The sequence below is a fragment of the Salmonirosea aquatica genome (genome assembly GCF_009296315.1).
In the GTDB taxonomy this organism is placed as follows: domain Bacteria; phylum Bacteroidota; class Bacteroidia; order Cytophagales; family Spirosomataceae; genus Salmonirosea; species Salmonirosea aquatica.
This window is the reverse complement of sequence record NZ_WHLY01000002.1, coordinates 5,499,629-5,614,971: the sequence shown is the minus strand read 5'-3', so window position 1 is coordinate 5,614,971 and position 115,343 is coordinate 5,499,629. Positions and strand designations below refer to the sequence as shown.

Below are 115,343 nucleotides of genomic sequence, written 5' to 3'. Positions count from 1 at the left end.
GCGACGTTTCTGGATGAGCAGGCCGAGCGAGCCAAAAAAACTTTCCATTCTACCGCAAGTCAGGCAGCCCTACTAGCTCGGGAAGCCCAGGTTGGTCACCTACTCATAGGACACTTATCTTCCCGCTACCCCGATGCCTGTGCCTCACTCGAAGAGGCCCGGGCTGTCTTTCCTCCAACTACCGTGGCCGTTGAAGGCCAGACTTACGAAATACCCTTCACCCGGGGTTGAATCCATCCAATCTTTCCCGAAAATTCATTTTCATTTTACTGATTTTGCAAAAATTAGTAGGAATCCTTAAGGCTTTATCAATATTTAAGGATATAGTAGGAATTAATTAGCAACTTTCTACTACACCTATATTATTTTGCTTTTAGGGCCTTTAACCAAATATTTTTTATTATTATCTTGCATCAATTTGCTTCATCACCGCTCTGGAATTCTTATTCACCCTACATTCAATTGGCTCCTCAAGCCATCCTTTTTTTTCAAATTTGTAATTAGTTATACAAAATATACATGGAAGAAAATATGTCAGAACTGCCCGGCCTCTATCGTCCCGAATTCGAACATGACGCTTGTGGGATCGGTTTCCGGGCACATATGAAAGGACGAAAGTCTCACCAGATTGTAGCCGATGCCATCCACATGCTCGAGCGTATGGACCATCGGGGTGCCTGTGGTTGTGATCCCAATACGGGCGACGGGGCGGGCCTGCTGCTGCAAATTCCCCATGAATTTTTTGTGGAGGAATGTCTTAAGCTGGGTTTCCAACTACCCGACGCCGGAGAGTATGGCGTCGGTATGATTTTCTTTCCGCAGGATGAGGAAATCCGGGAGGAATGCCGGGGTATCCTGAACCGTAAGATCAAGAAACTAGGCATGACGTTGTTGGGCTACCGTAAGGTACCTACCCTCCACGATACACTGGGCGAGGGTTCCCTTTCGGTAGAGCCGCACGTTGAGCAACTATTTGTCAAACAGCCCGACCTGATCGAGGATGATCTGGCCTTTGAACGTAAGCTGTTCATTATGCGGCAGGCGGCCAGTAAGCTGATCGGGGGTGTTAAGGGAGCCAAAGAGCACTTTTATTTCTCATCCCTTTCGAGCCGTACCATATCCTATAAAGGGCAGCTTACGACCAATCAACTGAAATACTACTTCCCCGATCTGGACAACGAATCGGTTGTGTCGGCCTTTGCCATCGTCCACTCGCGTTTTTCCACCAATACTTTTCCTTCCTGGAAACTGGCGCAGCCTTTCCGCTACATTGCCCACAATGGAGAAATCAATACCGTAAAAGGTAATGTGAACTGGATTCGGGCCGGTGAAAAATCCTTCGAATCAGAATACTTCACGAAGGAAGAAATGGAAATGCTGCTGCCGATTTGTGACGCCAAGCAGTCTGACTCGGCCAACCTTGATAACGCCATCGAGCTCCTGTACCTGTCGGGACGTTCCCTGCCGCACGTCATGATGATGCTGATTCCCGAAGCCTGGGATGGCAACGAACAGATGGACCCCGTCCGTCGGGCTTTTTACGAATACCACGCAGCCATTATGGAGCCCTGGGATGGCCCGGCGTCTATTTCCTTTACCGATGGCAAAATTGTGGGAGCTACCCTGGATCGCAACGGCCTGCGTCCGTCGCGCTACTGGGTACTCAACGACGACACCGTCATCATGGCCTCCGAGGCCGGGGTACTTGAAGTAGATCAGGCCAAGGTGGTGAAGAAAGGCCGCCTGCAACCGGGTCGCATGTTTGTTGTGGATATGGAAGAGGGACGTATCATTCCTGATGAAGAACTGAAAGCCGAAATCTGCGCCCGGCAGCCCTACCAGGAATGGCTGGACGAGTACAAACTGCACGTCGATGATCTGGACATGCCAATCCGGATGTACCGTAACTACGACGATAACGCCTTGCTTAAGCGGCAGATGGCCTTCGGATTTTCGTCCGAAGACTTGCGGATGATTCTGGCCCCAATGGCCCAAACGGGTAAGGAAGCAATCGGCTCCATGGGTACCGACGTACCTCTAGCTGTACTTTCGGAGCAGAGCCAGCATTTGTCCAACTACTTTAAGCAATTGTTCGCGCAGGTAACGAATCCACCGATTGACTCCATCCGGGAACGCTCCATCATGTCGTTGATTGGCTTTGTGGGCGCTACCGAAAACATCCTGACCGAAACCCCCTGGCACTGCCGGCAGATCGAACTACCCCATCCGGTGCTGACCGTACAGGAATTCGATAAGCTACGCTTTGTGGATAAAAACCACTTCCAGGCCAAAACGATCAACACCTACTTCCGCTCCGATCAGGGCGGCAAAGGCATGGAGCGGGCGCTGGAGCGCATCAGGCAGTACGCCGAGGATGCCATCGAAGACGGCTTCGAGATTATCATCCTCTCCGACCGCGCCATTGACTCCGATCACGCGCCGGTACCTTCATTGCTGGTGACGGCCGCCGTACATCATCACCTGATTCGCAAGGGCTTACGGGGCAAAGTGGGTATTCTGGTCGAAGCTGGAGATATTTGGGAAACCCATCACTTCGCTACCCTGCTGGGTTACGGAGCGGCAGCCATTTGTCCGTACATGGCTTTTGAATCCTTGTCATTCATGAACCGTACCAAGCGGATCGAAGGCGACTACACCGACGAAAAACTCTATACCAATTACATCAAAGCTGTCAATAAAGAACTGCTCAAGATATTCTCGAAAATGGGAATATCCACGCTCCAATCGTATCAGGGCGCGCAGATATTTGAGTGCCTGGGTTTAAATAAAGAGGTGATCGACCAGTACTTTCCCGGTACCATCTCCCGTATCGGGGGAATGGGAATTGGTGAAATAGCCCGTGAGGTGCTGGTACGTCACAAGGTAGCGTACCCTGAAACGCCCCAATTGAATCCGCATCTGGAAGTAGGGGGCTTTTATCAGTGGAAGCAGCGGGGCGAATCGCACCTTTTCAATCCGCAGACAGTGCACCTGCTCCAGCAAAGTACCAAAGCTAACGATTACGGTCTTTTCAAGAAGTACTCAAAATTGATTGACGACCAGAGCCAGAAGGCCATGACACTCCGGGGTTTGATGCAATTCAAGAAAGGTACCCCCATCCCCATTGAGGAGGTCGAGTCGGTGGAGAATATCTTCAAGCGTTTTGCCACAGGGGCCATGTCGTTCGGTTCCATATCGTGGGAGGCGCACACTACGCTGGCTATCGCCATGAACCGGATTGGCGGCAAATCCAACTCCGGTGAGGGTGGCGAGGACGAGTTACGCTTTAAAAAGCTTCAGAACGGCGACAGCATGAACTCCTCCATCAAGCAGGTAGCTTCGGGTCGCTTTGGGGTAACCAGTCATTATTTGAGTAATGCGCAGGAACTGCAGATCAAAATGGCACAAGGTGCCAAGCCCGGAGAGGGCGGGCAGCTACCCGGCCACAAGGTCGACGACTGGATAGGTCGCACGCGTCATTCGACTCCCGGCGTGGGGCTCATTTCTCCGCCGCCGCACCACGACATCTACTCCATCGAGGACTTGGCGCAGTTGATTTTTGATCTGAAAAATGCCAACCGCAAGGCTCGGATCAGCGTCAAGTTGGTGTCTGAAGCCGGGGTAGGTACTGTAGCCACGGGCGTAGCCAAAGCACACGCCGACCATATTCTGATCGCGGGCTATGACGGTGGTACGGGTGCCTCGCCGCTCAGTTCCATCCGGCATGCCGGGCTACCCTGGGAACTGGGCCTGGCCGAAACGCATCAGACGTTGGTAAAAAACAAGCTGCGGGGCAGAGTCACCATACAGGCCGACGGGCAAATCCGCACCGGTCGCGACATGGCCATTGCCGCCATGTTGGGAGCCGAAGAATGGGGCGTAGCTACCGCAGCCCTGGTGGCAGCAGGCTGCATCATGATGCGCAAGTGTCACCTGAATACCTGTCCGGTGGGGGTAGCTACCCAACGCCAGGAATTGCGCGCACTCTTTACGGGTAAGCCCGAGCATGTGGTGAATATGTTTTATTTCATGGCCACTGAAATGCGCGAAGTCATGGCGCAGTTGGGCTTCCGTACCGTAAATGATATGATTGGTCAGGTGCAGTACCTTGAAATGCGGCCCGATCTTAAGCACTGGAAATACAAGAACTTAAAGTTCGACGCCATTCTGTACAAGGAAGACTCCGGGCTGGACGTAGCACAGTTCAAGCAGGAAGAGCAGGATCACGGAATCGATAGCATCCTGGATCATGATTTGATCAAAGCGGCCCAACCCGCGCTGGAGAATTCCGAGGAAGTATACGGAGAGTTTCCGATCATCAACCTCAACCGCGCGGTGGGTACCATGCTTTCCAACGAGATTTCAAAAAAATATGGAGGAGCCGGCCTGCCAACGGGTACCATCCACTACAAATTCCGGGGTACCGCCGGGCAAAGTTTCGGCGCTTTCAACACAGCGGGTATCCGGCTGGAACTGGAAGGCGATGCCAACGACTACTTCGGTAAAGGCTTGTGCGGCGCCGAACTGATTACCTACCCCGACCGCGACGCCAAGTTCAAGCCCGAAGACAATATTATTATTGGTAACGTAGCCTTTTACGGAGCTACTTCGGGCGAAGCCTACATCCGTGGTACCGCCGGAGAACGCTTCTGTGTACGCAATTCGGGCGCAAAAGTAGTGGTGGAAGGTACCGGCGACCATGGTTGCGAGTACATGACGGGGGGCGTAGCGGTTATTCTGGGAGAAACCGGACAAAATTTCGCCGCCGGTATGTCGGGGGAGTAGCTTACGTTTGGGACAAGGCGGGCAATTTCAATGAAAAAGTGAATCTTGAAATGGTAACCGTCAATGCCCTGAATGCTGAGGACGAAGGAATTTTGCGCCAATACGTGGATAAGCATTTCCAGTACACGACCAGCAATGTAGCTTTCCAGATCACTCAAAACTGGAATGAGGTCGTGAAGCAATTTGTCAAGGTACTACCTACTGATTTCAAACTAGCGCTCGAAAGCCGGGGCATCAGCTTATCTCAGCAAATTGCCGACAAGAGCGTGGTGTATCAGGACATCGTAATTGACGTAAATTAATTTCTGAATGAGATGAAAAAAACATTCTCTCATTCAATAAATCACTCATCGCACCGGCGACCCGGTCAAAAATAAATATGGGAAAACCCACAGGATTTTTAGAGTTTGATCGCGAATTACCCAAGAAGCGCCCCGTCGAAGAAAGGGTGCATGATTATAAGGAAATTGAAAGTGCCCACAGCGAGGATGATTCGCGCCAACAGGCCGCCCGCTGCATGGATTGTGGCATTCCTTTTTGCCACAACGGCTGCCCGCTGGGCAATATCATTCCCGAGTTCAACGATGCCGTTTATGACAACAACTGGGGGCTGGCCTACGAAATCTTGGCTTCCACCAATAACTATCCTGAGTTTACGGGCCGTATCTGCCCCGCACCCTGCGAGGCATCCTGCGTGCTGGGAATTAACAAACCGCCCGTGGCAATTGAATTCATCGAAAAATCCATTGCTGAAAAGGCCTTTGAAATGGATCTGGTAAAACCCCGTATCCCCAAAAAACGTACGGGTAAAACCGTGGCCGTGATCGGCTCCGGCCCGGCGGGTATGGCGGCTTCCTCCCAGTTGAATCAGGCCGGCCATACGGTGACGCTTTTCGAGCGGGCCGACCAGATCGGCGGACTGCTGCGCTACGGCATCCCCGATTTCAAACTGGAAAAACGGATCATCGATCGGCGTTTGGCGGTGATGGAACAGGAGGGTATCGAGTTCCGTACCAATGTGGAAATTGGAAAAACCATCAAAGCCGACGAGTTGCTCCGCGACTTCGACGCGATCGTGCTGGCTGTGGGCTCGACCGTCCCCCGCGACCTTAAAATCGAAGGACGTTCGTTGAAGGGGGTACATTTTGCCATGGAATTCCTGAGCCAGCAGAATAAGCGTGTGGCCAATCGGCCCGTTGAGAAAGATCATCAGGGGCAGGAATATGTCCACGAAGAGCTTTGGGCGACGGGCAAAAATGTGGTGGTGATCGGTGGCGGCGACACGGGTTCCGACTGCGTGGGTACCTCCAATCGCCACGGTGCCAAGTCCATCACCCAGATCGAACTACTGCCCATGCCCCCCCATGAGCGCGACACCTCCACCCCCTGGCCCAACTGGCCCATGATGCTGCGCACATCCACTTCCCACGAAGAAGGGGCCGACCGGAAATGGTCGCTTAACACCAAAGCTTTTGTGGGAGATGAGGAAGGTAATCTGAAAGCTCTCAAAATCGTGCAGCTCGACTGGCAGATGAATGCCGAAACAGGCCGACTGAGCATGCAGGAGGTACCTGGCACCGAACAGGAAATCCCCTGTGAACTGGCCCTGCTGGCGGCGGGTTTTCTGAATCCCCAGCAAGAGGGACTGCTCAATGACCTTGGTTTGGAATACGATGACCGGGGCAACATCAAAGCGAATAAATATCAGTCAACTACCAATGAGAAGGTGTTTGCCGCCGGAGATTGTCGCCGGGGTCAATCGCTGGTCGTATGGGCGATCAGCGAAGGCCGTGAAGCCGCCCGCGCGGTGGACGAGTACCTGATGGGTGAGTCATTTCTGGAAGCCAAGTCGGTTTCCATGCTGACTCCGCAGTTCGCCAATGTGTAGGTTTTCACAGCGCGGTCAACAGAAAAAGGGAAGGCATTCGTGCCTTCCCTTTTTCTGTTGACCAACATCTTTTATTACTAAACAGATTTCGTCAATACTTTCCAAAGAATGGATAATTACATCATTCCCTCCGGTACGCGCATCGGGCATGTACATTTGAAAGTTTCCGAGCTGTCCCGCTCGCTCCAATTTTACTGTGACTTGCTGGGATTTACGCTGATGGCAACCTACGGACCTGATGCGGCTTTCATCTCAGCAGGAGGCTATCACCACCACATCGGCTTGAATACCTGGCAAAGCAAGGGCGCTTCTCCCCCACCGCGCCGAAGTACCGGACTATTCCACACTGCCATTCTGTATCCCGAGCGTAAAGATTTGGCGACCGCCTACCGGCGGCTTCTCGATGCAGGGTACCCTTTGACAGGTACTGCCGACCATGGGGTATCCGAAGCGCTGTATCTCGATGATCCCGACCAGAATGGTGTAGAATTGTATTGGGACCGTCCCCGCGAAGTATGGCCGCTCCAGCCCGATGGCTCGATTCAGATGTACACGCGTCCTCTCAATCTGGAAGGCCTGCTACGGGAATTACTCTGATTCGGAATTTTCCGTCACGACCCGTACCGTCACAAGTAATTGTCCCACGTGACGCATAGTGTGTTCGGCGGCATGGACAAGCAGCCCCAGAACTGTAGAGGGTACCTGCGCCCGTCCTACCCCCCGAACCTTCGTGAGGGTACCTTCATTAGTATTTTCCAGCTGTTCGAGCGCAGTTTCTATTTGTTGATTAAAATGAGTTATCAGGAGTTCCACGGGTTGGTTTTGCTCGATTACTCTTCCCTCATTTGCTAAATTTTCGAGCTGAGTCTCCGACAGCATTTCGCCCCGCGCGTAAGTGAATAGCCGATCCAGTACTCCCGTCAAATGCTGCAAGTGAAATCGCACCGAAGCAAGGCCTGCGGGTTTGGTATCCAGCAAATCCGGATTAAAATCATCCATCAGCTCATCCACTTCCTCGCGCGCCTGCATCAGGGCGTGGGCCACGGGTTGTATAAGCGGCGGGATGCCGGGCAGTGGGCCACGAAGCCACACTTCCGGTTTTGTTGTCGTCTTTTTCATATTCTTCGGTTGCGGTCAAGTTCAGTTCAGGGAAGAGGTACCCATAAAAAAGCACCGTCCAAAGACAGTGCTCATTCTGATCGATCAGTAAACTATTTGGCTAGGATGCCAGTTCGGCGTCCAACGATATTTCGGCGTTCAGCAGTTTTGAGATCGGGCATCCGTCCTTCGCGCCTTCTACTAGTTCCTTGAATTGGTCTTCACCGATCTCGGGAATACGAGCTTTCAATACCAGATGGCTTTTTACGACTTCTCCCTTGGCAGGATCCAGCGAAACGGTACTTGTTACGTTCAATTCATCCGCGGTAAAGCCGGCCGCATTGAGGTCGAAGCTGAGTTTCATCGCAAAGCAACCCGCATGGGCGGCAGCAATCAATTCTTCGGGGTTAGTACCCTTACCTGATTCAAAACGGGTTTTATAGGAATATTGGGTATCGTCCAGGACGGTGCTTTGGGTAGTTACGGTACCTTTACCTTCTTTGCCGGTACCCTTCCAAACGGCGGTTGCATTTCTGTTAATCATTTCTGTAGTTTTATAATGGTTTATGCCTGTATAACGCCAAAGAGGGGGCTAGGGTTTCTTGAGATAGTCAGTTAATTCTCCAGACACGGGTCTTGAGCTAGGCCTGTCTGTAGCAATTCGAGGACAGTTTTTTTCCGGTTCGGGTCTTTTCGAATTCTGGTTTTTGACAAATAGCCATTAAACCCACAACCCGGATGGGGGTCAAACCAGCACTGAAATGTCAAACAAATGGTTATGACTGGTACAGTCTTTTCAACCCTCAATCTTTATTCCATTCACTCACTTATAAATTCTTCGATCGCCATGAAAAAAATCCTGTTATCCCTCGCATTATTAGCTTCTGTTTCGATGGTAAGTTGTACAGGACCCGCCGGACCCGAAGGTCTGGAAGGCTTACCTGGCCCGCAAGGCCCCAAAGGCGATCCCGGCGTCAATATCCTGGGCACTGCGTTCGACGTGACGGGTACCTTCAACACGGGGAACGACTACCGCATTTACTTTGAATTTCCGGTAGATAAAGTGGAGGTCTTCGAATCGGATGCCGTGCTGGTGTACCGCCAATGGGAAACCGTCCAGGACGGTAATCAGACACTTTCGGTCTGGCGTCCGCTTCCCCAAACGGTTTTTATGTCCAATGGAGCTCTACAATACAATTTCGACCATACTTTTGTGGATGTGAGCATGTTCATCGATACCCAGTTTGACCGCACCACGCTGGGATCGCAATGGACGGCCAACCAAAAATTCAGGGTCGTAGTCGTGCCCGCCGATTTTGCCAAGGCCGGGCGGTTAGGTAAACCCATCGACTTTAATAATTACGATGAAGTGAATGAACTACTTCAGCTCGACCAGCGAAGAATCGAGACCTATCAGGCAAAATAAGCCTGCAACAAGGTACCTATTTGTACAAAAAAGGCCCTGAAATGATTTCAGGGCCTTTTTTGTACAATTGATAATTTGGGGGCCAAGGGTTAAATCCTCAGGTAATTGAATTTAAATGCCTCAATTGACCAAAACCTCATCCATGAACACCCAGCCCTTCAAACCCTTTTGCGGATGCCAGGACGGGAGTCTGGCGATCGGTACTGCGACTACTTTAATAAAACGGATAGGGGTAGGCTGAAACGATACCTCGAAAAGTTTTTCCCCGTTATTAGGTTCTTTTTCACTAGGCATAGGGGGCTTTTGGGTACCTAGCAGCTTCAACTTATCTGATTCCATCCCACCCCATACTTCTAGCTTTACAGGTGGAAATATGGAAGCCCCTACGTTTTGTAGCATGCTCAGCGAGATTTTCTGAGCCGTAACCGGACGCTTGAACGACAGCAAGGCCGTCAGCGGCTCGTCCATGAAACCCGTCCATTTTCCATTCTTGAAATCTCCACCGCCCTTGACACCATCGGCCAGTACCTTGCCGTGGGTACCATTGTATTGGGGTGCGGGCGTCGTGAGCAGCAATACGCTGTCGGGACGGAAAGTATTACGGTAGAAAAAACGTTGCACCACATCGCTGCCGTACCAGCCGGGTTTATAAGCACGGGCTTTTAAGCGGGCATTATCCTTAATAGGTACCCCATTTTTATATATCGGAGAAGTAAGGCTGTCGGGTTCGGTATCATCCAGTGTATAGCGAATGACCGTCCCGGCAATCTGATGTTTGAGTTGAATCACCGTATCGCCAGACAGGATTTGGTCTTTGGTGACGATCTGCGGTGGGTTCAGTTTTAGCACCACTGTATCGCTCCGGTACCCCGACTCAAAGGTTATTCCTTTCAACTCCTTTCTTAACTGGATGAATTCTTCCGGCTTCACATCCGTATTCCACACGTAAAGCGAATTCAGGGCCGGGGCATTTTTCAAGGTACGAAGCTGGGCTACGTTTACGGGGGTACCCGTCAAGGAAAGCTGACGCAGGTGCGGCAGCTTGTTCAGTTCGCCTAAGGTACCCCCTGTGATGTCGGTAAAATTCAGGAGCAGTTTGCGCAAATTGGTGAACTGAGCGATCAACTTCAAATCTTCATCCTTCACGGGCATCTTGCTGGCATCCAGTTCCACAATCTGGTCTTTGATGAGTGTCAAATCCGTCAGGTCGGAACTTTTGAAAGCTGCCTCACTGAAAAAACTCACCGACAACGCGGGCGACCCGGCAGCCAGTGGGGTAATGACGCGGTAGTTGGTGTTCAACTCCCGAACTTTACTTGCATCGGCAGCGGCAAACTCGTAGGTTTCTTCCGCTTCGGATACCCCCAACCGCTCCGATGCGAAGCGAAACAGCGGATCATCGGCCGGAAATTCCACCACTTTGGCCGTAAAACTCGATCCACCCCGAATCCAGCTTTCCAGCACCTGAATTTCATCTTCGGACAACTGCACTTTTCCTCGCGGCGGCATGTGCTTTTTATCATCGAGGGGTAGGTGCGCACGCCGGAGCAACAGACCCAAATCGGCTTGAGTAGTATCCCAGGGTACCCCCTCTTTACCGCCCTTTGCCAATAACTCGGCGGTACTCATAATCAGTTCGCCCTTGGCTTTTTGCGGATTATGACAGCCCATGCATTTTTCTTTCAGGATAGGCTGCACTACGTGGGCAAACACCAGCGCGTCGTCCATCGCCACGGCCGGGGTACCTTGATCGGACATAATCGGAGCCAGCAGAAATTCTTCGCCGTGGGTGATATTGGCTCCCAAATGCCCCGCAAACAGCAGCACGACAATGGTACCCCCCGCCAGTAGCTTTGTAGGGAGCAGGTGAGTAGGCAGCCGGTTCCGGAAGCTATACCAACCGAAACTGATAAAAGCGGTAGCAATGCCCGTCCACTTATGCCAGAAAATAACGTCCTGTTCGTACCCGGTTTCCTGTGAAAGCAAAAGCCCAAGCAAAGCCGTGAACGTAGCGGTGAAAGCGCCCAACAGCAGCACATCGTCGGCCCACATCGGAAGGGCTTCGCCCTTTTTTGGCCGGGGTGCCACGATAACCCCAAACCCGTACAAGATGAGAACCGTAATGGGAAAGTGTAAAAACAGCGGATGCATCCGCCCCGCGACCTGCAGCCAGCCGGGTACCTGCAGTTGATTTTCAAAAACCAGCAAAAACGCCAGCAGGCAAACCAAAAAGAAGGTAGTATTATAAACGAGGGTTCTGAGGCGGGGCATGTAAAGCGTAGGACTGGTAGCTTTCTAAAAAAAGCCAATAACCATTGGCTAAAAAAATACTTAAACAATTCGTTACGCAATGATCCCCTTCACCACTTTTCCGGCCACATCGGTGAGGCGGTAGCGGCGGCCCAGGTGCTTGTAAGTGAGTTTTTCGTGGTCGATGCCCATTTGGTGGAGTACCGTGGCGTGGAAGTCGTTGACATGGACAGGGTCACGGACAATATTATAGCCGAATTCATCGGTTTCGCCGTACACGCCGGGCTTCACCCCGCCCCCGGCCATCCAGATGGTGAAGCAACGCGGGTGATGGTCGCGGCCGTAATTATCGGGAGCCAGGTTACCCTGACAATAGTTGGTACGGCCAAACTCGCCGCCCCAAATCACCAGGGTTTCGTCGAGCAATCCACGCTGTTTGAGGTCGGTAATCAGGGCCGCTGATGACTGATCCACATCCAGGGCTTGTCCTTTGATTTCGCGGGGCAGGTTGCCGTGGGCGTCCCAGCCCTGATGGTAAAGTTGCACAAACCGCACCCCTTTTTCGGACAATTTGCGCGCCAACAGCACGTTGGCCGCGTAGGTACCCGGCACCAGGCACTCGGGGCCGTAGAGTTTGACGGTGCTTTCCGGTTCTTTGGTAACGTCCGTAATTTCCGGCACGGCGGTCTGCATCCGGTAAGCCATCTCGTACTGTTGGATTTTGGTATTGATCTCGGGATCGCCAAATTCCTGGTAGGTACCTTCGTTCAGAGCCGCGAGCTTATCCAGCATTTTACGCCGCTCCGCCATGTCCATACCATCGGGATTATTGAGGTACAAAACCGGATTATCCCCACTGCTGAACTGCACGCCCTGATGCACAGAATCCAGAAATCCATTGGTCCAGAGCTTGGAATAAACCCCCTGCCCGTTGCCTTTTCCCCGCGAAAGCAGCACACAGAACGCGGGCAGGTTCTGGTTTTCGCTTCCTAGGCCATAGCTCAGCCACGACCCCATACTGGGCCGATTGCCCACTTGTGCGCCCGTCTGAAAAAATGTCAGCGCGGGATCGTGATTAATAGCCTCAGTATGAATGGTTTTTATAAAGCAAAGATCATTGGCTACCCCCGCAATATGGGGCAAAAGTTCACTGATCCACGCTCCCGAGTGGCCATATTGCTTGAAATTGAAATAGGTACCCGCCAGCGGAAAAGACGACTGGCCGGAGGTCATGCCCGTCAGGCGCTGTTCGCCCCGAATGGAAGCGGGCAATTCCTGGCCCTGCATTTTGTTCAGCATGGGCTTATAGTCGAACAGGTCAAGCTGCGAAGGAGCGCCATTCTGGAACAGATAAATGATCCGCTTGGCTTTGGGCGCGAAATGGGCCAGTCCAGCCAAAGTTGCGTCCGTTTCAGCTTCACTGCCGCCACCCTTAAACAAATCGGGCATCAGCAGCGATCCCAGCGCCACACTACCCAGCCCCAGACTAAGCTTGGACAAAAAATGGCGGCGGTTCTGATTCAGACCAAATTCAAATATGTTCTTTTCCATTGTTTTTTGTTCTTTGTTTTCTGTTTTTCGACTAGTGAGGTGCTGTCTTGATTATTGACGATTCCACAAAAAACAGTTCAACAATTTTACGTTTTAGTAATAGCCTCTTCCATGTTGTAAATTGTCTCGATGACCTGCATGAGCGCCGCCCATGCCGCCCGGTCGGCGATCCTGGCCTGCGGGTACTCGCCCACGTCGAGTACCTTGCTGGCGTTCAGCTTATTTTGTTTGAAAAGGGCGGTCTGTCCGTCGAAGTACCCCCTCAGGATCGCCGTCTCCTTCTCGGTTGGTTTGCGGCAGACGATCCGGCGGAAGGCCTTGGTAATCTTCTCCTGCGCCGGGCTTTTCTCCTGCATCAGATTCTGGGCCAGCACCCGCGAGGCCTCCAGCACCGTGGGGTCGTTCATCATCACCAGTGCCTGCAAGGGCGTGTTGGTCTTCGAGCGCACCACCTCGCACTGGTCGCGGTTGCTGGCGTCAAAGATGATCATAGAAGGCGGGGGTACCGTCAGTTTGATGAAAGTGTACATCCCGCGGCGGTAGAGCGCATTACCCCGGTCCTGAATGTATTCCTTCAACACCCCCCGACCTGACGTGGCCGACTCCCACAGGCCCTCGGGCTGATAGGGCTTCACGCTCGGTCCACCGATTTTCGGCACCAACAGCCCGCTGCTGGACAGCACCACGTCGCGGACGAACTCGGCCGGGATGCGGTAGCGGGGGCCATGTGCCAGATAAATGTTGTCGGGGTCGACGGCGTGTTTCTTCGGGTCGATTTTGGCGGATTGCCGATAGGTGGCCGAGGTGACGATCTGTTTCACCAATCGTTTGATGTCCCAGCCGTGCTCCATGAAGTCCACCGCCAGCCAGTCCAGCAGCTCGGGATGAGTGGGCAAATCGCCCTGCATGCCAAAATCACCGGTCGTCTTCACCAGTCCACGCCCAAAAAACTGCTGCCACATCTGGTTGACGAATACACGCGCGGTGAGCGGATTGTTCTTATCGGTTGTCCAGCGCGCCAGGCCCAGCCGGTTTCGGGGGTACTTCGTAGTATCGAATTTCATCACCGCGGGCAGGGGCTGCGCCCACACCCGGGTGGTAGGAGCATCATATACCCCCCGGTTCAGCACGTAGGTCGGGCGTAGGGTGTCGCGCTCTCCCAGCACAGATACCGTCAGCATACTGGTGTCGGGGCGGTTGAGGAAGCGGAGAAGATTTTTGGCGTCAGCATCTGAGATCGAGACAATAGGCTTTTTGGCCGGTTTGGATTGGCTCACATCCCCTTCGTAGCCTACTTCGGGTGTGTTGTTAAAGAAGGCGAACATCGAGTAGTAATCTTTCTGCGAGATAGGGTCGTACTTGTGATCGTGGCACTGGGCGCACTCGGCCGTCATGGCCAGAATGCCCTTCGAGAAGGTCTTGGTCTTGTCCAAAATGTACTCGATGCGGTACTCCTCGGGGATCACCCCGCCTTCCTCGGTGTACTTGTGGTTGCGGTAGAACCCAGTCGCCAGTATCTTTTCTTTGTCCGTATCAGGCAGCAGGTCCCCGGCCAGCGTCCAGGTCACAAACTTATCGTACGGAAGATTCTCGTTGAAGGCGTGGATCAGCCAGTCGCGCCACGGCCACTGCGTGCGGATGTTGTCGTCCTGGTAGCCGTACGAATCGGCGTAACGCGCCACGTCCAGCCAGTGGACGGCCATCTTCTCGCCGTAGGCCGGCTGCTTCAGTATCTCGTCCACGATCCTGGAATAGGCCTGCTCGCTGTTGTCGGCCAGAAACTTGTCCTGCAACTCCAGCGAGGGTACCAGGCCGGTCAAGTCCAGCGAAACGCGCTTGAGCAGGTGCTCCTTGTCGGCGGTTTCGTTAGGCGTGAGCCCTTTCTGCTCCATCTTGGCCAGGACGAAACGGTCCAGCTCGTTGCGCGGCCAATCCTCTTTATCCACTTCGGGCAGGGGTACCTTCACCGGCGTGACGAAGGCCCAGTGCTTCTCGTACTTGGCTCCCTGCTCGATCCATTTTTTCATGAGTGCCACCTCGTCCTCATTCAGCAGGCCCAGGTGCGATTCGGGCGTGGGCATCTGGTAGTCGGGGTCCTGCGAGCTGATGCGGCGGTAGACCTCCGACTCTTTGGGCTTTCCGGGCACGAAAGCAAAGGCGCCCTTGGTCTCGCGCAGGGGCAAGAAGGCCGACTCGGCCAGGTCGAGGCGCAGACCGGCCTGGCGTTTCTTGGCGTCGGGGCCGTGGCACGCGAAGCACTTGTCGGAGAGGATGGGGCGGATGTGGAAGTTGTAGCTGACGAGCTCGGGCGTGTTGTTTTTTTTGAAGAAGCTGTTTTTCTGAAAGCACGAAGCCACCACCAGAATCAGCGTTCCCAGAAAGGCAGTCAGTAATAAAAGTCGGTTTCGCATAAGAAAGAGATACACGCGCTTGCTTTTTGCAACAAAGCGGCAAATAATGGCAATTTACTAGGTTTATAACGTACCATCACGTGGCACCGTTCGTATTTCGATAAATTTTTCAATTTGTATACTACTCATATACAGGTGGATGGCTGCTTAGTAAATTCCACGGGTTTGAACCAAAGTTATTCATCCTACCAATTTGATACAGCCCAGCAGACCACGTAGGGCGAGGTAGTTTTGTGCCTGGCTTTTATAGGTAGGTACTATCCTTTTTTTCTATCTTTGGAGCCAAATTCAACCGTTTATCCGCAAATGCCGGATTTTTTCTTATGGAGTTTCAAAAGAGCCAACGCCTGAATCACCTCAAATATGATATCCGGGGTCCTGTGTACGAAAAAGCACAGGAGCTGGAAAGTCAGGGATACAAAGTAATCAATCTGAACATTGGCAATCCGGCCCCGTTCGGTTTCGATGCGCCCGACGAGATTGTGCATGACATCATCATGAACATCCGCAACGCCCAGGGCTACTCGGATTCCCGCGGATTGTTTGCGGCCCGTAAGGCGGTCATGCATTATACTCAGACCCAAGGCATTCCCAACGTCGAGATCAACGATATTTTCATTGGCAATGGCGTCAGCGAGCTAATTCTGCTTTCTATGCAGGCTCTGCTCGATACTGGAGACGAGATTCTGGTACCTTCACCCGACTATCCCCTGTGGACTACCTCGATCGCCCTAAGTGGCGGCAAGCCTGTACACTACATCTGCGATGAAGCTGCGGACTGGAACCCCGACCTGGACGATCTGGAAAGCAAGATCACGCCCCGCACTAAAGGCATCGTACTCATCAATCCGAACAATCCCACCGGGGCCGTGTACGAAAAAGATGTAGTCGAGCGCATTGCCCGTCTTGCCGAGGCGCATGGTTTGATCATTTTTTCGGACGAGATCTACGATCGTATTCTTTACGACGGAGCCGTGCATTACCCTATTGCCACGATGGTGGAAGAAACCCTGTGCGTGACGTTCGGAGGATTATCCAAAAATTACCGCGCGGCGGGATTTCGGGGCGGCTGGATGATTGTCAGCGGAGCCAAGCACCGGGCCAAATCATACCTCGAAGGCTTGCTGCTGCTGGCCAGTCTTCGGCTTTGTGCCAATGTACCTACCCAGTATGCTATCCAAACCGCTCTGGGTGGCTACCAGAGTATCAAGGACCTAGTACTTCCGACGGGACGTCTGCATAAGCAGATGAACCTGATATATGACCGCCTGGTTTCTATTCCGGGTATAAGCTGTGTGAAACCCAAGGGCGCGCTATATCTATTCCCGAAAATAGATTTAACAGCGTTCGATTTTAAGGACGATGGCGATTTCGTGTATGATTTGTTAAGCGAGCAGAAAGTGCTGGTGGTAGCCGGGACGGGCTTCAACTATATTCATAATGATCATTTCAGAATTGTTTTCCTACCTACGGCCGACGAGCTAAATCAGGCGATGGACCGGATCGAAAACTTCCTGGAATCGCGCCGACTGGTCACAGCACCCGCTTTGGAAGAAGCCCTTGGTTCGTAGTTCTTCCTCCTAGTTTGGAGCGGCCGCTCTCAATCCTGTACTTAGAACTTTTACATGAAACCCTCCCCTACCGCAGCCGAACTAAAAGGGCAGCGTCTGTTCCTGTTTTTGTGCGGGCTGTTCCTGACCAATGCTCTGATCGCTGAGATCATCGGAGCCAAGATATTTTCGGTTGAAACCTTGCTGGGCTGGCAGCCTGCCCAAATTCCTATTGCTGGTCAATTACTGGACTTTAACATGTCGGCGGGGGTGCTCAATTGGCCCATCGTCTTCATTACCTCGGACCTTATCAATGAGTACTTCGGGCGGCGGGGCGTGCGCCGCATCTCATTCCTCACAGCGGGTTTCATCGTTTATATGTTCGGCACGATCTACGCGACCACTCTACTACCTCCGGCGCAGTTCTGGCTGGATCTTAACCGCACAGATTCGGCGGGGAACGCTTTTAATATCAACGAGGCCTTTTCCTTGATTTTTCGTCAGGGATTGGGGATCATGATAGGTTCCATCACGGCCTTCTTATTGGGTCAACTCCTCGACATCTCGGTATTTTCCTGGCTGCGCCGCCGCACGGGCAGTAAACACATCTGGCTACGAGCTACCGGCTCCACCTTGTTTTCGCAACTGGTGGACAGCTTCGTGGTCATTGGGGTAGCCTTTTATATTTTTGGCAATTGGAGTATCTCACAGGTACTGGCAGTAGGTACTGTCAATTACCTTTACAAGGGCGCGATCGCGATTCTTACCACTCCCCTGCTGTACGTAGCCCATTACTTCATTGATCGGTACTTGGGCAAAGAACACGCTCATAAAATGGTGGAAGAAGCCGCCACGACCACCTTCACGGCCGTTTAAATTCTAACTCGGCGCTTTTGGTACCGATAATCGTTTTAAGTTTGCTGAAAAATCACAAGGTACCTACCTCACTCTGTTCAGTACGATTTTATCCTGCATGAAATTCCCACCCATTTACTCTATACTTCTGATCATCGCTCTGGCATTTTTGCTACGCGTTTACAAATCAGGCACCTACGCTCTGTACCTCGATGAAAAATATACGGTAGTCATTTCGCAGGGCATCGTGATGGAGGGGGCCAACCAGAAAGATGTTTTCTTTGTACCCGGTAAGAAATACTTCACTCCCAAAGAATTCTGGAAGGAAAAAACCTTCGCCGACTACATTGAAGCTAATATCCGGAGCGACATTGGCAATAGTCCCATCTACTACGGGGTACTCTGGGTGTGGTTGAAGCTATTCGGTTTCAGCGATTTTTCGGCCCGTTTCCCTTCCGTTATTTTCAGTACGATGGTGGTGGGTATGGTCTATGTATTTGTACGAAGGCACTTCCGTTCCGAATCCTTAGCCTTGCTCAGTGCTTTCCTGACGGCCATAGAACCCTTCTTTGTGGCATATAGCCATATGGCCCGTAACTATTCGATGAGCTTCTTCCTTACGCTGCTGGCCACGCATTTGTTCCTTCTCATTGTAGAGCGGCAGAGGCAAGGAAGGCGCGATACGCCCTGGAAACTGTACACCGGCTACGGGCTGGTCTTCGTGCTAAGCCTGCTCTCCCATTATCTTACCATTACGGTCTTCCTCTGTCATGCACTCTATGCTCTGCTATTTATTCGGCCCCTAAAAAACTGGCTACCTTTCATCTATACTGCCGTCGTCGGCCTGGGCGTTGTATCGCTGTGGTTCATTTTCGGGGGCGGTAAGTACGCTTTCCAAACGCTGGCTTATCAAGCCCAACTGTATGGTAGCCTGGCGCAAACGAATCCCTACAATAACGGATTTGGTATAATTCTGCCCGCAACTCTATCCAATGTAGCTATAAGATCGGCACCTTTATGGGCCGACCTGCTCATGTTTTCGAACGGACTGGGACAGATTGAAGCCCTGGGTATTAGGAATATGTTCATAGCATTTGTCCTGGGCATCGGGGCATTAGTGGCACTGCATCGCTACCTACAGACTACGTCGTCGTGGCTAGCGGTGGTTTTTGGACTGTTGCTGGTGGTAGGTATGCCGCTCTATACGGTACCGCGCCTGGCCTATGTCGTTCTGGCCGCTTTTCCATCGTTCATCTATCTGCTGGTGCTGTACCTGCGTCGCCACGTTATCCGCAAGGATCGGTCACTTATCTGGTTTATGGCCATTTTGGCCATTGTACCTACTCTCTTTTTGGTGGTGATGTCGTTCAAGAACAACCATACCTACGGGCTTATGCAGCGGTATTCGGGCTTTTCCTTTCCTTACTCGATTATTTTTGTAGCCATGATGCTCCGGCAATTCTGGCTAATGCCCGGAACCATCAAACTAATATTGGGGGTAGTTTTGGTCATCCAGTCCTATCTTGTCGCTAATCTTCTGGTGCGTATCTACCAGGATCGCGACCCTAAGTATACCTACTTTATCAATCCCAGAGGCCCCAATCCGTATATCCAGACCGCCGAGCGCATTAAGGTCAACTACGCACCCGGTGATACGATCCTCTATCCTTCGATTAAGCTCAATCCCCGCGATTCCATCGAGAAAACCTATTCGCCCTATTCCATTATGGACGCGCAGTGGACCAATTTTTACCTACCCAAAGACGCCGAATACTGGCAGCGCATGGATACTACCCAGACTGATAAGGTGATTCTGATTAAGGGAAATACGGGAAAGCGAATTGAAATCTTTGACTTCCAGGGTACTAAATATCGATATTAAAGTGTCAGGATCGCCCGGTAGTCCTCCGAAGTTGAAGTAGGCAAAGAATCGGCTTTAGCTCCATAGTCCGTTTTTTTGTATTTCCGGGCAGCTTCTTTGAGTATTGAGCCGGTAAGGTCATAAGGTCTGGCTTTGATCTGCTGGTACTTCCATTCCTTTTCATTTCCTAAGTAAGGGATCAGCCAGTCAATGGCTTTATGAATGCCTTTTCCATCGGCAGTCTGGTAGTTCCACAGATCGACTGACACGTGCTCGGCCAGTCGGGCCAGTACCATAAAGCCGTAGAGATTCATGTTGGTATAGTTCCAGGAAAGCGTCCGGGCCAGTTCGTGCGGTTGGCTGCCGTCGGGTTGGAGTTGGCTGGCCAGACGGGCTTTGGTGGTATCGAGTTGTTTTTTGGCTACATCTTCCCGTCCGCAAAATAGGGCACTGGCTACCACCTGCACGTCGTAGTAGGTACCGTGGTTGTTGTGCTCGTCGGCTTCGTCGAGACCGATGGGGCTTGTAGTGAGCCAGGTCAGATAGTCCGAAAACCAGTTTTTGAGCGCCGCGTGGTTCGCAGCCGTCCAGCTTTTGGATGTTTGCAGCAAAATTGCCGCGTCGATGACCCGGTACAATTCCCGGGAGTCGATGATGCCGATGCCACGGCCTTCGGTAATGCCAGGGATCCCCTGCCCGTAGTTGAGGTGAGGATTCATTTGGGTACCTTCATCCAAAAACCAGGTACTCAACAACCTTTGTGCAAATTGAGCGTATTTTTCTTCATTTGTAAAGTAGTACGCCAGCGCCATCAGTTCGCTATCCACAATCATATCATGGAGCTGGTCGTGGTCGGTAATCCCGTTGATTTCGGGATTGCGCTGACCGTCTTTCCGGATGTAGGGCTTGCCATCGGGCTTGCTGGGGTCTGGCCACCAGTAGGGGCCCTGACTCATGTAGTCATGCTTGTTTCCACTGGGCGGAAGCTGCGTTTTTTGCATCACCGAGTACAGTCGTCCTGCTTTTACCACCGCATCGGCCTTTTGCACCAACTGACCCAACGCTTTAATTTTTTCGGGAGCAGACCGGTTTTCAATGGCCCTGGCGTTTTGGGCCAGGGTACCTCCGTCCAGCACCAGCGTTTTAGGTACCGTTGGAGCAATAGTGGCGAACAGGCTAAACAGAATTAGGGAAAGGGTATTCATCGAGAAAGGCATTTAAGACTGAATCCAGGGAAGTGTTGTTAGTAAGACGGGAGGGAATGCCTTTGGCCCTGAATCAGTCGGGATTTTGGACGCAACCTAAAATATGATTTCTTTGACTAATTCATTAATTCTATATATGTCTTCACCTTGTCTGTGCCCCCACAAACCTTATTAGTCCCAAGACTGCACAGGAACCTAAAAGACCGAGATTGCCAATCTAGAAAAGTTAATTGCCGCACCTGAAAAATATTATCAAACGGTAACAATCTCCATTCTCTTCTTGAAATTATTATTTCAAAATCCCTAGCCCCCGCCGCCATCCATCGCAAATCACCGCCGTCGCGATACCTACATTCAGCGACTCAGCCTCCCCAAAACGCGGGATGGTGATCCGGTGCGTGATACGCGTACCTACCTCCGGTCCGATGCCCTGCGACTCGTTGCCCATGACAAGGTACCCCCCAGCTTGGGGGAAGGAAAAATCATACAGCGATTCGCCGTCCAGGAAAGCACCGATGAGGGCGTGCTGAGTAAGGTACCCTTCGATAAAGTCCGGCAGGGAAGTGTAGTGGGCTCGCACGCGGGTGAAAGAGCCCTTGCTGGCGGCGATGACTTTAGGATTGTAAAAATCCGTCGTATTCTCGGAGCAGATAATTTTCGGGATGCCGTACCAGTCGGCGATGCGCAGGATGGTACCCAGGTTGCCGGGGTCGCGGATATCGTCGAGCATCAGGGCATATTTGCCCGGATCGGCACATAAAAAGGCGTTTTCCTTCGTTTTGGCTACGGCGAGGCAGGCGTCATTGCTCTGGAAGGTACCCAGACGGTCCATGTCAGCGGGGGTGGCCAGAATCCAGTCAACGGTGGGGCGGCTGGGAATACTTCCGTAGTTTTGCAGGAAATCGTCCGTCGCCACCACGAATTCCACGGTATAGTCGGAAGCCAGCAGTTCGAGTACGCTCTTGGCTCCTTCCACGACAAAGGCTCCGTGCTGCTGACGGTACTTTTTGATTTTCAGCGAATTGATATACTTGATCTGATTTTTTGAGAGCATTGAATAAAGCGCGTTTCGTTACGTATTTGGCTATTTTCGGCATCATGGCCCTGTCCGTGCTACCGGGTTGCGTCCGGCTGTCCGCCGACGGCCCCAAGCGGTACCTCCTGGGAACCACCACCTTTAAAGGCAACTCGACCATCAGAGATGGCGAACTGGAAGATCTCATTCCTCAGAAACCCAACCGCCGTTTCCTGGGTCTGCCCATTTTCCCCTACCTGGCTTTGTACCAGGCGGCCGAAGTTACCTACAGCAAGGAAGATCAGCAGCGCAAGTTAACCGCCCTCACGCAGGAATACCAGCAGAAAACCACCGAGTACCAGAATAGCCCCCGGCAGCTTAAGAAAATCCAGCGCAAGTATGGCCGTAAGATAGCCCGTACGAAACGCCGCGTAGAGGAAGGTAACGATTTCATGCGTATTTTCGGTGAGCCGCCGGTGTATTTCAGCCAGGACGATGTACTCAAAAACACGGAAAAAATACGGGGGTACCTGTTCAACAACGGTTTTTTTGAAAACAAGGTCACCTACGAAACCGACACGAGTTTCAAGCGGATCAGGATTACGTACATGATACAGGAAAACCGCCCTACGCTGCTGCGCGATGTGCGGTACAGCATCGCCGATGCCCGTGTTGACAGCCTGGTGCAGAATGAAAAAAACAAGTCGTGGCTGAAAACTAAGGATCGCTACAAGGGGAGCTCGTTCGAGGAGGAACGGATTCGGCTGGAGACGCTGCTGCGCGACAATGGCTACTACGGATTTTCGAGACAGTATATTTCGTATTTGGTCAACGACACCATCACCGCTCCCCAAACGGATAGTCTTTATAAACAAGTGGATGTGCTGCTGCGCGTAGAAAATCCCGGCAGCGAGGGTACCTTCACGGTATATCCGGTGCAGTCGGTGCAGTTCGAGGTACTGCCGCCCGGCAACTGGCCGGATTCCTTGTTCAGGAAAGATACCACTCAGTATCAGGACATCCGCTATATTTTTTCGGAGAAGGAATTTTCGCCGCGCATCCTGAACGGCAAGATGCTGATCCGGCCGGGCAAGTTGTACAGCCAGCAGGACGAGCGCGAAACGCAGCGGCAACTGTCGCTTACCGACCAGTTCCGCTTCGTTAACTATACCTTCGATACCACCGCCCAGGGATTGCGGGGGTACTTCCGGGCCATTCCCCTGGACAAGTACCAGGTTTCGGCGGATGTGGGTGTGAACGTCATTCAGCTGCAGCAGGCACCCGGCCCTTTTGCCAACCTTTCCTATAAAATCAGGAACGTATTCAACGGCCTCGAAAACTTCGAGGTCAACCTGCGGGGCGGCATCGAGGCTGTGACGGGCTTCAACGACGGCAATCTGTACCGTAGCCAGGAACTGAGTGTTAACACCTCCCTGCTTTTCCCGCAGCTGCTGTTTCCGGCGGGTAGCTTCAGGTACCGGTTCGGACGTTTCAATCCCCGCACGCAGGTAGGTTTGGGCTACAACTACGTCAACCGGCCCGAGTATGCCCGTTCAAGCGTGAAGGCCGCCATGACCTATTCCTTGCAGCCTTCGCCGGTCACGTTTTTTAACCTTTCTCTACTTGATCTCAATATCCTGAATACCACCCGACTGGCGCCGGAGTTCGACAGCTTGCTGAGTTCGCTGCAAAGCCAGGGGAATAACCTCCGTAACAGTTTTCTGCGCTCGTTCGTGTCGGACATTAATTTTACGTTTGTCTATAATACCAACTCATTTATTGGGCCGCCCAAAAACGCCCAGTACCTGCGGGTAGCTCTGGAATCAGGTGGTACCACACTCGGGCTATTTCCCGGCCAGCGCGATATCATCAATAAACCCTTCGGCAATCTGCAATTTTACCAGTACCTGCGCTGGAATGTGGACTATCGGCACTATTGGCCAGTGGGTCGTCGCTCTTCGTTTGTGGCGCGGGTCAATTCGGGTAATGTGTACAGCTACGGGGTAAGTTCGGTGCCGCCCTACGAGAAGTATTTCTTTGCGGGGGGCTCCAACAGCGTGCGAGCCTGGCTGCCGCGCCGGTTGGGGCCGGGTGCTTCACCGCCACGCCTCACGCCCAGTAACTTCTCGGTGGAAGCGCCAGGCGAGTTGCTGCTCGAAGGCAATTTGGAATTCCGGGGCCGGCTTTTCCGGTTTTTTGGTGATGTCAATTACGCCCTGTTCCTCGATGCCGGCAACGTCTGGACCCTGCCTACGGCGAAGAATTCAACGCCCGCCGATTATGCTCCCGGCGACTTCCGGTGGAGTGAATTCACCCGTCAGATTGCGCTGGGAACGGGATTCGGGATCCGGTACGATCTGCAGTACTTTGTCCTCCGGTTCGATTTCGGACTGAAAGTGTACGATCCCTACCGCCAGAAGTTCGTACTGCGGGATTTTTCCTGGCAAAAGCCGTTCAGCCCTTCCCAACCCAACTTCCTCAATTTCAACCTGGGCGTAGGGTACCCCTTCTGAGTGGAGACGGGGCCGCCCGTGCGGTGGAAGGTACTTCGAGGAAGTGTGTTCTGTTGAACTTCTGGCAATTTTTACACTGACACTTTGTCAGTATTTTCGAGATTTTTTTCTACTTTTGCCGCTTGAATTTATTGAATGATCCTAATAGGTCTACGACCCAATGAGTATTTCTCTTAAAATATTGACCGAAGCCGACAAAGAAGCCTGTGAAACCGTGAAGGTGAGCGAGGAGGAAATTTCTTTGGGTAAAAAAAAGCTATTCATCGAAAGCTACGGCTGTCAGATGAATTTTTCGGATAGTGAGATCGTAGCCTCCGTCATGCGTGGCGCGGGGTTTGCCACTACCGCCTCCGAACAGGACGCCGACCTGATTTTCCTGAATACCTGCGCCATTCGTGACAACGCCGAGCAGAAAGTACGGAATCGGTTGAAACAGCTCAACCATTTGAAGAAAAAGAAACCCGGCATGTTGATTGGCGTGCTGGGCTGCATGGCGGAACGCTTGAAAGCCAAGCTGCTGGAAGAAGAAAAAATGGTGGACATCGTGACCGGACCCGATGCCTACCGTGACCTACCCCGGCTCATCGAGGAGGCCGAAACGGGCCAGAAAGCCGTGAATGTGCTGCTTTCGCGCGAGGAAACCTACGCCGACATCTCCCCTATCCGCCTGAATTCCAATGGCGTAACGGCTTTTATCTCCATCATGCGGGGTTGCAATAACATGTGCAGCTTCTGCGTGGTACCCTTCACCCGAGGCCGCGAGCGTAGCCGTGATCCGCACAGTATTGTGCGCGAAGCCCGAGAGCTTTTCGAGCAGGGGTACCGCGAAGTAACGTTGTTGGGGCAAAACGTAGATTCCTACCGCTACAAATCGCCCGATGACAACGGGGAAACCTACGACTTTGCTACCTTACTGGGCATGGTAGCGCAGGTGCATCCCGATTTGCGTGTCCGGTTCAGCACCTCGCATCCCAAGGATATTACCGACGAGGTACTGTATGCCATGAAAAAGTACGACAACGTCTGCAATTATATTCACTTACCCGCTCAGAGCGGCAACAGCCGGATTCTGGAGCTGATGAACCGGACGTATGACCGCGCGTGGTATATGCAGAAAATAGACCGTATCCGCGCCATTCTGGGCGAGGACTGCGGCATTTCACACGACATGATCACAGGATTCTGCACCGAAACGGAGGAGGAGCATCAGGATACGCTCTCGCTTATGGAGTACGTGCGTTACGATTATGGCTATATGTTTGCCTACTCCGAGCGTCCCGGCACGCCGGCGGCCAAGAAACTGACCGACGATATTCCGTACGATATAAAACTGCGCCGCCTCAACGAAGTGATTGCCGTTCAGCAACGCCATTCTCTGGAGCGCAATCAACGGCTGGTAGGCAGGGTGCACCGCGTACTGGTAGAAGGTACTTCCAAGCGCTCCGACTCTGATTTACAGGGCCGCAATGACCAGAACAAAGTTGTGGTTTTTCCGCGTGAGAACTTCAAAAAAGGTGATTACGTCAACGTACTGGTCACGGAATGTACCGCCGCCACCCTAATTGGTCACGCAGTAATCGAGTTGACAGCGGACTGTTAACAAGGGGTACTTTTCGTGCCCTTGGTTGTCTCTCGCAATCATTATCAACTGCACCCTATCCACTAGAACAAATGGATCTATCCGAAATACAGTCCGTTAAAAACCGCTTCGGGATCATAGGTACCGCACCGGCCCTCAACTACGCCATCAATGTGGCGATGCAGGTGGCGGCTACTGACCTAACCGTGCTCATTACGGGCGAGAGTGGCAGCGGCAAGGAATCTTTTTCCAAGATCATCCATAGCCTCAGTACCCGCAAGCACGGGAATTTCATTGCCATTAACTGTGGAGCCATTCCCGAAGGTACCATCGACTCCGAGCTTTTCGGACACGAAAAGGGGGCCTTTACCGGTGCGTTGGATGCGAGGAAAGGGTACTTTGAAACCACCAACGGCGGCACGATTTTCCTGGATGAGATCGGAGAAATGCCCGTCGCAACCCAGGCCCGCCTGCTGCGGGTACTGGAAAACGGGGAGTACATCCGCGTGGGAGCTTCCAAAGTCCAGAAGACCGATGTGCGGGTGGTAGCGGCTACCAATGTCAACCTCAGGGAAGCAGTCAATACCGGGAAGTTCCGGGAGGACCTGTATTACCGGCTCAACACGGTACCTATCTTCGTACCGCCCCTGCGCGAACGGGGCGAAGACGTGCTGATGCTTTTCCGCAAATTCACCAACGATTTTGGCGAACGCTATCGTACCCGGCCTGTGCGGCTGTCGGCGGAAGCCCGGGATACTTTGATGGATTTCGAATTCCCCGGGAACATCAGGCAATTGAAAAACATCGCCGAACAGATTACAATCCTGGAAACCGATAAGGATGAGCCCATCAGTGCCGACACGTTGTACCGCTACCTGAATCCCATGAATCCCGTTCCGCCCCGGGCCCGGATGGGCCAGGCGCTGATTCCTCTGGGCTCAGGCGCTGACGCAACCTCCTTTTCCGAACGAGAGCTACTCTATAAGGTACTCTTCGACATGCGCCGCGACGTGACCGAGTTAAAGAAACTAGTCAGGGATGTTTTACAAAATGAACAACCCAACCACGAAATCCTGAAAAACCATCAGGATCTTTTCGACACTATTAATCCTGAAACCGCTTCACCCGTTACCGAAGCCTCCCGCCTGCTGGCCGCCCATGAGCAGCAGTTATCCGACATGACCGGATTCGACCGGGGGGTACCTAAACGCGTGGTGGATCTGGATCGGTACTCCGAAGAACGCAATCTGATAGAAGACGTGGAGCATATCGCCGAGGAAGAAGAGTCTCTTTCCCTGGAAAATCAGGAGAAAGATCTCATTATCAAAGCCCTGCGCCGCAATAACAATAAACGAAAGTACGCCGCCCAGGCGTTAGGCATATCAGAGCGCACCCTGTACCGTAAAATCAAGCAGTATGATATTGAGGAGTGAGGGGAATTATAAGCTATGAATTATGACGGGGTTGCCCATGCGATTATGAGATACGGGATTTTTAGGAAATACGCTCTTCTGTTTTTGATTACGAGCCTATCACTGCTGGCGGTGGGTTGTGGGGTGTATTCCTTTACGGGCACTAATCTTTCGCCCGACATCAAGACGTTCACGGTGCTGAATTTCAACACCGGAGTGGCGGGTGGACCGGCTAACCTACCCACCCAGATCAACGAAAAAATAAAGGAGTACTTTCAGCGGAACACCAGCCTGACCCTGGTTCCCAACAATGGGGATCTTGTTCTGGAAGGTACCCTGACGGGTTACGACGTGGTGCCGGTGGCACCTACCGCCAACGACCAGGCCGGCTTCAACCGCCTCAACGTCACGGTGCAGGTACGCTTCACCAATACAAAGGACGAAACCAAGAATTTCGACCAGTCATTTTCCTTTTACGCCGATTTTCCCCAGAGCCAGACGCTCAATCAAAACGAAGCCCGGCTTTTGCCCACGATTCTGGATCAGATTGTGCAGAATATTTTTAATAAGTCGGCCGCCGACTGGTAAACCGGACGGCTTTGTTTGTACCTTCATTGATAATATTGATTACTTACTGACACCAAGTTTCCCCTGCATGACTACCGTCGATAAAGAAACCTTTGCCTACTGGGTAACGCACCCGCACGACATCGGGGCACCCAACCTAGCCCGGCTGGAAGCAACCGCCCAGGCCTACCCCTATTGTCAGATCACCTACACCCTGATGGCCAAGGTAGGAGCCGATATCGCCTCACCCCGCCTGACCGAACTTCTGCCTCTTGCAGCCATTCACACGCTCAATCGAAGTGCCCTACGCCATTTGATCGAGGGCGAATTTGCCTGGTCGGATTCCCTCCTCAACCGCATGACCGACCTGTCGCCCGGTCGTCATCTGTCGGACCGCGACTCTCGTACCCAGGCAGTTTCCCAAGGGTCCGGAAAACCTACCCTCTTGCCCTATGAAGAACTTTCAGGTACCTCCGAAACACCCGTTGACGATAGCCTGCCCTCTTCTCCCCCGGTGGACGACCGGGTGATGAGCGAAAAGGTGATCGAAGAAGAACTTACCTATAAACGGCTCAAACCCACGTCCATACCGATGATTGCGTTGCTCCCACTTCCCAAAACCCGGGAGGATGACCGGCGCAAGCAGCAGGAAATCATCGAGGCCTTCATCAAGAATGATCCGCGGATCGGTCCCATCCGCAACCAGCCCAACGAGCAGACCACCCAGACGGTCGATCTCAGTCAGCGCGCTACGGCGCCCCCCCTGGCGGGGATGGTCACCGAATCCTTTGCCAAGATCCTGACCAAACAGGGCAAATTGGATAAAGCCGTCGAGATTTATGAAAAGCTGATGGTAAAGAATCCGGAAAAAAGAGATTACTTTGCGGAAAAAATTGCGGAATTGAGGGAGGAAAATCAATGATGAGTTATGAAAGACGAATGATTAGTTACGGCCCAATCATCTTTCTATCAAGACTTTGCATAGCTTATCTTCTGTTGATATATACTTGTTTTTTCCGTTTTTTTCGTTGTTTAATTCTTTTCGAAACACGAAATCACATTACGAACCTTTCATTCATAATTCATCACTCATAATTCATCATTCAAAAAATGTACTTGTCACTTGTTATTTTAGTAGCCATTATTGCCGTATTGCTGATTTTAATCGTTCTGGTACAAAACTCCAAGGGAGGTGGGCTTTCCAGCGAGTTCAGTGGAAGCGGGGGCCAGATGTTCGGCGTGAAGAAAACCACTGATTTGCTTGAACAAATCACCTGGGGCATGGCCGGAGCCATCATGTTCATTTCGTTGGCTTCCTACATTATCGTAGGCAACGGTACCCAAACCAGCCAGACGATCAACAGCGTCAACATCGAAAAAGCCCAGAACAGTGCCCTACCGGGTGGCAGCATCGCGCCGCCTCCAGCCGCAGGTACCTCTCCAGCGACGACCGCTCCGGCGACAACAACCCCCGGCGATACGAACTGATACGGTTAGTACCCTCAGCTATATGCGAAGCGCCGGCCTGAAAAATCAGGCCGGCGCTTCGCATATAGGAAGATTCCTTTCCAACCTACCCCGCCTGCATGTAGCGCACCATGAGTTGCTTGGCGGCAGGCAGCAGGGTTTCGTCCAGGGGGTACTCGCGGGGCGATTCGACCATGTAAGTGGCCGGATTGGGCAAATGGGTATAGCGGCGCGTAAGTTGCACTTTGAGGCTTTCGAACGTGGTGTTCTGGCTCTTCTGCACCGATTCGAGCCAGCGAGTCTGGATCATCCGCTCACGACGCGCATCGAACAGCGTGACCTGATAGCTGTAGATCGTCGTTTCGCGGCGGGTGGCCCGATGGATGAAAAGGTACCCTTCTTCGGTACGGAGCGGAATGATGCCAATGGGCGCAATGGAAAGCCCGCTTTCTACTTCTTCGTAGCGGGTCTGCCCCTCTTGCAGCACCAGGGAAAACTGCGGAATGGCAAAATCCAAGATTTCGTTGATTTCTTCCAGATGCGGATCATCCTCGTAGATTTCCTGATAGAGCAGCCGCAGCCGAACCGGATCAATCCCGGTCAGATTCTTGGGAAAATGTGTACGTAACGATTTCTGTGATTTTTTAAAATGAACGCTACTCTGATAATGCTCCGTTACATTGGGTAGGTGCGGAAAAAGCATTTGCTGCCTGAATTCGTCACGCACGTGCTGTAAATATGCCAGTAAGACATATTTTTTGTACTCAAAATCCAGAATTCCGTCGGTGAGCCACTGGCTTGATAGTTTGGTCATGGAGGGATTATGTTGATTAACGGGTAAAATTTAAGCAATTCCTGCGAAATACAAAACGATCTACTCTCTGTTTGGAGTATAGCGTACATTTTGTTTGCAAATCTCAAATGATGAAGAATGTCAGCCCTAGACTGAAAAAATGACAGAAAAAACGGCTGGCACAGATTATGCCTGTATAGGTATGTCAAATTAAAATTATGACAAAATATTAAACCGTTAATTCTTATGTCAACTTTAACCGAAGAAAAAGTGAGTGTACAGCCCCTGGCCGACCGCGTTCTGGTAGAACCGGCTCCCGCCGAAGAAAAAACTGCCTTTGGCATCATTATTCCTGATACCGCGAAAGAAAAGCCCCAGCGCGGAACCGTTTTGGCGGCTGGTCCTGGCAAAAAGGACGAGCCAATGACCGTCAAAGTGGGTGATACCGTACTGTACGGCAAGTATTCTGGCACTGAATTGACCGTAGATGGCAAGGATTGCCTCATCATGCGCGAATCAGATATTTTTGCCGTCATCGAGCAGTAAAAATTCAATTTTGAATGAGTGAATACCTATCCCGGAACATCCGGTTTCTCATTCTTTTATCAAATTTTAAGTAAAACCATTAAGAACTAAAAGTTATGTCTAAGAAGATCTTTTTTGATTCAGATGCACGCGATAAGATCAAACGCGGAGTAGATACCCTCGCCGATGCCGTAAAGGTAACGCTGGGCCCCCGTGGTCGTAATGTCGTTATTGATAAGAAATTTGGCTCACCTACCATTACTAAAGACGGTGTGACCGTAGCCAAGGAAATCGAACTGAAGGACGCCATGGAAAACATGGGTGCTCAGTTGGTAAAAGAGGTAGCTTCCAAAACCGCCGATTCGGCTGGTGACGGTACTACTACGGCTACCGTCCTGGCGCAAGCCATCTACACCATTGGTGTGAAGAACGTGGCTGCGGGTGCCAACCCTATGGATCTTAAGCGCGGCATCGACAAGGCTGTCAGTGCCATCGTGAAGAACCTGGAAACCCAGAAAAAAGACATTTCCACTTCCAAGGAAATCGCGCAGGTAGCTACTATTTCGGCTAACCACGACGAAGAGATCGGTCAGATGATCGCCGAGGCTATGGAAAAAGTGGGTAAAGAAGGTGTAATTACCGTAGAAGAAGCCCGTGGTACCGAAACCGAAGTGAAGACGGTAGAAGGTATGCAGTTTGATCGGGGGTACCTTTCTCCCTACTTCGTGACCAACACGGAGAAAATGGAAGTAGAAATGGAGCGTCCTTACATCCTGATTTCTGAAAAGAAAGTTTCTTCCATGAAGGAATTGCTTCCCGTCCTTGAGGCGGTAGCGCAAACGGGTCGTCCCTTGATTATCCTGGCCGAAGACGTAGACGGAGAAGCCCTCGCTACGTTGGTAGTAAACAAAATCCGCGGGGCTTTGAAAGTAGCTGCTGTAAAAGCTCCCGGTTTTGGTGATCGTCGCAAGGCTATGCTGGAAGATATCGCCATCCTGACCGGCGGTCAGGTGATCAGCGAAGAGCGCGGTTTTAAATTGGAAAACGCCACGCTGGATTACCTGGGTAGCTGCGAGAAGGCTATTATCGACAAAGACAACACGACTTTGGTGAATGGTGACGGTCAGAAAGAAGATATCTCCGGCCGCGTGAACCAAATCAAAGCCCAGATCGAAAACACTACGTCGGACTACGACCGCGAGAAATTGCAGGAGCGTTTGGCCAAGCTGTCAGGTGGCGTAGCCATTCTGTACATCGGTGCTGCCACCGAGGTGGAAATGAAAGAGAAGAAAGACCGTGTTGATGACGCTCTGCACGCTACCCGCGCCGCCGTTGAGGAAGGTGTGGTAGCCGGTGGTGGGGTAGCTCTGATCCGGGCTGCCGAAGCGCTGAGCAACCTGACAGGTAGCAACGACGACGAAACTACGGGTATCAACATCATCCGGATGGCAATTGAAGCTCCCCTTCGTACCATCGTAGCCAACTCGGGCGGCGAAGGTTCTGTTGTGATCCAGAAAGTGAAAGAAGGTACGGGTGCTTACGGCTACAATGCCAAGGACAATACCTACGAAGATCTTCTGGAAGCGGGTATTATCGATCCTAAGAAAGTTACGCGCCTGGCGCTGGAAAACGCTGCCTCGATTGCGGGTATGTTGCTGACCACCGAATGTGTGATCGCCGACGAGCCCGAAGAAGACAAAGGTGGTGGCGGAATGCCCCACGGCGGTGGAATGGGCGGAATGATGTAATTCCAACTTCCACTTGTATAGCAAAAAGGCACGGACTGAGTCCGTGCCTTTTTTGTTGCCTGGCTGATGGTGCTATGGTTACTCCATTTACAAAATAATTGTGGAATGATTTGCTTTTACAGGGCAGAATCTTTAAAATTAACAATTATTTAACATTGAAGTAACAGTAAAGTAATATAGCGATGCGTCAATCTTTTTCTATTCGTACTCTGGCAGGTCTTACTTATTTACTATTAGGTACCCTTACATTCAGTTACGGACAACAGAAAACCATTCCCGATTTCCTGCGTGAAAAACAGGTTTGGAACGAAAAGCTGGTGGTAATTTATGCTCCCGCTGAACAGCAGCATAGGATCAAAGAACAGCTTAATACCCTTTATTCTTCCCTTAATACCTTCAAAAAAGAAAAAATCGTGGTGGTTCAGATTCCAGCTGCCCTCTCGGTTATCGATCGGATGTACCTTAGGCAAAAGCTACGGTATCACGAAGATCGGTTCAACTTATGGGTTATTGATGAAAAAGGGAACCTCCGCATGAGTAGTACCAAAATCAACACCGCCGATCAATTCTTACGGGTGCTGAACATTGAAACCCGGCCCGAGGCCTTATCAAAAGCTCAGTATTTTTGGAAAGAGTAATGGGCTGGTAAAAATCTTATTATAATCACAAAAAAGCCGTCCGGAAATTCCGGACGGCTTTTTGATTTACTCAACGTTATGAAAAACTTCTTGCTTAGGACGTCTGGGTGGCAGATCGGTCACAGGTACCTATATAATTTTAAACATCAGAATTGACTGGAAACTATCCGTAGGCCAGGGTTACTCCATCAACCCGTCGCGCATCACCAGACGGCGATCGGCCATCTCGGCCAGATGCTCGTTGTGGGTTACGATCACAAAAGTCTGGTTCAATTCGTCACGCAGGGTGAAGAATAACCGATGCAGGTCCTCGGCGTTGCGGGAATCCAGATTGCCGCTCGGCTCATCGGCCAGTACCACTGCCGGGCGGTTTAGTAACGCCCGCGCTACGGCAACGCGTTGCTGCTCACCGCCCGAAAGCTGCGAAGGCAGGTGATCCATCCGATCCGACAGGCCCAACAGGGCCAATAGCTCGGCGCCACGCTTCCGGGTATCGGCTTCCTTCGCTTTGGAATTGATGAACCCCGGCATACACACATTTTCAAGCGCCGAAAACTCCGCCAGCAGATTATGAAACTGAAAAACAAAACCGATGCTCTCGTTGCGGAATTGCGCCAGCGCCTTATCGCTCAGCGTAGATATATCCGTATCCTGAATAGTGACCCGACCCCGGTCAGGCCGATCGAGGGTGCCAACGATGTGCAGCAGGGTACTTTTGCCCGCTCCCGAGGCCCCCACAATGGCAACAATTTCGCCGGGTTGAATCGTGAGGTCAATTCCCTTGAGAACCTGTAGAGTGCCGTAGCTGCGCGTGATACCCTGCGCGGTAAGTAAAGCCATTTTCTAGTGGACAGTTGAGACGGGGCAGCCCGTGCTGTTAAAAGTTGAAAGAGCATTTCACAAAAGGCGAGTGAAACTTATCCTCGTTTTGAATTATTCGCTAATTTGCCGTGAAACTAACGAATTACAGGCATACATTGGCTGCCGGCTGTTGGCTATCAAATATCACTTTATCGTAATTGACTGAAATACCTACTTTTACATCATAATTCGTGGAAGTACTCTTCCGAAGCGATTCTACTCACTTTCAACCGCCGGGCTACCCCGTTTCCATTTTCAACTTTTAACTTTCAATTCAAAAAATGAACATTCACGAATATCAAGGCAAAAGTATTCTTAAAAAATACGGCGTTCGTATTCAGGAAGGCATCGTAGCCGACACGCCCGACAAGGCCGTAGAAGTGGCTCGTAACCTGAGCGAGCAGACGGGCACCAAGTGGTACGTGGTGAAGTCGCAGATACACGCCGGTGGCCGTGGTAAAGGCAAGGTTGTCGGGGGCGAGCAGCGCGGCGTGGCTTTGGCCAAGTCGGTCGAGGACGTGCGGACGATTTCCAAAAATCTGCTGGGTAAAGTGCTCGTGACGCATCAGACAGGTCCCGAAGGAAAGCAGGTCAATAAGGTACTGATTGCTGAGGACGTATACTACCCCGGACCAAGCGAACCGAAAGAATTTTACATCTCCATTTTGCTGGATCGGGCCAAAAACTGCAATGTCATCATGGCCAGCACCGAAGGCGGTATGGACATCGAGGAGGTAGCCGAGCATACGCCCGATAAAATCATGAAGGAATGGATCGACCCTTCTGTCGGTTTGCAGGGTTTTCAGGCCCGCAAGGTAGCTTTTGCCCTGGGTCTGGAAGGCGAGGCGTTTAAAGAAATGGTGAAGTTCATTACCGCCCTGTACCGAGCCTATAACGAGAGTGACGCGTCGATGTTTGAAATCAATCCGGTACTCAAAACCTCCGATAACAAGATTTTGGCCGTGGACGCCAAGGTGAACCTGGATGACAATGCGTTGTTCCGCCACCCCGAACTGGCCGAAATGCGCGACATCAGCGAGGAAGATCCCCTGGAAGTGGAAGCCGGTGCCAACAACCTCAACTACGTCAAACTAGACGGCAACGTGGGTTGTATGGTCAACGGCGCGGGTTTGGCGATGGCTACCATGGATATTATCAAACTATCGGGTGGCGAACCCGCCAACTTCCTTGACGTAGGGGGTGGAGCCAATGCCAAAACCGTAGAAGCCGGTTTCCGGATTATCCTGAAAGACCCCAACGTAAAGGCCATCCTGATCAACATCTTCGGAGGTATCGTACGTTGCGACCGCGTAGCCGCCGGGGTAGTTGAAGCCTACAAGGCCATTGGCGAAATCCCCGTTCCGATCATCGTTCGTTTGCAGGGTACCAATGCCGAAGAAGGCGCGCGGATCATCAACGAATCGGGTCTGAAGGTATACTCAGCCATCGAGTTCAAGGAAGCCGCCGAGCGCGTAGAAGAGGTACTGGCCGAAATGGAAGCCTAGCCAGCAAACTTTTGATACCAAAAAAGGCGACCGTATTGGTCGCCTTTTTTGGTTGTTTGCCTGTCTGTCGATGAGGTACCCTTCACAAGGTATCACTTTACGTGTCAGGCCGAAATTTTACGATTTCGATTTTTAGTGTCATGCCTCAACCTTTATTTAGCGACATCACCTACCTGCGGGAAGGTACCCCCACACAGCGCCGCGCCTACCATGCCCTCATCGACCTGGGCATTTTCGACAAGCTGAAAGCATATTCGCCCCTGCTGACGGGAACCATTCCGCTGGATATCGATATTGACGGCAGCGATCTGGATATCATTTGTTATTGGCAGTTTGCGGATGAATACATACAGACAGTTCGACAACACTGGGGGTACCTACCCGATTTTCAGCTTCGGCACTACGAAATAAATGGCTTTCAAACCCTCGTGGCCAGGTTCTCCGCCGAAAATTTTGTGATCGAAGTGTTTGGTCAAAACCGCCCTACGCATCAGCAGGAAGCGTACCGGCACATGGTACTTGAATATGAAATCCTCCAAAAGATGGGTCCGGCCTTCAAAACGAAAATTCGGGAGTTAAAAAAGAGCGGGCTGAAAACAGAACCTGCCTTTGCACAATTGCTTGGTTTGCAAGGGAATCCTTATCAAGCGTTGCTGGATTATGAATATAAGAAATAATTGAGGAGTGGTTGGTACCTTTCCAGTAGCAAGAAGTGAAATACCTGCGTATATAGGTATATTTGGAGGTATGTACGCAATTTATTGCGTTTATGCAGATGTTTTGTAGGCAAGCCTAAAAGACGATACAACAAGAAATGGAAATGTGGCAATACATAGAAGCTTTAAGACAACCTAACAAGACTTGGTTTTTCTCAAAAGGCAACACAGAAGAGAAAATTAACGCTTTGGCTAAAATTGCCAATGATGGTTATCCAAGTCTTATTTACAATTTGACAGAATTTCTAAAAGATGACAATAGAGAAATAAGAGAAGCTACTTGCAATACAATAATTCATCTGTTCAAAAAGATTGACAGTAAAAAGGGATATTACGGCACTCTCAAACATTGTAGCATTTCAAAAGGCGACATTGATTTCTATGAAGCTAATTTTCCAAAAGAACAATATGTTGAGTTATTAGCAATAAGTTCATTAAACAGTAGTGGGTACATAAGAGAAAAAGCAGTTAAAAAACTTACACAAGTCGACAGTCCAAGAGCCATACAATTTTTAATTTATCGTTTGGCAGATTGGGTTTTGCCAGTTCGACAAGCGGCACTAAATGGAATTAACAAGTATAAAACAACTGATTATATTGACAGTTTAATTGAAAATTTGCCAATTTTTGAGTGGCTTCAAAAAATTGAGCGGACAGACCTTAGTGGTATTTACCAAGAAATTGTTGAGTTCATAGTAACTAGCAACAGAATGTATGTAATTGACAACTTTAAGCAATACCAAGATAAGCTGAGAATACTTTTGGCGAGACACATTTCAAGTTCATTTAGAGAAAAATCACAAGAGTTAAAATTGTTTCTAGCAGACAAACATTTTTTAATTAGAAGCTTAGCAATAAACCATTTTGACAAACTTGGGCAAGCAGAAATCAAGCAATTACTCAATGACAAATCAGCAAATATTCGACTTCAAACGCTTTATTGCTTAAAAGACAAAAACGGCTTTGAAGTAACAGTAAAGAAATTTTTAGCGGACAATTCAGCCACGATAAGACATTTTGCAAGATTTACGCTTAAACAATCAAACATTGACTTTGCAATATTTTACAATGACAACTTACAGATGAACTACCAAGTAATTGGTTCTTTAAGCGGACTTGCTGAAATCGAAGGAAAACCGTATTCGAAAACTGTTAAGTCATACCTTGGCCATAAAAAAACAAGAGTTAAAAAAACAGCATTTTTAGCTCTTTGCAAACTTGACGAAGGAAGTTCTTATGCTTTTGCATTAGCAAACCTTGACAGTCCATATATTGGACTTAGAAACGTAATCATTGAATTCCTATCTCACATTCCGAGACAAGAAGTCTTAACAAAGGCAAGAAGCATTTACGAAATAGGCAATTATGATTTAAAAAAGTCTATGCTCAAACTCTTTAACAAAGTTGGCGGTTGGACAGCAATCCCTGATTTGATGATTGGAACAATAGACGAAAACGAAAACATAAGACAATTGGCGTTTGAATATTTACAAATTTGGCGAGCAAGAGCAGTAAGACTATTTTCAACACCAAAACAAGGAGAAATTGAAAGAGCAAAACAGGTTTTCAACTTCGTAAGCGAGAAACAAGAGGACAAACAATATTTTAAAACAAACCCAGTATATGGACTTGACTTTTACTTCAATTATTGATAGATGAATAAAGCCGTAAAGAAAGCACCCCGGAGGGGTCGACCCCTCCGGGGTGCTAAGCTTGACTATTCCAACTATTGCTATTAACCATCGACGCCTCCGGCGTGTAAGCCTGAAACTTTACTTTACATTCTAATTCACCCATCAATAACAGAAGGCTAGCTTGTAACAGGCGTTTGGCGAAATGTTGATACGGCTTATTCACCGTAGATCTATAGCACAAAACGCCTTACTCGATTGGAAATGACTTGTAAAAAAATTTATCCCCAATAAATATCCCAAATCAATGAAACACACCTTATATATCCTCCTGGCCCTCTCCCTTACAGCCGCCTGGGCGCAACCTGCTCAAAAATCAGCCCCCGAAAAAGCAGCGGCCAGCAAACCGTTCAAAATTGAAAAAGGAAAAGACGTATGGATGATGACGTACTTCCGTCAGCGGTACCCGACCCGGATCGAGATCGACGCCAAGGGCAATACCGTAGAGGTACCCCTACCCGACCCTATGCAGGAAGAAAAACTCCACATTGCGCTCTCGAACGACGGCCGCCACTGGACTCCCCTCAATGACAACAAACCCCTGTGGGAACAGCAGATGCGTGATCCTTACGTGCGGCGCGGTCCGGATGGACTGTGGCGTTTGCTGGCTACCGGTGGTGGCCGGCGCAGCGACCGCGAACAGGTAGGGCCGAGCTGCCTTTATGCTACCTCCAAAGACCTGATCCACTGGCATGTGGAAGGTACCTTGCCTTTGATGAAAGACGCCCGGAACGAGTCCGGCGCTCTGGCCCGGAATATCTGGGCCCCCGAATGGTTTTATGAGGACAAAACCGGCGAGTATACGCTCGTGTGGTCATCTTCCTACAAAGACGCGGGCTGGAAGGAAAGCCGGCTTTGGTACTGCAAGACCCGCGACTGGAAAACCTTCACCCCGGCCAAAGTACTCTTCGCTCCCCCCTATTCCGTGATCGACGGTACCCTGCTGGAACGCGATGGTACTTATTACCTTTACCATAAGGAAGAAGAATTCGGTGCCAAAACCGGCGAACGCAGGGCCATCCGGGTCGCTACCTCCAAAAATCTCGAAGGGCCGTACAATATCATAGAAGGCCCCATGAACACCGGACAGATCGTTCCCGTAATCACTGAAGGCCCCACCGTCATGACCGATCCCCTCAAACCGGGTTGGCTATTGCTCTATGACTATTGCATGACCAACCGCTTCGGGGCTTCCTACTCGCCGGATCTGATTCACTGGTCGGTGGTGGAGGACGTCGATTTCCCGTCGGAAGCCCGGCATGGGACGGTATCAAAGATAACGGCCAAAGAGGCGGAGGCGTTGGTCAAAGCCTACCCTGTTAAAGGAGCAGGGAAGTGAGGATTCAACCCAGGCAAGTACTTACTTAACCCATCCATAGATTTGGCATAACCCGCAGTTAGTTATATATTGGGAATGGACAAATGCAACGGTCTTCGTTTATTTTATTCGGAGGTCACGAGCCATTGCAGACAAGTAAACCTTCCTGAAACCGCATGACAAAGCCACAAACCAAACGGATTGTTCAAATTTCGTTGGTCCTAGGAACTCTGATTTCCCTATTCTTCGTACCATGGATTATACTAAAAGCCTGGATAACGCCACTACCTGATACAGTTCAGGAACAGGTTGATGAAGCCGTTGACCTTGGCTTAGATGGAGTGATTGTTTACGTGGACCAGGCAGGTCAGCCACCCGCTTTGTACGCGGGTGGCTGGAAAAACAGGGAGAACAAAGTACCGGCCGATCCTCATTCATTATTCAAGATTGCCAGTATCAGCAAGTTGTATGTGGCTGTTGCGGTCGCCAAGCTGGTCAATGACAAGAAATTGTCATTGGATAAAACGCTCACTGATTACCTTCCGGAACTTGCGGGACGAATTGAAAATGCCGATAAAATCACGCTGAAAATGATGGTGCAGCACAGAAGCGGCATTCCCAATTATACCGATACTCCCCACTACTGGGAAGCTCCCCCAAAAGGCAATAGAGAAAATCTTGCATTGGTGCTGGATAAGCCTGGTGACTTTGAACCCGATAAAAAATACAGTTATTCCAATACGAATTATCTATTGATCGGCGAAATCCTGGATAAGACACTGGGATATAGCCATCACCAATATATCAGGGAGGAAATTTTGATGCCGCTTGGGCTGAACGATACGTACAGTTTGCTGAGTGAAGTGGATACAGCCGATGTCATGAGTGGGTATGACGTAGGGTACCATGCTGATTTAAAACAAAATGATTTCATTAGCCCTGCCGGCTCCATGGTAGCGACAGCAAGGGATGTGGGAGTATTCTTACGGGCATTGAACGATGGCTCTTTGCTGGATGATAACGAACAAGCTATTTATTCATCTATCTACGTATATGAACATACGGGATTGTTACCCGGCTACTCCAGTATTGCCCGGTATTACAAAGACATGGATGCAGTCGTTGTTCTGTTTGCCAGTACCAGTGGCGGGTACACCTGGAATTTGTCGGAAATCGTATACAATCGGATCGTGAAAATATTGCGAAGGGGAAAAAGCGCATAAGGCTATGTAAAACTTCCTACCCTGGCAAATTTCTTCTTTTCTGTATCCCCTCAGCCCCTAATCTAACTCCGGCTCCTGCCCCCGAAATGCATCCTTTTTCTCGATAATAGGCAGAGGAATGGGCCGGCGTTCCCGTGCGGACTGATAGATTGCTTCCATGATCCGCTGATCCTGCAACCCTTCTTCACCACCGGAGTAAGGTACCTTGTCTTCGAGAATGCAAGCTGAGAACACATCCATTTCCATGGCGAACTGATTTTTGGGCGTAATACTCACCTGCTCCTGCCGGACTATGGCGCCATCGGCTCGCGAGGTGGTGAGTTTTTGTCCCGAATACGCGTAGGCCTGAGCCAGTTCGTATCCGCCGCGCTCGGTCATGACGCGGTACTGCCGCGCTTCGTGGACATTGTAGTGGGTGGCGCACTGGGCAATGACGCCGCTGGGGAATTTCATTTGCCAGGTACATACCTCCTCCACTTCCCGGAACAGCGGATTGTCAGGATCGCTATGCACGTAGGCCGACACCTCGACGGGTTCCTCGCCCAGAATAAAACGGGTGGTATTGAGGCAGTAAAGCCCGATATCGGGCAGCGCACCGCCGCCCGCCAGCGCCTTGATATGTCGCCAATGCCGGGGGTTGGCCGACGACTGACAATTGTAGGCATCCACAAACTTGGGCTTGCCAAATTCCTGCTTCTGCACCTGCTCGCGCACGTAGCGGTTGTAGGGCTCGTACTGAATCCGGTAAGCAATCATAAGCTTGCGGTTGGACTGCTGGCAGGCATCGATCATAGCCTGGCACTCGGCCACGGAGTTGGCCATGGGCTTTTCGCACAGAATGTGCTTGCCGGCCCGGGCGCCCCGAATCGTGAATTCGGCGTGCATGGAGTTGGGCAACACAATGTAGATGACCTGTACCTCCGCGTTGTCTTTCAGTTGGTCGTAGGTTTCGTAGCTGAAGCAGTTTTCGGATTTGATGCCGTACTGCCGTGCTACCTTTTGTAATTTTTCCGGATTACCACTCACCAGCGCCACCGATTTTGACTTCCGGCAGGTACTCAGGGCGGGCAGAATTTCCTCCAGCGTGAGGTGACCCAACCCCACAAGCGCGTAACCCACCCGCTCCTCCGCGGGCAGCGGCGTAGGTACCCCGGCTGATTTCCGGTCGGCATCCGACTTCCAGGTTTCCAGTTCGATGGGCTTATCCGTAGCCGCAGGTACCTCCGCCGGCGGTGAATAGGGCGGCGAAGTGGGTACCTTGGGTCCGTCGGGTACCTGGTAGGCACTGTATGTTGGTACGGGATACGATGGTACCGGATCGGTTGGCTGGGGTTCGCTCATGGGAATGGATCGACTGGTGAATACTGGTTTCACCATCAAGTCCACAATAATTCGGCCTGCGTTTACTGGTTATTGCAAAAATAAAGGGGTACCTTATTCTCAGTTCGTTATACAGGTAGGTTTCGGCTATCTGCCACGCAACCAATCAGGCGGTTGGCCACGTAATAGAAATAACAGTTCGTGCTTTTATTAAATTTTATATACCTCATGAAGTATCACCTGAAAAGTTTTACCCTACTGCTTGTTTGTGCCTTAGTGGCGGTTATGTCCTGTAAGAACAAGGAACTGACGCCCGCCGACAATGTCAATATCACGCCCGGTGACTCGACTGGAGGTACCTCTTCGGGCAGCACCACCTTCGATCCCACTACCCAAACGCTGGTTTCGGAGGGTAAATTCAAGGATGGTGGTCATCCTACCTCCGGTACGGTAAAACTGTATCGGCAGGGAACAACCTATACTCTAGTGTTTGACAGTTTCAAAACCGACGAAGGACCCGACTTACGTATATACCTGGCCGAAGATACAAAGGCCAATAATTTCATCGAATTGGTGGAGTTGAAAAATACGGGAAATTTCTACCTGACGCTGCCCGATAACGCCGAGGTAGCCAAACGCAAGCAGGTACTGATCTGGTGCAAGCGGTTCAGTGTTTTGTTCGGCTCGGCGGAACTTATGGCTCCGGCTCAGATGTAGCTTCCTGCCCTTCATTCTAATGTCATCGACGCAACTTGCACACAATCTCATTTATCTACTGACTATCAAATTCTTAACAATTCTAATTTTCCAATCTACCGAACTTGAGGGTACCTGTCATCTCAACTGACTATTACTTTCAAATTTATTCACTGCATATTTGCCATTGCAGCAAATATGCTGTATCTTCATAACAAATTTGTTGTCATGGAGACCATAGCAGAAAAAAATGCCGGGAGGTACAACCCCCGGAAAAGCATTCAACGGGCAAGGGCAATGAAAGCCGGAAGCCGCGAGTGGCGCCTGGAAGCTACGGAGGGTACCTATGTATGGGCTACCCAAATGGATAGAGTGCGTCTCATCCGGAAAGGACTTCCCTACGAAACGATCGAAGTGATCAGTAGGCGGGCCAATTTACCCGTGAAACAACTTTTAAACCTGTTTGGGGTACCTCAAACTACCTACAATAAAAAGAAGAAGGACAAAGACCTGCTGAGTGGAAGAGATAGTGAGGTGATTCTGGTCCTGACCGAGTTGCTGGATTTTGGGATAGAGGTCTTTAACCATGAAGAGGAAAAATTCCAGCGCTGGCTCAAAAAAACTAATATTGCCCTTGGGGGCGCTACGCCGGAAAGTCTCTTTGATTCCCTGACGGGAATTCAGGAAGTCAAGAATAGCCTCAATAGGCTGGAATACGGCAATTTGGCCTGATGCGGGTATACAGAATTGAAAGGGAAAAGTACCTGGACGCCACCCTGAAAGGAATCGGGGCCGCGCTCACGGAAGGGTACCGCTGGAATAGCCTGAATACCTACCTGGTCTATACCGCCGAATCCCGGGCCCTGGCTATGCTGGAAGTTTCCGTACACTTGGATCTCAGCGAGGATTTACCCACAGACCGCCACTACGTGGAGATTAATATCCCTGACGACGTTGCAATACTTGAACTGCGCCTCGAAGACCTGCCCGAAAACTGGGACGCCAAGCCACCGATTCTGGAAACCCAATTTATTGGGGATGATTTTGTCTATGAAAATAATGCGGCAGTACTCAAGGTACCCAGTAGTATTGTCCCTCCCGAATTCAACTACCTGATCAACCCAAATCACCCGGACGCTAAAAAGATTACCGTAATTTCAAAAGTACCGCTACGATTTGACCAGCGGTTTGGGCAAAGCAGGGAAAATTAAGTACTTTTCCAATCGTATGGGCTTGGCGGAGCTATTTATTAAGGAATAGATATTTGAAGGTATGTACGTACCTGTATCAGGGTAGGTACGTTACTTTGGCTAAGTTGTGGCTTAGCCCATAAGTAAGGAAATATATAAACGCTATTTGGAGCTTTTCATATTTGTTCATATAAACGACCAGTAAAATACCAAATATTATCAGTATAGCTTAAATAAATACAAAAGTCACAACAAAACTTTCGCATATTCGAGAATAGGGCGTAACTAGTCTCAATAGATCATTTCGGATAAAATGAAAACCAAGATTAATAAACAAAATATCCATTACAGACTCCGGCATTGGGACCTTTACCTAATTAATATATTAGGCCTGGGGTTGGGTATATGCTTTTACTATATCTTCGGACAGAAGATCGAAATTATTGTGGCTTGCCTAGCTGCAACTATATCAATATCAACAGGATTAAGACAATATAAAGTTGAGGAGGACAAGATATTCAAAGAATTGTTTGAAAAGTTCAACAACTTATATGATGAAAAATTCAATGAGAGACTAAATGAAATAGTAGATAATACTTTGGAAGTGGATGAAAAACTAATTGTCGATTATCTAAATTTTTGCTCCGAAGAGTACTTGTGGTTTAGAAAGCATAGAATTCCCTATGTAGTTTGGTCGGCCTGGAAAGAAGGCATTCTTTTTCATCTTCGCAAAGAACCTATTAAGCGAATAGCTGAGAAAGAACGAATTCAGAAAGAGTCATATTATGGACTTTTTGAAGCTCTAAGTATTTAAAATATGCGCATAAAATCATTTGGTCGAAATAGCGGCTGGTTAAGAAGCTAGGTTTTATTAAAAACACTTAAATAAAGTTGACAGCGCACAGAATACCAACTCAATAGCAAATCATGTCCGTTTATGGCAATTTTAAAACCTTATTATTTAAGAATTGGAAACAGGAGATTATATTGAAAAACGATTAGAAGAGAGTCAAGTAATTGACTTAATTATTGAAAAATCCAATTGCACTTATGGTAATCTTGATTTTTTTTGGGAGGTCACAAACGTACCAAGAACAAATGAATTAAACTTTGACAAGTATTATATTGCAAAGGAAATTTTAAGAACTGAACTTGGATTTGAGAAGGATCAAAAACCGGGCGACATAGACATATTAATAGTTCCCTCTAGTAAAGGGAGAATATTTTTTGAGTATTCAAGTGCTTATGAACTAAAAGTCGTGAGACCAACCAATGATAATATTAGGAGGAACTCAAATTCATTAGGTTCAACGCAAACGCTAGGATTAGTTAACGATGGTTTTCCGCTTATTGGACTAATCCAAGTATGTATGAATCAACCAATAAACCCTATTCATTTACAATATCTACCGAACCTTGAAAATATTAATGAAATATTTACTTTTGACCCATTTCCACTTTTCAGTGTAGAAACGCAATATCAACGAATTTTAAAAACAGACTTACCAAAGTATGTTGGAATTAATATTTTTGGACTTTGTTTTGATATAAATGGAAATATTATTACTCAAAATTCTACAAAATTTGATAGTTTTAAGCATGGTTATTGTAATCCTTATTGTAAAAATGATACCATTGAAAGAATAAAAATTCATTTTGAAAAATTTAAAGGGAAATATATAGAAAAAGTAAACAAATAAAATCTACTATAAACATAGGTTTTTCGCCATATTATTTGAATTCCAATATTCAAAATCAATTTTCAAATGAAACTGTTGATTCTCTACCTATCACAAATCTGTAACAAGTAACCTACAAGTTATCGTCCTCTCCCGTCTTGAAACGGCTTTATCCAAAACTGTATATATCCAGCAGTCAACTCATGGCGAATGGGTAAAGTTTTCGGTGGTTTTGCAACGTTTTACATACCCTTTACATCTTTTTACAATTGAAAGGCGGGCAGTATAGCCGATGTCCCATAGCTTTACAGCATTGTTTCACCAAACCAAATCTAGCCATGAATACCCTTGCTTTTTTGCTCCTTTTTCAATTCGCATCTGTTCTGGATCAGACGTTAGAATTTACCCAGTCATCTCTTCTCCCCAATAGTCAGCTAACACAAAAAAGTGATAAGGCCGTAGCTGCAAACATCATTTTTAAATCTACCGATGGCGGACAGACCTGGCAGGACATCAGCGCCGGGCTGCCTGCGAACTTGCAGGAAGAGGGTATCGAGCGGAATGGTTTCGTTGAAAAAGACAGTGAGCTTTATATAAGTACCGAAAATGGGATCTATCACAGTCAATCCAATGCCACGGCTCCTTATTGGCAAAAAGCGAGTCTTATAAGTACTGTTTCTGAAATGCTCGGAGGCACGAACCGTCTCTTTGATGGAGGCGGGGCCATGAAATCGGTAGAGGCCAACGGGGTACTTCTGGCGACCAGCCAAAAGGGAATCATCCGGTCGACCGATGCGGGTGAAACCTGGGATTTGGTAATTAGTGAGGGCGGTGTGGGCATCGCAGTTGAACGCATCAAAGGCGGATTCGCGGCGATCACGTATAATACCGAGTCGGAGACCAGACGAGTGCGCACCTCCTACGATGGCGGCAAAACCTGGCAGCCCATTGATGCTGGCTTGCCGGCAAGTCTCTCCATTGCTTCCATTGTTCAGGTGGGTGAAGACCTGTTTTGTGGTCATCCAACCGGCATTTTCAGATCTTCAGACCAAGGAAAAACCTGGCAACTGCTGCTTCCTGCAATCGGAGATAAGGTCTTCAATTTATCCGTTTCGGGCAATGTAATTTATGCCATACTCCGAAGTGGGGGGTGTTGAGAATTTCAGGTTAACGTTTATACACCATTTCAGCAAAGGTCCCCTGATCAAACAAAATTTCTCCAAAGCTACCCCTACTACTCCACTTTCAAAATCGGAAACCGCTCCGAAATGCCGTTCTCATTGAAGGCCTCGATGGTATAGTAGTAGGTAGCTTTGGAATCCATGGCCTTGAACCAGTAGTCGTTGTGAGTAAGTACCATGATATTGTTGTAGAGCTTATCGGGCGCCGTGCCGTAGTGGATGGTGTATCCCTGAGCAGCATCCACGGGCGACCAGCGAATCCAGGCGCTGCGCTTGTCTTTCTCGGTGCGAAGTACCATGAACTGCTTCACCGCATCGGGTTTCGGCCCGGCCCCCTTACCAAATACCCGAAAACCACTCAACGCAAACTTCCCCTGCGGCATGTGAACGTTTTCCAGCTTAAGGTACCGGGTCGAAACGGATTTGGCAAGTTCGACGTAGTCGTGAGGTACATCCGTTTTATTGGCCGATTTGTCCACAAGTACCTCCCACTTTTTGCCGTCTTTGGAATGATAAAGAATGTACTGATGGTACTGATCCGTCACTTTTCCCAACGAGGTAGCATCCTGGTCGGCGTAGTTGATCTGTACGGCGTTGACGGTCGATAGTTCGCCCAAATCGGTTTCGAACCACTCCCCCTTGTCGCCGGATTTGGCACTCCAATAGGTCTTGATATCCTCGTCCACGGCCAGGTTGGGCTGGTACCCTCCCAAGGCCGACGAGGCCCGCACGGGTTTATTAAAATTCAGCAGCATCCACCCTGTAAATGTGGTTGTGGTACGGACGGTCCGCCGCGCGGCTTCCAGCCCGTCTTTATCAGCAGAAATATCTCCGGTATTGTAAGGCAAAAAATGCGGATAATCCCCATAAGCCGTATTACACCACATGACATCATCCTGATCAAAGCCCGTCGGCCAGATCCCCAGCCGCCGTTCAAAATTATTCTTCCGGTTGATCGTGATGGTCGACACGTGCCAGTAGTTCTGGTCATTGTCCTGAAACGTAGACCCATGCCCCGCCCCGCGCGCAAAACCACCCAGCTTCATGCTCAGCGGATCGCTCTGGTTCTGGAATGGACCCAACGGATGGGTACCTACTGCCACGCCATCGGCATAGCCGCTCGACTCGGTGCCGGGCGCACCGTATTGCAGGTAGTACTTACCGTTATGCTTCGTCATGTGCGCGCCCTCCATGAAACCATCCAGAAAGGTATCGTCCATGTGTTCACCGAACCGCTGCCAGCCGTAGCGCCACGATTCCAGCAGGTACACTTCCTTGCGGGTACCGATGGGTTCCATGGTGTGGCGGTTGAGTCCGATGCCATAGAGCGGGTAGCGGTTGCTTGAGCCGTTGTACATATAAAATCGCCCGTCGGTGTCGGTGAAAAAATCGGGGTCCCAGCCGCCGATGCCGAAGCGTTCCACCAGGGGTTTCCACTCATTCGCTTCAGGATTGGTACTCATCCAGATCGTGAACTCGCCGGTATATGTAGAGCCGAACACCAGCATAGTATCGCCCACGATGCCCACAGCGGGGGCGCACAGTTCATCATACACATCGTTCCACGGCCGGAGGAAGCGCCGGGAATGAAACGTCCAGTCCGACATATTCTTGCTATGCCAATACCCCCACTGATTGGTGCTGAACAGAAAGAAGGTACCCTTATAGTTGACGATCACCGGATCAGCCGTAGCGCGGTGGCGCCCCCACTCTGAGAAATTGGGGATGGGCGTGTAGCCGTAATCCAGATTGATGGGATTGCAATAGGTCGTTTGGGCCGAAGTATACGATACCGGACAAAAAGTGGCCAGAAATAACAGAATCAGCGCCTGTAGTAAGTTCTTTTTCATGGGGTCGAGAAATAGGTACGTAGTTCAAAAGTACTAAATGAAGGAACAGTATCTATCTTTGGCCCCTGGATCAAAGCCCAATTCTATGCATTTTCGTCACGCCGGTACCCTATCCGTCCTTTTTCTTTTTCTTTCTTTTTTATCGTACGCCCAAACCGACACTACGGCAACGAGTCGGGATGGAGGTACCCTCAATCAGATTACCGTCGCCGCCTCCCGCACCGCCGAGCGCGTGATGGAAAGCCCCGTCACGGTGGAGCATATCGGTGCCGTGGAATTACAGCGCAACGCGGCCACAGACTTGATTTCCGGCTTGGCCAAATACAAGGGCATCGACGTGAGCCAGTCGAGCTGGCTCATTTCCAGTTTCAGCACGCGCGGCTTCAATAGCAACAAAGCCGAGCGCGTGGTGCAACTCGCCGATTATGTCGACGTCACCTCCCCTACCGCTTCGCTCTACTACGGCAACTGGGTGGGCATCTCGGATTTGGATCTGGAAAGCGTGGACGTGGTCCACGGGGCCAACTCGGCCCTGTACGGCTCCAATGCCCTCAATGGGGTACTCCTGATGCATTCGAAAGACCCTTTCCAAACGCCCGGTCTGACGGCCTCGCTGCGGGGTGGTAGCCGTCACTTGATAGATTTTCAGGTACGCTACGCGAAAACGATTGGCGACAAACTGGCTTTCAAGATCAACGCCAATTATTTCTCGGCCGATGAATTCATCGCATCCAGCGACGCCGCCATCCAGCGCGTCACTTCGGGTGGACTGGCCGGCGCCGATCCGGCCAATAACGCCGAGGGTTCGCCCCTGGGCTGGAATGCCGTCAACCGTTTTGGCGACATCGGTACCACTGTAACCAACACGGTACTGACCGCCAAAAACAACAATCAACCCTACCGCCTCTACGCCCCCGGTTACGCCGAGCGCGATTTGCTATGGGCCAAAGCGCCGGGTGATTTGTTCACGATTTGGGGCGATAGCTACAAAGCCGGGAATATCCGGATCAATCCCGCCCTGCATTATAAAATCAACGAACGTACCAGGTTCGTGTACGAATACCGCTATACGTTCAGTAATGGCATTTTCCAGAGCAGCAGTCGTTACGCCCAGCGCGCCATGCAGTACGACCTCCACCGCGCCGAATTGCGGGGCAAAGACTGGTTCGTACGCGCCTATACGGTGTATGATTATGGCGGCAAAGCCTATGACCTGAGTTCATTGGGCAACGGCATCATGGGCAGCGTGATGGCACCCGCCAAACCGGGCGGCGGGCAGTACCCGACCTACGGCCAGAATTACTTTGCGCTTTGGAATCAAATTTTTGGAGCCGCCCGCGATAACGGTCTGCCCGCTAACGCTACCCTCGACGGCATTTACGCCGCCAATCCCGACGGTAACGTCCCGCAGCCCTACCAACTCAGCCAAGCCGTACCAGGCGGATTGGGCATCGCTGAAGCGCAGGCTTTGGCTTCGCAGATTGCCTCCGGCGTACTGTTGCCTGCCGGTAGTAAAGCGTTCAATGATCTGCGTCAGCAGATTGTCAGCGGGGTGGGTACCATCGAAATCAACGGTGCGCGGACGGTACGCGGGGCGGCCTTTGCCAACACGGCACGTTTTTACGATCTGAGTACCCAGAAAGAATGGCAACTTACCCCTTCGACGCATGTGGTCGCCGGGGCATCGTTCCGTACCCACCGCCTGCGCTCGGCGGGTACCTTGCTGGCCGATGGCGATAAATCGCCCATCGCGCCGGGTACCAACGACGTCCAACTGCGCGACCGGATCGTCAACTACGAGGGTGGCGCATACGGACAAATCCGGCAGGATTTGCTCAATAATCGCCTGCGCCTCGCCTTTGCCGGACGGGTCGATAATTTCCGCAACTTCGGTACCCGCTTCTCCCCCCGGGCGTCGGGGGTACTTTCGTTGGGCGAGAACCGCGAGCATAACATCAGGCTGAGCTACGCCCAGGCTTACCGCCAGCCCGCCCAACTCGACCAGTACATCTACCTCGATTTTGGCTCACTACTGGTGATGGGAAATATCGACAAAGGGTTTCAGGGCCTCAACGCCGTTTCTACGCTTCCTAATGGCCAGCCTAATCCTGATTATCTGAAACCGCAAACCATCAAAAACCTGTCGCCCGAGCAGGCCAATACCTGGGAGATTGGCTACAAGGCGCAACTATTCAAAGGGTTTTACGTTGATGCCAGCTATTACCGCTCTCGCTATCAGGATTTCATAGGTACCCTCCGTTTTTACGGCCGGGAGGATGGCTTAGCTGTGCAAGGTACCCCCTTTCCCGCATCCGGTGATTTTACCAAGCCCGCCACCGACCGTACCCGCGGCCGCCTGATTCAGGTGTGGGCCAACGCTGAACAGACCGTTCAGACCCAGGGCGTGGTGCTGGCCGCGGATTTCTACACGCCCAAAAAACTCCATCTGTACAGCAACTACACCTGGTCGCAGATCAACGAAGCCGACGTACCCGGCCTGATCCTGGGCTTCAACACCCCTACCCACAAAGTGAATGTGGGGGTTGATGGTACCTATAAACAATTCATATACAGCCTCAACTATCGCTACCAAACGGGCTACACTTTCTTTATGCCCTTCGACGAAGGTTTCATCCCGGCCTACGGTACCCTAGACGCCCAGCTAGGCTACCGGATTCCGGCTTTGAAAAGTCTGCTGCGGCTGGGAGGTACCAACCTGACGAATGCCAACGCCATTTCGGCCTATGGATCGGCGGCCATCGGGCGGGTAATATACGTGGGGTGGCTGGTGGGGATTTAACGTTGGATTATAAAATATAACTTGGGAATTTTATGTCTGGCACGTAGCTATGGAATTTTGTACCTTTGAATATGGCCAAACCAAACTCCTATTTATTTGAAATCAATATCGATAGACTTACCGATTCGATCCTTAACCGGATCAGTGGCGATAGTTTCAGAACTGAAGTATCGCTTCTTACAAAAAGTGATTTGAAAAACATCACAAAGAAATCCGGATGGTTGTTCGATTGGAAATATGAGTTTGGAAGACTAGACCGGGAAATCTATAAGCTGACTATCGTCGATAATCTCGACATTATACAGGGACTGATTAGTTTGACCATCAAACCCGACCACGTCTATATGTTTCTCTTGGAAAGCGCCCCTTTTAACCTTGGCAACGGTAAAATATATGAAGGGGTGCCTGGTAATCTCGTAGCTTTTGCTTGTAAATTATCCTTTCAGAGGGGTGGAGAAGGATTTGTATCATTTGAATCAAAAACGAAATTGATAGAACATTATACAAACACGCTCGGCGCCTTACATATTGGGGGAGGTTTGATGATTATCGATTCAAAAGCTGCCGAAAAACTAGTTCTAAAATATTTTAAGCCTTAGCATTATGGGATATATCAAAGAACCCGATGGCATTGATTTTGTCATTGACAGCAAGCCGCTAACCCCAGAAAGGGAAAAAGAATTAAGTGAGTTTATTGCCAAGAGAAAGTTGGCATTGAAAAAGAAATTCAAAAAAGACCAGCCACAGCTTCTGTTGTAGCCTGATCTTTGACTAACCGTTTTCTATCACTTCAACGTAGTCAGTATTCCCAAAAACATTACGCCGAATAAAGCGTATGGAAACAAAGTTCAGCTAGGCTACTGGATTCCGGCTTTGAAAAGTCTGCTACGACTGGGAGGTACCAACCTGACGGATGCCAACGCTATTTCGGCCTATGGATCGGCGGTCATTGGGTGGAAATTTGATTTCAGAAAACTGAGGGGAGTAAATGGCTAAACTTCTGTACTCCTAAGTTTTGGGATTGCTTACTCGATTATTTGGCGTATCATTAACGTTTATCTCCCTGAAAACCTGGAACAGATTACCGCAAGCCATCCTCGATTCTTATGTTTATTGCCTACACCGTCATCGTGATTCTGGGTTTCGTACCCTTGGTCATAACCCTGTCCAGAATTCGAGCGGTGAAGCGGATGAAAGAACAGGGTACCCACGTCATGGGTACCATCCGGGAAGTGTCGGGTAGTACGGGCAAGAGTTTGAATTCGGCCATCATCCAGTATACCATTGTGGAAACGGGTGAAAGCGTCGGCCTGCGGATTACCGTGGCAGGCATGCCCTACCAGATTGGTCAGCAGCTACCCCTGTATTACAACAAGCAGAATCCTGCCGACATACAGCTCGATTCCGGTAAAGGGTTTATATTTCAGCTAATCTTCACCGGGTTGATTGCTTTATTTTCCATCGCCGCCTGCTTTCTCATTCAACACAGTATCAATACGGGCGAATTGTAGGATTTAAAGAGCAGTAGTGGTCTGCTTTTTGTGGAGTACGCTTTTTCATTAAGCACAAAAAGCAAAAACGAAAAGCATCCTCCATGAAAATCATTCGTTACGCGCTCCTATTCGCTTTACTACCAATCACTTCTACCTACGCCCAATTCTGGATTGATGCGGAGGCGGGCATAGTCTTTGGTACCCCTTATAACAAAATCAGCATTCCTAACACGAGCGGCACCCGCTTCGATTTGGGCAAAGAATTCGACATAACGCCCCTCGCTTACTACCGCCTGCGCCTGGGCTACACCTTCAACGACCGCCACACCATCACGGCCCTCTACGCGCCCCTGACGGCTACCTACGAAGGAACATTCGACCGGGTAGTCAATTTTAACGGACAGGCCTTTGCCGCTGGGCAACCCGTGACTGCCCTGTACCAGTTCAATTCCTACCGCCTGACCTACCGCTACAGGCTGGTACGAACCAATCGCTTCCGGCTGGGGGTAGGTTTCACCGCCAAAATCCGCGATGCCGACGTGCGCCTCATGTCTGACACGCAGGACACGCATTTCAGTAACGTAGGCTTCGTGCCGCTGCTCAATCTGCTGGCTGAATTCCGTATCTCGGAACGGTGGCAGGCGCTTATGGAGGCCGATGCCCTGGCGGGCGGACCGGGACGCGCGGAAGATGTCTTTCTGGGGCTTGGCTACCAGCTCGGGCCGCGTTGGGGATTACGGGCGGGATACCGCGTGGTGGAAGGCGGGGCCGATGTGGAGTCGGTATACAACTTTACCTGGATCAATTACGCGGCGCTGGGGGCCACGGTGCGGTTTTAAGCGAATTTATTTACTTTGGGGTATCTTTCAACCGACTTACTGTCCCCTGCCCCATCCTGCTGTGCGGTTAAAGACCATCCATCGTATTTCGGGTATTTTCATAGCCCTGTATGTCGTCGCTCACCTGGTCAATCACCTCGCCAGCCTGTGGGGGCCAGAAGCGCATATCCGCCTGATGGATGCACTTCGTCCCTCCTATCGCAACGTGTTGGTCGAAACCGTTTTGCTCGCCGCCATTGGGATGCAAATCTATTCGGGTACCAGGCTGTTTCTGGCTGACCGAAAGACGGCCATGGGATTTTTTGAAAAACTGCAACACTGGACGGGCCTGTACCTGGCGTTTTTCTTCGTAGTCCACCTGAGCGCGGTCATGGTGGGGCGACACGCGCTGCATCTCGATACGAACATCTATTTCGGAGCGGCGGGTCTCAATAGTTTCCCCTTGAACCTGTTTTTTATTCCGTACTATGGTCTGAGTATTCTATCCTTTTTCGGACATCTGGCCGCACTTCACACCAGAAAAATGTCCACAAAAGTATTGGGGATCTCACCCAAACAGCAGTCTTATGGGATTATGATGCTTGGCCTTTTAGCCGCGTTCCTGATCCTGTTCGGCCTGACGGGTTATTTCAGAGGTTTACAAATGCCTTGATGTCAATGAGTTGATTAAAAAGCACACGTAGGTTGGCGCATTTCCCAATTACTTTGACAGGTTCTCCAACATTATCGCACGGCAGGGAGTTGGAATGAGACCACTCACCAATCAACCTCATTTCAATGCCCAAACCCGACGAAACCCTCATCATCCTGGCCGGAGCCACTGGCGACCTGGGCGGCCGCATCGCCCGTATTCTCCTTAAAAAAGGTACCCCCGTGCGGGTGTTGGTGCGTCCCGCGAGCAAGCGGGACGAAATCGACGCGCTGCGGCAACTGGGAGCGACCATCGCCGAAGTCGATTTTGACAGCCTGCCCCAATTAACGCACGCTTGTCAGGGGGGTACGTGTATCGTTTCAGCGCTCTCGGGCCTGCGGGAGGTGATTGTGAATACCCAAACGAAGCTACTGAATGCGGCGATCGAAGCCGGGGTACCCCGGTTCATTCCGTCGGACTACTGCATCGATTATACTCAAACGCCCGAAGGTACCAACCGCAACCTCGACCTGCGCCGCGAATTCCGCGAACGCCTCGACAAGGCACCGATTCAGGGTACCTCCATCCTCAACGGCATGTTTGCCGACCTGCTCACCGGGCAGGCTCCGGTAGTGCTGTATCCGTTCAAACGCATCGTGTTCTGGGGTAATGCCGACCAACTCATGGACTTCACCACCATCGCCAACACCGCCGAGTACACCGCTTCCGCCGCGCTCGACCCGACCACGCCCCGCGATTTGCGTATTGCCGGGGATGTACTCAGCCCCCGGGGTTTGCAGGAAGCCGCGAGTCAGGCGACCGGAGATGCCTACAAACTATTCCGGGTAGGTGGCTTAGGTACCCTGGATGTGATGATCAAAGTGACCAAAACGCTGATGCCTGCTCAAGACGAGGTGTTTCCGCCCTGGCAGGGCATGCAGTACCTGCGCAACATGCTCAGCGGACGCGCCAAATTGGCCTCGCTGGACAACGATCGCTACCCCGGCATCCGCTGGACCCGCGTGCAGGAAGTTATTGCGCGCCATGTGCAGGAAAAGAGTTAAAAACCACGGGCTAGATTAGAAAAGGAGGTTTCAGGGCTTCTTGGGTAGGTATTCCATCCAAGATTTTGCCTTCTTATGAAACTCCGCCGTACCCTGCTTTTTCCGTTTTTGTTTTTTGCCCTGGCCGTGCAGGCGCAAACGACCGCCCCTCCTACCCCCAACTTTCTATGGTGGAATCCCACTGAGGCTGCCTTTCCGGTGTTGGAAGGACAGGCCTGGCCCCAGGACGTGAAAAATTTCTACGACCGCCTGCCCGCCCGCGCCGAGGGTACCGTGCGCGCGCCGGTCTGGAATCTGTCGCGGCAAACGGCCGGGCTGATGCTACGGTTCCGGGCCAATTCTGATCAGATCAAGGTACGGTACGTGGTGGAGGGCCGGCAGGCGCTGCCCCACATGCCCGCCACGGGCGTCAGCGGCGTGGATCTGTACGCGATTTCGAGCGATGGCGACTGGCGCTGGTGTACCGGGAAGTACGCCTTCGGCGATACCATCGAGTACTACTTCCGCAACCTCGAGCCCAACGACGCCTACCACAAAATGGGCCGCGAGTACCGACTTTACCTACCCTCTACAATTCGGTGAAGTGGCTGGAAGTGGGGGTACCCGAGGGTACCCTGTTTACGCCCCTGCCCGTCCGCCCCGACAAGCCACTTGTGTTGTATGGTACCTCCATCATGCAGGGTGCCTGCGCATCCCGCCCCGGCATGGCGTGGCCCACGATTCTTTCGCGCAAGCTCGACGACCCGCTGATCAACCTCGGTTTCTCGGGCAACGGGCGACTGGAACAGGAGGTACTGAGCGTGGTCAACGAGATCGACGCCAAGGTGTTTGTGCTGGACTGCCTGCCCAATCTGGTGAATCAGGACGAGTACCCGCTCGACACCGTCAAAAGCCGGATTCTGTACGCGGTACGTACTTTGCGGCAAAAGCATCCGGCCACGCCGATTGTGCTGGCCGAACACGCGGGCTATACCGACGAGGCCATCAACCCCACTAGCCGCAAACGCTTCACGGAACCCAACGAGGTACTCCGAGCGGCCTTTGTCCAGCTACAAGCCGAGGGCGTCAAGGAACTGTACCTGATTCCCAAAGCGGATTTTAACCAGGGCATCGAGACGATGGTGGACGGTACCCACCCCAACGACCTGGGCATGATGCGCTACGCCGAGGGCTACGAAAAGCACCTGCGCACCATCCTGCGCGAGCCGCAGGGTACCCTCAGCACCACCCGCCCGGTGATTCAGCTGCGCGAACCCGGCAACTATGACTGGGACGCCCGGCACCGCGAAATCCTGCGCATGAACCGCGAAACACCACCGAACGTGCTGATGATCGGCAATTCGATCACGCATTTTTGGGGCGGACTCCCCAAAGGTCCCCGCGCTGCCGGCGCGGAATCGTGGAACGCCGTGCTCGAACCGCAGAATACCCGCAACCTCGGCTACGGCTGGGACCGCATCGAGAACGTACTCTGGCGCGTGTACCACGGCGAGCTGGATGGCTACGCCGCGAAGCAGATTTACGTGATGATCGGCACCAACAATTTCCAGCTCAATACGGACGAGGAAATCCTGACCGGCTGGCGGCAACTCATCGAGGCCATCCGCCAGCGCCAACCCACGGCGACCCTCACGATGGTAGGCGTGTACCCCCGCCGCAAGCAAGAGCAACGGGTCGTGGAACTGAACAAAAAATTGGCTACTTTGACGAAGGAAATGGGCGTAGGGTACCTCGACGCCGGCAAGGTACTTCTGAAAGCGGATGGAACCATCGACGAGGCGCTGTTTTCGGATGGCCTGCATCCCAATGCGAAGGGGTACCTTCGGCTGAGTAAGGCGTTTGGAGGGCGGTAGGTTTTATGTATATTGCTTTAGGGTTTGGCGGATTGATATGGGGCTTAGATACACAGCCCACGGATTAGAATCATTAGAAATTGAATTTTATATAATTCCTTATGAATCACTCAGATTTGACACAAAGGGTGAAGGTATCAGTCAGGACAATTGATCCGAAAGCAAGGATTATATTGTTTGGATCAAGGGCCCGTAAAGATTATATACCAACCTCGGATTGGGATTTCCTGATTCTGACTTCCCGTAAGGCAGATGAGTACCTGAAAAAAAGGATCAGGGAAGTACTACTTGAAACAGAATTGGAAGCAGAAGAGGTTATTAGTTCTATTATTTTTTCTCAGGACAAATGGTCTGACTACCAGGTAACCCCGCTCTACAACAATATTTCAAAAGACGGGGTAGAGTTATGAGCTATCATAAACAAGATTTGATACGTTATCGTCTTGAAAAATCAGCAACCACATTTGATGAAGCCGAATTTTTAATGCAAAATGGCTTCTGGGGCGGTGCTGCCAATAGGCTTTACTACTGTAGCTTTTACGCTGTGACGGCTCTCCTGGCAAAGGACGAAATTGAAGCTTCGACTCACAACGGGGTCAGAACAGAATTCTTTAAGCAGTATATCAAAACTGGAATCCTAAATAGAGAATACAGCAATTTATATTCAAACCTAATGAACAAACGTCACGAAAGTGACTATGATGATTTTATGGAGTTTACGGAAAATGAAATTTTGCCACTGCTTGAAGAGGTTAGGCAATTCTTACTAGCATTACGAAAACAGATTGAAATTTGAGGTTTGGGTAGGTGCTGTGGGAAACGGCGTAGTGCGATGGTTATAAAAGGTGCTTCTGAAAGCCGATGGTACCCTCGACGAGGCGCTGTTTTCGGATGGGTTGCATCCCAATGCGGAGGGGTACCTTCGGTTGAGTAAGGCGTTTGGGGGGAGGTAGGTTGTTAGTAATTTGCTTTTTTTATTTGTAATTGAAAGGGCTATGCGACACAGCTTATGCTTAAAGTGTAGTCAATAATAAACACTATGGCTCTAAAAGACAACATTTTAATATTTTCAAAGAGACAAATTGACGATGCGGGAAATATTCTGGCTAATCCATCATCTACGCAATTACAGCGGGACCAAGCCTTAGAAGCGCTTGGCAATTTTCGTTCATGCCACGCTTATCCAATAAATACATTTCAGGCAACACTAAGAAAAAAACTCAATAAAACTGGCATTGAGTATTTGGTGTCACAGCGGTTAAAAAGAACGCCATCAATAATTTTAAAACTAGAAAGATTTCAGAATATGAGACTTTCACAGATGCAAGATATTGGGGGAATTCGAGCAATTTTACCTACTATGAATGATGTAAATACTATCGTAACACTTTACAGAAAAGCTGGATTACAACATGAAATAAAGAATGAGAAAGATTATATTCAAAATCCAAAAGATTCTGGGTATAGATGCTTTCATATAGTTTATAAGTACAAGAACTCAATCAATCCAAACTATGATAATTTAATGGTCGAGTTGCAAATTAGAACTAGGCTACAACACGCATGGGCAACTGCTGTTGAAACAATGGGAACCTTTATCGATCATTCATTAAAATCAAGCCAAGGCCCTATGGAGTGGCTAGATTTTTTCTCACTTGTAGGTAATGCCTTTGCGTACATTGAAAATACTCCTAATCTATTAAGATACTCACATTATACAAGAGATGAAGTCTTCGAAAAGGTAAGAAAGGATGCAAATTATCTCCAAGTAATTAATCAATTAGAAGCTTTTAGTAATGTAATCGCTAATATTGAAACTGATAAAAGGCAGGGCAGTTTACATCTAGTGGTTTTAGATGTTAAGAATAAAGAGGTTAGGATTAAAACTTATTCGAGGACTGCTATTGAAGAGGCATCAGCAGACTATTTGAAAGAAGAAACTTCTATTACAGATTCTAACAAGAGACAAGTAGTTCTTGTTTCTTCAAATTCATTAGATTCACTTCGAAAAGCTTATCCAAGTTACTTTCTTGATACACAGGAATTTATTAGAACATTAAAGGAAATAATTACTATCTAATTTCCCCTCGTTGGGCGTAGTCTTCCAAAGGAGACTGCGTCCTAAAATAAAAGGCCGTTTGTAACGGCCGAGCGGAGAATTCCTATACAGTAGATGGTACTTTTACCAACAATCAGCTACCTACCAGCAAAATACAAATTCCTAGCTATGGCCAACTTCCAATCCATCCGGCAAATTTTCACACAACTCAAACCTGAATTAGTGAGCAAGTATCATGTTCGGTTCGGTCGTGCGGGATAATTTTACTGCTAGTAGCGATATTGATATTCTAGCAAATTTAGGTTAGATTCTGAAAAAGGATCAATGTATTTTTACTAAGTAAAATTGAATTCATTATAAAATTCAATTCACTTTGATAACGATATTTTGATATGAACTATTTAATAGCAATAGTATTGATTTGTAGTATATCTTTAAGTAAATCTTTTTGCCAGACAGACTCACTGCCTGAGCCAGTACTTAAACTAAGCTATACTTTTGATAAATTAAACCTTATTCAAAGCATTAAAAATGAAGAATTACAAAAATCGTTTTTAGATTCTATTGGACTTCCTAAATCACCTGGTAACTATATAATTCATAAAGATAAATTCAATTATCAACGTATAGATTCTTCCTACGAAAGTGTAGCATCATCACTAAAAGAAAATCTTCATAAGGATATTTATAAGCAAATTGCTTCTCAAATCTTGGTTTTGCATTTCATAGATTCTAGTTATATTGATAAAGAAACAAGTGAAAAAATCCGTAATTACATGGAAGAAATGACAAAAAATAGCGGAGTAAATCCCGGACTTTACGCTTATGGATTATTAAAAATAGAACCATTTAATTCACACCCAGAAGTTTGTAATATGTATAAAAAATATATTAACATTTCTAGTGAGTATCTAATAAAAAGAAAAAGTCAAATAGAAGAAGTAGAGCAAAACTTTACAACTCCCAAAGATGACAAAGTCATTAAAATACTTTTAGGTGCTATGGGAAGAGATTTGAATAGGGATATTAAATTTGTTCATTTCTTAAAAAACCGATTTGAAATTCTATGTAAATAATCAATGATATTTACACTCTAAGTTAACCCATCACCTTAGTACACAGACCTTACGAGCTTTTACACACCATCCTATGAAGGTACCTTTCACATTACTATTGACATTACTTTGGGGTACCCTATCCGCCCAAAACGTCGACATAAAAAAGGCCTGGGTCGGCGACGAGCTTGAATACATTAAGATTGATAGTCAGAGGGTAGATATTGAAGTATTTGGAAACTACCGGGCGCAAAAACAGTATTACCTATTGGGTGACACACTTCGTCTATATGATCACTATACGCTTTCGAATGAAAGCTTTGCAATAGAGCATATAAGAAACTATGATTTCCTGATCACCACGTTGACGGACACAAATCTGACGTTAATGGCGCTCGACTCCAATGCGCTTACACTTACAGGAGGTAAGAAAACAATAAAGTATCGTGAGCGGCATTTAGTGCATCAACCTACCCTGGATTTTGAGGTAATAAAATTCAGATCCACAACGTGTCACGGTACCTGTCCAAGTTTAAAATTACAAATAGACAAAGAAAAAAAATTACTATTTATGGGTGGTATGTACGCCATTAAAGAAGGGTACCACACGGGTGCAGTTCCCGATAGTTTGTTCCGTTCTCTACTTGACATTTTGAAGTTGTCTGAACTGGATAAATTGAAGACCTGGGAACAACATGTAATGGATGCTCCCACCTACACGCTTGAAGTTCATTATAACGGCCAAATAAAGTACTTAAAGAATCCTTTCCTACCCGCTGTAACCAAAGAGTTGATCTGGTATTTGCTTAAAATATCAGAAAAGGTTGAATTGACAAAGGCACAAGAACCCTTTGACATAAATTTCATTAAGTAGCAGAAGCAGCACGCCCCCCTCCTCGTTGAGCGTAGTCTTCCGACGGAGACTGCGCCCTAATAATAGAAGGCCGTTTGTAACGGCCCGAATGCCAAACGCTTTTGCTTTGTACGACATTGGAGTAACAATACTACCCGTGTTGTTAGTGGTGTGTTGAAAAGATACCAAACAGACCGAAAAATGAAGACGACAAAAGACAAAGATCTGGAAACAATGTCCAGAGAAAACCTTATGGTTTAGGTCAGGAAACTCAGAAATGGTATTAGAAAACATCGGGATACTTCTGGTCATGAGTTATGTTGGCACCACCCCGATTTATGGTCACTCCTTCCAGAACAATCTGATCCCATGCCTACGGTACCTGCTTGGCCTCAATTTATGCGTGGATGCATTCAATATAGACAGTCATTGGAAAAAACCGGCTTCCCTACCACGGATAAAGAATTCGATGGCTGACAAATCCATGACATTTTCCAACGATTCTACCTGATATTCATGTGTTCTGATCATAGGTCTGAATTTCCACACATACCCTTCCCATAAGAACATAATTTGCCTGAGATCGGGATCAGGCCGTCATATAGCACTGGAACACCAGATCGTTTTCAGCAAGTAGGTCCTATTACTGAAAGATTGTTGTCTTTGGGAATCAATTTCATGATTCCATACAAATCATCCTTTCGTTTACGATCCGTGGTGTAAAACCAGGACCCCAGCACCTTTTCGTTCTGGTGCTCATCCCGCCCGTAGAAGCGGAGAATCCATAAGTTCCTGTTCCGTGGGCTGGGCGGACTTAGCTTGATTTTCACTATTTTAGAGCGGAGAATGGGACGATTACTGAATTCGTCCGTGTACTTACTGCGAATCATAGTAATAGTGTTTGAGGGGATGTATCTATATTGTAAATATAGATTACATAAAAATAAATAAATTATTTTTGAGTTCATAATTTTTTTAAAAAAAGTGAGACCTGTTTATCCACCAGCCCAAAATTTCCCAGCCACCGCTAACGCCGATCAATGATTAAGAAGGGTATCTTTGCTAAAAATTGAGGTTTTACCGATTCTTACCCGAACAATTCCGGACAAAACCGACGTTTTCTAATTGATTTGGTTGTTGTAAGATTATGAACAAAGTATTGATCTGTCTACTGTTTTTGCTCGGTTGCGGTGCTTCGGCCCAAGCCCAAAGGACCAGGTTACTGATAGCCAAGAAAGTAGATTTTGAGGGAATGCCCGAGAAAGTGCGCAAAGAGACCGACCAGGAACTGAAAGAGGAAATGGACACTTTTCTGGGTTTTGGCTACAGGATCAGCGTTGACAACTTCGAAGAGATCGTCAAAACACCGGCGGACAAAATCAAGAAAAAAAAGGCAGTGCGGTTCCAGGTCGGTTTTCAGCTTCCCCGCTTCATCAAGACTGACCCGCCCGACAAGGTATTCAAAGTCGGCTGGGATTTCGGGTTCGTAAAATAACCTCGTTGTGCGTAGTCTTTCCATTATCTTACTCTGTTTCTCCACAGCCCGGCGATAGAGATTTTTTTATAAAACATTCAAGCTACTGCAATCCACTATTTCTTCCCAAACCAACCCCATGGGCAAATTCACTTCTTCCTTAAAAACTGCGCATAAAGAATTCATCAAAGAGCAGCATATCTTTTTTGTAGCCACGGCTCCCCTCAGCGGCGATGGCCGGATCAATCTGTCGCCCAAAGGATTGGACTGTTTCCGGGCACTGGGTGACAACCGGGTGGCTTATATGGATCTGATCAGTAGCGGCAACGAAACCTCCGCCCATACGCTCGAAAACGGACGGATCACCTTCATGTTTTGTTCATTTACCGACAAGCCGAATATTCTGAGATTGTACGGCAAAGGATTCACCGTCTTGCCCGATTCCGACGACTGGAACACGTATGCCAGGGACTTTACCATCTACCCCAGTACCCGGCAGATCATTGTGGCGGATATTGACCTGGTGCAGACTTCCTGCGGCTTCGGGGTACCCCAATTTGACTACGTCGGCGAACGCGACATTCATTTCGAATGGGCCGAGAAAAAGGGGGCCGAGGGGTTGATTGAATACATGAAAGAGAAAAACCTGAAAAGCCTCGATGCCCTGCCCACCAATCTGGGTTTGCAGTTTTCCTAAATTCAAACGGTCCCTGACCTACCAGGGTACCCCCGGAACCCATTGCCTAACCCGGCAGATTCCTTAGTTCCTAATCTGAATACATTCATTCAAACGACGTTGAAAAGAATTTCCGGAATAGTTTTTATCATTGCTGCTGTTTTTTTGGCACTCGCGATTATCGGGCAACTACCAGCACTGGTTGGAGCAGTCTCTGGGCTATTTCACCTCTTTTCTGCGGACGTATCCAGTTATCAAGTGGGTGAGATTGTAGGAAATATACTTTTCTGGCTGTTGTAGTGGGTTGTGGAAGTGTCACTTTGGGGACTGGGCATGAAATGGTCAAAAAGATAATGGACCAATACCGATATGTCTCTATTCTTTCGTAATCTTTTCTTCACGATTTTACAACCCGGCCTGGTGGCTGGCCTCATTCCTTTTTGGATTGTAGGCAATGAAGCGGTACTGGCATCTTTACATCGACCCTTTGCTTATTATCATTACATAGGCCTACTGACATTCCTGATTGGGTTTGTGCTTACGCTGGTATGTATTGTACATTTTGCTATTCATGGACGGGGAACATTATCACCCGCCGACCCCACGAAGCAATTGGTGATAGCAGGGCCCTACCGATTTTCACGTAACCCGATGTACCTGGGCGTCATGATGCTGCTACTTGGTGAGAGTATTTTTTTTCAATCTATTGCCTTGGGTATGTATTCCCTCGTAATTTTTTTGTCCTTTTACATTTTCGTCACAAACTTTGAAGAACCCCGTTTACGGAAAGATTTTGGGAATGACTATGATGAATATTGCAGGAAGGTACATCGATGGCTATAAGGCATCAAGCAAGTACTTTCCCCGATTTATAGCCCATTACCTTGATCGGTGCTCCTGCAGACCCTTGCGATTGAATTGAATGGATCACAACCGCCATACAAAATCCCCATGGAAGAACAACTCAAAGAGCTCCTCGCAAGGACCCAGCTAAGCGTTCTGCTGGTTCGGTATTTCAGGGCAATCGACGAGAAACAACTTGACGAAAAATCGTCGGGGCAACATTTACCCCCGATGCACAAGTCATAAAACCGAATGGGGCAATCTCGATCGGACACGGGAATATACTGGACGGACAGCGCAAAAGTTTTGCCCGGTTTCGGGCCACCCACCACGTAACAACCGACTACATCATTGATTTGGACCGGGATAAAGCAACCGTAAGAACCAATTTAACGGCCATGCACGATTTTGGTAGCTACCCATCCTACTCTTCTATGTTATTTTCTTTCAGGAATTTGTTCAGCTCCTGAATCGTCGGGTTTTTCAAATGTTTCCCGCCAAAGGTCACCGTAGGGAATTTCAATTCTCCATTGTACAAATCCATGACGGTCTGTTTGGCTTGTTCGTCGGTTTCGACATTCAGAAAATCAAAATTAATCCACTCAGCCTGCAAGTGGTTGGCCAGAATGGCGGATTTGGGGCACCAACCGGTGCCAAACACCTTTAATTTGTCGCTTTGATCCATGATACTTTATTGAATTTGTTTAACAATGCGTCGAGATTATTCAGGATAAATGGAGTCAGAATCATGGTCAGGATCGAAACCGACAGGAAAATCTGGTAGTTGGTTTCGGAAATAAGACCAACATCAAGTCCCGATTTGGACAACACAAACGAGAATTCACCGATTTGGGCCAAGGACAAACCTACCGCGAAGGCGGTACGGCGCGATACATTCAGGGCCGTCGAAGCCAGGAAGCCAGCCAGGATTTTCACGAACAGAATAAAAACAAACCAAAACAAAATAAGATCCAGATGGTCCAGGAAAATGCGGTAGTCGAGCAGCATGCCCATCGAAATGAAGAAGAAGCTGATAAACAGGTACCGGAAAGGCACGAAGCAGGAAATCGCCATTTTGTTGTAGTCGGTTTCGGCTACGATCAACCCGGCAATAAAAGCCCCCAAGGCCAGGGAAAGGCCTAGCTGCGCGGTAAAAAGGGCGATTCCCAGGATGATCACGATGGTAGAGAGCAGAAATATTTCCTGACTTTGCAACTTCATGATGGATTTGAAATAGCGGGGAATAATAAATTTGGAAAGTACCCAGGCCAACAGTACCATGGCAGCGAGCTTGACAACCAACATGCCAATTTCAAGCAGAGGATTGTCGCCTTTACCGGCCAAAATCGGTGTCAGCAGCATCAGCGGAACTATGACGATATCCTGAAAAAGCAACATCGCCAATATCACTTTTCCGTGAGGCGTATTCAGTTGAAATTTGTCCTGCATGGTTTTTACCACAATAGCCGTGCTGCTCAGACACGTCACAAAGCCCCAGAAAATACTTTCGTTGAGAGTTCTGCCCATGAGCACAATCAACAGGCTCGACACAACGATGGTCAGAATCACCTGCAAAAAGCCGCCTAAAAGCACGTAACGCTGAATTTTTCTTAGATTGCCAAAGGAGAATTCCAGTCCCACGCTGAACAGTAACAATATGACCCCGATTTCGGCGTAAGCTTCGACTTCCGTGGCTTCTTCAACCAGATTCAGGCTTTTGGGACTCAGCAATATCCCTGTAAAGAGGTACCCGATCAGATGGGGGATTTTGAAGAAATTACAGATATACACTACCACTACGGTTGCAGAGAGCAGAATTAAAATGTTAATTAGGATATCCAATTCCATAAGTTGGGCATATTATTGGGGGTATGGGTTTATTTCGCGGCTAATATACTGCAAAGAGCCTACTGCGCCAGACATGAGTCAACGCTTGTTCATAAAATCAAAGTTCATCTTGATAAGGAAAATACCCTCCTTATATCTTGTCTGATTTCTATTCTGAATTAGTGAAGATCTGGACCGAGAATGAAGGAAATTGATCAATGTACAAGCACGAAACACTTCGCAAAGCATTGAAAAAAGTAGTTCTGGATTTGGCCGTAACCTTAGACGGGTTTATTGAAGGCCCGAATAGGGAGATCGATTGGTGCATCATAGACGATGACATGGACTTCGATGGTTTTCTAGCGAGCATCGATACCATATTTTATGGTAGGGTAAGTTATGACAGCTGGGGCAATTTTCAGCCCGAACCGGATGCCAGTCCAACGGAACACCTACTATGGAAAGGGGTACATGCCAAGAAAAAATATGTGTTTTCGAGCCAACACAGACACGATGACCAAGCCACTTTCATCAGTTCTGACCTGGCCCACCAGGTCGCTGAAATCAAAAAACAGGGGGGAAAAGACATCTGGCTCTACGGTGGAGCTAGCCTGATCAAGACGTTTATCCAATCAGGCTTTATCGACCGATACCGCTTATCGGTACACCCCACTGCCTTAGGAAGCGGAAAACCGTTATTTGAAGACTTGAAATCCCGGTTGGAATTGAAATTGATTAAAACCAACGTATTCAAATCGGGAGTTGTGCAGCTTATTTACGAGCCAGAGAAGTACAACTAATTTTAGGCGACTATTCCCCAATGACTTCCTTCCGGTGAGTCAGGCCCCAAAAGTGCAGTTCATCCAACACTTTTTCAAGCGACAAACCGTGGGGTGTTATGGAGTATTCTACGGCGGGGGGGAACGTATCGTACACCTCACGGCGAATGAGCTTGTTCGCTTCCAGGCTTTTCAGTTCTTTGGATAAGGTTTTATCCGTTATGCCTGGGACCTCCCTGGCTATCTGCTTGAACCGCTTCGGACTTTCCGACAGCGCAAACAAGATGAGCAGCTTCCACCTTCCCTCCACCGCTTCGAGGGCATCCTTTATGGAGAGCATCGTTTTGGGGCAACCACCTTTTGACAACATTTCATTTCAGTTTTTACGTTACTTCCTATTTGGATAGTGCTATCCAAACGGATAGTGCTATCATTCGGATAGCGAATGTAGCGTCCTTTGTTGAAACAAATAATAAGATGAGATGTCAAACAAATCAAATACCCTCCACATTCTCTTATGGGTAGCCCAAATACTTCTATCAGTTAGCCTTGTCGGAGGAAGTATGGTGAAACTGTTCCTACCAGCCGATGAGTTGGCCGTCATGTGGCCGTGGACAGCCGACAACCCAAGTCTGGTAAAGCTGACAGGAATTCTGGATTTGCTAGCCGGCATCGGGCTGGTGGTACCTTCCTTATTTCGAATTCGACCCAGGCTGACGATTTTTGCCGCGTACGGCACCCTGGTACTGATGATCGCGGCTATTACCTTTCATGTCATGAGAGGGGAAGCCTCCCAAATTGGTGCCAACATCTTCTTTGCGATTTTAGCGGCCTTTATTGCCTGGGGTAGACAAACGAAGGTACCCCTTGTTTCCAAAGGTACCTAAGGCAGATTCTGCAAGGAACGCTATCTTTGGAACCGAGATCCGGGATTTGCTTTCATGGCACTCCCTCCTAATCCTACCCTCTGCATGGCTAAAAAAATAAAACTCAAAGACGCAATCTCGATTGGAATAGGTGGGATGGTAGGCGGAGGAATATTTGCGGTGCTGGGGTTGGCAGTGTCGCTGGCCAAAGGTGGAACGCCCCTGGCTTTTCTTTTTGCCGGAGCCTTAGCTTTAATCACTTCGTACAGTTATGTCAAATTATCGCTGGCTTTCCCCGATCGCGGCGGTACCGTAAAGTTCATCAATCAGGGGTTTGGTAAATCCATATTCAGTGGCGGGATCAATAACCTGCTGTGGGTGAGCTACATCATCATGCTGGCGCTCTATGCCTCAGCCTTTGGCTCCTACGCCCCCAATCTTTGGGAGCTGACAGGCAGCAAAACCTGGGATTCCCATCTGTATGCCAGCGCTATTATTCTTCTCGCGACGGCCATTAATTATTACAGCATCGAAGTAGTCGGGAAAATTGAGTCGGTAGCCGTCGTGATCAAACTCATCATTCTGCTGGGTTTTGTGGGAATAGGTCTGTACGGGCTAATCGGCAACGAAAACATCAATCAGTTGTCGCCAGAAAACTGGGAAGGTACCTTTCAGCTCATCACCGGTGGAATGGTCATTTTCGTTGCCTACGAAGGGTTCGAGTTGATTGCCAATGCCGCACCGGATATCGAAAATCCCAAGCGGAATATTCCCCGGGCTTACTACTATTCCGTGCTGTTTGTCGTCCTGCTATACATCGTGATCGCCGGCGTGACGGTGGGCTCCCTGCCCTTCGATACGATTGCCAAAGCCCAAGATTACGTACTGGCCGAAGCCGCCAAGCCGCTGCTGGGACAGGCCGGGTTCACGATCATTACCGTGGCCGCGCTGCTGTCCACCTTTTCGGCCATCAACGCTTCCCTGTACGGCGGTAGCCGGGTGAGCTACGAGATAGCGGAGGACGATGAACTCCCCCACGAGCTCACGAGCCAATTCTGGAACCAGCCCGTTGGGCTGCTCATCACCGCGGTAGCCACGTTGCTCTTGGCGAATACGCTCAACCTGGAAAGTATCTCGACCGCGGGCAGTGCGGGCTTCCTGCTGATCTTTGCAGCGGTCAATTACACGGGATACAAACTATCCGATCAGGTAAAGTCAAACAAAATAATCCCGCTTCTGGGCAGTATCTTGTGTCTGGCTGCGTGGGTAGTATTGATCGCGCAACAATATACATCCAATCGACTCGGTGTGCTCGTGGCAGTAGGTATTACGCTGGTGTGTTTTACCATCGAGTTCATCTACAAAAAATACGGACACCCGCGCTGATGTACTTACGATCGGGCCAAATAAGGTACCCCCGTAGAAATGCATGGCTACATTTAGGAACAATCGGATAACTTTTTGGCTAATAAAAAGAGTAGGGCTACCGGTTGCTATTTTCAGGCTAAAAGTCTGGGAATAAAGTACCGAAAGCGGAACGTTATTCCCGTCTGATGCGGATATTTGCGGGTAAATCCGACGGGTAACGAGCTATGGAGTTAAGAGGTAAGCAGCGTATTTTTCTCAGTGTGTTCTTTTTTATTTCGGGATTTGCCTTTTCTACCTGGGCCTCCCGAATCCCCACCATCAAAACGTTTTACGGCTTCAACGACGCCGAAATGGGGTCTGTGCTGTTGGCTATGCCGGTGAGTTCGCTCATCGGGCTGCCCATTTCGGGTTGGCTGATCAGCCGCTTCGACAGCCGTATTCCTCTGGCAGTTGCCTTTGGGATCAATTCCCTGGCTCTGGCCTGCATCGGTCTGGCCCATACACCCATGCTCCTGCTCATCACGATCTCGGTTTTCGCTTTTACGATGCGGATTTTCAGCATAGCCGTCAATACCCAGACCATCACCTTGCAGAAGTACTACCAGAAAAAAATCATCGGCTCCTTTCACGGTTTATGGAGTTCGGGCGGAATTGCCGGCGTGGGATTCAGTACGCTGATGGTAGCCTTCGCGGTGCCCATCGAGGTGCATCTGGCCATCGTAGCCGTACTTTGTTTGTGTGTGACGCTGTTTTCCTTCCCCTACCTTCTAAAAAACGACCGTACCTCTAAGGGCAACAAACTTATTCTGGGCAAACCTGATCCCTACATTCTGTACCTCGGCGTATTGGTTTTCTTTGCGGCGGTGTGCGAAGGCGGCATGTTCGACTGGAGCGGCATCTTTTTCCGCGAAATACTTCATGTCGAAATCTTTACGTACGGCTACCTGGTTTTCATGGTATTCATGGCGCTTTCCCGGTTTTTGTCCGACCGTATCATTGAGAAAATCGGAATCCCTACCACCTATTTTCTAAGTTCTGTTATGATCGTGGCGGGCATTGGCCTGGCCGTTGTGTTTCCTACCCTCTGGACCGTCCTTATTGGATTTTCCCTGACCGGCTTCGGGACTGCTTCCGTAGTACCTATGACCTACGCCCTGGCGGGTGCATCGAAAAAATACTCTCCCGGGCTGGCTATCTCGATTGTCGCCACCTATGCCACGGTCGGCATGCTGGTGGGACCGCCGCTGATAGGGTACCTTTCGCATGCCTTCGGGCTTCGGATCGCCTTCGTGGCATTTGCAGTTTCGGGCCTGTTGTTCATTCCGGTTTCGCAGCTTTTTTTCCGGCATCGGCAGGCACCGGAACAGGTACCCGACCAACCGCAGGTTCTGGCCTGACGCTGCCCTAACGGGCCCTTACTCACTAATTTTATGGGTTGATTCTAATCCCGAACTTAACGATCAGTAGGCCGTTGTTTGTGTAGGGCTTGCCTCCCGTTCAAAATATTATCGGTACCTGGGTGGGTAGAAAATAGCGCGATCGTATATTTAGAAAGGATAAATTATCTTGCAGGCCACCTATGAAAAAAATCGACGAATACATCGCGAGCCAAAACGATTGGAAGAGAGGAATCCTCGAAGAATTAAGAAAACTCATCGTCAGTTCCAATCCGGAAATCAAAGAAGACTGGAAATGGAATTGTCCGGTATGGGTCCTTCACAAGCCTATCTGCTCGGCGAATGCCTTCAAAAGCCACGTAAAATTAAATTTTTTCCAGGGTGCTGCCCTGGAAGACAAACATGGGCTTTTTAATGCAGGATTGGATTCCAAGCATTCCCGGGGAATTGATTTTAAAGAGCATGACACCATTCAGGAAACGAAGTTGCTCGAGTTACTGCATCAGGCGATCGAATTGGATAGCAAATCCTGAAACGAATGTTTCTGTTTCCATGAGTACCCTTTTTCTAAACCCAACATGATTCTAAAATACCTGCTTACTTCCTTCCTGATTAGTGCGTCGTTCAGCGCGGTGGCTACCGTCATCACCATCAAAATCACCAAACGCTACCTGAACCTACCCGTTTCTCAAAAAACCGAACGAGCGGCCATGACCTACCAGGTCGAAGGTGAGGAAACACAACGTTTTGTGATCCGGTTGAGCGATCAGCCAGAGTATTGGGTCTTTTCCGATGTGAGTGCTTACCGGGGCAAAACCCTCACAATCAGCTACGCCGGCGAAGCAGGCGGTCTGAGCAAAATTTACCAGGACGACCGGATACAGGGCCAGGATTCGTTGTACCATGAGCCGTACCGTCCGCAATACCACTTCACGACCCGCCGGGGCTGGATCAACGATCCCAACGGCCTGGTTTTCTACGAAGGCGAGTACCATCTTTTCTATCAGCACAATCCGTTCGAGCGCGAATGGGAAAATATGTCGTGGGGCCATGCGGTAAGTAAAGATTTGGTGCATTGGCAGGAGCTATCCGTGGCGCTGCACCCGGACAAGATCGGTACTATGTTCTCGGGCTCGGCGGTGATCGATTATGAGAACACCTCCGGTTTTGGTCAACCTGGCAACCCGGCGATGGTGGCGCTCTATACCAATAATAGCGCCGAAAAGCAGGTGCAGTGCGTGGCCTACAGTCTGGACAAAGGACGTACCTGGACCAAATACAACGGCGGCAAACCCGTCATCGACTCCAAGGCCAAGTGGAACAGCCAGGATACCCGCGACCCGCGGGTGTTCTGGTACCAGCCGGGTGAGCATTGGGTCATGGTACTGAACGAACGGGACGGCCATTCCATTTATACCTCAAAAAATCTGAAAGAATGGGCCTACCAGAGTCATACGACGGGTTTCTGGGAATGTCCGGACTTGTTTGAGCTACCGGTCGACGGGAATCCGAATCAAAAAAAATGGGTAATGTACGGAGCCTCCAATACCTACATGATTGGTACCTTCGATGGCAAAAAATTCACTCCTGAGGGTGGTAAGTACTTCTTTTCCTCGGGAAGCATCTACGCGGCCCAAACTTACAACAACATTCCCGAATCCGACGGACGGCGTATTCAAATTGGCTGGGGACGCATTCCCCAGAAAGAAATTTCCTTCAATCACATGATGCTCCTACCCACCCAACTGACGCTGCACAACACGAAGGAAGGCACCCGGTTATTCAGTCAGCCGGTCAGGGAGGTAGAGCAGCTTTTCAAGTCAGTCAACAAGTGGCAGTCATTGACGTCAGAAGAAGCCAACGCCAGGTTGAAAGACTATTCCAATTCTGACCGACTTCGGATTAAGACCACAATCAAACTATCCCACGCCACCGATGCGGGTTTCAATCTTTTCAGTCAGCGCATGATTGACTATGATCTGAATTTCAACATGCTCAACGGCATGTTTTATTCCCCTCAAGACCCTACCAGTACGGAGCTAACTGCCGATATATATATTGATCGTACCTCCATCGAAGTTTTCATTGACGGCGGGGCCTATTCCTACTCCATGGAGCGCAAGCCCGATCCCACTAATAAAGAAGGTTTCCATTTCTGGGGCAATCGGATCGAAGTCAAAAACCTGGAAGTCTTCTCGGCCGAGTCGATCTGGGAGTAAGTACTCCGACATACGGCATTAGGTTGCTTAGCAAGTATATTATAGTCTCCTTTGTGCTTTAGTATTCCAATCCCCTCCCCCGAAGCAGTAAAATTTCTGCCCACTAGGTAGAAGTGATACCGCTGCATTATGCCTGGTGCAAGACTGGTAGTAAAGTGAAACTGGTCTGGGTACCTATTGAATTGACAATGCGCTTGGTTTATCCAATATATTACCCCTTATTTTTTCTATTACTTTTCCTTCGCGCAGGCATTACCGCCTACGGACAGGATAAAACCTCCTTGTACGTCAATCCGGTGCTTTGGGCCAGTATAGAAGCTGAGCTGCAGCAGACACCCCCTCCCGCTAATTTTTCGTTCATTCCAGAGCTTGTCAAGGAGCATTTTGAACAGCAGCCCGACTCTGTCTATCGCACCCATTTTGCTGTCATGTTCCGCTTGGAACAATTGTACAACCTCAATGCCGCCATTTATATCGGTGAAGAAATAGCCCGGTTGGGCAGAGAACAGAATAATCCCGGGAGGGAGGCCGCCGCCTACACCCACCTTACTCGCTACTATGATGCGTTAGGAGCCTATCAATTGGCCGCCATGAGCATTGAGAAAGCCCTGGCTATCTACAAAGCTCAAGACGATAAGAATGCCATACTTTTGGCTGAATATAACCGATTATCCCTCCGGGTACACTTCGTGAGCCGGGGAGCGATCATTCCCCGGATGGAATCCCTGCTCGAGCAAGCCAAGGCCAATAAGGCAACACAGCTTATCGAGAAATTGCATGCGAGTTTATTGGACCTAACTCTCCTTGACAGCAATTACGCGGAAGCAGAAAAACACGTACTTTACCTGGAAAAACTGCCCCACTCAAACCCCATTAAGCCCCAGGATTACCCTTTTATGATCATTGCTGCTCTTGGCAGAGGGGATATGGCCTTGGCCAGAAACCAGCTGTCGGAGGCCGAACGCCGCTATCTGGAAACCCTTCGTTTGTGCCGGGCGGATCCGAGTCCCTGGTTTGAAATATATACGCTCCATAAGCTTACCAATCTGGAATTGAGACGCGGGAATCTCAGTGAGGCTAAATCCTATCTGGAAGATGCCCGAATCAGGGCGGAAAAACTAGAACTCCATGATCTGCTGACCCAGACCTATGCTCTCAAATCCAGGCTTGCCGAGCAGGAAAACGACCCCGCTGCTGCCCTGCGGTTTCTGAAGGAAAAGATTCTTCAGGAAGAAAAATTCAAGTCCCGCAGCGAGGGCTTTAATCTTGAGAGTTTCTATCTGCAGGCTGAGCGGGACAAGCTGGCTACGGCTGAAATAAATCGCGTCCTCGAACTCGACCTGAAAAATACGCAGCTCACCTACTCCATCGTGATTCTTCTGCTGTTGATGCTCCTGGCCCTTGGCCTGGTGCTGGGGTACCTCCGGTTGAGGCAAGATAAAGCTGAGCTCGCCCACAAAAACTACGTCATTCAGCAGCACGCCGACCAGTTGGAAAGTCTTGATGCAGCCAAATCCCGCTTCTTTGCCAACGTTAGCCACGAACTTCGCACGCCACTTTCCCTGATCATAGGGCCCATTACCACTTTACTGAAGGAGAAACAGGCATCTGAAAAGCAGACTTTGCTGCTCAAAGCAGTCAACCGCAGCGCCAGACAGTTGGAACTGTTGGTTAAGGACATTCTGGACTTACGGAGGCTTGAAACGGGCAAAATGCCCTTACACAAAGAGCCCACCGATTTAAAGGCTTTTTTCCAATTACACCTCGACCAGTTCGAGTCACTGGCCCAATGGCGGCAGATCCAATACTCGACTGATGTACGGGTTAGCTCAAATATTGTAGCTGAAATCGACCGGGAAAAATGCCGTCAAATCCTCTACAACCTACTTTCCAATGCTTTCAAATTCACTCCGGCCCAGGGTGGAATTGAAGCCGTTGTGGTACTACAGGACGAAATACTTTCCTTGGAAGTGGCCGACACGGGTCCTGGCATCCCCTCCGCTGATCTGTCACAGATATTCGATCGTTTTTTTCAATCCAATCAAAAGGGACGATTCTCGGCTGGTGGATCCGGAATTGGCCTTTCCTTATGCCAGGACTACACCCGGCTCATGGGAGGGGATATCCGGGTCGAAAGCAAAGAGGATGCAGGATGTGTTTTTTATGCTTCGTGGCCGGTGGATTTTTCCCGGCAACCGAGCGCTTTGCCCACTCCGGTGCAGGTACCCGATCTCGATTCCCACACGATGGAATCCCTGCTGCCTACTGTGTCCGCGGTCGGAAAAAATACCCAGGTACCCAAGGCCACAATTCTGGTGGTGGAAGACAACCCCGGTTTACGGGAGTACATAGGTCTGATTTTGTCCGACCATTACCAGGTCCTATTTGCCGAAAACGGCGAAGCCGCCCTGCAACAGGTAACGTCGGGCGGTACGTCCATCGACCTGATCATGAGTGACCTGATGATGCCCGTAATGGACGGGTACCAGTTGCTCGAAAATCTCAAGTCCAGCGACGCCACCCGGCACCTTCCCGTCATCATGCTCACCGCGCGGGCAGAGGCTGCCGACCGCCTTAAGGCCCTGCGCATTGGGGTGGACGACTACCTGACCAAGCCCTTCGATGAAGAGGAACTGCTGGTCCGGATCGCCAACCTGTTGAAAAACCAGGCGGTAAAAAGCCGGGAATCCCCTACTGCCGACACTACAGGCGAAGCCCACCCCCGCCTCTCCGAAACCGACCAGGCGTGGCTCGAAAAATTCGAGTCGTACATACGGGACAATCTGAATAGCGATATACTATCCATACCTGCCCTAAGCGAAACCTTTGCCATGAGTGAGTCTACCTTGCTCCGGCAGTTAAAGCGCCTCACGGGTCTCAGTCCGGTACAGTACCTGCTGGAGGTACGCCTCAATGAAGCCCGGTTACGACTGGAAAATGATCTCCCCATCTCTATTTCCACCTTGGCTTCCCAGGTAGGCTATAAGGACGCCCGTTCCTTCTCCCGCAGCTTCAAGAAGCGTTTCGGAAAGCTGCCCAGTGATTTGGTCTAGACAATACCTACTTCTCTGCTACCAATGACCGTTTAAGGCCATTTATGATCAATATTGACGGTTTATGTTACCAAATTGACGGAAAATGTTCCTTCAATTGGCCCAACTTTGTGCCCTTCCTATGGAGGAAATCATCCAGATATAAGCCGTGGCACGACTACTACGAGCTGCAGCATGAAGTGATCAAATTAACCAATACACTATACACACATCCTATTATGTATCCTAACTATGGATTCAGCGCGTTTACCAAGCTTCCTGGAGAGCAAGTCGAAACCGACCCTCTGTCTCGCATTATCGTTCTCTACTCTGCTTGGTTCGGTTGCCAGCGAAGGTCCCTCCATCAGGCACTTCACGCGCAGATCAATTCATACTATTTAAAAGCATCGGTTTCCTAATCAAGCCTAAGTAACGCAGTGCAGTAAAACCGTCCCCTCACTCATTAAAAACCTCTGATTTTCATTCAATCTAAAGAAAAGATAGCGGAGAATCAAGCCAAGTACCAGGCTTCTGTTGAAGGGGTCACATGTGATAATAAAAACGATCCAGATTTTAATGTCCAAAACGTAGGCCGCCGAAAATACGGATCAGAGTAGGCACGGAAAATAGAATGCATCATCCCATATGAAAGTAATACATTTACTACTCTGGCCAATAGACTCTTCAAAATTCATCCCCCTTTTCCTACTGCTTATCATTATGCTGCTTTGTCCGGTTAAGGTGAACGCCCAGCTTCACAACCAGGCCAATCTGGACTACCTGAAAAACCTCAGTAGTAAGTCGAGCCTGACGAAAGCCGAACTGGATAAGGTCAGGGCTACCATGCTGGCCATAAACAACGAAGCGAGGTTGAACCCCAATTACCGAAAACAGCAGGGCTGTAAAACGGCTCTTAATTTGCCTGCCAATCTAAAACCGCTGAGTATCCATGAGGATCTCAACAAGTTAGCGCAGGAGCAGGCCGATTATCAGGCATCCATTAAAGATGTAACGCACGATAATCGAAACTACCGGGATTTTGGCGCAAGAGTGGACAAGTACCTTAAAAACCATCCAAAGCCAGAGGCATGCGCGGGTGGTATGTACTTGTCTGAGTATCCAATAGGTTGGATGACGTCGGAAACACACTATCGGCCTACCTGGAATTTGGATTCGTATAACGGGAAGAGTATTCCCGTAAATGTGGTTGGATATGGTGTGGCTAAGAATGGGGACATGTGGTATTTTACAGCTATATGGAGTTATGTGGAAGGCGCGGCAAGTCCGGCTACTACTTCAACTAATAACGCTTTACCTAAAACCGACCCGATCGCCACGAATCCGGTCTCGGCCAAAGCGGCTACCTTGAAGTACCAGTCCCGTATGAAGCCCGGCGACAAGCTACAGGAAGGCGAAAAACTGGTCTCGGCCAACGGCAGATTTCAACTGAGGGGGACACCGGACGGCACCTTTGTTATCGAGGCGTTACCGGGTGGCCAGGTAGCCTATACCTTTCCGCTTAACGATGGTCTCAATAGTGCGCCCAGGATGAGCTTTTTAAGCTACAATCCCGACGGCAACGTCGTTATCAACAGCAGTCAAAAGAAAGCGTACTATGCAACCAATGGGAGCGATCGGGCCGCTCCGATTATCCTTTACAAAAGCGACCACGCTGAATTAACCGACGATGGGCGTTTTGTCCTGGTTGACAAGAATGGGAACGAAATCTGGTCGGCTACCGGAAAACTTGTTCCAAAAACCAATCCCTCCAACGCCAGCAAAGGGACAGTCACCAATTTGGCCCTGAACAAACCTACCAAGCAATCGTCTGATATGGACCCCAGGTATGCTGGCTCCGGCAAGGCGGTTGATGGTAACACCGATGGCTCTTTCAAAATGAGCGACACAAAAAACTCCATCACCCATACTAACGACGAACGATCTGCTTGGTGGGAAGTGGATTTGGGCGCCGTGTACGACATTGAGAAAATCGTTATCTGGAACCGGCAGGACTGCTGCTGGGATAGGCTGCAAAATTTCATCGTCCTCACTTCGAGCGCCCCATTCGTAATCACAGGCAATTCAGTGAATGGGGATGGAGCGCTGTTTGGGCCATTGAATCCCTGGTTGGCCAATATAAAGAGTCATACCATAGATGTCAACCAGAAGAGCAGATATATCCGCATCACCCTGGTACAAGGCCCTAATGACAGACCCCTTAGCCTGACTGAAGTGCAGGTGTTTGGAAAGTAGGGATTTATAGACGACAGGTGTTATTCGAAAATTCTGAAAAGTGTAAACTATTACATACACATCAACCAAATCAATTATGAAAAATTTTATTTCTTCTGTTTTTCTCGTGTTGATCCTGGCCCACTCGGCCTTCGCCCAATCGGGTACCAGTACCCTTGCCGTCGGGGGCAAGCTCACGGAGGGCCAACGCCTTTATTCCCCCAACAAAAGCCACTACCTGGCCATGCAAGCTGATGGCAACCTGTGCATCTACACCAGCAGCGATAAATTTGTGTGGTGCAGTATGGCCGCCAAAGGCAGCGGCAGTTATTTGACCATGCAAGCCGATGGCAATCTGGTGGTCATTGACGGCGAAAATCAGCCAGCATGGTCAACCGAGACCCAGGCGTACTTTGACGCCAAGTACGGGAACGATGACTGGAAACCGGTGCGCGCCGCCCTGGAAGAAGACGGTACCCTTGGTTTGTACACCGCTGCCAACAGGAAAGTGTGGAGTAGTAAAGCGGGCAAAACCGACACTGGGGCTGCTGTTGCCTCGGCTGTGGAGTCTTTACCTGTAGAAGGCTACACCGGTCCAACTGTAAAAAAACAGCTAAACATCGTGCTGCCTTTTTCCAAGAAGGCACAGAATGTAGAGGTGGAAATTGCCGACGGGAAAGTGATTTATCAAAGAGACATGATTCTGGGAGACGTCGGAGATTTTAGCGATGCCACGCCATCCAATGACCCAGCCTCCAATGACGATCAATCCCAGCGGTGGCCAAATTCCACTATTCCCTATGTAATTCAAGCCGGACACCCTAGAAAAGATCTTATTTTATTGGCTATCAAGGAAGTGCATGATAAAACAAACCTTTGTGTAGTACCTCGAACCAATCAGACCGACTACGTTGAGTTTGTCTCCAAGAAGGGGAACTGGGCAGCTCTTGGCAGAAACGGAGGTCGGCAGGAAATCTCAATCGAATACAATTCAATGGGTTCTGCGGCGCACGAAATCTTACATGCCGCCGGCTTCTATCATGTACAAAGTCGCGAGGACCGCGATAATTATGTTACGATCAATTTTGGAAACATCCAGGAAGGCTTTTCAGGTAACTTCCAAAAGGAAGGTAAGGAAACCAACATAGGGGCTTATGATTTTGGCTCCATCATGCATTATCCAGCTAAAGGTTTTTCCAAAAATGGCCGAAACACTATCGATGTGAAAAATCCCCAAGCCCTTGGAAGCAAAATTATGGGGCAACGCGATGGCTTGAGTGCCGGAGATGTTGCCGTCGTGAATACATTCTACCCACCGGGTGCATGCAAGCCCGCTGGTACCGAATTAGTTTCTTCCACTTCTGGGAAACTACCTACAACCTCTACCCAAACTACCGAACCAGCGGGTACTGGAACGAATACCGGGGTACCCACGCGGCCAACAAGTACTGGAACGAATACAGGGGTACCAACTAGGCCAACGGGCACTGGAACGAATACCGGGGTACCCACGCGGCCAACAAGTACTGGAACGAATACAGGGGCACCAACTAGGCCAACGGGCACTGGAACGAATACCGGGGTACCCACGCGGCCAACAAGTACTGGAACGAATACAGGGGTGCCAACGAGGCCAATGGGCATAGAAACAGCCACCCTAAAATACCAACCCAGAATGAAGCCCGGCGACCGACTGATCGAAGGAGAAAAAATGGTTTCTGCCAACGGCCAGTACCAACTCAGGGGCACCACCGACGGTAACTTCGTAATCGAGGAGGTCCAAACAGGCAGGCCTGTTTACACCTTCCCACTGAGCAATCCTTTCGGTGAGCGTCCCGCAAAAAGCTACCTGAGCTACAATCCCGATGGCAACATCTGCATCCAAAGTATACAGAACAAGTCATACTGCGCAACCGACGGACGTGACAAAGTGGCCCCGGTAATCCTCAACAAGAGCATTTACGCCGAGTTGACCGACAACGGGCGCCTGATACTAGTCGATAAGGAAGGCCGGGAGATTTGGGCCACTACCCCTAGTCCGCCGAACACGGGGGGCTCACTGACCAATCTGGCACTTGGCAAAAAGGCGACGCAATCCTTTAATGCTGATAGCAAGTATACCACCAATGCCGGCCCCGAAAAAGCCGTGGACGGTAATACTGAAGCAATCCTAAAAAACGATCCCAGTAACTCGGTGGCCCATATCCAGCCTTACAAAGGCTACCAGCATTGGGAGGTAGATTTGGGGGCGGTGTACGATATAGATCACATTGTTATTTGGAACAGGAAAGATTGCTGCTGGGAGGAACTCAAAAACTTCATCGTGACCGTTTCTCCAACGACTATACGATGGAGAATTGGATTAGGAGGGAAGGATAGCGCGCCGGTAGGAATGGCTCAGCCGGTGGCGGACGGCTATGAGACTGGACTAAACATTGGCCCGCTAAGCCCTGCTTGGACGGCAGACTTGAACAGCTTTACGCTGAAAATCAACCGAAAAGGTAGATACGTATGCATTACTATACCTGACGGCACGAGTACGATTTCACTCAGTCTGGCCGAAGTACAGGTATTCGGGAAATAAAATCGGGCTTCAACTCACCTTAAAGCAGCATGATGCTACACCTGATCCAAGCTCTTTTTTCCACGCTCGCATTCGTATCGTTAACGGGCTGCGCCAACAAAATGCCCCACACATCAGACGGTCTGCGGTTGACGATAGCCCACTACCGGGTACCCTGCCAGGGCGAAGGCGTTCAGTTGTGCTATCTGGTCAGCCAAAAGGGTGGCGAAACCGAGTTTTTTTACGATCAGATCGAAGGGTTCGTGTATGAATGGGGATATAACTACGAAATTGTGGTAGAGAAACTAAAAACCGGGGAGCCCATGGCCGACGCTTCTTCTTTCAGCTATCGACTCAAAAAACAGATCAGTAAAAAAAAGGCACCTGCCGGCCTTCGCTTTGAACTACCCCTGGTGGTCAACGACTACCGCGTTGTGAAGTCCGATGGCAAAAATTGCCTGTATTTCGGGAGCGTCCGCATCAATACAGGCGCCATTTCGTGCGATTCCCTGGCTGGTGGTCAAAATGGCGTTTTCCAACATTCAAATGGTGGACTGCGTCTGGTGGAGATGAGGTAAACACAATGATACAGTAAAAATCTCACCCCTGCCTGAACTGTTGTAATCATTAGGGTTAGGAAACTTTGACAGATTTCACCCAATCCTGCTCCATTTTGACGGATTTTGCTACCAAGTTGACGGAAAATGCACCGTCGATCGGGCAACCTTTGTGGCGTATCCATCAAAGCAGGCCGCCGAAAATGCTGTACCAGAGTAGGCAAACAACAACTTCATATTTTATGAAAACTATTTACAACACTATTATTTTATTGCTTGTGATTACCTGTTTCAATCAGACTTTCGCCCAGATAGAGGTGGGCAACTGGGAGATGCACCGGGGCAATGAGGAAAAGGAGGGGCCGACTAAATTCAGAACCTCCACTACAGAAGAGCGGAAGGCTGCGTTCGACATTGGAAAGAAAAAACTTCCAGATGAAAAAGCCTCAGGCTGGAGGCAGGCAAAAACCAATCCGGACGGAACTGTCAATTTTTCCGAGAAGTCTATCCTTACCCAGTGCGGGCAGCAATTGGACTTTACCTACTTCCAGACTACGGTTTTCGTGCCGACTAACGAGACCCTGTCGAACCTTACGGTATCTTACGATGAGGGCGACGACGGTGCCCGCATCTATTTCTTCAACAGCAAGTATCCCAATGGGAGCTTTTCCGAAACCTCCGACCTCATCGGCAACCAAAAAGCACACAGGGAGGTCGATCTGAAAGACCAAATTGTGAAAGGTGAACACAACCGGATCGTCATCGTCCAATACGATCAATGTCCTGTTCTCAATAAAGTACGAGGAGTCCGCATCAAGGCCAACGGTAAGGAGATTAAGCCGACCGTACTTCCCGACAAATTCAAGCTTCATGCTTATTCAGTCAATGGCCAAAGGGTGGAAAAAGGCAGCAACTACTATATGGCTTTCAACCCCTCCGAGCAGGGAGACGCCAAACCGGGGAGAATTCTCAATCCCACCAAGGGTACGGTTATGAACATCGTAAAAGAAACGGTGGACGCCAATAAGGGTATCATTGCACTTAAAGTAGCTAACGGGCCTTCCGCTGGCATGTACCTCACCGTAACCGACGACAAGGTGAACTCAGTGAAAGTGCAAAAATCCAACCCAAATGATCCAAAAACACAGTTTGTCATCCGCTCCCCTGTAGAGAAAGAGGCGGCTGGTAAGAACTTTGTTTCGTTTGAGTCGGTATCTAATCCGAATCATTACCTTCGTCACGCGGGCTATGTATTGATGGTATCTCCGGCTAACGATGCCAATTTCAAGAATAAGGTCTACCGTCAGGATGCTTCCTGGCTTTTTGAGCCGACCCAGTAGGTACCTATTTTTCATGTATCCTACGGATTGAGCCAACGAATCTTATGACAAGTACCCCCTCTAAGTAACCATTCAAGGGTAGCTTGCTTATTGACGGAACAGGAGATAAGCAGGCTGCCTCACTTTGGTATAAAGAATGCTGAAAAGGTACCCTGATCCGTTGCGATAAAATAATGCCCAAGGAAGCAATTGAAACTTTTTATCCAGCTAGTCCGCAGGAGTGGAGGCAATGGCTGCTGGAAAACCATCAATCGAAACAATGCATCTGGCTGATTTTCTACAAAAAGAAATCGGGTAGGCCATCCATTACTTGGAGCGAAGCGGTCGATCAGGCAATTTGTTTCGGTTGGATTGATAGTACCGCCCGACCGATTGACGAGGAAAAATTCATGCAGTACTTCTGCAAAAGGAAACCGAACAGCGTTTGGTCCAAGGTGAATAAGGGCAAAGTATTGCGGCTAATCAATGACGGCCTCATGATGCAGGCAGGTATGGACAGTATCGAAACCGCCAAACGGAATGGGTCGTGGTCGATTCTGGATGAGGTAGAGGAATTAATAATTCCCCATGATCTGGAAAAGGAATTCAGCGCACATCCGGGCGCAGCGGATTTTTTTGATAGTTTGAGTAAATCCACCAGGAAATCCATCCTGCAATGGCTCGTCATGGCTAAAAGACAGGAAACCAGGCAAAACCGAATGAAGGAAATAGCAGAATCGGCCGCTCAGAAACTGAAGCCCGGACCATTCAGATAATAGAATGCCAATGACACCGGGTCAAGGGGTACCCTGGCGGATTGATTCACGGGTGATCGATCCACCAAAACAGAAATTCACTACTACACACCTATATGTTGTCCTGGGCTCCTGGCTCAGGACTTTTTTTATGCCCCATTCCTGAATTTTTTATGGGGAAATTCAGGAGTGAGAATTCTCCCAGTCAAAGGTACCCCATGAACTACGTCCTGATTTTATCCTAAAAATCAATGCCTTATACCCAATAAAATTTTCAACAACTCATTTACAGACAGATTATTGCCCAATTTTTTATTTTTATTCCGGGCATGAAAGTCCTACTTTTGGCCGTTATAGGTCCAACTTCATAGGTACCCTAAACACGATTTGTTGCTGATGTCCAGACGACTGACCCTAATCGCAGCCGTAACAACCATCCTAGTTTTTGCCGCTGCCCAACTGCTTTTCATAGATTTTAACGATTCATTTTTCAGCCCCCATCCCGAACATTTAGCCCATAAATCGGCTCCCCTTCCTCCCCCCGCCCCTGTGGTGTATGGCATACCTACCGACTCGCTTAACATTGTGGAAGGGGTAATCAAATCGGGCGAAACGATGTCTACCCTGCTGGCTACCTATAACATAGGATCAGCTACGGTGCACGAGCTGGCCCAAAAAGCCAGGGGAGTTTTCAAAGCGCGCAACCTCCGCACCAACCGCCCCTACACCCTGTTGCACACGGCCGATGAGGCCCGCACGGCCAGGTACCTTATTTATGAACCCAATGACGTAGAGTATGTCATCTACGACCTGCGCGACAGCCTGGCGGTCACCCTGCACCAGCGCCCCATCGACGTGGTAGAGCGCGAACTGGTAGGCGAGATCCGCGGTTCGCTGTACCAGTCGATTCTGAATGCGGGCGGTTCGGCCCAGCTGGTCGACAAACTGGCCGACATCTACGCCTGGCGGCTCGACCTGAACCGTGTCCAGGTAGGTGACACTTTCAAGCTTATTTTTGAGGAGAAACAGGTCAATGGCAAAACCATCGGGAACGGTCAGCTGAAAGCCGCTTATATCGAGCATAACGGCCAGCCCCTCTACGCCATTGGTTTCGACCAGGGCCAGGGTATCGATTACTACGACCAGGACGGACAGAGTTTTAAGAAGGCCTTCCTGAAAGAGCCCGTCGAATACAGCCGCATCAGTTCGCGCTACACCAACCGCCGGTTTCATCCCGTCCAGAAACGTTTCAAGGCGCATTTGGGTACTGATTTTGCCGCTCCCCGGGGTACCCCCATCCGTACTGTAGGCGATGGGGTGGTATTGGAAGCAGGCCGTACCTTAGGGAATGGCAATTATGTCAAAATCCGCCATAACAAGACCTACACGACCCAGTACCTGCATATGTCGAAATTTGCCAAGGGAATTCGGCGGGGTACCCGGGTCAGCATGGGACAGACTATCGGCTACGTGGGTAGTACGGGACTTTCAACGGGCCCACACCTGTGTTACCGCTTCTGGAAAAACGGACGGCAGGTAGATGCCCTCAAGGAAAAACTTCCCCTGGCCAATCCCGTGCAAAAGGCCCATCTGACCGCTTTTTTCCAGGTTAAGGATACCATCCTGGGGCGCATGGAGGCCATGGATACCACGCAGACCCAGCAGGAAATGCTGGCGGCCCGGCGAGCGGAAGCCGATCCTTCTTCGATTTAGCGGGCAGGAGAAACGATACAAAAAGCGGGCTGATGTTGGTACATCAGCCCGCTTTTTTTGCCTGATTGAGGGAATTATACCCCTAAGGTACCCCCGCCGCAGAAGTGGGAAAATCATTCGGTATCTTTTGGTTCTACCTTCGTACTCCGTGGAAACATCTCCTCGGGAAATGGAAAGAGAATCGTCGAATTCTTCTCGGCAGCGATGTTCGACAGGGTTTGATACAGCCTTAGTTTAATGGCTGAGGGCGACTGATCGATAATCCGGCCCGCTTCCAACAGTTTGTGGGCGGCTTGCTCTTCGGCCTGGGCCAGGATAACCTGCGCCCGGCGCGACCGCTCGGCCTCCGCCTGGTTCGCCATCATCCGCCGCATGTTCTCGGGTAGCTGAATGTCCTTGATTTTTACGTCGATGACAATAATTCCCCATTGCACAGTCTCTTCGGCCACGATGGCTTTGATATTCTTCCCCATTTCCTCGCGTTTCGACAGGATCGTGTCCAGTTCCACCTTACCACACACATCCCGCAGCGCGGCCTGCGCCAGCTGACTGATGGCAAACTGAAATTGTTCTACCGCCAAAACCGCCTTTTCCGGGCTTTCGACTTTAAAGAATACCACGCCGTCGATGCTGCAGGGTACGTTGTCTTCGGTCATGACTTCCTGCGAGACGATATTGATGGTAATGACCCGGATATCTACTGTCTGGATGCTCTCAACAAAAGGGATAATCCACCGGAGACCGGGTTGCAGGGTTTCGACATAGCTACCGAATCGGAATTTCAGGGCCCGTTTGTATTCAAAAATGATACGTATCCCGGCCAGCAGGAATAAGAGGATAATCACAATCAGGGGGTCAGGAGGATACTCATAGGAAATGGAATTTAAGAACTTGTGAGATTAAAAGTACGAAACAGGAGAAGGTACGAAATCCCGGCCTGGGTTCAAAATTTGTTCCACCTTTCCCCGCTTCTCACTGATACGCAAGAAAATTCAATAAAAGTTTGCGCAACCAAATAATTGCACATATATTTGCAACCAATCGATTGCAAATAAAATTTAACCCTACTATGAGACGAGATGTATTCCAGGCTATTGCCGATCCGACCCGACGGACCATCCTGAGCCTGATCGCGTTACAGGCCATGACGCCTAACGCCCTGGCCGAGCATTTTGACACCAGTCGGCAGGCGGTTTCCAAGCATATCAAAATCCTGACCGAGTGTCAGCTGGTACGTCAGGAACAGGCCGGTCGGGAAATCTACTATCATTTCAATGCGCTGAAAATGAAAGAAATAGCTGACTGGCTGGAACCCTTCCGACAACAATGGGAAAGCAGATTCGATCAACTGGATAATTTATTGACTACCTTAAAAACCGACGAAAAATCATGAAAAAGACCACGTTCTCAGAAGATTTAGCAAACAACAGAATGCACGTCACCCGCGAATTTGCGGCCGACCGCGAGCGGGTATGGCAAGCCTGGACACAGCCCGAGTTGCTGGACCAATGGTGGGCTCCCAAACCCTGGCAGGCCAAAACCAAAACGATGCAGTTTGAAGAAGGCGGGTATTGGCTTTACTGTATGATGGGTCCCAAGGGCGAAAAATCATGGGCAAAAGTCAACTATCAGCGCATCGAGGCCCCGGAAAAATTTGTAGCCCTCGATGTTTTCTGCGACGAGGAAGGCACCATCAACGATGATTTTCCGAAAATGCATTGGGACACCACTTTTCAAAGCAGTGAAACGGGAACGAAGGTAGAAATTGAAATCAAATTCGATTCTCCGGAAGATCTGAAAAAAATCGTGGAAATGGGTTTCAAGGAAGGACTTTCTGCCGCCCAAGACAACCTCGACGCATTAATGGCCGCCTAACCAAAGGGTACTTGGCTCTGGTTAAGCCCCTTCCGCTCCGCTTTTCTCCCCCTGATTCGCCTCGGTTGGGTAGAATCGGGCCGGAATGGGGCTTTATCATGTTAAACCAACCCTTTGTCTGCCATGCCTACCACCCGCCGCGAATTCCTCAACAGCTCCACCAAACTAGCCGCTGCCGCCAGCCTGGGTGGCATGACCTACTCACCCGCGCAGGCCCAACGCGTCAAAAACGCCAATGACAAAATTACCGTGGCCCTGATTGGAGCGCGGAGCATGGGTTTCGGTGATCTGAGCAACGCCCTCAAACTTCCCAATGTAGAATGCGTCGCCCTATGCGACATCGACGACGAAGTACTTACACGCCGCGCCGCCGACGTGGAGAAAATGCAGGGCAAGGTACCCAAACAATACAAAGAGTTCGAACGGGTCATGGACGACAAATCCATCGACGCGGTCATCATCGGCACGCCCGACCACTGGCACTGTCTACCGTTCATCGCCGCCTGCCAGGCGGGTAAGGATATTTATGTGGAAAAACCCCTGGCCAACAGCATCGCGGAGTGCAATCTGATGGTACAGGCCGCCCGTAAGTATAAGCGCGTAGTACAGGTAGGTCAGCAGCAGCGCAGCGGCGACCACTGGATGCAGGCCCGGGACTATATTCAAAAGGGAAACATCGGTACCCTGCGCAAGGTGAATGTCTGGGGCAACTTCCGCTATGGCATCGGACAGCCCGTGGTACCTGATTCGGCAGTGCCGCCGGGCGTTGATTTTGAGCGGTGGCTGGGTCCGGCCCCCGAGCGTACTTTTAACAAAAACCGCTTCCACGGCTCATGGCGTATGTTTTGGGACTATGGCGGCGGACTTCTTACCGACTGGGGGGTACATTTGCTGGACATGGCGTTGTGGGTGAAAGACGTGAAAGAACTTCCGCTCTCGGTCACGGCCTCGGGAGGCAACTTCGCCTTTTCCGACCACGCGCATGAGACCTTCGATACGATGAACGTCAATTTCCAGCTGAAAGACTATACCGTCAACTGGGAGAATGTGGCGGGTATCCAAAGCGGCCCCTACGGTCGTTCGTACGGATTGGCGTATATCGGCAACGATGCTACGCTGGTGATCGACCGTGCGGGATGGGAGGTTTTTCCAGAAATGAGCGACGATGGAAAAACCTACAAGGTAGCCAAGGTACCCCCGCAGTCAGGCCGCGACTACCACCTGGATCACATGAAAAACTTCATTACTTGCATCGAAACCCGGCAAGACCCGAACTGCCCCATCGAAAACGGGGCACTCGTGGCCTCCTACGCCCACATGGGTAACATCGCTCTGCTCACAAAGTCAGAACTGAAATGGGATAATGCCCAGAAGAATTTTGGCGATAATGCGGCCGCCAATGCCTTCATCACGCCCAAGTACCGGAAGCCCTGGGTGCTACCTAAGGTATAGGCTTGTTATGCTGCGAACATTCGTTATAAAATCGCTATTGGTAAACGGGCTGGTGCTGCTGTGCTTCAAAAATACACTAGCACAGGCAACATCAACTGAACTATCTACCAAATTCCAGAATCTGACGGATCAAACCATTTGGCAACAGGTAGCTACCCTACCCCTCGCTTTCCCGGCGCATCACCCGCAGGGCATGGTCAAAATCGGCTCCTACTTTTATATGTCATCGGTAGAGGTACTCGATCGGGCGGCGGGTAAGGGTACCGGGCATCTTTTCAAATTCGATGATAAGGGAAAGCTGCTGGCGGATCTGCGGCTTGGAGAAGGAGCGATGTACCACCCCGGTGGCATTGATTTCGATGGGAAGTACATCTGGGTTCCGGTGGCCGAGTACCGGCCCAATAGCCATTCGATTGTTTACAAAGTCGATCCCGAAACGTTGAAAAGTACAGAGGTTTTCCGGGTTGACGATCATGTGGGTGGACTGGTGCATGACACCGATTCCCATACGCTCCACGGAATCAGTTGGGGCTCGCGGACTTTTTATGCATGGCCGTTAGAAAGTGATGGAAAAATCGGTGGGATGAAATCACCCAGGGTACCCGGTACCCCGAATCCCTCCTACTACATCGATTATCAGGACTGCCATTACGTAGGACAGCACCTCATGCTGTGCGGGGGATTGAAGAACTATAAAAACGGCCGCTCGACTTTCGGACTCGGTGGACTGGAACTGATCAATTTAACGGATCTTCGTCCCGTGCATCAGGTACCTCTTGCGCTCTGGTCCCCTACCGGCCGCCCCATGACCCAAAATCCCTTCTGGCTGGAAAGCACCGAAACCGGCCTCCGGGCCTACTTCGTGCCGGACGACAACCAAGGTACCCTTTTCATATATGAAACCAAGGTGGAATAAAACCAAAAGCTACTGGAAATTATCCTCAGATTCACTCAGAAAGCTATCAGCCGATAGCCATTAGCTAATGGCTACCTACACCACCGCTGACTCACAGATGTAGGTAGGAATGATTCCCGTACTCTGGATTTTCAGTTCGGCCTCATGGGGTAGCGTGTTCCCCGTCAGGACCAGGGCGGTGTCCAACCCAAACTTATTCCCCCCCAGAATGTCGGTGTGCAGCGTGTCGCCTACCATGAGGATATCTTTCTTGCTGACATTAGGATAGTTTTTGATGTGCTCGTAGGCAAAAATGAACATCTGGGCATCGGGCTTGCCAAAGCGGATGAAGTGCTTGCCCACGATTCGCTCGATCATATCGGCCACGCCCCCGATGGCGATGGCTACCTGATGGGCCGACATGGGGTAGGTACGGTCGGTATTGGCCACCACGACCGGAATGTTGCGGCGGCGCAGCAGATTGACGGTTTTGCTGAGGTCGGTGTTCCAGTCGAAGCCCTCGTCGTCGAGCATCACCAAGGCATTCACACCGGCCATGGTTTCCAGCACCAGTTGGTTGATCGGCATGGTTTTCAACCCCAGCGTTTCGATGTAGTGCGCCGACTTTTCCGTACCCAGGTAAGCCACCGTACCGCTGCTGATTTTGAGACCCAGGTACTCCCGCGCCAGCATTCCCGACGAAATGATGCATTCTGGCACAATGTCGGACAGTCCCAGCCGGTGGTAGGAAGCCGCCAGCTCGACGGGGCTGCGGGAGGCATCGTTGGTCAACACATAAAAATCTTTCTTCTTCTCGCGCAGGTAGGCAAACGTTTTCTCGATGCCGGGAATGAGTGTGTCGTGGGTTTTTAAAACGCCAAAGGCATCGAAGAAAATAACGTCATATTTGGATACGACGGACTTAAAATTATCCAATTGCATCATGGGCAGAATGCTCTTTGAGGATTTGCGAACTACTAAATACCCAAACTACGCAAAATCTTGTCAGCATCAAATTCCTTCTCGATGCTGGGGAAGTAAATATTATAGGCTTCGCGCTGCAATTTGATGGCGTAGGTACGGTGAAAAAAGTACCGTCCGTATTTGATGACATAGTTGAGAATGAAGAAACGGTAGGCCTCCTTCATGAAGCGAATCTCGTTCTCGGTCAGCGGGTAGATGGCGTGGTACTCTTTCAGAAAAATCATGAAGCGGTCTTCCATCATGGGTCCGATGTAATAGCTGAACACCGTTCGGTCACCCACATCCGACACGACGCGACTCAGAAAGTAAAAATCCATGATGCGGCTCGACACCCGAAACCAGTCGTAATCCCAGCGGGAATACAGCTGGGCATTCTCGTTGACGGAGAAATTACCGATGTTCCAGTCCACGAACACCGGCATCAGATCGAATTCAGTAACATTGAGTTTTTGAATATTTTTCAGAAATATTCCGCATTGCTCCCTAAGAAAATCGACATGCATCCGGTGTTCGAATTCCCCGGTTTCAGTCTCCAGAATATCCAGCAATTGCTGAATGTCCGTCCGTAATTTCTTCGAGGATTTGGGTAAGGTACTATTGGCTCGAAAGCAGGCTTTATGGAATTTGGCCATTTCCCGCGCCAAGTTACGGATTTGGTTTTCATCCAGTCGACGGGGTAATTTTTCCTTGGCCCGGATCGGATTATAAAAAACTACCCAGGTATCAATGAGTGCTTGCTGGTACCGGTAGGTATAAACTTGATTGTTTTTCACCAGCGATTTGGCCAGCACATTCTCGAACGGGTAGAGAAGATTCGTAGACAGCGCATGGATGATCCGGTGATCTTCTTTGAAATGTTCGTACTTCCCAAAGTAGGACAGCTTGGCAATCACCATTTCATCGGTATCCAGGCGTACCCGGAATACGTGATTGGTCGACACTTTGGCGCTGATGTCGTCAATATTGACAATACTTTTGGAAGCATCGAAGCCCGCCCAGGCTTCTTTTATTATTTCAGGATAATCAATTAAACGCATTGGGAATGATGAGTGATAAATTATGAGCAGACGCTGCCAGGAGAAGGGAGCTCCTCATACTTGATTGTGGCTACCCTTTTGTCGCCTTGCCAGTCTATAGAGATACTGAAACTGTACTTACAATCCCTGTTCGCTAATATTTCCTCGATATGTTGTAAATTATCGGAGGGTACCCCATTGACAATGCAGGATGTCTCAGGTGCCAAGCAAATAGAGATAACTTCTTCTATCCGTATCGATCTAAATCTTTCTTTCTTCTCCATAGATCCATTTTTAAGAGCAGATAAATGACATAAGACATACCCTAAACCTCTTTATCTGGACCTTTCCCTCTATACGCCTGAAAAACTAAATAATCTCGAAATACCGTCGTAGCTCCCAATCGCTGACCTGGCGGGCGTATTGACGCCACTCCCAGTCGCGGGTACTGGTGAAGTGATTGACAAAGGCCTCGCCGAACAATTCGACGGAGAGCGGGCTGGCTTTCATGGCTTGGGTGGCATCCCACAAGTTGGCGGGCAGGGTACCATTGTCCCGGTTTTCGTAGCCATTGCCCTGCGTGGGAGGTACATCTAGCGACAATTTGTTTTTGATTCCGTACAGGCCCGAAGCCAGCGCGGCAGCCATCGCCAGGTAGGGATTAGAGTCAGCCCCGGCCACGCGGTGTTCCACGCGGGTGTGGCCTTCGGTATCATTAATGACGCGTAAGGCGGTGGTGCGGTTCTCAATGGCCCAGGTGACGGTCGTAGGTGCCCAGGCTCCCTCCACCAGCCGCTTGTAGCTATTGACCGTGGGCGCAAACATCGGTAGGATATGGGGTAAGCAGTGGAGTTGCCCGGCGAGGAAGTGCTTCATCAGCGGGCTCATTTTATGGGCGTCGTCAGGGTCGTAGAACAGGTTCCGGCTGAGGTCGGGCGTCCAGAGGCTTTGGTGAATATGGCCGCTGCATCCCGGCAATTCGGTATTCCACTTAGCCATGAAGGTAGCCACGATCCCGTGCCGGTAGGCAATTTCCTTCACGGCCGTTTTGAACAGCACCGCCTTGTCGGCAGCTTTCAGAATCTGGTCATGAATAATGGCGGCTTCGTACACGCCGGGTCCGGTTTCGGTATGCAACCCTTCCAGGGGTATGTCAAATTCGCCTAAGCCGTCGAACAGGTCATGAAAAAAATCACTTTCCGCGGACGGCCGTAGTATAGAATAGCCAAACATACCGGGCGTAAGCGGCTGCATTTGGCGGAAATTTTTCTCCTGAAGCGATTGGGGCGTTTCACGAAAATTGAACCACTCGAATTCCTGCGCGTACTCGGCATGAAAGCCCAGCTCGGCGCATTGCTCGACTACACGTTTCAACAGGCTACGGGGGCAGGCCGCCAGGTCGTTTCCATCCGCACGGCTGAAATCCGCCAGAAAAAAGGGCTGATCGTTTTCCCAGGGTACCTTACGAAACGTGCCGAGATCGATACGGGCCGGAGCATCGGGGTACCCCGAGTGCCAGCCCGTAAGCTTCACATTGTCGTATACCGCATCGGCACTATCCCACCCGAACACCACATCACAGAAACCGTAGCCGCTTTCCAGTCCTTCCAGGAATTTTCGGCGGTGGATGAGCTTGCCCCGCAATATGCCGTCGATGTCCGCAAAAGCGAATTTTATTTTTTGAATGTCGTTCTCCTCGAGGTACCCCGTAATCTCCTGCTTATTCATATGCTTACCCGTTTTAATGGGGCAAAGGTAGTGAGTTTAGGGAAGTACCCGGGAATGAATTCTGGTAAATCAGGCCGGCGTAAGCCGTCTTATTTCACCCCCTCGGTCACCGCCGGTACGGCTACGCTCAGCATGTTGGGCAGAATGTGCGCCTTCACGCGATCCACCGGTCCCATGAATTCTCCGTCGATCTGGAAGAGCGCCTGTTGCTCGAGGCATTCGATTTCAGCGTGGGTTGTACAAAAGGTCCGCACTACCTCCGGGTCGAGTTCGGTGGCGCCAGCAATTAGCTTAGCCAGTTCGATGATATCGAAGCGGGTGGCGACGATAACCTCAAACTTGCCGTCGCACAGGTTCCCCTCCGGGTTGATTACCACCCCGGTACCGTACATGGTAGCATTGGCCAGAATGACTATGGTAGCATCGGTTTCCACCGTTTCGGTGTCGGTGGTGATGCGTACCCGAAAAAGATCGTGTTCGCTCAGGGTACGGATCACCTCCTTGGCGTAGCCCCACTTGCCCCGTACTTCACCTTCTTCATAGTTTTTGACCAGACGGGCATTCAGGCCCAAATCGCTCAGATGCAATCCCAGATGTCCGTTGATCATCATGCCGTCCAGGCAAGAAATATGCTCGCCCAGGGCTACTTCCACGGATTCTTGCCAGTCGCCCGAAATTCCAAGATTGGTCGCCAAGCCGTTGGCCGAGCCCAGGGGCAGCAAGCCCATCGTGACCGGTTTTCCTTGCAGGATGTCGGCAATCTGGTTGATGGTACCATCGCCTCCCGCCACCAGTACACGGTCGGGCTGGAAATCCTGCAAAGACTGCTCAATCGCCTGACGGTCGTTTTCTCCGTCTGTCCGGTATACCGCAAGATCGAATCCCTGACTTTTGGCTTTACTTTCTATATTCTCAATCAATTCGGTTTTGTCTACATCGCCCGCGATGGGATTGACGACCAAAAGCACTTTTTTAGGAAATGGCATACCCTTTTACTAGGTTAGGAGAAAGTTAATTATGATCTGAATGCATTCGCACGAACTAAAACTATACCGGGGCTATGCCAACGACCGCGAAGTGGTGGTGCAGGGACACGTTTTCCGCAGGTACCCCTCCTCCCAGGACTTATACGACCGCAAAGGATTCCGCTACATCCGCTCGATCCTGCAGCTGTTTACGGTCAAGACGGTCGCCAACGCCAAGGTACTTTTGCAGTTCAACGGGCAGGAAACCGAAACCCGCACGCTCTTCGATGGCTATTTCCGCTTCGCTCTGCCCCTTACCGACAAGTTATCCAGCGGGTGGCACAATTTTTCAGTTGTCCTCGACGATCGCATCAACGGCGAAACTGTGCACCTGACCCGACAGGACGACTTACTCGTACCCAGCAAAGGGGGTACACCATTATATCGGATATTGATGACACCTTTTTAATTTCGTACAGCGGCACGGTGTTGAAAAAACTCTACGTCATGCTCACCCGGAATGTGGAAGCCCGGAAGCCGTTCGAGGATGTGGTCAAACACTACCAGCTCCTGAGCATGGCCGGGAAGTCGGGCGAAGCTTCGGGTAAGAACACGTTTTTCTATGTATCCAGCAGCGAGTGGAACCTGTATGATTACATCAATCGCTTTATCGCAAAGCATGGGCTACCCAAAGCCGTGTTAAAACTGAAAAACATCAAAAAGAGCCTGACCGACTTCCTGAGCAGCGGCGGTGGTTCCCATCAGCACAAGCAAACCAAAATCGAGCACATTGTTACCTTCTACCCGCGCCACCAGTTTATTCTGCTGGGCGACGACTCTCAGCACGATCCTACGATTTACGAAAACATTTGCAAAATCTATCCTAAAAATATCCGGGCTATTTATATACGCCAAACCGGAAGCCGCCCCAAATCGGAAGTAACGGGCATCCTGAATAATATCGAGGGACTGCATGTCAGTACCTGCTACTTTGAGCATAGCAACGAAGCCATTCTTCATTCGGTACGGGAAAAGATCATCACGCAGGAGGCGCTGGAAAAATTTGGGCAAGTGACGGAGGAAACCAACACTAATTTTTGAACACAAATTGGAGTGTTCGCGGGGATCAAACGACTTCAGGCTTATCTTTGTAGCCAAACGTGAAAGCGATGAGCACAATTTACAAATCAAAAATAGGACTGGAGCTCGTCATCCCACTTTTTATTATTTTAGGTGGGGCTACCCTTATGACGCTTTACACAAGCCGTTGGTTGGCGTTACTCGTTCTGCTAGCTACCGACGCTTTCGTCATTCACTTGTTTGCCACCACGTTCTACCAAATCGACGGCAACAGACTACGGATAAAAAGTGGCTTTTTATACAATGAAACGATTGACATCCACCGGATCAAACAAATTGTCGCTACCAATAGTCTGTTGAGCTCTCCGGCACTATCGCTCGACCGGCTGGAAATAAAATATAATACCTTCGATAGCGCGCTCGTTTCGCCCAAAGAAAAGTTGAAATTCATTGAAAATTTGAAACAAGTGAATCCTGCGATTCATATAAACCTCAAAAAATAGTTTGGACATTTCCCACATTCTCAACGAACTCGGCGAAGACCGCCAGCAGTATTTCAACGCAGTTTCCCCGCCCATTATCCAGACCAGTAATTTCGCTTTCAATTCCTTTGCCGATCTGCGCGCGGCCTTTGCCGACGAAATGTCTACGTACGTCTACTCGCGGGGCGTCAATCCAACGAGCGACATGCTGCGCAAGAAACTGGCCGCGCTCGACGAAGCCGAGGACGCCCTGGTTTTCAATAGCGGAGCTTCAGCCATATTCTGCGCGGTGCTGGCCAACGTCAAGTCCGGCGATCATATTATTTCGATCGAGAAGCCCTACACCTGGGCTTACCGCATGTTTGACAATATCCTCACGAGGTTTGGGGTAAGCACTACCTACATAGACGGTACCCGAATAGAAAATTTCGAGGCCGCCTTGCGTCCTGAAACCCGGATTATCTACCTCGAATCGCCTAATACGCTTACCTACGAGTTGCAGGATCTGGCAGCGGTGGCAGCACTCGCCAAACGCCATAATATTCTGACTATCATTGACAATAGCTACTGCACCCCGCTGCACCAGAAGCCTCATGCCTTCGGCATCGACCTCAGTTTGCAATCGGCCACGAAGTACATCGGTGGTCATAGCGATACCGTAGCCGGGGTACTGACGGGTTCAAAGGAATTGATCCATAAGATTTTCATGGAGCAGATGCTCAACACCGGATCGCAGCTTCCTCCCTTCGATGCCTGGCTGCTGCTGCGGGGGCTGCGGACGCTGCCCATGCGGCTGGAACGCATTACCAAAACCACGCAGGAGGTTTTGACCTACCTGAAGCAACACCCCAGGATTGAGCGGGTACTCTTTCCGTTCGACGAGGATTTTCCCCAGCTCGAACTCGCCAAAAAGCAAATGTCGGGCGCTTGTGGCCTGTTTACTGTGGTACTGAAAGCTGATAGTCACGCTCAGATTGAGCGGTTCACCCTGGCCTTGCAGCATTTCCTGATGGCAGTCTCGTGGGGCGGTCACGAGTCGCTGATCCTACCCCAGGCGGCGGGCATGGCTCCTGAAGACTTCGACCCTACCATCGAACGCCACCGCATGGCCCGGATTTACATTGGCCTGGAAGACGCGGATTATTTGATCAAAGATTTGGAACAGGCACTGTCAGAGTTATGAGTTATGAGTTATGAGTTATGAGAAATTGGTCAGTTGGACTTACTTACTCCTAAACTCTAACTTTTTACTCATAAACTTTTAACTTTCCACTCTCCACTTACCTAAAACTCCTCCCCTTCCTTCTTGGGCTTGTCTGATTTTTTCTGGTTGATGCGGTAGTTGAGCGTGAGATTCACCTGGCGCATACGGCGCTGGGAGTTGCTGAACGTGTAAAAATTCGGTCCTTCGGTGATGCTGCGGTAGCGGCGGGAATTGAACACGTCTAGCACGCTGAAATTAAGGGTACCCCTACCTTTGAATACATCCTTACTGGCCGACAGATCCAGGTAGAACAGCGATTTGAGCGTACCCTGGGCCGTTTTTTGCGGAGCTTCGTAGTTGATCCTCACCTGTGTGTCAAAGCCCTGTCCCAACGTAAAGCGGGACGTCTGCCGGGCAAACCAGCTGTAGGTCTGCCGTTTGTAGCTATCCAGGATATTGCTGCCGTCGATGTTAGCGTGAAAGAGGTTGAAGTTAAAGTCGTTCTTCCACCACTTCACTGGCGTCAGCGTACTCGTAAATTCCACGCCATAGGCATTTTCTGAAAGTAAGTTTTCGGGACGGGTCACTGAAAATCCATCCGCATTGACCTGCCGGATGCGCTCGATTTTATCTTGGGTCATCCGGTAATAAATCGACGATGTGAAGGAGCCCTTATCGAAGTACTTGATGTGACCTATCTCGAAAACGTTACTGTACTCAGGATTCAGGTTAGGATTTCCACTAGAAAAGTTACGGCTATCGGCAAAGGTCATGAACGGACTCAGGTCGTTGTACACCGGACGCCGGATGCGCCGGCTGTAGCTAAGTTGCAGGGCATTATCCTGCGTAATGTTGTAGGTGAAATGTGCGCTCGGAAATAGGTTGGCGTAGCGACGGGGATTGACCGCGTTGGTTTGACGTAGCGTTGTTTTCACATCGGTGTATTCAGCTCGTATGCCTACCTGGTACGAAATCCGGTTGGATTTGTTACCCAGTATCCCGTAAGCGGCGTGGATATTTTCATTGTAAATGAAGTAGTTCTGCAAATCGGGCAGGGGTACCCAGTCGCCCTGCTCGTTGCGCTCGTTGACCACATAATCGTTGACCATATCGCGGAAGCTCGTCCGTAGTCCCGTTTCAAATTTGCCTTCTTTCCAGAGAGGCTGCACATAGTCTACCTGAAAAAGGAGTTGTTTTTCAAATTCATCATTCACCGAATTTTGTAACACATTGCGCGTGGGATCAACGCCACCATCGGGTCGCTCAGTGCGTTGCGTAAACAGCTGATCGGAATTTTCCCAGTTGTCCAGAAACCGTACCTCAGTTGTTAGTTCGTGGCCTTGTCGGGCAAATTGGCGCCTCCAGCTCAGCACATACTCAGAGTTGGGCTCTATTTCGTCCTCATCCTGCCGACGGTAGGTAGTACCGGTCGGATTTTGAAACGAGCTGGCGAAGTCACGGTAGGTAATATTGGTCACACGGTTGGCGTCGCTCCGGCGAAAGAGGTAGGAGGCCGTGAGAATACTTTTTTCGGTGAAGAAAAAATCCAGCCCGCCCCGAATATTCTGGTTGAAACCCCGAATTTTGCCCGTAGCGGTCTGGCGGGTATAGAATGTGGTGTCGTTTCGATAGACCTCCTGATCCTGCGAACTGCGCCAGGGCGAAATGCGGTAGGCGATTCCGTAATTGATAAAGAAATTTACCTTCCGGTGGCGGTAATTCAGGTTGGCCGCCCCGCCGTAATTGACGGGTTGCCCGGTAATCACCTCAAACGAGCCGTTAAACCCTTCCTTGCGTTCCTTTTTCAGGATGATGTTGATAATCCCCGCCATACCTTCGGCTTCGTAGCGCGCCGATGGATTGGTAATGATCTCGACGCGCTCGATCAGACTGCCCGGCAACTGTTGCAGGCCTCCTCCGCCCTTGAAACTCACCAGGCCCGAAGGTTTTCCGTCTACCAGAATGCGCACATTACCGCTCCCGCGAAGCTTGACGCCGCCCTCAGGATCTACCGATACGGATGGAATATTGCTCAAAATATCCGTTGCGGTACCACCCGCATTGGCCAGATCCTTGCCCACATTGAAAATCCGCTTATCAAGCGACAATTCCATCGAACTTTTTTCAGCCTGCACCACCACTTCATCCAGGGTGTTGGTGCTGGAAACCAACTTTACCGAACCCAGATCATAGGTGGGTTTTTCTTTGGAAAGCACAAATTGGGGGGTTTTCAACGCCGTGTAGCCCATGAATTCGATCAGAGCGTAGTAGGTACCGAAAGGAGCCGGAAAGTCGATGTTCCCGGCGTCATCCGCCACACCGCCCGTAACCAGACCCTCGTTTCCTTTAGCATTAGCAGAAGATACAAATACCCTAACACTGGCAAAAGGGAGCGGTTCGCCACCTTTGCTATCCACAATGCGCCCTTTTACTGTACCTTTTGGAGCCTGTGCCTGAGTTGGAAGCATCCCAGCACCCAAGAGCATAATCAGCAATAGCAATGCTTTGCAAACAGCATTGGAATTCCGACAGAAGGTACCTTCCGGAAAGCTTACGAACCGAGTGGTGTGGAAAGAGTTGAGTTGTGTCATACTTGTATCAGACGAATAATACGGGTTTTTCCCCGCATCGCTCAGGGCTTCACACCCCGCACATTCATGTCGATGGAATAAAACCCTGTACTGGCCGTGATGAAGAGGGTGGAATGATCTTTCCCCCCAAAGCACACGTTCGCCGTCCAGCCCTGGCCGGTTGGGATATTGACCAGTTTTTCGCCCTGCGGGCTATAAGCGGTCACGCCGTTGCCGTTGGTAATGTACACGTTGCCCCTTTCATCAATCGTCATGCCATCGGAGCGTTCCTCACAGAGCAGCGTCTTATCGCTCAACGAGTGGTCTGGGTTTATTTTATAATGATAAATCTTACCATCGCCAATGTCGGTTACGTAGAGTTTCTTACCATCGGGGGTACCTACGATACCATTGGGTTTGTTAAAGTCGGCGATCACCCGGGTTAGGGTCTTGTGATCCTTGCTCAAAAAATAAACGCCTTGTATTTCGATGGGCTGTTCGGTGTGGTCCCACCAGTCGCGCTTGTAGAAAGGGTCTGTAAAATAAGCGCTGCCGTCGGGCATCACCCACACGTCGTTGGGGCCGTTGAGGCGTTTACCCTCGTACTCCTTCACGACCACCGTTTCCTTCTTCTTGTTTTTATCAATGATCCACAGTTCGTTTTTGGCATCCGCGCACGACCATAGCCGGTCTTTGCGGTCGAAAAACATGCCGTTGGAGCGCCCGGAAGGCTGCATATAGGTCGAGAGTTTCCCATCGACACTCCATTTCATAATGCGGTCATTGGGTTGGTCGGTAAAATAGACATTGCCCTCGGCATCAGAGGTAGGGCCTTCGGTAAAGGCGAAATCCCCGGCGAGTTTTTGCAGGGTTGCCCCTTCTTTCACGAGTGGGGTAGCCTGGTGTGGCGATGAAGCGGTGGCCATAGCGAAAAAATACGATAGAATTGTAATTAGGTGCATTGTGAAATTAGGAAACGACAGGGTTTCATTTGGATACAGGTACCTCACTAAAAAGGCGGATTCACCAGATCTTACTCACTCTATCTTCGCTCTAATAATCCGTTTTTGTCTTTTCCACCCGTCCTTTGGCTTTGTTAGGTAGAAACCTCTCAGGCAGTATTCCGATTTCATTGTACACCTTATTCCTCAATTCGTTCTTCCCAAGTGGGTAGCCAATACCAAGGTACGGGGCGTACCCTTCATTGATGTAGCTTCAACTACCCAGCATCATTAATTTGATTTTCAATTACTTATATTATCAGGTACCCCTTGTCCAAGAGTACGGGTATTTAATTTGAAGCCTGATTCTGTTCGTACGCTTATCCACAAATTCACTATGTCATCAGCACTTGCCGCAGTATCTACGGCACTACCTCCGCTACCTGCCCGGGATTTAAAGAAAATCCGGAAAGACCCCGTAAAAACCGCCGAAGCGGTAGGTCTGCATTATATCGATTGCAAGGTTGCTCCCGGTTATTTCCGCAAGCGGGCCGGGAAGGGGTACTTTTATGTGGATGACCATGGGGTACGGTGCCGCGACCGGAAAAAAATCGAACGCTTCAAAGCACTGGTATTGCCGCCGGCCTGGGAAGATGTGTGGATCAGTAAGGATCCGAAAGCCCATTTGCAGGCGACGGGTACCGACGAGGCGGGGCGCAAGCAGTACCGCTACCACGAACACTGGAATCAGATTAGGAACACCACCAAATACTTCAAACTACTCCGCTTCGTGGCCGTGCTGCCCGAGCTGCGGGAACAGGTGCAACACGACTTGCGCAGCCATGGTGATTCGTGCGCCAAAGCTACGGCGCTGGCAGTGCGACTGATGGAAAAAACCTGCATCCGGGTGGGAAACCTGCGCTACCGCGTAAAAAACGGTACTTCGGGACTTACGACCCTCGATGCCCGGCATGTTCAGGTGAAGGGGGCTACCATTCAGCTTAAATTTACGGGCAAGAAAAGTATAAAACATAACATCAGCCTGCGCGACCGCTCGCTGGCCCGACTGATCCAACATTATAAGGAAATGCCCGGTAAACGGCTGTTTCAGTACCTCAATGAAGAAGGCAAACGCAAACCTTTGCAAGCCCATCATGTAAATCAATACATCCGGGAACATACCTGCGGTAGTTTTACGGCCAAAGACTTCCGTACCTGGATGGGGACAATTACGGCTTTCGAATTCTTGCGACACCAGGAACCTACTGCCAGCGACGCAGCATTAAAACGCACCCTCAATGCCTGCTACGACGAAGTAGCCGAGCATCTGGGCAATACGCGTGCAGTGTGTAAGAAGTACTACGTACACCCGTCGGTTACGAATTCGTATGCTGAGAATCGTCTACAGAAATACGCAAAAATAGCCACAACTGAAGAGTCGTGGCTATCGGAATCGGAACAGCGGGTGGCTAAGTTACTGGCCTCCTACGGCTGATTTTTTTGGTATGAGGTCTATGAATAAAGGGGGGACAGCGGCATACGCCTGAAATATGGGTTCGCTTCCCGACCAAATTCAGTGCATAAATGCGTGAGTCGGTCCAGGTGCTCGCGCAATATGCCATGTACCTCCCCACCCAGATCTACATACTTCAACACGGACTGGTACCCCCTGATGGTGGTCAATTCGGCTTCTTTAATGAGTCGCACCACCATGCCGGTGTCCTTCATAGTATCCAGAGCAGCCTCCTGTTCATGATCCGACGGGGCGGCTTCAAAGGCGTCCCGCAGGTCACAGTCATTCAGATTGCATTTGAAATAATCGTAGATCCACTGTATTTCTTTCTGAAACAACAAGGCACTGATATGTCCCTGATTGCACAGGCGACGCAGGTTGCCCAGATGGTCCCGCTTCATAACGTGAATATATAACAATTCCCTCCGCTTGTTTTCCTTCCACAGTAGCGCAATGCCCTCCACAAATTCTTTCATCTCGGTCGTATCCATAGCAAGTCGGTTAGGGGGTAAAGTTTTCAGTAAACCAATTTCACTTGCCAGGTAAATAAGTGTGCCATCCGGAGAATCCAGATGGCACGTGATTTTGGTACGCCTTTTCTAACGGCGTTCAATTTTCTATCTTATTAATTATCTTTTCAAAAATTCCTTATAATCAGCAACTTATAAGCGCAAACATCTGATTCAATTTTTCCCTGGTGGGAGCGTGGCATTACACAATCCGGGTATTTGTATCCGCAGGATTGTTATGTTTCTGAATAGAGAATAATACCTTTTCTGGTTTGCCGTGTGAGAGCTATGCACTAGGACTTTATGGGTTGGTCCTACAGGGCTTGTGACATTATGTAATAAAAATGTTTATGGTTTTCCGGGTACCGTTTTACCTTTCTGTTGAATAAAAACATGGACGCCCCTTTTGTTACCCGTTACGATGTCGGGCAGGCCATCCCGGTTCATATCCTCAACCGTCACGTGAAGACCCGATCCGGAATCATTGTCAATTTCGTGGGGAGTCCAGGTAGGGTCCTTACCATCCAGCTTGTACTCGAACCAATACATCAAGGCAGGATCAAGTCCACCCGGGTCCTTGCCCTGGTGAGCCAGGTGCCGTTTACCCGTTACGAGATCGAGGTCACCATCGCCGTCAAGATCGGCCAGGGCCAGACTGTGTGTTTGAGAAAAAGCTTTGTAGATTTCATGTTCCTGCCAGATTTCCTTGCCGTTAGCGTCCCGGCCCTGCTCGTGCCACCAGATACCGTAATTATGCGCCGATGAACTGACAATATCGTTCAAGCCATCGCCATTCAGGTCCAGTATATACATCTGGGCGCAATCCTGGCCAAGGTTGGCCGGATGAAACTTCCAGTTTTCTTTTTTAGGATCACCCGAGCCTTCCCACCACCCACTTTTAATCACTACATCCTTCTTGCCATCGCCGTTGATATCGCCGTAACCGATGCCGTGGGTGTATTGATGTGTTCCCAGGTTCTCGTCACTGCTGATCACGTACTTTGTCCATTCGGTATCGCCCTTTTTCTTGGGTGCCCTAAGCCAGATGACCTGCTTTGCGGTAGGATCGTTTCCCAGGATGTCGAGCCGACCATCGCCGTCGATATCCACCAGCATGGGCGATTCGTTGCCCAAATGCTCATGGATCGGGTGCATGGTCCAATGGCCAGGCTTGTTTTTCGGATTCTCGTGCCAGGCAGCAGCCTTGCCGGGCCAGTCGATCCGGACCAAATCCACCCAGCCATCCTGGTTGACATCCATGGCGAAATCCAGGAATGAATCGCTGTATCCTTCCATCTTCTTAAATTCTTTCGGTTCGGCTAGCTCGTGCGGCGTCCAGTTGGGTGCTTCAAACCAGAATGCCCCCGCCAAGACATCCTTTTTACCATCTTTATTCACATCGCCCACTGCTGCACCTTCGGCAATAAAATCGCGGGTGAGGGAGGTTTTCGTAAATGATACCTCGTGGGCTTTTTTGACCTGCGCCTGGCCATCCGACTGGGTAACCAGTACGAGTAGCATACTACCTATCAGAAGTTTGGGGATGCATTCCATGGAAATGAGTGCTGTTTGGGAGAAAATTTAGAGTTGGAACTGAAGAAACCTCCATCCATCGAACCCGAGTGGAAATTCAGGGGTACCATTCTTCTAAAAACCCAAAAATCCGGTGATATACTGATGACGCCAGGGAATTCCAATGCCCCGGCTTGCCTTAGAACCTAGGCCTGCCCATACGGTAAGTACAGCAGAAGCCAGGCGATCAGTTCTTGTAGACCGTAAGGAACTGCTGCTGCCTTTTCTGATTCACTTCCTGTAGTAGCCGACCCATAAGGGAGTGTAAAGGGGAAATCCTCAGCAGCTGCGTTAGCAAATGGAACATTTCGTGCTGGACCAGGCGATCGTCTTTTCCGTAATCCCAGACGGGTAGTACGGTATGAGCAAACATATCGTCAAAAGTCAGTTCTTTAATCAGGATTCGAACCTGCTGAGCCCGGTTCCTGACCACATTCTCGGGAAAGTGGCTGATCCGGAAGGCGAGCAATTGAAACAGCGCCCGTGTGGCGATAATGGCCGTGCCGGGGTCGTTGATACCGGGGCTCAGGGCTTTCATGCCGATCTCGGACAACTGCCGCATGCCGTAGAAGAAATTCTCTTCTACCGATTCGCTGGTGTTCAGCCGCACCGCCCGCGCGGCCTCCTGCTGGGCATCCGGCCCGATGGGCTTGCTCACCTGCAAAAGTGGAAGGCCCTGTAATACAAAGGTACCCGGCGTGTGAAGGGCAAAAAACAGGCAATCGTGCTCATCGGCCAGCTTGACGAGCGATTCGGTGTCAAAACCTTCGTAAATCCCGGATGAATTGGCCAACACATAGTGGCTACCCTTCAAGGCGATCGGCTCGGTCGGCTGCTGGGGCAACACACAGGCGCTCTCCATTACGTTTTTCGTGTCCTCATAGATGCGATTGATGATCACCTCGTACTTGACAGACTGCGTGATGTAGTGCAAAAAATAAATGAAGAGAAAAATATCGAAAATGGTCAGAAGTATCAGCAGGTAGGTACTTAGGGCAGGAATGTAAATTCCCGAATCGATGTCGCGGATGGCGGTAAGCAGGAACAGCGCAAAAACGATGGTACCTATATAAATCCCCAGTACGATCTGCTGGAATCGGTTACCGATCAGCCGATTGAGTACCCGGTTGCTAAGTTGAGAAGCAGCCTGATTCAGGACGATCATCACCATCGAGAAGCTGAATACGGTCAGCGATATTACACCTGAAACAATGGCTGAAATGATGCTGCGGGCTGTAGAGGCATCTTTGAGCGATATGTAGGGCGGTAGTTGCGACTTAATGTGCTTGCCCGCTTCCGAAAAGTCAAAAAGGATTACCAGGTAGGAAAGTACCAGGAACGTCACGCCAATGAAGGCGGGATAAAAGGCAATGCTGTTCAGGATTTTGTAGTAGCGGCCCTGCAACCAGACGCGGGTATTGTCGAGCATAAGTGAATTCTAAATGTATACGAGTAAATACGTGGCGAACTATATTTTTTGTTAAAATTCCCCCCTTGGGAGCCCGTCACTCCCTTGGATTTTCCGAAAAATAGGCCGGCTCAAAGAATATGTTCACCCCTAGCTGCAATATTCAGGAATTTTGTATGATGAAAATTTTTTAGTTTTGTTTTTTTGCAAAAACCCTCATCTCTATTCCTTCAAACCACTATGAAAAAAACAGTAAAAATCATTGGCATTCTGGTCGGTGTTCTCGTTATTGCCGTTGCCGGTGTCCTGGCGTATGTCTCTCTGGCCTTACCCAATGTAGGAGAAGCACAGGATATGGTCATTGAACCCACGCCGGTCCGCGTGGCCCGGGGCGAGTACATCGCCAACCATGTGGCTGTGTGCATGGATTGCCACAGTACCCGCGATTACACGTTGTATTCGGCTCCTTTGGTGCCAGGTACCCTAGGCAAAGGTGGCGAATTGTTCAATCAGCAGATGGGCTTCCCGGGATCGTTCACTTCCAAGAACATTACGCCCTCGGGCATTGGTGACTGGACAGACGGCGAAATTTACCGCGCCATCACTACGGGTGTAAGCCGCGACGGTCACGCGTTCTTTCCCGTCATGCCTTACCCTTACTACCGGAATATGAACGAGGAGGACGCCAAAAGTGTAGTGGCCTACCTGCGTACCCTCAAACCCATCGAGTTCCAGCCCGAGGCTTCCAAGCCGGACTTTCCTTTCAACTTCATCCTGAATACCATTCCCCAGAAAGCCGAACCCCTCCCCTGCCCGACCCCAACGACGAACTGGCCACAGGCAAGTACGTCGTTACAATGGCCGGCTGCGTGGAATGCCATACCCCCGCCGAGCGGGGGCAGATTGTGGCGGAGAAAAAATTCTCCGGTGGAAGGGAATTTGCCCTGCCTATGGGTACCCTCCACACACCCAATATTACGCCTGACAAAGAAACCGGGATAGGTACCTGGACCAAAGAAGCCTTTGTGGCGCGTTTCAAGGCGTACGCCGACAGCAGCTATGTGCCCCAAAAAGTGGGTCCCGGCGAGATGCAGACCATCATGCCGTGGATGATGTATGCGGGCATGACCGAAAAAGACCTGGGCGCCATTTACACCTACCTGATGAGTATTGACCCCATTAAAAACAAGGTACCCGAGAAATTCACACCTGGCAACAAGACCGTAGCGCTGCGCTAGGTACCTTTTGCGTTTTTTTATACCCGCACGCTGGTCGTGACCGGAATGGCGGTGGTTTCGATCTCCACCTGTCCATTCCTGACCCGCACGGGGTACTTTACCATGCTTTTGGGCGGAGGTCCGGTGGCGACTGAACCGTCTTTATAAAATACCCCGCCGTGACAGGGGCACATGAACAGCTCAGACGAAGGTACCCAGCGAACGGGACAGCCTAAGTGGGTGCAGTTGATAGAAAAAGCGGTGAATTCCGTATCGGAATCGCGGCGGAGCCAGGCGGCGGAGTTTCCGGTCGATCCCGCCCAGGGATCAGGCGCGGCATCTTTGTATTTTACCAGCTTAAAACCGCCCTCTCGTTCGAATTCGTCTACCCTGCCCACAGATCGCCACACGCGTTTTTTTTCCCTAAGCCAGGGATTGAGCAGTGCGGCAATGACCGGAACGGAGGCAGCCGCAGCGGCCAGGCCCCCTAGCCCGAGACTCAGTTTGGTCAGGAAAGCACGCCGCTTTTCGGGTCGGACTTGCGATTTCAGTTCACTCATGACGAAGTAGGTTAATCCATCTGACTAAGGCCAATACGAAAATCAGGCCGCCGAGGGCGGAAATGTATAAGGTCGTAGGAATGCCCCACAGCATCAATACGACACCCAAAGCTAGAAAAAACGGCCAGTAAGTAGGTTTGGGAAGTTCCTTTGGTTCGGCGGGTAGCCATGGATGCTGTTGATTTGCCATCGTATTGATTTTAAATGAGGGGCTGAGTGATTGAGTGAATAGTGTTCTTTCTATGTATTCGCTCAATCACTCAGCCCGATTTTGTAATTTTCCTCTCCAAACCACCGCCCCAGCAAAAACAAGGCCGCCGAAACGTAGATAAAGCAGCCAGGAACCCACATCAGCAGGCCCCCGATTTGCTGGTCGGCGGCGGGCGTAATCCCCCACGTTTGGCGTACCAGATGCATCGCGCCTGTCGGGTCGATGGGTGAACCATAGGCACTGTATAGCTGATGAGAAGAAAAGGTAATGCCCAGCCCCAACAGCGAACAGCCGATGCAAGCCAAGAAAAGGTAGGCAATGCCCTTCAGATCGGGTAGCCGGTGCGAAGGGAGGGGCGAGAGGATCGGCCAACAGAAAAACAAACCAGCCACAAGCAGGGTACCGGTTTGCGCTCCGTGCAGCAAGCCCGCGAACGGCCCGGCATCGATCCCACAGATCGGAATTCCCGAATTGGTCGGCATGGTGGCATTGAAAATGGTTGGAATATGCCAGAACCACATGATTGCCACGCCCAACACCCAGCATAGGGCGGGAGGAATTTTAAACTTTGCTTTAAAGTTTTTTCCAAAAATCTCCGCTGGAATCCCGGCCAGCAACAGTGGCGGCACGACCAGCAACAGCAGCATGTGCTGCGCCATGTGGGCACTGAACAGGTACCCTTCACCCAAAAAATGCAGCGGCGAGGCCAGCGTAAGCAGCAGCAGCGCCAGTCCCGCCAAAAACCAGACGCTCTGGCGGGTGAATCTGAAATTTATCCTATACCCGTAAAGTGCCCCCATCGACACAATGCTCAGGAGCAGGCCGGGCGAGAAATCCCAGGTTTCGGTTAGTAATTGTTCAGTATTCATCGTGCAACATCTTTCACTGGGACGCCAGCCGCCCCGCGGTCGTCATTAAATAAGGTACACCACAGTAAAAACAATCAGCCAGACCACATCCACAAAATGCCAGTACAATTCGGTGGCGGCGACGGCGGCCGAACGCGGACCCGTAAAGTCCCCCAATAGGGTCAAAATCAAGACGATCGATAAAAGAATCAATCCTACGAAAACGTGCAGGGCATGGAATCCGGTGAGGGTAAAAAAAGCCGAGCCAAAAATATTACGATCCACCGTGACATTTTCCCGCAGCAAATGGGCGTATTCAAGGCCCTGTCCGTACAGGAACACCGCGCCGAGGGCGATGGTCGCGGCCAGTCCCCAGGCCAGCCGTACAGGCTTCTGCCTTTCTAGGTGGTGGCGGCCCCACCAAAGGGTACCACTGCTCAGAACCAGCAACGCGGTGAACATCCCGGTAGATTGGGCGTTGAGAACCTGGTCCGTCATATCAATCATCTGGTTCACCCCTCGGTAGTATAGGTAAGAGATGATGAGGGCCATAAAGAAAAACGATTCCGACGCCACGAAAAATTTTATCAATAGCTCATACTGCCGCCGCGCGCGTTCGGGCAGTTCGCGCCGGATGGGTACGTACTGTTGCGAAGCGACGGCCAATCGGTCGGCACGGTCGGCCCCGAGCGGATTTGGGTGCTTATTTTTCATTACGGGTTTGTTTCGATTTTTCGTTCTTCCAGTCCGGATTTTCGGGATGTTTCAAATCCCACAACGGGCGCAGGCTGCGTACCGGGGGTACCTTATCGAAATTTTTCAACGCCGGTGGCGAGGAACTGGCCCATTCCAGCGTCCAGGCGTTCCAGGGGTCGTCACCGGCACGTTCACCCTTGCGGAGGCTGGTTAGGATATTCCAAAAGAACAGGCCAATGGACGCCGCCATCAGGAAAGCACCTACCGTCGAAAGCAGGTTCAACAGGCCGAAGTAGGGCAAATCGGGGTAGGTGTACACCCGCCGGGGCATACCCAGAATCCCCAGCACGTGCTGGAGCATAAACGTGAGGTTGAAACCCAAAAAGAACAGCCAGAAGAAAATCCGGCCCAATCGTTCGGAAAGTTTGCGGCCGGTAATTTTGGGAAACCAGTAAAACAAACCGGCGAACACTGCGTACAAGGTACCTCCCAAAAATACATAATGGATGTGGGCCACTACATAGTAAGTATCGGTCAGTTGCCAATCGAGCGGTACCAGCGCAAACGAAATGCCACTCAGTCCACCAATGGTGAACTCCACGATAAACGAAGCCGCAAACAACATGGCAGTCGTGAACCGGATGGAACCGCCGCGCATGGTCAGAATCCAGTTGAAAACTTTGATACCCGTGGGAATACCGATGAGCATACTTCCAGCGGCAAAAAACCCGTTGATCGGATTTCCCAACCCCACCGCGAACATGTGGTGCATCCAAACACCAAAGGCTAGCAAAGCAATGGCGATTCCCGAGCCGATCAGAAACCGGTAACCGAATATGGGCTGTCGGGAAAACACCGGAATGACCTCGGAGATGATACCAAACGGCGGCAGGGCCAAAATGTAGACTTCGGGATGGCCGAACGCCCAGAACAAATGCTGCCACAAGATAGCCGATCCGCCCGAAGCCGGTGAGAAAAAATGGGCGTTGAGCTGACGGTCGATCAGGAGCATGACCAGGCCGGCATTCAGGACCGGGAAGGCGGCCAGAATCAGGAACGCGGTGATGAACATCATCCATACAAAAACGGGCAACCGGCGAAAATCCATACCGGGAATACGCAATGTCAGGATCGTAACTACCAAGTTCAGCGCGGCGGTTACTGAGCCGATTCCCGTCAGAATGAGGCCAATGCAGTAGTAATCCACACCCTTGGTAGACGAATAATGGCTGCTGCTCAGCGGCGCGTAGCTAAACCAGCCTGCCGCCGGCGCGCCGCCGCCATCCAGAAAACTGAAATAGAGGATGAGTCCCCCGAGCAGGGTCATCCACAGGCTGAATGCGTTCAGACGGGGAAATGCCATCTCGTTGGCGCCAATCATCAGCGGTACCAGGTATACGCCCAATCCGATCAGCGTTGGCATCAGTACCAGAAAAATCATCGTGGTACCGTGCATCGTGAATAGCTGATTGTACAAATCCGGTCCCAGAAAAGTATTGTCGGGCGTAATCAACTGAATCCGAATCAGCAGGATTTCGATTCCGCCGGCAATAAAAAACAGCAAAGCCGTGAGCAGGTACATGATACCCAGCTGCTTATGATCAACCGAGGCCATCCATTGCAACAGCGACCGGTCGGTTTTGCCGGAGGGCAAAGGTACATGGGGTTCTGGGACGATGACTTTTTCCATAGAGTTGCTTTTTCGGACACCCTTGTTTTCAATCCATCCGGTACCTCTCAATCCAAATGCTCCAGGTACTCAACCAAAGCTTCTACCTCCGCTTTGGTAAAAATAAAATTCGGCATGTGCGCGCCGGATTTTATCTGTTGCGGATTATCGAGCCAGCGGGTCAGGTTTTCCGGGGTATTTTCCAACATTCCGGTCAGCAAAGTATTCCGGCTACCCAGGTGGGTCAGATCGGGCCCGATGCGCGCGTTCGCTTTTGTTCCGGCAATTGCGTGGCAGTTGGCGCAGGTTTTCTGCTGGAAGAGGGTTTCTCCGGCCGCCGCCACAGCTCCGTTCACAGCGGTGGGCTTCTGCAACTGGGCCCGTTCCCAGGCGGCAAAAGCATCGGGCGCCTGCGCAATAACCTGAATCCGCATCCAGGCGTGTTGGGTACCACAAAATTCACTGCAGGTACCCAGGAAGGTACCGGGATGTCGGGCTTCCATCCAAAGATGGTTGGCGGTCCCGGGAATCATGTCCATTTTGCGGCCCAGTTCGGGTACCCACCAGTCGTGAATCACATCGGCCGAGCGTACTTCCACCAGCAGCCGCTTTCCCGAGGGGATATGGATTTCGTTGGCCGTTACCACGCCCGAATTTGGATAGCGCGCCTCCCACCACCACTGATGGCCGATGATGACCAGGTCGGGCGGCCGGTCGGGCGCGGGGTTATCGTTGACGGCCAGCATGGTAGTTATGGTCAGGAAAAAGAAAATCCCCATTACGCCCGTTGTGGCCGCCAATATGCCAATCTCCAATCCACTGTGTGTATGGAATTGCTGGGGTTCATCCGTTTCGCCTGCTTTTCGGCGGTAGCGTAAGGAGTAAAAGACCACCAAACCTATCACCAGAAATAGCACCCCCCCGCCGCCCACAGAAAATAGACAAACAACTCCCGCATAGCTTCACTATCCGCGGAGGCGGTAGGCAAAAAAAGCGTATCTGATAGTATGGCTAGCATAGGGTACCCTCCTTACACGATTTCAACCGTAAAATCCTTTCCTTCCCAACATTCGGCTTCTTCCCAGTAGAACGTAAATTCAATCCGCCCTGATTTCTTTTTCCGAACCGGCAGATCGGCAAAGTATATCCCCAGACCAGTATCACGCGTGCTGATTTTTTTCGAGGTTTCCCAGTTGTCCGCTGTCCAATGGATCATCGCAGCGGCCCGGGTTTCAATCCGCAGCCCCCTGCCCACCGGTAGCGTTGTAATTGGCTGAGTGAAGCGCCAGGCCACCTGAGCAGATTCCTGTTTATTTTCGACGTAGCGGGCGTACACCGGTTGGGGTAGATCAAATACTTTCTTCTCCTTGATGGAGCAACAAAGCTTGATATACTCCGCATGGGCCCACACCAGCGGCATGGCCGAGCCGGAGAATTTTCCAAAGAAAAGCTCCCGCTCGGGTAGGTCGTCGGCATCCCAGATCTGCTCGGGAAACAGGCCGTGGTTGGCAAACGACTCCATGGTTTCGAGCAGCTTTCGGGCTCCTTTCAGGTTTCCGGCGGCAATTTCGTAGTGAGCCCGTTCGCCAGTCAGCAAAGGCCAGGCACGCCCGATTCCTGTCCCATCGAACGGACTGCCATCCTCATGCTCGCCGTAGCCATCATGGTTGTAGCGGTACCAGCAGGGACCCGTGGGCGTATCTACCTTCAGTACGGCATCGATGACCTTGATGGTGTTCAAAATACGGGGATCATCGGCTGCGCGCAAACCGAAGCGCACCAACGCCAGGGCATCCACCGACACCAGCTCAGTGACTAACACCTCGGCTTTATCGTCAGGTAAATTATTGATTTTTAGAAACTGACCCTTCAAATCGCAGGTAGGTACCCCACTGGGATTGATCCGGATGTAGTACCCCTCTACCCCTACCTGTTCGGCAAGGGGGTACCTGTCACGTACGTCCAATCCTCAATGCGGTCGTTCCAGGCATCGGCGGTCTGTCGGCAGTACTCTGCCATCGCTTTTTCTCCATATTCTTCTGCAAACTCAGCGGCCGCCACCAGGGCAGCTACTTCCGTGGCCAGCGTAAAGGGAGTCCAGCCGGCTTCCTCCTCCCAGCGGTCCTGCTGGGTGTCGGGGCCGTTCTGTACCAGAAACGCCACCGCTTTCCGCACCATTTTCCAGTAGTGGTGGGCTACCTGGGCGGGGAGCGCCTTGTGGCAACGGCACAGCTCGATCAGCAGAATGGGCAGGGCTACCTGGTCCAATTGAATACCCTTCCAATAGGGGATGCCTTCCAGCCACATATTCTGCGACCAATGGCCGTCGTGTTCTTGCGTGATCAACAGATATTTCAGCACCCGGGAAGCCGTTAAATCGGCACCCAGGGCGAGCAACCCGCCCGATGACTCCACCAAGTCGCGCGGCCACACCAGGTGATAGCCGCCGATGTCATCGTCACCTTTGGAGAAACCCCAGGGGATGGACAAACTCGCAATCATGGCGCCTGGGAATCGTTTGGATTCGTGCATCCGCAGTACAGCGGCGCTGATCCGGTACAACTCCCCTACCCGTTCTTTGGGAGAATTCAAAGAAATCAGTGATTCCTGCCAATCGTGCCATTCTTTGACGTACCTTTTTTGAATTTCCTCAAAACCATCGGTAATACTCGCCCAGGCCCGGTGACCTGCCTCGGTATCGTTTCGTCCGAAACCCAGAGCCAGCACACAATCCGGGTTGGCGTGGGTTAAGTCGATTTCGGCTGTCATCGCCACATTGCCCTCATCAGCCCGTTCGTATTCCCAGGTCATTTGTTTATGTCGGTGCAAATCCCGCCAACCGTCCGACTTGCCAACATAACCCACCGACCGTTTTTTCCACGGTTCCGAGCAGGCCAGGGCTACACAAAGATTGTCGCGCTGGGCGTAGAGCATAGGTACCCCCTTGTAGTCGCCCAGCCAGGCATTGTTGTCGCCGCCCCGATTACCCAAATGCGGAGCCAACAGCACATACAGGCTGTATGCTTCCTTTTTCCCCTTCAACACCTCAAACCTGACGCGCTGCACCAGCGTATCACGCAGCGGGTCGGTTACGATGTCCTTGGTAATGCGGTAGTTACCTTCGCGGCAGGTATTGGTTAAAATATAAGCAGGCACCCCGTCTTCTACGGTTTCAACATCGTGGATAGCGTGGCGTTTTTCTTCGGAGAAAAAGTTTTCTCCATCCGTGACAATCAGTCCCATGTCACGGATACAGGCCGAGTCCTCGCGGGGAAAATACACCTCGTTGACAATGCCGTGGCTTAGGGTAAAGCTCACTTCGGAAGCCGCGTTGATCGACGTACCTACCCCCGACTTGGCACTGGATGTCCATCGCGCCGGAATCCCCGGTGCACCGGAAGCAATTGTAGAACTTGACATAGGACAGAAGTTTAAGACACCGATGAAACCCAAATTAACACTAAACTTCCGCCAAAGCGCGTTTAATTATCTTTCTTACAATTCGATCAGGGCGATCCCAATGTTTTCGTCCATTTTGCGGCGCAAATGCGCAGGCGATTCGGTCAGGATTATTTCCAGTGTCGGATGCGCGTACCCTTCGAGCAGATGCCCCCCGTGGGCCGTACCGTCGGACTTACCTACCACAACGTGCGCGTGAACTTTGGGGGTACCTTCGTGCGTGGCTATGTCGCCCGTCAGTGCCAGTACCTCCACCTGTTCATCGATTTTATTTTTCCGATAGTCCTTGATCGAAAAGTCAAAAAATCCGGTCACCACGCGACTGAATGCGCCAACGGCCGTAAACTGGCTGGCGTTCAGGTTTTTCTCTTTGGCAAATTTCGTAATGCTGGCGATGGCCTCGTCGCCATCGTCCAGAACTAGGGCGTAGGTCTTCTCGCCGTTGTCATTGATGAGTTGCGATTTCATGTATTATGGTTTTTATGTAAAAAATAGGTCGTCACGCCCGCCAGAATGCCGACACCCACCAACGCGAGCAGGGGTACCTTCGGGCCGGGAGCCGATACTCTTTTGTTATAGTTTATCTTTTCCGGAAAATCGCCCGCAGCGCCCGCCGGGCCTTCGTGCAGAGCCATCTGAATGACCTGCGCCAGGTGCATACCGCCGCGCTCTGTCTGCTGCTCGATTTGTTCCCGGCAGCTAAATCCGTTGGAGATCACCAGAGTATCCGCGTCGGCTTCGCGTACCTTGGGAAGTAATATCCGTTCCCCGGCCCGGATCGAGATGTCGTACTTGTCGGCCGAAAAGCCGTACGATCCCGCCATGCCGCAGCAGCCCGAATCCAGCAGCTCGTATTCCACGCCCATTTTCTTCAGGATCGCCAGCTCAGCATCCATGTGCATGATCGCCTTGTGCTGACAATGGCCATGGACGACGGCTTTGCGCTTGAGCTGCGGCGGTACGTACTGTTGCCGCACCAGGTATTCACTCAGCATGAACGTACTGTGCGCCAACCGTTTGGCTTCTTCATTATGGGGAAAAAGATTAATCAGTTCATCGCGAAAAGCCGCCACGCAGCTTGGCTCCAAACCCACGATAGGTACCCCATCCTGTAGGTAAGGCTTGAGATGTTCGATGGTTTGCTCCCAGAGTCGTTTGGCCGAATCCAGCATTCCGAAATCGTAGAGCGGACGCCCGCAGCAAAGCGGCCTCGTCGGAATCTCGACGGTATAGCCCGCCCGTTCCAGCACTTCCACAGCGGCTTTGGCCGCTTCGGGAAGCAGGTAGTTGTTGAACGTGTCGGGCCAGAGCAATACCCTTTTTGTGGTGAAGGGTTGCTTTTCAGCGTGGGTGTTGAGCCGTTTGCCATCCTCGTTATGCGGATTGCTTTCGGATTCGTAGGTAGCTTCCTGAAAGCGGGGTACATCCTCATGCTCCAATTCCTTAGCTCCATCGGTATGCAAGTAGGGTGCTGGATCGGGCGGAAAACTAGTGGTGCGGGCTCGGAACCAGTCCACGAAGCTCTGACTGGCAAAGGTGGGCATTCTGCGCTGTGGAGCGAGACCGCCGGCTTTTTTGATCAGAGTCGCGAAGGGCTCGGTTTGGGTAAAAAAATTGGCGATGGGAGCAATAGGCTTGGCAATTCGCGCCCACCAGTAAATCAAGCCCATGGTATAGGCGGGCATGGGGCGTAATTTTCCTTTGTAATAATGGGCCAGAAACTCGGCCTTATAGGTAGCCATGTCCACATTGACCGGGCATTCATTCTTGCAGGCTTTGCAAGCCAGGCAAAGTTCCAGGGATTCTTTGACGTGCTCGTCGTGCCAGCCGTCGGGCAGGACGTCGCCGCGCCGCA

Annotated in this window: 105 protein-coding genes and 1 pseudogene (2 of these 106 running past the window's edge); 71 read left to right on the top strand and 35 right to left on the bottom strand. The window is 50.3% G+C overall.

The genetic code is table 11. The features are described 5' to 3' along the window. The 4 genes and pseudogenes from GBK04_RS24150 to GBK04_RS24135 form a co-directional block, all read left to right on the top strand. A protein-coding gene (locus tag GBK04_RS24150; RefSeq protein ID WP_152764167.1) for a ribonuclease Z crosses the window boundary here: on the top strand, positions 1–231 show its end. 690 nt of this gene lie to the left of the window's left edge; the window shows 231 of its 921 coding nt (coding positions 691–921); its start codon lies beyond the left edge, outside the window; it ends in the stop codon at positions 229–231. A 288-nt stretch (positions 232–519) separates the two neighbouring features. Beyond that, a pseudogene (gene gltB, locus GBK04_RS24145) lies at positions 520–5,087 on the top strand (glutamate synthase large subunit). Between the two features lie 77 nt (positions 5,088–5,164). After that, positions 5,165–6,673, top strand: coding sequence for a glutamate synthase subunit beta (locus GBK04_RS24140; RefSeq protein WP_152764165.1), 1,509 nt, complete (start codon positions 5,165–5,167; stop codon positions 6,671–6,673). Between the two features lie 108 nt (positions 6,674–6,781). Continuing rightward, positions 6,782–7,270 carry a VOC family protein gene (locus GBK04_RS24135; RefSeq protein WP_152764163.1) on the top strand — a complete coding sequence of 163 codons (489 nt, stop codon included), beginning with the start codon at positions 6,782–6,784 and terminating at the stop codon, positions 7,268–7,270. Here GBK04_RS24135 and GBK04_RS24130 read toward each other — a convergent pair. After that, complete coding sequence (locus tag GBK04_RS24130) at positions 7,262–7,792, bottom strand: DinB family protein (protein WP_152764161.1); 531 nt, start codon at positions 7,790–7,792, stop codon at positions 7,262–7,264. The two genes, GBK04_RS24135 and GBK04_RS24130, sit on opposite strands and share 9 nt — an antisense overlap. A gap of 100 nt (positions 7,793–7,892) precedes the next feature. Continuing rightward, positions 7,893–8,315, bottom strand: a complete 423-nt coding sequence (locus GBK04_RS24125) for an OsmC family protein (RefSeq protein WP_152764159.1) — start codon at positions 8,313–8,315, stop codon at positions 7,893–7,895. A 303-nt stretch (positions 8,316–8,618) separates the two neighbouring features. Here GBK04_RS24125 and GBK04_RS24120 point away from each other — a divergent pair, with 303 nt between their 5' ends. Further along, positions 8,619–9,197: a collagen-like triple helix repeat-containing protein gene (locus GBK04_RS24120; RefSeq protein WP_373331302.1), complete on the top strand. Its 579-nt coding sequence runs from the start codon at positions 8,619–8,621 to the stop codon at positions 9,195–9,197. Between the two features lie 120 nt (positions 9,198–9,317). On the opposite strand, the gene GBK04_RS24115 is transcribed toward GBK04_RS24120, so the two are convergent. From GBK04_RS24115 to GBK04_RS24105, 3 genes are all read right to left on the bottom strand, one after another. After that, positions 9,318–11,468, bottom strand: coding sequence for an FN3 associated domain-containing protein (locus tag GBK04_RS24115; RefSeq protein ID WP_152764157.1), 2,151 nt, complete (start codon positions 11,466–11,468; stop codon positions 9,318–9,320). A gap of 72 nt (positions 11,469–11,540) precedes the next feature. Beyond that, positions 11,541–12,998 (bottom strand): DUF1501 domain-containing protein, encoded by a 1,458-nt coding sequence (locus tag GBK04_RS24110; RefSeq protein WP_152764155.1) that lies wholly within the window; start codon positions 12,996–12,998, stop codon positions 11,541–11,543. An 86-nt stretch (positions 12,999–13,084) separates the two neighbouring features. Further along, positions 13,085–15,409, bottom strand: a complete 2,325-nt coding sequence (locus GBK04_RS24105) for a PSD1 and planctomycete cytochrome C domain-containing protein (protein ID WP_152764153.1) — start codon at positions 15,407–15,409, stop codon at positions 13,085–13,087. A gap of 323 nt (positions 15,410–15,732) precedes the next feature. Between GBK04_RS24105 and GBK04_RS24100 the strand changes: the two genes are divergently transcribed. The 3 genes from GBK04_RS24100 to GBK04_RS24090 all read left to right on the top strand — a co-directional run bounded on the left by GBK04_RS24100 (position 15,733) and on the right by GBK04_RS24090 (position 19,696). Beyond that, positions 15,733–16,980 carry a pyridoxal phosphate-dependent aminotransferase gene (locus GBK04_RS24100; protein WP_152764151.1) on the top strand — a complete coding sequence of 416 codons (1,248 nt, stop codon included), beginning with the start codon at positions 15,733–15,735 and terminating at the stop codon, positions 16,978–16,980. A 54-nt stretch (positions 16,981–17,034) separates the two neighbouring features. Continuing rightward, complete coding sequence (locus GBK04_RS24095; RefSeq protein ID WP_152764149.1) at positions 17,035–17,835, top strand: queuosine precursor transporter; 801 nt, start codon at positions 17,035–17,037, stop codon at positions 17,833–17,835. A 97-nt stretch (positions 17,836–17,932) separates the two neighbouring features. Then, positions 17,933–19,696 carry a glycosyltransferase family 39 protein gene (locus tag GBK04_RS24090; RefSeq protein ID WP_152764147.1) on the top strand — a complete coding sequence of 588 codons (1,764 nt, stop codon included), beginning with the start codon at positions 17,933–17,935 and terminating at the stop codon, positions 19,694–19,696. On the opposite strand, the gene GBK04_RS24085 is transcribed toward GBK04_RS24090, so the two are convergent. Next, a complete protein-coding gene (locus tag GBK04_RS24085) occupies positions 19,693–20,880 on the bottom strand; it encodes an alginate lyase family protein (RefSeq protein ID WP_373331301.1) in 1,188 nt (395 codons plus the stop codon). The two genes, GBK04_RS24090 and GBK04_RS24085, sit on opposite strands and share 4 nt — an antisense overlap. A 289-nt stretch (positions 20,881–21,169) precedes the next feature. Then, a complete protein-coding gene (locus GBK04_RS24080; protein ID WP_152764143.1) occupies positions 21,170–21,934 on the bottom strand; it encodes a TrmH family RNA methyltransferase in 765 nt (254 codons plus the stop codon). Between GBK04_RS24080 and tamL the strand changes: the two genes are divergently transcribed. From tamL to secG, 6 genes are all read left to right on the top strand, one after another. Next, complete coding sequence (tamL, locus tag GBK04_RS24075; protein ID WP_373331300.1) at positions 21,925–24,408, top strand: translocation and assembly module lipoprotein TamL; 2,484 nt, start codon at positions 21,925–21,927, stop codon at positions 24,406–24,408. The two genes, GBK04_RS24080 and tamL, sit on opposite strands and share 10 nt — an antisense overlap. Positions 24,409–24,568: 160 nt before the next feature. Then, a complete protein-coding gene (gene miaB / locus GBK04_RS24070) occupies positions 24,569–26,008 on the top strand; it encodes a tRNA (N6-isopentenyl adenosine(37)-C2)-methylthiotransferase MiaB (protein ID WP_152764141.1) in 1,440 nt (479 codons plus the stop codon). Positions 26,009–26,079: 71 nt separating this feature from the next. Continuing rightward, complete coding sequence (locus tag GBK04_RS24065) at positions 26,080–27,420, top strand: sigma-54 interaction domain-containing protein (protein WP_152764139.1); 1,341 nt, start codon at positions 26,080–26,082, stop codon at positions 27,418–27,420. 84 nt (positions 27,421–27,504) lie between these two features. Next, positions 27,505–27,987 carry an LPS assembly lipoprotein LptE gene (gene lptE / locus GBK04_RS24060; RefSeq protein ID WP_373331299.1) on the top strand — a complete coding sequence of 161 codons (483 nt, stop codon included), beginning with the start codon at positions 27,505–27,507 and terminating at the stop codon, positions 27,985–27,987. Positions 27,988–28,054: 67 nt separating this feature from the next. Next, positions 28,055–28,888 carry a DUF8458 domain-containing protein gene (locus GBK04_RS24055; protein WP_152764137.1) on the top strand — a complete coding sequence of 278 codons (834 nt, stop codon included), beginning with the start codon at positions 28,055–28,057 and terminating at the stop codon, positions 28,886–28,888. Between the two features lie 188 nt (positions 28,889–29,076). Then, a complete protein-coding gene (secG, locus tag GBK04_RS24050; RefSeq protein ID WP_152764134.1) occupies positions 29,077–29,454 on the top strand; it encodes a preprotein translocase subunit SecG in 378 nt (125 codons plus the stop codon). 85 nt (positions 29,455–29,539) lie between these two features. On the opposite strand, the gene GBK04_RS24045 is transcribed toward secG, so the two are convergent. Continuing rightward, on the bottom strand, positions 29,540–30,247 hold the full coding sequence (locus tag GBK04_RS24045) for a hypothetical protein (RefSeq protein WP_152764133.1): 708 nt from the start codon (positions 30,245–30,247) through the stop codon (positions 29,540–29,542). A 225-nt stretch (positions 30,248–30,472) separates the two neighbouring features. Here GBK04_RS24045 and GBK04_RS24040 point away from each other — a divergent pair, with 225 nt between their 5' ends. The 3 genes from GBK04_RS24040 (at position 30,473) to GBK04_RS24030 (ending at position 33,137) form a co-directional block, all read left to right on the top strand. Next, positions 30,473–30,772 (top strand): co-chaperone GroES, encoded by a 300-nt coding sequence (locus tag GBK04_RS24040; RefSeq protein WP_152764131.1) that lies wholly within the window; start codon positions 30,473–30,475, stop codon positions 30,770–30,772. A 95-nt stretch (positions 30,773–30,867) separates the two neighbouring features. Then, complete coding sequence (groL, locus tag GBK04_RS24035) at positions 30,868–32,499, top strand: chaperonin GroEL (RefSeq protein WP_152764129.1); 1,632 nt, start codon at positions 30,868–30,870, stop codon at positions 32,497–32,499. Positions 32,500–32,681: 182 nt separating this feature from the next. Further along, positions 32,682–33,137: a DUF4174 domain-containing protein gene (locus GBK04_RS24030; protein ID WP_152764127.1), complete on the top strand. Its 456-nt coding sequence runs from the start codon at positions 32,682–32,684 to the stop codon at positions 33,135–33,137. Between the two features lie 180 nt (positions 33,138–33,317). Here the strand turns inward: GBK04_RS24030 and GBK04_RS24025 are convergent, their stop codons facing one another. Next, positions 33,318–33,977 (bottom strand): ABC transporter ATP-binding protein, encoded by a 660-nt coding sequence (locus GBK04_RS24025; RefSeq protein WP_152764125.1) that lies wholly within the window; start codon positions 33,975–33,977, stop codon positions 33,318–33,320. 302 nt (positions 33,978–34,279) lie between these two features. Between GBK04_RS24025 and sucC the strand changes: the two genes are divergently transcribed. From sucC to GBK04_RS24000, 5 genes are all read left to right on the top strand, one after another. Beyond that, complete coding sequence (gene sucC / locus GBK04_RS24020; RefSeq protein ID WP_152764123.1) at positions 34,280–35,503, top strand: ADP-forming succinate--CoA ligase subunit beta; 1,224 nt, start codon at positions 34,280–34,282, stop codon at positions 35,501–35,503. Between the two features lie 140 nt (positions 35,504–35,643). Continuing rightward, positions 35,644–36,180 carry a DUF4269 domain-containing protein gene (locus GBK04_RS24015; RefSeq protein WP_152764121.1) on the top strand — a complete coding sequence of 179 codons (537 nt, stop codon included), beginning with the start codon at positions 35,644–35,646 and terminating at the stop codon, positions 36,178–36,180. Between the two features lie 137 nt (positions 36,181–36,317). Then, positions 36,318–37,871, top strand: coding sequence for a HEAT repeat domain-containing protein (locus GBK04_RS24010; protein ID WP_152764119.1), 1,554 nt, complete (start codon positions 36,318–36,320; stop codon positions 37,869–37,871). 286 nt (positions 37,872–38,157) lie between these two features. Beyond that, positions 38,158–39,249 (top strand): glycoside hydrolase family 43 protein, encoded by a 1,092-nt coding sequence (locus GBK04_RS24005; RefSeq protein ID WP_152764117.1) that lies wholly within the window; start codon positions 38,158–38,160, stop codon positions 39,247–39,249. Positions 39,250–39,404: 155 nt separating this feature from the next. Beyond that, positions 39,405–40,451, top strand: coding sequence for a serine hydrolase domain-containing protein (locus GBK04_RS24000; protein ID WP_152764115.1), 1,047 nt, complete (start codon positions 39,405–39,407; stop codon positions 40,449–40,451). Between the two features lie 57 nt (positions 40,452–40,508). Here the strand turns inward: GBK04_RS24000 and GBK04_RS23995 are convergent, their stop codons facing one another. Then, the gene (locus tag GBK04_RS23995; protein ID WP_373331298.1) at positions 40,509–41,792 is read right to left on the bottom strand and encodes a Gfo/Idh/MocA family protein; all 1,284 of its coding nucleotides are present in this window, start codon (positions 41,790–41,792) and stop codon (positions 40,509–40,511) included. A 207-nt stretch (positions 41,793–41,999) separates the two neighbouring features. Here GBK04_RS23995 and GBK04_RS23990 point away from each other — a divergent pair, with 207 nt between their 5' ends. The 6 genes from GBK04_RS23990 (at position 42,000) to GBK04_RS23965 (ending at position 46,493) form a co-directional block, all read left to right on the top strand. After that, entirely contained in the window at positions 42,000–42,488 is a 489-nt protein-coding gene (locus GBK04_RS23990; protein WP_152764112.1) for a DM13 domain-containing protein, read from the top strand. A 207-nt stretch (positions 42,489–42,695) separates the two neighbouring features. Beyond that, entirely contained in the window at positions 42,696–43,199 is a 504-nt protein-coding gene (locus GBK04_RS23985) for an Xre family toxin-antitoxin system antitoxin (RefSeq protein WP_152764110.1), read from the top strand. Next, positions 43,199–43,678 carry an RES family NAD+ phosphorylase gene (locus GBK04_RS23980; protein WP_152764108.1) on the top strand — a complete coding sequence of 160 codons (480 nt, stop codon included), beginning with the start codon at positions 43,199–43,201 and terminating at the stop codon, positions 43,676–43,678. The genes GBK04_RS23985 and GBK04_RS23980 overlap by 1 nt, the downstream gene beginning before the upstream one ends. Before the next feature lie 292 nt (positions 43,679–43,970). Continuing rightward, entirely contained in the window at positions 43,971–44,471 is a 501-nt protein-coding gene (locus GBK04_RS23975; protein WP_152764106.1) for a hypothetical protein, read from the top strand. Positions 44,472–44,625: 154 nt separating this feature from the next. Further along, positions 44,626–45,357, top strand: coding sequence for a hypothetical protein (locus GBK04_RS23970; RefSeq protein WP_152764104.1), 732 nt, complete (start codon positions 44,626–44,628; stop codon positions 45,355–45,357). A gap of 317 nt (positions 45,358–45,674) precedes the next feature. Then, positions 45,675–46,493 (top strand): sialidase family protein, encoded by an 819-nt coding sequence (locus GBK04_RS23965; protein ID WP_152764102.1) that lies wholly within the window; start codon positions 45,675–45,677, stop codon positions 46,491–46,493. Positions 46,494–46,570: 77 nt separating this feature from the next. Here the strand turns inward: GBK04_RS23965 and GBK04_RS23960 are convergent, their stop codons facing one another. Then, a complete protein-coding gene (locus tag GBK04_RS23960) occupies positions 46,571–48,367 on the bottom strand; it encodes a family 43 glycosylhydrolase (protein ID WP_152764100.1) in 1,797 nt (598 codons plus the stop codon). A gap of 85 nt (positions 48,368–48,452) precedes the next feature. Here GBK04_RS23960 and GBK04_RS23955 point away from each other — a divergent pair, with 85 nt between their 5' ends. From GBK04_RS23955 to GBK04_RS23895, 16 genes are all read left to right on the top strand, one after another. Further along, entirely contained in the window at positions 48,453–51,167 is a 2,715-nt protein-coding gene (locus tag GBK04_RS23955) for a TonB-dependent receptor (RefSeq protein WP_152764098.1), read from the top strand. Between the two features lie 71 nt (positions 51,168–51,238). Then, positions 51,239–51,766 (top strand): hypothetical protein, encoded by a 528-nt coding sequence (locus tag GBK04_RS23950; RefSeq protein WP_152764096.1) that lies wholly within the window; start codon positions 51,239–51,241, stop codon positions 51,764–51,766. Between the two features lie 4 nt (positions 51,767–51,770). After that, positions 51,771–51,926: a hypothetical protein gene (locus tag GBK04_RS31050; RefSeq protein ID WP_373331297.1), complete on the top strand. Its 156-nt coding sequence runs from the start codon at positions 51,771–51,773 to the stop codon at positions 51,924–51,926. Positions 51,927–52,040: 114 nt separating this feature from the next. Beyond that, on the top strand, positions 52,041–52,163 hold the full coding sequence (locus tag GBK04_RS31045) for a hypothetical protein (protein ID WP_373331296.1): 123 nt from the start codon (positions 52,041–52,043) through the stop codon (positions 52,161–52,163). A 110-nt stretch (positions 52,164–52,273) separates the two neighbouring features. Beyond that, a complete protein-coding gene (locus GBK04_RS23945; RefSeq protein WP_152764094.1) occupies positions 52,274–52,678 on the top strand; it encodes a DUF3592 domain-containing protein in 405 nt (134 codons plus the stop codon). Positions 52,679–52,761: 83 nt separating this feature from the next. Continuing rightward, positions 52,762–53,499: a porin family protein gene (locus tag GBK04_RS23940; protein WP_152764092.1), complete on the top strand. Its 738-nt coding sequence runs from the start codon at positions 52,762–52,764 to the stop codon at positions 53,497–53,499. A gap of 61 nt (positions 53,500–53,560) precedes the next feature. Continuing rightward, a complete protein-coding gene (locus tag GBK04_RS23935) occupies positions 53,561–54,151 on the top strand; it encodes a succinate dehydrogenase/fumarate reductase transmembrane subunit (RefSeq protein WP_373331295.1) in 591 nt (196 codons plus the stop codon). Between the two features lie 125 nt (positions 54,152–54,276). After that, the gene (locus GBK04_RS23930) at positions 54,277–55,194 is read left to right on the top strand and encodes an NmrA family NAD(P)-binding protein (protein WP_152764090.1); all 918 of its coding nucleotides are present in this window, start codon (positions 54,277–54,279) and stop codon (positions 55,192–55,194) included. Positions 55,195–55,269: 75 nt separating this feature from the next. Next, positions 55,270–55,776: an SGNH/GDSL hydrolase N-terminal domain-containing protein gene (locus GBK04_RS31040; RefSeq protein WP_373331294.1), complete on the top strand. Its 507-nt coding sequence runs from the start codon at positions 55,270–55,272 to the stop codon at positions 55,774–55,776. Then, complete coding sequence (locus GBK04_RS23925) at positions 55,773–57,047, top strand: SGNH/GDSL hydrolase family protein (protein WP_373331293.1); 1,275 nt, start codon at positions 55,773–55,775, stop codon at positions 57,045–57,047. The genes GBK04_RS31040 and GBK04_RS23925 overlap by 4 nt, the downstream gene beginning before the upstream one ends. Positions 57,048–57,148: 101 nt before the next feature. Further along, a complete protein-coding gene (locus GBK04_RS23920; RefSeq protein ID WP_152764088.1) occupies positions 57,149–57,457 on the top strand; it encodes a nucleotidyltransferase domain-containing protein in 309 nt (102 codons plus the stop codon). Then, on the top strand, positions 57,454–57,843 hold the full coding sequence (locus tag GBK04_RS23915; RefSeq protein ID WP_152764086.1) for a HEPN domain-containing protein: 390 nt from the start codon (positions 57,454–57,456) through the stop codon (positions 57,841–57,843). The genes GBK04_RS23920 and GBK04_RS23915 overlap by 4 nt, the downstream gene beginning before the upstream one ends. Before the next feature lie 243 nt (positions 57,844–58,086). Then, the gene (locus GBK04_RS23910; protein WP_152764084.1) at positions 58,087–59,127 is read left to right on the top strand and encodes a RelA/SpoT-related domain-containing protein; all 1,041 of its coding nucleotides are present in this window, start codon (positions 58,087–58,089) and stop codon (positions 59,125–59,127) included. Between the two features lie 214 nt (positions 59,128–59,341). After that, a complete protein-coding gene (locus GBK04_RS23905; protein WP_152766355.1) occupies positions 59,342–59,413 on the top strand; it encodes a nucleotidyltransferase domain-containing protein in 72 nt (23 codons plus the stop codon). 85 nt (positions 59,414–59,498) lie between these two features. Further along, positions 59,499–60,182, top strand: coding sequence for a hypothetical protein (locus GBK04_RS23900; protein WP_152764082.1), 684 nt, complete (start codon positions 59,499–59,501; stop codon positions 60,180–60,182). A 73-nt stretch (positions 60,183–60,255) separates the two neighbouring features. Then, on the top strand, positions 60,256–61,035 hold the full coding sequence (locus GBK04_RS23895) for a DUF6438 domain-containing protein (protein ID WP_152764080.1): 780 nt from the start codon (positions 60,256–60,258) through the stop codon (positions 61,033–61,035). A 605-nt stretch (positions 61,036–61,640) separates the two neighbouring features. On the opposite strand, the gene GBK04_RS23885 is transcribed toward GBK04_RS23895, so the two are convergent. Beyond that, the gene (locus tag GBK04_RS23885) at positions 61,641–61,904 is read right to left on the bottom strand and encodes a hypothetical protein (protein ID WP_152764078.1); all 264 of its coding nucleotides are present in this window, start codon (positions 61,902–61,904) and stop codon (positions 61,641–61,643) included. Between the two features lie 257 nt (positions 61,905–62,161). On the opposite strand from GBK04_RS23885, the gene GBK04_RS23880 reads away from it, so the two are divergent. From GBK04_RS23880 to GBK04_RS23865, 4 genes are all read left to right on the top strand, one after another. Next, the gene (locus tag GBK04_RS23880; protein WP_152764076.1) at positions 62,162–62,509 is read left to right on the top strand and encodes a hypothetical protein; all 348 of its coding nucleotides are present in this window, start codon (positions 62,162–62,164) and stop codon (positions 62,507–62,509) included. A 118-nt stretch (positions 62,510–62,627) separates the two neighbouring features. Beyond that, positions 62,628–63,185, top strand: coding sequence for a pyridoxamine 5'-phosphate oxidase family protein (locus GBK04_RS23875; RefSeq protein ID WP_152764074.1), 558 nt, complete (start codon positions 62,628–62,630; stop codon positions 63,183–63,185). 348 nt (positions 63,186–63,533) lie between these two features. Further along, positions 63,534–64,007 carry a methyltransferase family protein gene (locus tag GBK04_RS23870; RefSeq protein ID WP_152764072.1) on the top strand — a complete coding sequence of 158 codons (474 nt, stop codon included), beginning with the start codon at positions 63,534–63,536 and terminating at the stop codon, positions 64,005–64,007. Positions 64,008–64,213: 206 nt separating this feature from the next. Beyond that, a complete protein-coding gene (locus GBK04_RS23865; protein ID WP_373331485.1) occupies positions 64,214–64,477 on the top strand; it encodes a nuclear transport factor 2 family protein in 264 nt (87 codons plus the stop codon). Here the strand turns inward: GBK04_RS23865 and GBK04_RS23860 are convergent. Both GBK04_RS23860 and GBK04_RS23855 read right to left on the bottom strand, forming a co-directional pair. After that, complete coding sequence (locus tag GBK04_RS23860) at positions 64,432–64,692, bottom strand: glutaredoxin family protein (RefSeq protein ID WP_152764070.1); 261 nt, start codon at positions 64,690–64,692, stop codon at positions 64,432–64,434. The genes GBK04_RS23865 and GBK04_RS23860 overlap by 46 nt on opposite strands. Beyond that, entirely contained in the window at positions 64,671–65,855 is a 1,185-nt protein-coding gene (locus tag GBK04_RS23855; RefSeq protein WP_152764068.1) for a cation:proton antiporter, read from the bottom strand. Before GBK04_RS23855 ends, GBK04_RS23860 begins: the two co-directional genes overlap by 22 nt. Before the next feature lie 227 nt (positions 65,856–66,082). On the opposite strand from GBK04_RS23855, the gene GBK04_RS23850 reads away from it, so the two are divergent. After that, entirely contained in the window at positions 66,083–66,634 is a 552-nt protein-coding gene (locus GBK04_RS23850; RefSeq protein ID WP_373331292.1) for a dihydrofolate reductase family protein, read from the top strand. 10 nt (positions 66,635–66,644) lie between these two features. Here GBK04_RS23850 and GBK04_RS23845 read toward each other — a convergent pair whose 3' ends face one another. Beyond that, entirely contained in the window at positions 66,645–66,953 is a 309-nt protein-coding gene (locus GBK04_RS23845) for a winged helix-turn-helix transcriptional regulator (RefSeq protein WP_373331291.1), read from the bottom strand. A gap of 142 nt (positions 66,954–67,095) precedes the next feature. Between GBK04_RS23845 and GBK04_RS23840 the strand changes: the two genes are divergently transcribed. The 12 genes from GBK04_RS23840 (at position 67,096) to GBK04_RS23785 (ending at position 84,634) form a co-directional block, all read left to right on the top strand. Continuing rightward, positions 67,096–67,500, top strand: coding sequence for a DoxX family protein (locus tag GBK04_RS23840; RefSeq protein WP_152764062.1), 405 nt, complete (start codon positions 67,096–67,098; stop codon positions 67,498–67,500). Between the two features lie 84 nt (positions 67,501–67,584). After that, complete coding sequence (locus GBK04_RS23835; protein WP_152764060.1) at positions 67,585–68,865, top strand: APC family permease; 1,281 nt, start codon at positions 67,585–67,587, stop codon at positions 68,863–68,865. A 206-nt stretch (positions 68,866–69,071) separates the two neighbouring features. Beyond that, positions 69,072–70,244, top strand: a complete 1,173-nt coding sequence (locus tag GBK04_RS23830) for an MFS transporter (RefSeq protein ID WP_152764058.1) — start codon at positions 69,072–69,074, stop codon at positions 70,242–70,244. A gap of 182 nt (positions 70,245–70,426) precedes the next feature. Then, positions 70,427–70,777, top strand: coding sequence for a DUF1801 domain-containing protein (locus tag GBK04_RS23825; protein WP_152764056.1), 351 nt, complete (start codon positions 70,427–70,429; stop codon positions 70,775–70,777). Between the two features lie 45 nt (positions 70,778–70,822). After that, on the top strand, positions 70,823–72,463 hold the full coding sequence (locus GBK04_RS23820) for a glycoside hydrolase family 32 protein (RefSeq protein WP_152764054.1): 1,641 nt from the start codon (positions 70,823–70,825) through the stop codon (positions 72,461–72,463). Between the two features lie 188 nt (positions 72,464–72,651). Then, entirely contained in the window at positions 72,652–75,516 is a 2,865-nt protein-coding gene (locus tag GBK04_RS23815; RefSeq protein WP_152764052.1) for a response regulator, read from the top strand. Between the two features lie 699 nt (positions 75,517–76,215). Beyond that, positions 76,216–77,748: a galactose-binding domain-containing protein gene (locus GBK04_RS23810; protein ID WP_373331290.1), complete on the top strand. Its 1,533-nt coding sequence runs from the start codon at positions 76,216–76,218 to the stop codon at positions 77,746–77,748. A 76-nt stretch (positions 77,749–77,824) separates the two neighbouring features. Beyond that, positions 77,825–80,311 carry a M12 family metallopeptidase gene (locus GBK04_RS23805; protein ID WP_152764048.1) on the top strand — a complete coding sequence of 829 codons (2,487 nt, stop codon included), beginning with the start codon at positions 77,825–77,827 and terminating at the stop codon, positions 80,309–80,311. Positions 80,312–80,340: 29 nt separating this feature from the next. After that, on the top strand, positions 80,341–80,868 hold the full coding sequence (locus GBK04_RS23800) for a DUF4377 domain-containing protein (protein ID WP_152764046.1): 528 nt from the start codon (positions 80,341–80,343) through the stop codon (positions 80,866–80,868). Between the two features lie 221 nt (positions 80,869–81,089). Continuing rightward, entirely contained in the window at positions 81,090–82,187 is a 1,098-nt protein-coding gene (locus GBK04_RS23795) for an AbfB domain-containing protein (RefSeq protein WP_373331289.1), read from the top strand. A 173-nt stretch (positions 82,188–82,360) separates the two neighbouring features. Then, complete coding sequence (locus GBK04_RS23790) at positions 82,361–82,942, top strand: YdeI/OmpD-associated family protein (RefSeq protein WP_152764042.1); 582 nt, start codon at positions 82,361–82,363, stop codon at positions 82,940–82,942. 375 nt (positions 82,943–83,317) lie between these two features. Then, positions 83,318–84,634, top strand: coding sequence for a peptidoglycan DD-metalloendopeptidase family protein (locus tag GBK04_RS23785; protein ID WP_152764040.1), 1,317 nt, complete (start codon positions 83,318–83,320; stop codon positions 84,632–84,634). A 113-nt stretch (positions 84,635–84,747) separates the two neighbouring features. Here the strand turns inward: GBK04_RS23785 and GBK04_RS23780 are convergent, their stop codons facing one another. Next, positions 84,748–85,479 carry a slipin family protein gene (locus tag GBK04_RS23780; RefSeq protein WP_373331288.1) on the bottom strand — a complete coding sequence of 244 codons (732 nt, stop codon included), beginning with the start codon at positions 85,477–85,479 and terminating at the stop codon, positions 84,748–84,750. A gap of 224 nt (positions 85,480–85,703) precedes the next feature. On the opposite strand from GBK04_RS23780, the gene GBK04_RS23775 reads away from it, so the two are divergent. From GBK04_RS23775 to GBK04_RS23760, 4 genes are all read left to right on the top strand, one after another. Beyond that, positions 85,704–86,027, top strand: coding sequence for an ArsR/SmtB family transcription factor (locus GBK04_RS23775; RefSeq protein ID WP_152764036.1), 324 nt, complete (start codon positions 85,704–85,706; stop codon positions 86,025–86,027). Further along, the gene (locus tag GBK04_RS23770) at positions 86,024–86,509 is read left to right on the top strand and encodes an SRPBCC family protein (RefSeq protein ID WP_152764034.1); all 486 of its coding nucleotides are present in this window, start codon (positions 86,024–86,026) and stop codon (positions 86,507–86,509) included. Before GBK04_RS23775 ends, GBK04_RS23770 begins: the two co-directional genes overlap by 4 nt. Before the next feature lie 123 nt (positions 86,510–86,632). Continuing rightward, on the top strand, positions 86,633–87,961 hold the full coding sequence (locus GBK04_RS23765) for a Gfo/Idh/MocA family protein (RefSeq protein WP_152764032.1): 1,329 nt from the start codon (positions 86,633–86,635) through the stop codon (positions 87,959–87,961). 7 nt (positions 87,962–87,968) lie between these two features. Further along, positions 87,969–88,877 (top strand): DUF6454 family protein, encoded by a 909-nt coding sequence (locus GBK04_RS23760; protein WP_152764030.1) that lies wholly within the window; start codon positions 87,969–87,971, stop codon positions 88,875–88,877. 75 nt (positions 88,878–88,952) lie between these two features. Here GBK04_RS23760 and GBK04_RS23755 read toward each other — a convergent pair whose 3' ends face one another. The 4 genes from GBK04_RS23755 to GBK04_RS23740 all read right to left on the bottom strand — a co-directional run bounded on the left by GBK04_RS23755 (position 88,953) and on the right by GBK04_RS23740 (position 93,570). Continuing rightward, positions 88,953–89,798: a TIGR01459 family HAD-type hydrolase gene (locus GBK04_RS23755; RefSeq protein WP_152766353.1), complete on the bottom strand. Its 846-nt coding sequence runs from the start codon at positions 89,796–89,798 to the stop codon at positions 88,953–88,955. A 35-nt stretch (positions 89,799–89,833) separates the two neighbouring features. After that, a complete protein-coding gene (locus GBK04_RS23750; protein ID WP_152764028.1) occupies positions 89,834–90,877 on the bottom strand; it encodes a protein kinase family protein in 1,044 nt (347 codons plus the stop codon). Positions 90,878–91,225: 348 nt separating this feature from the next. Further along, on the bottom strand, positions 91,226–92,584 hold the full coding sequence (locus GBK04_RS23745) for a glutamine synthetase family protein (RefSeq protein WP_152764026.1): 1,359 nt from the start codon (positions 92,582–92,584) through the stop codon (positions 91,226–91,228). 89 nt (positions 92,585–92,673) lie between these two features. After that, entirely contained in the window at positions 92,674–93,570 is an 897-nt protein-coding gene (locus GBK04_RS23740) for a diacylglycerol/lipid kinase family protein (protein WP_152764024.1), read from the bottom strand. A 40-nt stretch (positions 93,571–93,610) separates the two neighbouring features. Between GBK04_RS23740 and GBK04_RS31035 the strand changes: the two genes are divergently transcribed. The 4 genes from GBK04_RS31035 to GBK04_RS23725 all read left to right on the top strand — a co-directional run bounded on the left by GBK04_RS31035 (position 93,611) and on the right by GBK04_RS23725 (position 96,294). Continuing rightward, entirely contained in the window at positions 93,611–94,018 is a 408-nt protein-coding gene (locus GBK04_RS31035) for a hypothetical protein (protein WP_373331287.1), read from the top strand. Between the two features lie 20 nt (positions 94,019–94,038). Further along, positions 94,039–94,650 carry a phosphatase domain-containing protein gene (locus GBK04_RS31030; RefSeq protein WP_373331286.1) on the top strand — a complete coding sequence of 204 codons (612 nt, stop codon included), beginning with the start codon at positions 94,039–94,041 and terminating at the stop codon, positions 94,648–94,650. 68 nt (positions 94,651–94,718) lie between these two features. Then, positions 94,719–95,132, top strand: a complete 414-nt coding sequence (locus GBK04_RS23730) for a PH domain-containing protein (RefSeq protein ID WP_152764022.1) — start codon at positions 94,719–94,721, stop codon at positions 95,130–95,132. Position 95,133: 1 nt separating this feature from the next. Beyond that, positions 95,134–96,294, top strand: coding sequence for a trans-sulfuration enzyme family protein (locus tag GBK04_RS23725; RefSeq protein ID WP_152764020.1), 1,161 nt, complete (start codon positions 95,134–95,136; stop codon positions 96,292–96,294). A 101-nt stretch (positions 96,295–96,395) separates the two neighbouring features. Here the strand turns inward: GBK04_RS23725 and GBK04_RS23720 are convergent, their stop codons facing one another. Together GBK04_RS23720 and GBK04_RS23715 are read right to left on the bottom strand one after the other, a co-directional pair. Further along, positions 96,396–98,906 carry a TonB-dependent receptor gene (locus tag GBK04_RS23720; protein WP_373331285.1) on the bottom strand — a complete coding sequence of 837 codons (2,511 nt, stop codon included), beginning with the start codon at positions 98,904–98,906 and terminating at the stop codon, positions 96,396–96,398. Between the two features lie 41 nt (positions 98,907–98,947). Beyond that, the gene (locus tag GBK04_RS23715; RefSeq protein ID WP_373331284.1) at positions 98,948–99,811 is read right to left on the bottom strand and encodes an SMP-30/gluconolactonase/LRE family protein; all 864 of its coding nucleotides are present in this window, start codon (positions 99,809–99,811) and stop codon (positions 98,948–98,950) included. A gap of 412 nt (positions 99,812–100,223) precedes the next feature. Here GBK04_RS23715 and GBK04_RS23710 point away from each other — a divergent pair, with 412 nt between their 5' ends. Further along, on the top strand, positions 100,224–101,321 hold the full coding sequence (locus GBK04_RS23710) for a DNA topoisomerase IB (RefSeq protein ID WP_152764016.1): 1,098 nt from the start codon (positions 100,224–100,226) through the stop codon (positions 101,319–101,321). A 17-nt stretch (positions 101,322–101,338) separates the two neighbouring features. Here the strand turns inward: GBK04_RS23710 and GBK04_RS23705 are convergent, their stop codons facing one another. The 3 genes from GBK04_RS23705 to GBK04_RS23695 all read right to left on the bottom strand — a co-directional run bounded on the left by GBK04_RS23705 (position 101,339) and on the right by GBK04_RS23695 (position 104,849). Continuing rightward, on the bottom strand, positions 101,339–101,830 hold the full coding sequence (locus tag GBK04_RS23705) for a hypothetical protein (RefSeq protein ID WP_152764014.1): 492 nt from the start codon (positions 101,828–101,830) through the stop codon (positions 101,339–101,341). A gap of 366 nt (positions 101,831–102,196) precedes the next feature. Next, entirely contained in the window at positions 102,197–103,369 is a 1,173-nt protein-coding gene (locus tag GBK04_RS23700; RefSeq protein WP_373331283.1) for an FG-GAP repeat domain-containing protein, read from the bottom strand. A 238-nt stretch (positions 103,370–103,607) separates the two neighbouring features. After that, positions 103,608–104,849: a DUF2254 domain-containing protein gene (locus tag GBK04_RS23695; RefSeq protein WP_152764010.1), complete on the bottom strand. Its 1,242-nt coding sequence runs from the start codon at positions 104,847–104,849 to the stop codon at positions 103,608–103,610. Positions 104,850–105,685: 836 nt separating this feature from the next. Between GBK04_RS23695 and GBK04_RS31025 the strand changes: the two genes are divergently transcribed. Beyond that, the gene (locus tag GBK04_RS31025; RefSeq protein ID WP_373331282.1) at positions 105,686–106,066 is read left to right on the top strand and encodes a c-type cytochrome; all 381 of its coding nucleotides are present in this window, start codon (positions 105,686–105,688) and stop codon (positions 106,064–106,066) included. A 17-nt stretch (positions 106,067–106,083) separates the two neighbouring features. On the opposite strand, the gene GBK04_RS23685 is transcribed toward GBK04_RS31025, so the two are convergent. The 10 genes from GBK04_RS23685 to GBK04_RS23645 all read right to left on the bottom strand — a co-directional run. After that, positions 106,084–106,605: a QcrA and Rieske domain-containing protein gene (locus GBK04_RS23685; protein WP_152764008.1), complete on the bottom strand. Its 522-nt coding sequence runs from the start codon at positions 106,603–106,605 to the stop codon at positions 106,084–106,086. Then, positions 106,598–106,795, bottom strand: coding sequence for a hypothetical protein (locus GBK04_RS23680; protein WP_152764006.1), 198 nt, complete (start codon positions 106,793–106,795; stop codon positions 106,598–106,600). Before GBK04_RS23680 ends, GBK04_RS23685 begins: the two co-directional genes overlap by 8 nt. A 62-nt stretch (positions 106,796–106,857) precedes the next feature. Beyond that, positions 106,858–107,685, bottom strand: coding sequence for a cytochrome c oxidase assembly protein (locus GBK04_RS23675; protein ID WP_152764004.1), 828 nt, complete (start codon positions 107,683–107,685; stop codon positions 106,858–106,860). A 45-nt stretch (positions 107,686–107,730) separates the two neighbouring features. Then, entirely contained in the window at positions 107,731–108,378 is a 648-nt protein-coding gene (locus GBK04_RS23670; RefSeq protein ID WP_152764002.1) for a cytochrome c oxidase subunit 3, read from the bottom strand. Further along, complete coding sequence (gene ctaD / locus GBK04_RS23665; protein WP_152764000.1) at positions 108,368–110,050, bottom strand: cytochrome c oxidase subunit I; 1,683 nt, start codon at positions 110,048–110,050, stop codon at positions 108,368–108,370. Before ctaD ends, GBK04_RS23670 begins: the two co-directional genes overlap by 11 nt. A gap of 47 nt (positions 110,051–110,097) precedes the next feature. Further along, positions 110,098–110,946: a cytochrome c oxidase subunit II gene (gene coxB, locus GBK04_RS23660; protein WP_373331281.1), complete on the bottom strand. Its 849-nt coding sequence runs from the start codon at positions 110,944–110,946 to the stop codon at positions 110,098–110,100. Between the two features lie 113 nt (positions 110,947–111,059). Next, complete coding sequence (locus GBK04_RS31020) at positions 111,060–111,995, bottom strand: glycoside hydrolase family 15 protein (protein WP_373331280.1); 936 nt, start codon at positions 111,993–111,995, stop codon at positions 111,060–111,062. Next, positions 111,956–113,449 carry a glycoside hydrolase family 15 protein gene (locus GBK04_RS31015; protein WP_373331279.1) on the bottom strand — a complete coding sequence of 498 codons (1,494 nt, stop codon included), beginning with the start codon at positions 113,447–113,449 and terminating at the stop codon, positions 111,956–111,958. Before GBK04_RS31015 ends, GBK04_RS31020 begins: the two co-directional genes overlap by 40 nt. Before the next feature lie 75 nt (positions 113,450–113,524). Then, positions 113,525–113,956 (bottom strand): PPC domain-containing DNA-binding protein, encoded by a 432-nt coding sequence (locus GBK04_RS23650; protein WP_152763996.1) that lies wholly within the window; start codon positions 113,954–113,956, stop codon positions 113,525–113,527. Continuing rightward, on the bottom strand, positions 113,953–115,343 hold the end of the coding sequence (locus GBK04_RS23645; RefSeq protein ID WP_373331278.1) for an FAD-binding and (Fe-S)-binding domain-containing protein. The gene runs 1,915 nt beyond the window's last position; the window shows 1,391 of its 3,306 coding nt (coding positions 1,916–3,306); its start codon lies off the right edge, out of view — the gene reads right to left on this strand; the stop codon is at positions 113,953–113,955. The genes GBK04_RS23650 and GBK04_RS23645 overlap by 4 nt, the downstream gene beginning before the upstream one ends.

Coding starts and splice junctions, on each gene's coding strand:
- GBK04_RS23955 (WP_152764098.1), top strand. CDS start 48,453: ATGCATTTTCGTCACGCCGGTACCCTATCCGTCCTTTTTCTTTTTCTT.
- GBK04_RS23825 (WP_152764056.1), top strand. CDS start 70,427: ATGAAAAAAATCGACGAATACATCGCGAGCCAAAACGATTGGAAGAGA.
- GBK04_RS23835 (WP_152764060.1), top strand. CDS start 67,585: ATGGCTAAAAAAATAAAACTCAAAGACGCAATCTCGATTGGAATAGGT.
- GBK04_RS24090 (WP_152764147.1), top strand. CDS start 17,933: ATGAAATTCCCACCCATTTACTCTATACTTCTGATCATCGCTCTGGCA.
- GBK04_RS24065 (WP_152764139.1), top strand. CDS start 26,080: ATGGATCTATCCGAAATACAGTCCGTTAAAAACCGCTTCGGGATCATA.
- GBK04_RS23940 (WP_152764092.1), top strand. CDS start 52,762: ATGAAAATCATTCGTTACGCGCTCCTATTCGCTTTACTACCAATCACT.
- GBK04_RS31050 (WP_373331297.1), top strand. CDS start 51,771: ATGGGATATATCAAAGAACCCGATGGCATTGATTTTGTCATTGACAGC.
- GBK04_RS23775 (WP_152764036.1), top strand. CDS start 85,704: ATGAGACGAGATGTATTCCAGGCTATTGCCGATCCGACCCGACGGACC.
- GBK04_RS23845 (WP_373331291.1), bottom strand. CDS start 66,953: ATGCTCTCCATAAAGGATGCCCTCGAAGCGGTGGAGGGAAGGTGGAAG.
- GBK04_RS23805 (WP_152764048.1), top strand. CDS start 77,825: ATGAAAAATTTTATTTCTTCTGTTTTTCTCGTGTTGATCCTGGCCCAC.
- GBK04_RS31015 (WP_373331279.1), bottom strand. CDS start 113,449: ATGTCAAGTTCTACAATTGCTTCCGGTGCACCGGGGATTCCGGCGCGA.
- GBK04_RS24055 (WP_152764137.1), top strand. CDS start 28,055: ATGACTACCGTCGATAAAGAAACCTTTGCCTACTGGGTAACGCACCCG.
- GBK04_RS23885 (WP_152764078.1), bottom strand. CDS start 61,904: ATGATTCGCAGTAAGTACACGGACGAATTCAGTAATCGTCCCATTCTC.
- GBK04_RS24080 (WP_152764143.1), bottom strand. CDS start 21,934: ATGCTCTCAAAAAATCAGATCAAGTATATCAATTCGCTGAAAATCAAA.
- GBK04_RS23875 (WP_152764074.1), top strand. CDS start 62,628: ATGGGCAAATTCACTTCTTCCTTAAAAACTGCGCATAAAGAATTCATC.
- GBK04_RS23770 (WP_152764034.1), top strand. CDS start 86,024: ATGAAAAAGACCACGTTCTCAGAAGATTTAGCAAACAACAGAATGCAC.
- GBK04_RS31040 (WP_373331294.1), top strand. CDS start 55,270: ATGAAACTCCGCCGTACCCTGCTTTTTCCGTTTTTGTTTTTTGCCCTG.
- GBK04_RS24140 (WP_152764165.1), top strand. CDS start 5,165: ATGGGAAAACCCACAGGATTTTTAGAGTTTGATCGCGAATTACCCAAG.
- GBK04_RS23870 (WP_152764072.1), top strand. CDS start 63,534: ATGTCTCTATTCTTTCGTAATCTTTTCTTCACGATTTTACAACCCGGC.
- GBK04_RS23705 (WP_152764014.1), bottom strand. CDS start 101,830: ATGGATACGACCGAGATGAAAGAATTTGTGGAGGGCATTGCGCTACTG.
- GBK04_RS23680 (WP_152764006.1), bottom strand. CDS start 106,795: ATGGCAAATCAACAGCATCCATGGCTACCCGCCGAACCAAAGGAACTT.
- GBK04_RS23980 (WP_152764108.1), top strand. CDS start 43,199: ATGCGGGTATACAGAATTGAAAGGGAAAAGTACCTGGACGCCACCCTG.
- GBK04_RS23915 (WP_152764086.1), top strand. CDS start 57,454: ATGAGCTATCATAAACAAGATTTGATACGTTATCGTCTTGAAAAATCA.
- GBK04_RS23895 (WP_152764080.1), top strand. CDS start 60,256: ATGAAGGTACCTTTCACATTACTATTGACATTACTTTGGGGTACCCTA.
- GBK04_RS24025 (WP_152764125.1), bottom strand. CDS start 33,977: ATGGCTTTACTTACCGCGCAGGGTATCACGCGCAGCTACGGCACTCTA.
- GBK04_RS23985 (WP_152764110.1), top strand. CDS start 42,696: ATGGAGACCATAGCAGAAAAAAATGCCGGGAGGTACAACCCCCGGAAA.
- GBK04_RS23730 (WP_152764022.1), top strand. CDS start 94,719: ATGAGCACAATTTACAAATCAAAAATAGGACTGGAGCTCGTCATCCCA.
- GBK04_RS24100 (WP_152764151.1), top strand. CDS start 15,733: ATGGAGTTTCAAAAGAGCCAACGCCTGAATCACCTCAAATATGATATC.
- GBK04_RS23740 (WP_152764024.1), bottom strand. CDS start 93,570: ATGCCATTTCCTAAAAAAGTGCTTTTGGTCGTCAATCCCATCGCGGGC.
- GBK04_RS23760 (WP_152764030.1), top strand. CDS start 87,969: ATGCTGCGAACATTCGTTATAAAATCGCTATTGGTAAACGGGCTGGTG.
- GBK04_RS23990 (WP_152764112.1), top strand. CDS start 42,000: ATGAAGTATCACCTGAAAAGTTTTACCCTACTGCTTGTTTGTGCCTTA.
- GBK04_RS24130 (WP_152764161.1), bottom strand. CDS start 7,792: ATGAAAAAGACGACAACAAAACCGGAAGTGTGGCTTCGTGGCCCACTG.
- GBK04_RS24015 (WP_152764121.1), top strand. CDS start 35,644: ATGCCTCAACCTTTATTTAGCGACATCACCTACCTGCGGGAAGGTACC.
- sucC (WP_152764123.1), top strand. CDS start 34,280: ATGAACATTCACGAATATCAAGGCAAAAGTATTCTTAAAAAATACGGC.
- GBK04_RS24000 (WP_152764115.1), top strand. CDS start 39,405: ATGACAAAGCCACAAACCAAACGGATTGTTCAAATTTCGTTGGTCCTA.
- GBK04_RS23670 (WP_152764002.1), bottom strand. CDS start 108,378: ATGAAAAATAAGCACCCAAATCCGCTCGGGGCCGACCGTGCCGACCGA.
- GBK04_RS23650 (WP_152763996.1), bottom strand. CDS start 113,956: ATGAAATCGCAACTCATCAATGACAACGGCGAGAAGACCTACGCCCTA.
- GBK04_RS23820 (WP_152764054.1), top strand. CDS start 70,823: ATGATTCTAAAATACCTGCTTACTTCCTTCCTGATTAGTGCGTCGTTC.
- GBK04_RS24120 (WP_373331302.1), top strand. CDS start 8,619: ATGAAAAAAATCCTGTTATCCCTCGCATTATTAGCTTCTGTTTCGATG.
- GBK04_RS24105 (WP_152764153.1), bottom strand. CDS start 15,409: ATGCGAAACCGACTTTTATTACTGACTGCCTTTCTGGGAACGCTGATT.
- GBK04_RS24085 (WP_373331301.1), bottom strand. CDS start 20,880: ATGAATACCCTTTCCCTAATTCTGTTTAGCCTGTTCGCCACTATTGCT.
- GBK04_RS23910 (WP_152764084.1), top strand. CDS start 58,087: ATGGCTCTAAAAGACAACATTTTAATATTTTCAAAGAGACAAATTGAC.
- GBK04_RS23800 (WP_152764046.1), top strand. CDS start 80,341: ATGATGCTACACCTGATCCAAGCTCTTTTTTCCACGCTCGCATTCGTA.
- GBK04_RS23685 (WP_152764008.1), bottom strand. CDS start 106,605: ATGAGTGAACTGAAATCGCAAGTCCGACCCGAAAAGCGGCGTGCTTTC.
- GBK04_RS24115 (WP_152764157.1), bottom strand. CDS start 11,468: ATGCCCCGCCTCAGAACCCTCGTTTATAATACTACCTTCTTTTTGGTT.
- GBK04_RS24110 (WP_152764155.1), bottom strand. CDS start 12,998: ATGGAAAAGAACATATTTGAATTTGGTCTGAATCAGAACCGCCGCCAT.
- GBK04_RS23965 (WP_152764102.1), top strand. CDS start 45,675: ATGAATACCCTTGCTTTTTTGCTCCTTTTTCAATTCGCATCTGTTCTG.
- GBK04_RS24095 (WP_152764149.1), top strand. CDS start 17,035: ATGAAACCCTCCCCTACCGCAGCCGAACTAAAAGGGCAGCGTCTGTTC.
- GBK04_RS23945 (WP_152764094.1), top strand. CDS start 52,274: ATGTTTATTGCCTACACCGTCATCGTGATTCTGGGTTTCGTACCCTTG.
- GBK04_RS23950 (WP_152764096.1), top strand. CDS start 51,239: ATGGCCAAACCAAACTCCTATTTATTTGAAATCAATATCGATAGACTT.
- GBK04_RS24135 (WP_152764163.1), top strand. CDS start 6,782: ATGGATAATTACATCATTCCCTCCGGTACGCGCATCGGGCATGTACAT.
- GBK04_RS23810 (WP_373331290.1), top strand. CDS start 76,216: ATGCTGCTTTGTCCGGTTAAGGTGAACGCCCAGCTTCACAACCAGGCC.
- GBK04_RS23755 (WP_152766353.1), bottom strand. CDS start 89,798: ATGCAATTGGATAATTTTAAGTCCGTCGTATCCAAATATGACGTTATT.
- GBK04_RS23745 (WP_152764026.1), bottom strand. CDS start 92,584: ATGAATAAGCAGGAGATTACGGGGTACCTCGAGGAGAACGACATTCAA.
- GBK04_RS24045 (WP_152764133.1), bottom strand. CDS start 30,247: ATGACCAAACTATCAAGCCAGTGGCTCACCGACGGAATTCTGGATTTT.
- GBK04_RS23855 (WP_152764068.1), bottom strand. CDS start 65,855: ATGGAATTGGATATCCTAATTAACATTTTAATTCTGCTCTCTGCAACC.
- GBK04_RS31035 (WP_373331287.1), top strand. CDS start 93,611: ATGCATTCGCACGAACTAAAACTATACCGGGGCTATGCCAACGACCGC.
- GBK04_RS23785 (WP_152764040.1), top strand. CDS start 83,318: ATGTCCAGACGACTGACCCTAATCGCAGCCGTAACAACCATCCTAGTT.
- miaB (WP_152764141.1), top strand. CDS start 24,569: ATGAGTATTTCTCTTAAAATATTGACCGAAGCCGACAAAGAAGCCTGT.
- GBK04_RS23790 (WP_152764042.1), top strand. CDS start 82,361: ATGCCCAAGGAAGCAATTGAAACTTTTTATCCAGCTAGTCCGCAGGAG.
- GBK04_RS23795 (WP_373331289.1), top strand. CDS start 81,090: ATGAAAACTATTTACAACACTATTATTTTATTGCTTGTGATTACCTGT.
- GBK04_RS24005 (WP_152764117.1), top strand. CDS start 38,158: ATGAAACACACCTTATATATCCTCCTGGCCCTCTCCCTTACAGCCGCC.
- GBK04_RS24040 (WP_152764131.1), top strand. CDS start 30,473: ATGTCAACTTTAACCGAAGAAAAAGTGAGTGTACAGCCCCTGGCCGAC.
- GBK04_RS23930 (WP_152764090.1), top strand. CDS start 54,277: ATGCCCAAACCCGACGAAACCCTCATCATCCTGGCCGGAGCCACTGGC.
- GBK04_RS23695 (WP_152764010.1), bottom strand. CDS start 104,849: ATGCTCGACAATACCCGCGTCTGGTTGCAGGGCCGCTACTACAAAATC.
- secG (WP_152764134.1), top strand. CDS start 29,077: ATGTACTTGTCACTTGTTATTTTAGTAGCCATTATTGCCGTATTGCTG.
- ctaD (WP_152764000.1), bottom strand. CDS start 110,050: ATGGAAAAAGTCATCGTCCCAGAACCCCATGTACCTTTGCCCTCCGGC.
- GBK04_RS23720 (WP_373331285.1), bottom strand. CDS start 98,906: ATGACACAACTCAACTCTTTCCACACCACTCGGTTCGTAAGCTTTCCG.
- GBK04_RS23860 (WP_152764070.1), bottom strand. CDS start 64,692: ATGGATCAAAGCGACAAATTAAAGGTGTTTGGCACCGGTTGGTGCCCC.
- GBK04_RS23815 (WP_152764052.1), top strand. CDS start 72,652: ATGCGCTTGGTTTATCCAATATATTACCCCTTATTTTTTCTATTACTT.
- GBK04_RS23840 (WP_152764062.1), top strand. CDS start 67,096: ATGTCAAACAAATCAAATACCCTCCACATTCTCTTATGGGTAGCCCAA.
- GBK04_RS23765 (WP_152764032.1), top strand. CDS start 86,633: ATGCCTACCACCCGCCGCGAATTCCTCAACAGCTCCACCAAACTAGCC.
- GBK04_RS31025 (WP_373331282.1), top strand. CDS start 105,686: ATGGCCGGCTGCGTGGAATGCCATACCCCCGCCGAGCGGGGGCAGATT.
- GBK04_RS24010 (WP_152764119.1), top strand. CDS start 36,318: ATGGAAATGTGGCAATACATAGAAGCTTTAAGACAACCTAACAAGACT.
- GBK04_RS23900 (WP_152764082.1), top strand. CDS start 59,499: ATGAACTATTTAATAGCAATAGTATTGATTTGTAGTATATCTTTAAGT.
- GBK04_RS23750 (WP_152764028.1), bottom strand. CDS start 90,877: ATGCGTTTAATTGATTATCCTGAAATAATAAAAGAAGCCTGGGCGGGC.
- GBK04_RS23700 (WP_373331283.1), bottom strand. CDS start 103,369: ATGCTACTCGTACTGGTTACCCAGTCGGATGGCCAGGCGCAGGTCAAA.
- GBK04_RS23830 (WP_152764058.1), top strand. CDS start 69,072: ATGGAGTTAAGAGGTAAGCAGCGTATTTTTCTCAGTGTGTTCTTTTTT.
- GBK04_RS24030 (WP_152764127.1), top strand. CDS start 32,682: ATGCGTCAATCTTTTTCTATTCGTACTCTGGCAGGTCTTACTTATTTA.
- GBK04_RS23675 (WP_152764004.1), bottom strand. CDS start 107,685: ATGAATACTGAACAATTACTAACCGAAACCTGGGATTTCTCGCCCGGC.
- GBK04_RS23995 (WP_373331298.1), bottom strand. CDS start 41,792: ATGAGCGAACCCCAGCCAACCGATCCGGTACCATCGTATCCCGTACCA.
- GBK04_RS23880 (WP_152764076.1), top strand. CDS start 62,162: ATGAACAAAGTATTGATCTGTCTACTGTTTTTGCTCGGTTGCGGTGCT.
- GBK04_RS23960 (WP_152764100.1), bottom strand. CDS start 48,367: ATGAAAAAGAACTTACTACAGGCGCTGATTCTGTTATTTCTGGCCACT.
- GBK04_RS23920 (WP_152764088.1), top strand. CDS start 57,149: ATGAATCACTCAGATTTGACACAAAGGGTGAAGGTATCAGTCAGGACA.
- GBK04_RS24125 (WP_152764159.1), bottom strand. CDS start 8,315: ATGATTAACAGAAATGCAACCGCCGTTTGGAAGGGTACCGGCAAAGAA.
- GBK04_RS23710 (WP_152764016.1), top strand. CDS start 100,224: ATGTCATCAGCACTTGCCGCAGTATCTACGGCACTACCTCCGCTACCT.
- GBK04_RS23975 (WP_152764106.1), top strand. CDS start 43,971: ATGAAAACCAAGATTAATAAACAAAATATCCATTACAGACTCCGGCAT.
- GBK04_RS23715 (WP_373331284.1), bottom strand. CDS start 99,811: ATGGCCACCGCTTCATCGCCACACCAGGCTACCCCACTCGTGAAAGAA.
- groL (WP_152764129.1), top strand. CDS start 30,868: ATGTCTAAGAAGATCTTTTTTGATTCAGATGCACGCGATAAGATCAAA.